This window comes from Paenibacillus methanolicus, assembly GCF_008124765.1.
In the GTDB taxonomy this organism is placed as follows: domain Bacteria; phylum Bacillota; class Bacilli; order Paenibacillales; family Paenibacillaceae; genus Paenibacillus_Z; species Paenibacillus_Z methanolicus.
In genome coordinates this window covers 287629-402971 of record NZ_VNHS01000007.1, presented here as the reverse complement: position 1 = coordinate 402971, position 115343 = coordinate 287629, and the positions used below count along the sequence as shown (strand labels likewise).

114 protein-coding genes and 4 pseudogenes (2 of these 118 only partly in view) are annotated in these 115343 nt (G+C 53.5%); 34 read left to right on the top strand and 84 right to left on the bottom strand.

The genetic code is table 11. The annotated features are described in order from the left end of the window. The 10 genes from BCM02_RS20095 to BCM02_RS20050 form a co-directional block, all read right to left on the bottom strand. A protein-coding gene (locus BCM02_RS20095) for a helix-turn-helix domain-containing protein (protein WP_246183470.1) crosses the window boundary here: on the bottom strand, positions 1-136 show its start. 299 nt of this gene lie to the left of the window's left edge; 136 of the gene's 435 nt are visible here — the first part of the coding sequence; it begins with the start codon at positions 134-136; its stop codon lies beyond the left edge, outside the window. Next, complete coding sequence (allB, locus tag BCM02_RS20090) at positions 111-1511, bottom strand: allantoinase AllB (protein ID WP_148930896.1); 1401 nt, start codon at positions 1509-1511, stop codon at positions 111-113. The genes BCM02_RS20095 and allB overlap by 26 nt, the downstream gene beginning before the upstream one ends. Before the next feature lie 60 nt (positions 1512-1571). Next, positions 1572-2615, bottom strand: a complete 1044-nt coding sequence (locus tag BCM02_RS20085) for a DUF6282 family protein (protein ID WP_148930895.1) — start codon at positions 2613-2615, stop codon at positions 1572-1574. 51 nt (positions 2616-2666) lie between these two features. Continuing rightward, positions 2667-3539, bottom strand: coding sequence for a carbohydrate ABC transporter permease (locus BCM02_RS20080; RefSeq protein WP_246183469.1), 873 nt, complete (start codon positions 3537-3539; stop codon positions 2667-2669). Further along, complete coding sequence (locus BCM02_RS20075) at positions 3539-4438, bottom strand: carbohydrate ABC transporter permease (RefSeq protein ID WP_148930894.1); 900 nt, start codon at positions 4436-4438, stop codon at positions 3539-3541. The genes BCM02_RS20080 and BCM02_RS20075 overlap by 1 nt, the downstream gene beginning before the upstream one ends. A gap of 27 nt (positions 4439-4465) precedes the next feature. After that, on the bottom strand, positions 4466-5824 hold the full coding sequence (locus tag BCM02_RS20070; protein WP_187434321.1) for an extracellular solute-binding protein: 1359 nt from the start codon (positions 5822-5824) through the stop codon (positions 4466-4468). A gap of 83 nt (positions 5825-5907) precedes the next feature. Further along, positions 5908-6570 (bottom strand): GntR family transcriptional regulator, encoded by a 663-nt coding sequence (locus BCM02_RS20065; protein ID WP_148930892.1) that lies wholly within the window; start codon positions 6568-6570, stop codon positions 5908-5910. A gap of 285 nt (positions 6571-6855) precedes the next feature. Then, positions 6856-8598, bottom strand: coding sequence for an ABC transporter ATP-binding protein (locus tag BCM02_RS20060; protein WP_148930891.1), 1743 nt, complete (start codon positions 8596-8598; stop codon positions 6856-6858). Then, a complete protein-coding gene (locus BCM02_RS20055; protein ID WP_148930890.1) occupies positions 8595-10358 on the bottom strand; it encodes an ABC transporter ATP-binding protein in 1764 nt (587 codons plus the stop codon). Before BCM02_RS20055 ends, BCM02_RS20060 begins: the two co-directional genes overlap by 4 nt. A gap of 163 nt (positions 10359-10521) precedes the next feature. Next, entirely contained in the window at positions 10522-11598 is a 1077-nt protein-coding gene (locus BCM02_RS20050) for a YncE family protein (protein ID WP_148930889.1), read from the bottom strand. A gap of 15 nt (positions 11599-11613) precedes the next feature. Here BCM02_RS20050 and BCM02_RS20045 point away from each other — a divergent pair, with 15 nt between their 5' ends. Then, entirely contained in the window at positions 11614-11871 is a 258-nt protein-coding gene (locus BCM02_RS20045; RefSeq protein ID WP_148930888.1) for a hypothetical protein, read from the top strand. A gap of 172 nt (positions 11872-12043) precedes the next feature. Here the strand turns inward: BCM02_RS20045 and BCM02_RS20040 are convergent, their stop codons facing one another. Further along, positions 12044-12586, bottom strand: a complete 543-nt coding sequence (locus BCM02_RS20040; protein ID WP_148930887.1) for a 5' nucleotidase, NT5C type — start codon at positions 12584-12586, stop codon at positions 12044-12046. Positions 12587-12822: 236 nt separating this feature from the next. Here BCM02_RS20040 and BCM02_RS20035 point away from each other — a divergent pair, with 236 nt between their 5' ends. Next, positions 12823-13563: an SDR family NAD(P)-dependent oxidoreductase gene (locus BCM02_RS20035; RefSeq protein WP_148930886.1), complete on the top strand. Its 741-nt coding sequence runs from the start codon at positions 12823-12825 to the stop codon at positions 13561-13563. Between the two features lie 144 nt (positions 13564-13707). Here the strand turns inward: BCM02_RS20035 and BCM02_RS20030 are convergent, their stop codons facing one another. From BCM02_RS20030 to BCM02_RS20000, 7 genes are all read right to left on the bottom strand, one after another. Further along, positions 13708-14346, bottom strand: a complete 639-nt coding sequence (locus tag BCM02_RS20030) for a hypothetical protein (RefSeq protein WP_148930885.1) — start codon at positions 14344-14346, stop codon at positions 13708-13710. Positions 14347-14370: 24 nt separating this feature from the next. Further along, positions 14371-14766: a VOC family protein gene (locus tag BCM02_RS20025; RefSeq protein ID WP_148930884.1), complete on the bottom strand. Its 396-nt coding sequence runs from the start codon at positions 14764-14766 to the stop codon at positions 14371-14373. A gap of 108 nt (positions 14767-14874) precedes the next feature. After that, positions 14875-15321, bottom strand: a complete 447-nt coding sequence (locus BCM02_RS20020) for an acetyltransferase (protein ID WP_148930883.1) — start codon at positions 15319-15321, stop codon at positions 14875-14877. 19 nt (positions 15322-15340) lie between these two features. After that, positions 15341-17629: an accessory Sec system translocase SecA2 gene (gene secA2, locus BCM02_RS20015; RefSeq protein WP_148930882.1), complete on the bottom strand. Its 2289-nt coding sequence runs from the start codon at positions 17627-17629 to the stop codon at positions 15341-15343. 105 nt (positions 17630-17734) lie between these two features. Next, positions 17735-18157, bottom strand: a complete 423-nt coding sequence (locus BCM02_RS20010) for a GNAT family N-acetyltransferase (RefSeq protein ID WP_246183468.1) — start codon at positions 18155-18157, stop codon at positions 17735-17737. A 6-nt stretch (positions 18158-18163) separates the two neighbouring features. Further along, positions 18164-18496, bottom strand: coding sequence for a hypothetical protein (locus BCM02_RS20005; RefSeq protein ID WP_148930881.1), 333 nt, complete (start codon positions 18494-18496; stop codon positions 18164-18166). A gap of 188 nt (positions 18497-18684) precedes the next feature. Then, entirely contained in the window at positions 18685-19506 is an 822-nt protein-coding gene (locus tag BCM02_RS20000) for an alpha/beta fold hydrolase (protein WP_246183467.1), read from the bottom strand. Between the two features lie 157 nt (positions 19507-19663). Here BCM02_RS20000 and BCM02_RS19995 point away from each other — a divergent pair, with 157 nt between their 5' ends. Then, a complete protein-coding gene (locus BCM02_RS19995) occupies positions 19664-20143 on the top strand; it encodes an Lrp/AsnC family transcriptional regulator (protein ID WP_148930879.1) in 480 nt (159 codons plus the stop codon). 34 nt (positions 20144-20177) lie between these two features. Here the strand turns inward: BCM02_RS19995 and BCM02_RS19990 are convergent, their stop codons facing one another. From BCM02_RS19990 to BCM02_RS19970, 6 genes are all read right to left on the bottom strand, one after another. Then, positions 20178-21023, bottom strand: coding sequence for a copper amine oxidase N-terminal domain-containing protein (locus BCM02_RS19990; protein WP_246183466.1), 846 nt, complete (start codon positions 21021-21023; stop codon positions 20178-20180). Further along, entirely contained in the window at positions 21020-21655 is a 636-nt protein-coding gene (locus BCM02_RS19985; protein ID WP_148930878.1) for a zinc dependent phospholipase C family protein, read from the bottom strand. The genes BCM02_RS19990 and BCM02_RS19985 overlap by 4 nt, the downstream gene beginning before the upstream one ends. 1041 nt (positions 21656-22696) lie before the next feature. Further along, positions 22697-22822, bottom strand: a complete 126-nt coding sequence (locus BCM02_RS36355) for a hypothetical protein (RefSeq protein ID WP_281288212.1) — start codon at positions 22820-22822, stop codon at positions 22697-22699. Between the two features lie 37 nt (positions 22823-22859). Further along, entirely contained in the window at positions 22860-23447 is a 588-nt protein-coding gene (gene pgsA / locus BCM02_RS19980; RefSeq protein WP_148930877.1) for a CDP-diacylglycerol--glycerol-3-phosphate 3-phosphatidyltransferase, read from the bottom strand. 21 nt (positions 23448-23468) lie between these two features. Continuing rightward, positions 23469-23762, bottom strand: coding sequence for a hypothetical protein (locus BCM02_RS19975; protein ID WP_148930876.1), 294 nt, complete (start codon positions 23760-23762; stop codon positions 23469-23471). 47 nt (positions 23763-23809) lie between these two features. Next, on the bottom strand, positions 23810-24391 hold the full coding sequence (locus BCM02_RS19970) for a hypothetical protein (RefSeq protein WP_148930875.1): 582 nt from the start codon (positions 24389-24391) through the stop codon (positions 23810-23812). A gap of 188 nt (positions 24392-24579) precedes the next feature. Here BCM02_RS19970 and BCM02_RS19965 point away from each other — a divergent pair, with 188 nt between their 5' ends. Both BCM02_RS19965 and BCM02_RS19960 read left to right on the top strand, forming a co-directional pair. Further along, entirely contained in the window at positions 24580-25308 is a 729-nt protein-coding gene (locus BCM02_RS19965) for a polysaccharide deacetylase family protein (protein ID WP_246183465.1), read from the top strand. A gap of 170 nt (positions 25309-25478) precedes the next feature. After that, positions 25479-26675: an FAD-dependent monooxygenase gene (locus BCM02_RS19960; protein WP_148930874.1), complete on the top strand. Its 1197-nt coding sequence runs from the start codon at positions 25479-25481 to the stop codon at positions 26673-26675. 78 nt (positions 26676-26753) lie between these two features. Here the strand turns inward: BCM02_RS19960 and BCM02_RS19955 are convergent, their stop codons facing one another. From BCM02_RS19955 to BCM02_RS19925, 7 genes are all read right to left on the bottom strand, one after another. Continuing rightward, the gene (locus BCM02_RS19955) at positions 26754-27500 is read right to left on the bottom strand and encodes an SDR family NAD(P)-dependent oxidoreductase (protein ID WP_148930873.1); all 747 of its coding nucleotides are present in this window, start codon (positions 27498-27500) and stop codon (positions 26754-26756) included. A 73-nt stretch (positions 27501-27573) separates the two neighbouring features. Continuing rightward, positions 27574-28236, bottom strand: a complete 663-nt coding sequence (locus BCM02_RS19950) for a TetR/AcrR family transcriptional regulator (protein ID WP_148930872.1) — start codon at positions 28234-28236, stop codon at positions 27574-27576. A 127-nt stretch (positions 28237-28363) separates the two neighbouring features. Beyond that, positions 28364-29143, bottom strand: coding sequence for a hypothetical protein (locus BCM02_RS19945; protein WP_148930871.1), 780 nt, complete (start codon positions 29141-29143; stop codon positions 28364-28366). A 534-nt stretch (positions 29144-29677) separates the two neighbouring features. Beyond that, positions 29678-30001 carry a hypothetical protein gene (locus BCM02_RS19940; RefSeq protein WP_148930870.1) on the bottom strand — a complete coding sequence of 108 codons (324 nt, stop codon included), beginning with the start codon at positions 29999-30001 and terminating at the stop codon, positions 29678-29680. Between the two features lie 267 nt (positions 30002-30268). Beyond that, on the bottom strand, positions 30269-30490 hold the full coding sequence (locus tag BCM02_RS19935) for a helix-turn-helix domain-containing protein (protein ID WP_148930869.1): 222 nt from the start codon (positions 30488-30490) through the stop codon (positions 30269-30271). Positions 30491-30499: 9 nt separating this feature from the next. Next, a complete protein-coding gene (locus BCM02_RS19930; protein WP_148930868.1) occupies positions 30500-30982 on the bottom strand; it encodes a DUF2975 domain-containing protein in 483 nt (160 codons plus the stop codon). A 375-nt stretch (positions 30983-31357) separates the two neighbouring features. Further along, on the bottom strand, positions 31358-31681 hold the full coding sequence (locus BCM02_RS19925) for a cupin domain-containing protein (RefSeq protein ID WP_148930867.1): 324 nt from the start codon (positions 31679-31681) through the stop codon (positions 31358-31360). 210 nt (positions 31682-31891) lie between these two features. Here BCM02_RS19925 and BCM02_RS19920 point away from each other — a divergent pair, with 210 nt between their 5' ends. The 5 genes from BCM02_RS19920 to BCM02_RS19900 all read left to right on the top strand — a co-directional run bounded on the left by BCM02_RS19920 (position 31892) and on the right by BCM02_RS19900 (position 38084). Continuing rightward, positions 31892-32401, top strand: coding sequence for a TRAP transporter small permease (locus BCM02_RS19920; RefSeq protein ID WP_246183464.1), 510 nt, complete (start codon positions 31892-31894; stop codon positions 32399-32401). After that, positions 32398-33693 (top strand): TRAP transporter large permease, encoded by a 1296-nt coding sequence (locus tag BCM02_RS19915; RefSeq protein ID WP_148930866.1) that lies wholly within the window; start codon positions 32398-32400, stop codon positions 33691-33693. The genes BCM02_RS19920 and BCM02_RS19915 overlap by 4 nt, the downstream gene beginning before the upstream one ends. A gap of 112 nt (positions 33694-33805) precedes the next feature. Continuing rightward, positions 33806-34846 carry a TRAP transporter substrate-binding protein gene (locus BCM02_RS19910; protein WP_148930865.1) on the top strand — a complete coding sequence of 347 codons (1041 nt, stop codon included), beginning with the start codon at positions 33806-33808 and terminating at the stop codon, positions 34844-34846. 640 nt (positions 34847-35486) lie between these two features. Next, the gene (locus tag BCM02_RS19905) at positions 35487-37319 is read left to right on the top strand and encodes a sensor histidine kinase (RefSeq protein ID WP_148930864.1); all 1833 of its coding nucleotides are present in this window, start codon (positions 35487-35489) and stop codon (positions 37317-37319) included. A gap of 21 nt (positions 37320-37340) precedes the next feature. Continuing rightward, entirely contained in the window at positions 37341-38084 is a 744-nt protein-coding gene (locus tag BCM02_RS19900) for a response regulator transcription factor (RefSeq protein WP_148930863.1), read from the top strand. Between the two features lie 32 nt (positions 38085-38116). Here the strand turns inward: BCM02_RS19900 and BCM02_RS19895 are convergent, their stop codons facing one another. After that, entirely contained in the window at positions 38117-38590 is a 474-nt protein-coding gene (locus tag BCM02_RS19895) for a hypothetical protein (protein ID WP_148930862.1), read from the bottom strand. Positions 38591-38892: 302 nt separating this feature from the next. Here BCM02_RS19895 and BCM02_RS19890 point away from each other — a divergent pair, with 302 nt between their 5' ends. Together BCM02_RS19890 and BCM02_RS19885 are read left to right on the top strand one after the other, a co-directional pair. Then, complete coding sequence (locus BCM02_RS19890) at positions 38893-39216, top strand: ArsR/SmtB family transcription factor (protein ID WP_148930861.1); 324 nt, start codon at positions 38893-38895, stop codon at positions 39214-39216. Positions 39217-39313: 97 nt separating this feature from the next. Beyond that, complete coding sequence (locus BCM02_RS19885) at positions 39314-40345, top strand: NADP-dependent oxidoreductase (RefSeq protein ID WP_148930860.1); 1032 nt, start codon at positions 39314-39316, stop codon at positions 40343-40345. 19 nt (positions 40346-40364) lie between these two features. Here BCM02_RS19885 and BCM02_RS19880 read toward each other — a convergent pair whose 3' ends face one another. The 3 genes from BCM02_RS19880 to BCM02_RS19870 all read right to left on the bottom strand — a co-directional run bounded on the left by BCM02_RS19880 (position 40365) and on the right by BCM02_RS19870 (position 45598). Continuing rightward, positions 40365-40946: an LbetaH domain-containing protein gene (locus BCM02_RS19880; protein ID WP_148930859.1), complete on the bottom strand. Its 582-nt coding sequence runs from the start codon at positions 40944-40946 to the stop codon at positions 40365-40367. 648 nt (positions 40947-41594) lie between these two features. Beyond that, entirely contained in the window at positions 41595-43220 is a 1626-nt protein-coding gene (locus tag BCM02_RS19875; RefSeq protein WP_148930858.1) for an extracellular solute-binding protein, read from the bottom strand. Then, on the bottom strand, positions 43217-45598 hold the full coding sequence (locus tag BCM02_RS19870; protein WP_148930857.1) for a helix-turn-helix domain-containing protein: 2382 nt from the start codon (positions 45596-45598) through the stop codon (positions 43217-43219). Before BCM02_RS19870 ends, BCM02_RS19875 begins: the two co-directional genes overlap by 4 nt. Positions 45599-45890: 292 nt before the next feature. Here BCM02_RS19870 and BCM02_RS19865 point away from each other — a divergent pair, with 292 nt between their 5' ends. Then, the gene (locus BCM02_RS19865) at positions 45891-47237 is read left to right on the top strand and encodes a jacalin-like lectin (RefSeq protein ID WP_187434320.1); all 1347 of its coding nucleotides are present in this window, start codon (positions 45891-45893) and stop codon (positions 47235-47237) included. 362 nt (positions 47238-47599) lie between these two features. After that, on the top strand, positions 47600-52327 hold the full coding sequence (locus BCM02_RS36035; RefSeq protein ID WP_246183463.1) for an S-layer homology domain-containing protein: 4728 nt from the start codon (positions 47600-47602) through the stop codon (positions 52325-52327). Positions 52328-52448: 121 nt separating this feature from the next. On the opposite strand, the gene BCM02_RS19855 is transcribed toward BCM02_RS36035, so the two are convergent. The 4 genes from BCM02_RS19855 to BCM02_RS35350 all read right to left on the bottom strand — a co-directional run bounded on the left by BCM02_RS19855 (position 52449) and on the right by BCM02_RS35350 (position 57027). Beyond that, entirely contained in the window at positions 52449-52823 is a 375-nt protein-coding gene (locus tag BCM02_RS19855) for a hypothetical protein (RefSeq protein WP_148930856.1), read from the bottom strand. Between the two features lie 65 nt (positions 52824-52888). Further along, complete coding sequence (locus tag BCM02_RS19850; RefSeq protein WP_148930855.1) at positions 52889-55354, bottom strand: DUF7948 domain-containing protein; 2466 nt, start codon at positions 55352-55354, stop codon at positions 52889-52891. Positions 55355-55654: 300 nt separating this feature from the next. Further along, positions 55655-56506 carry a CPBP family intramembrane glutamic endopeptidase gene (locus BCM02_RS19845; RefSeq protein WP_148930854.1) on the bottom strand — a complete coding sequence of 284 codons (852 nt, stop codon included), beginning with the start codon at positions 56504-56506 and terminating at the stop codon, positions 55655-55657. Positions 56507-56874: 368 nt separating this feature from the next. Continuing rightward, positions 56875-57027: a hypothetical protein gene (locus tag BCM02_RS35350; RefSeq protein WP_187434318.1), complete on the bottom strand. Its 153-nt coding sequence runs from the start codon at positions 57025-57027 to the stop codon at positions 56875-56877. Between the two features lie 378 nt (positions 57028-57405). Between BCM02_RS35350 and BCM02_RS19840 the strand changes: the two genes are divergently transcribed. The 3 genes from BCM02_RS19840 (at position 57406) to BCM02_RS36645 (ending at position 58315) form a co-directional block, all read left to right on the top strand. Continuing rightward, the gene (locus tag BCM02_RS19840; RefSeq protein ID WP_148930853.1) at positions 57406-57732 is read left to right on the top strand and encodes a DUF2087 domain-containing protein; all 327 of its coding nucleotides are present in this window, start codon (positions 57406-57408) and stop codon (positions 57730-57732) included. A gap of 303 nt (positions 57733-58035) precedes the next feature. Further along, a complete protein-coding gene (locus BCM02_RS36030) occupies positions 58036-58260 on the top strand; it encodes a hypothetical protein (RefSeq protein ID WP_246183462.1) in 225 nt (74 codons plus the stop codon). Then, a complete protein-coding gene (locus tag BCM02_RS36645; protein ID WP_425466195.1) occupies positions 58238-58315 on the top strand; it encodes a hypothetical protein in 78 nt (25 codons plus the stop codon). Before BCM02_RS36030 ends, BCM02_RS36645 begins: the two co-directional genes overlap by 23 nt. A gap of 273 nt (positions 58316-58588) precedes the next feature. Here BCM02_RS36645 and BCM02_RS35345 read toward each other — a convergent pair whose 3' ends face one another. The 10 genes and pseudogenes from BCM02_RS35345 to BCM02_RS19790 form a co-directional block, all read right to left on the bottom strand. Beyond that, positions 58589-58732, bottom strand: coding sequence for a hypothetical protein (locus BCM02_RS35345; protein WP_187434316.1), 144 nt, complete (start codon positions 58730-58732; stop codon positions 58589-58591). Between the two features lie 141 nt (positions 58733-58873). Beyond that, entirely contained in the window at positions 58874-59335 is a 462-nt protein-coding gene (locus BCM02_RS19830) for a GNAT family N-acetyltransferase (protein ID WP_148930852.1), read from the bottom strand. A 44-nt stretch (positions 59336-59379) separates the two neighbouring features. Beyond that, positions 59380-59865: a DinB family protein gene (locus BCM02_RS19825; RefSeq protein WP_148930851.1), complete on the bottom strand. Its 486-nt coding sequence runs from the start codon at positions 59863-59865 to the stop codon at positions 59380-59382. A 164-nt stretch (positions 59866-60029) separates the two neighbouring features. Then, positions 60030-61082, bottom strand: coding sequence for an ankyrin repeat domain-containing protein (locus tag BCM02_RS19820; RefSeq protein WP_148930850.1), 1053 nt, complete (start codon positions 61080-61082; stop codon positions 60030-60032). 79 nt (positions 61083-61161) lie between these two features. Further along, on the bottom strand, positions 61162-62298 hold the full coding sequence (locus tag BCM02_RS19815; RefSeq protein ID WP_148930849.1) for a serine hydrolase domain-containing protein: 1137 nt from the start codon (positions 62296-62298) through the stop codon (positions 61162-61164). An 84-nt stretch (positions 62299-62382) separates the two neighbouring features. Next, positions 62383-63609, bottom strand: coding sequence for an epoxide hydrolase family protein (locus BCM02_RS19810; RefSeq protein ID WP_148930848.1), 1227 nt, complete (start codon positions 63607-63609; stop codon positions 62383-62385). 178 nt (positions 63610-63787) lie between these two features. Then, on the bottom strand, positions 63788-64237 hold the full coding sequence (locus BCM02_RS19805) for a MarR family winged helix-turn-helix transcriptional regulator (protein WP_246183461.1): 450 nt from the start codon (positions 64235-64237) through the stop codon (positions 63788-63790). A gap of 216 nt (positions 64238-64453) precedes the next feature. Next, the gene (locus BCM02_RS19800; RefSeq protein WP_246183483.1) at positions 64454-64684 is read right to left on the bottom strand and encodes an MmcQ/YjbR family DNA-binding protein; all 231 of its coding nucleotides are present in this window, start codon (positions 64682-64684) and stop codon (positions 64454-64456) included. Between the two features lie 70 nt (positions 64685-64754). Continuing rightward, positions 64755-64880, bottom strand: a pseudogene (locus BCM02_RS19795) (SDR family oxidoreductase); the annotation flags it as partial. 14 nt (positions 64881-64894) lie between these two features. After that, positions 64895-65383: a MerR family transcriptional regulator gene (locus BCM02_RS19790; protein WP_148930846.1), complete on the bottom strand. Its 489-nt coding sequence runs from the start codon at positions 65381-65383 to the stop codon at positions 64895-64897. A gap of 173 nt (positions 65384-65556) precedes the next feature. On the opposite strand from BCM02_RS19790, the gene BCM02_RS19785 reads away from it, so the two are divergent. Beyond that, positions 65557-66414: an SDR family NAD(P)-dependent oxidoreductase gene (locus BCM02_RS19785; RefSeq protein ID WP_148930845.1), complete on the top strand. Its 858-nt coding sequence runs from the start codon at positions 65557-65559 to the stop codon at positions 66412-66414. Between the two features lie 236 nt (positions 66415-66650). Here BCM02_RS19785 and BCM02_RS19780 read toward each other — a convergent pair whose 3' ends face one another. The 5 genes and pseudogenes from BCM02_RS19780 to BCM02_RS36025 all read right to left on the bottom strand — a co-directional run bounded on the left by BCM02_RS19780 (position 66651) and on the right by BCM02_RS36025 (position 68926). After that, the gene (locus tag BCM02_RS19780) at positions 66651-67154 is read right to left on the bottom strand and encodes a DUF3600 domain-containing protein (protein ID WP_148930844.1); all 504 of its coding nucleotides are present in this window, start codon (positions 67152-67154) and stop codon (positions 66651-66653) included. Further along, positions 67144-67707 carry a sigma-70 family RNA polymerase sigma factor gene (locus BCM02_RS19775; protein WP_148930843.1) on the bottom strand — a complete coding sequence of 188 codons (564 nt, stop codon included), beginning with the start codon at positions 67705-67707 and terminating at the stop codon, positions 67144-67146. Before BCM02_RS19775 ends, BCM02_RS19780 begins: the two co-directional genes overlap by 11 nt. Before the next feature lie 133 nt (positions 67708-67840). Beyond that, positions 67841-68074, bottom strand: a pseudogene (locus BCM02_RS19770) (SMI1/KNR4 family protein); the annotation flags it as partial. Between the two features lie 39 nt (positions 68075-68113). After that, positions 68114-68275: pseudogene (locus BCM02_RS36640) on the bottom strand (CHY zinc finger protein); the annotation flags it as partial. A 183-nt stretch (positions 68276-68458) separates the two neighbouring features. Then, complete coding sequence (locus BCM02_RS36025; RefSeq protein WP_246183460.1) at positions 68459-68926, bottom strand: hypothetical protein; 468 nt, start codon at positions 68924-68926, stop codon at positions 68459-68461. A gap of 1150 nt (positions 68927-70076) precedes the next feature. Between BCM02_RS36025 and BCM02_RS19760 the strand changes: the two genes are divergently transcribed. After that, positions 70077-70832, top strand: a complete 756-nt coding sequence (locus tag BCM02_RS19760; RefSeq protein WP_148930841.1) for a hypothetical protein — start codon at positions 70077-70079, stop codon at positions 70830-70832. After that, complete coding sequence (locus BCM02_RS19755; RefSeq protein ID WP_148930840.1) at positions 70807-71484, top strand: hypothetical protein; 678 nt, start codon at positions 70807-70809, stop codon at positions 71482-71484. Before BCM02_RS19760 ends, BCM02_RS19755 begins: the two co-directional genes overlap by 26 nt. A gap of 494 nt (positions 71485-71978) precedes the next feature. Here BCM02_RS19755 and BCM02_RS19745 read toward each other — a convergent pair whose 3' ends face one another. The 6 genes from BCM02_RS19745 to BCM02_RS19720 all read right to left on the bottom strand — a co-directional run bounded on the left by BCM02_RS19745 (position 71979) and on the right by BCM02_RS19720 (position 77287). Beyond that, positions 71979-73175 (bottom strand): winged helix-turn-helix domain-containing protein, encoded by a 1197-nt coding sequence (locus BCM02_RS19745; protein ID WP_148930839.1) that lies wholly within the window; start codon positions 73173-73175, stop codon positions 71979-71981. Positions 73176-73468: 293 nt separating this feature from the next. After that, positions 73469-73660, bottom strand: coding sequence for a hypothetical protein (locus BCM02_RS19740; protein ID WP_148930838.1), 192 nt, complete (start codon positions 73658-73660; stop codon positions 73469-73471). A 66-nt stretch (positions 73661-73726) separates the two neighbouring features. Next, complete coding sequence (locus BCM02_RS19735) at positions 73727-74314, bottom strand: chloramphenicol phosphotransferase CPT family protein (RefSeq protein ID WP_148930837.1); 588 nt, start codon at positions 74312-74314, stop codon at positions 73727-73729. Between the two features lie 55 nt (positions 74315-74369). Then, on the bottom strand, positions 74370-74774 hold the full coding sequence (locus BCM02_RS19730; protein WP_148930836.1) for a nuclear transport factor 2 family protein: 405 nt from the start codon (positions 74772-74774) through the stop codon (positions 74370-74372). 246 nt (positions 74775-75020) lie between these two features. Continuing rightward, positions 75021-75629 carry a transglutaminase-like domain-containing protein gene (locus BCM02_RS19725; RefSeq protein ID WP_148930835.1) on the bottom strand — a complete coding sequence of 203 codons (609 nt, stop codon included), beginning with the start codon at positions 75627-75629 and terminating at the stop codon, positions 75021-75023. Positions 75630-75784: 155 nt separating this feature from the next. Next, a complete protein-coding gene (locus tag BCM02_RS19720; protein WP_148930834.1) occupies positions 75785-77287 on the bottom strand; it encodes an alpha/beta hydrolase family protein in 1503 nt (500 codons plus the stop codon). 310 nt (positions 77288-77597) lie between these two features. Between BCM02_RS19720 and BCM02_RS19715 the strand changes: the two genes are divergently transcribed. Further along, positions 77598-78893, top strand: a complete 1296-nt coding sequence (locus BCM02_RS19715) for an Imm51 family immunity protein (protein WP_148930833.1) — start codon at positions 77598-77600, stop codon at positions 78891-78893. A gap of 91 nt (positions 78894-78984) precedes the next feature. Here the strand turns inward: BCM02_RS19715 and BCM02_RS19710 are convergent, their stop codons facing one another. After that, positions 78985-79353 (bottom strand): DoxX family protein, encoded by a 369-nt coding sequence (locus BCM02_RS19710; protein ID WP_246183459.1) that lies wholly within the window; start codon positions 79351-79353, stop codon positions 78985-78987. 686 nt (positions 79354-80039) lie between these two features. On the opposite strand from BCM02_RS19710, the gene BCM02_RS19700 reads away from it, so the two are divergent. After that, positions 80040-80435 (top strand): MerR family transcriptional regulator, encoded by a 396-nt coding sequence (locus BCM02_RS19700; protein ID WP_148930830.1) that lies wholly within the window; start codon positions 80040-80042, stop codon positions 80433-80435. A gap of 10 nt (positions 80436-80445) precedes the next feature. Continuing rightward, positions 80446-80772 (top strand): YnfA family protein, encoded by a 327-nt coding sequence (locus BCM02_RS19695; RefSeq protein ID WP_148930829.1) that lies wholly within the window; start codon positions 80446-80448, stop codon positions 80770-80772. Positions 80773-80895: 123 nt separating this feature from the next. Here the strand turns inward: BCM02_RS19695 and BCM02_RS19690 are convergent, their stop codons facing one another. The 3 genes from BCM02_RS19690 to BCM02_RS19680 form a co-directional block, all read right to left on the bottom strand. Beyond that, positions 80896-81504, bottom strand: a complete 609-nt coding sequence (locus tag BCM02_RS19690; protein WP_148930828.1) for a helix-turn-helix domain-containing protein — start codon at positions 81502-81504, stop codon at positions 80896-80898. A gap of 702 nt (positions 81505-82206) precedes the next feature. Further along, positions 82207-82734: a MepB family protein gene (locus BCM02_RS19685; RefSeq protein WP_246183458.1), complete on the bottom strand. Its 528-nt coding sequence runs from the start codon at positions 82732-82734 to the stop codon at positions 82207-82209. A 101-nt stretch (positions 82735-82835) separates the two neighbouring features. Further along, positions 82836-83195 carry an Imm50 family immunity protein gene (locus tag BCM02_RS19680; RefSeq protein WP_148930827.1) on the bottom strand — a complete coding sequence of 120 codons (360 nt, stop codon included), beginning with the start codon at positions 83193-83195 and terminating at the stop codon, positions 82836-82838. Positions 83196-83394: 199 nt separating this feature from the next. Between BCM02_RS19680 and BCM02_RS19675 the strand changes: the two genes are divergently transcribed. Together BCM02_RS19675 and BCM02_RS19670 are read left to right on the top strand one after the other, a co-directional pair. After that, entirely contained in the window at positions 83395-83586 is a 192-nt protein-coding gene (locus BCM02_RS19675; RefSeq protein ID WP_148930826.1) for a helix-turn-helix transcriptional regulator, read from the top strand. Positions 83587-83612: 26 nt separating this feature from the next. After that, positions 83613-84014 carry a hypothetical protein gene (locus BCM02_RS19670; RefSeq protein ID WP_148930825.1) on the top strand — a complete coding sequence of 134 codons (402 nt, stop codon included), beginning with the start codon at positions 83613-83615 and terminating at the stop codon, positions 84012-84014. Positions 84015-84364: 350 nt separating this feature from the next. Here the strand turns inward: BCM02_RS19670 and BCM02_RS36720 are convergent, their stop codons facing one another. From BCM02_RS36720 to BCM02_RS19625, 9 genes and pseudogenes are all read right to left on the bottom strand, one after another. Beyond that, positions 84365-84592 carry a DUF6199 family natural product biosynthesis protein gene (locus BCM02_RS36720; RefSeq protein WP_484217500.1) on the bottom strand — a complete coding sequence of 76 codons (228 nt, stop codon included), beginning with the start codon at positions 84590-84592 and terminating at the stop codon, positions 84365-84367. 25 nt (positions 84593-84617) lie between these two features. After that, positions 84618-85505: an NAD(P)-dependent oxidoreductase gene (locus tag BCM02_RS19660; protein WP_148930823.1), complete on the bottom strand. Its 888-nt coding sequence runs from the start codon at positions 85503-85505 to the stop codon at positions 84618-84620. Between the two features lie 196 nt (positions 85506-85701). Beyond that, positions 85702-88620 carry a DUF4241 domain-containing protein gene (locus BCM02_RS19655; protein ID WP_148930822.1) on the bottom strand — a complete coding sequence of 973 codons (2919 nt, stop codon included), beginning with the start codon at positions 88618-88620 and terminating at the stop codon, positions 85702-85704. Further along, positions 88617-89042 (bottom strand): DMP19 family protein, encoded by a 426-nt coding sequence (locus BCM02_RS19650; RefSeq protein WP_425466194.1) that lies wholly within the window; start codon positions 89040-89042, stop codon positions 88617-88619. The genes BCM02_RS19655 and BCM02_RS19650 overlap by 4 nt, the downstream gene beginning before the upstream one ends. A gap of 194 nt (positions 89043-89236) precedes the next feature. Continuing rightward, positions 89237-89767, bottom strand: coding sequence for an SMI1/KNR4 family protein (locus BCM02_RS19645; protein ID WP_148930966.1), 531 nt, complete (start codon positions 89765-89767; stop codon positions 89237-89239). A gap of 120 nt (positions 89768-89887) precedes the next feature. Continuing rightward, positions 89888-90094 (bottom strand): annotated as a pseudogene (locus BCM02_RS19640) (CHY zinc finger protein); the annotation flags it as partial. A gap of 60 nt (positions 90095-90154) precedes the next feature. After that, positions 90155-90583 carry a hypothetical protein gene (locus tag BCM02_RS19635; RefSeq protein ID WP_187434315.1) on the bottom strand — a complete coding sequence of 143 codons (429 nt, stop codon included), beginning with the start codon at positions 90581-90583 and terminating at the stop codon, positions 90155-90157. 103 nt (positions 90584-90686) lie between these two features. Then, positions 90687-91061, bottom strand: coding sequence for a DUF2750 domain-containing protein (locus BCM02_RS19630; protein ID WP_148930819.1), 375 nt, complete (start codon positions 91059-91061; stop codon positions 90687-90689). A 42-nt stretch (positions 91062-91103) separates the two neighbouring features. After that, on the bottom strand, positions 91104-91622 hold the full coding sequence (locus BCM02_RS19625) for a hypothetical protein (protein ID WP_148930818.1): 519 nt from the start codon (positions 91620-91622) through the stop codon (positions 91104-91106). Between the two features lie 342 nt (positions 91623-91964). On the opposite strand from BCM02_RS19625, the gene BCM02_RS19620 reads away from it, so the two are divergent. Together BCM02_RS19620 and BCM02_RS19615 are read left to right on the top strand one after the other, a co-directional pair. Next, positions 91965-92246: an HU family DNA-binding protein gene (locus BCM02_RS19620; protein WP_148930817.1), complete on the top strand. Its 282-nt coding sequence runs from the start codon at positions 91965-91967 to the stop codon at positions 92244-92246. Positions 92247-92273: 27 nt separating this feature from the next. Further along, positions 92274-92771 (top strand): hypothetical protein, encoded by a 498-nt coding sequence (locus tag BCM02_RS19615; protein WP_148930816.1) that lies wholly within the window; start codon positions 92274-92276, stop codon positions 92769-92771. A gap of 87 nt (positions 92772-92858) precedes the next feature. Here the strand turns inward: BCM02_RS19615 and BCM02_RS19610 are convergent, their stop codons facing one another. Both BCM02_RS19610 and BCM02_RS19605 read right to left on the bottom strand, forming a co-directional pair. Continuing rightward, positions 92859-93488: a DedA family protein gene (locus tag BCM02_RS19610; protein WP_148930815.1), complete on the bottom strand. Its 630-nt coding sequence runs from the start codon at positions 93486-93488 to the stop codon at positions 92859-92861. Between the two features lie 377 nt (positions 93489-93865). After that, a complete protein-coding gene (locus BCM02_RS19605; protein ID WP_148930965.1) occupies positions 93866-94792 on the bottom strand; it encodes an AraC family transcriptional regulator in 927 nt (308 codons plus the stop codon). 184 nt (positions 94793-94976) lie between these two features. Between BCM02_RS19605 and BCM02_RS19600 the strand changes: the two genes are divergently transcribed. The 6 genes from BCM02_RS19600 (at position 94977) to BCM02_RS19575 (ending at position 98828) form a co-directional block, all read left to right on the top strand. Continuing rightward, positions 94977-95720: an SDR family oxidoreductase gene (locus BCM02_RS19600; RefSeq protein WP_148930814.1), complete on the top strand. Its 744-nt coding sequence runs from the start codon at positions 94977-94979 to the stop codon at positions 95718-95720. 170 nt (positions 95721-95890) lie between these two features. Beyond that, positions 95891-96358, top strand: coding sequence for a hypothetical protein (locus tag BCM02_RS19595; protein WP_148930813.1), 468 nt, complete (start codon positions 95891-95893; stop codon positions 96356-96358). Between the two features lie 146 nt (positions 96359-96504). Beyond that, complete coding sequence (locus BCM02_RS19590; protein ID WP_148930812.1) at positions 96505-97044, top strand: phosphotransferase-like protein; 540 nt, start codon at positions 96505-96507, stop codon at positions 97042-97044. 44 nt (positions 97045-97088) lie between these two features. After that, positions 97089-98021, top strand: coding sequence for an NAD(P)-dependent oxidoreductase (locus tag BCM02_RS19585; protein ID WP_148930811.1), 933 nt, complete (start codon positions 97089-97091; stop codon positions 98019-98021). Positions 98022-98182: 161 nt separating this feature from the next. Continuing rightward, positions 98183-98488 (top strand): hypothetical protein, encoded by a 306-nt coding sequence (locus BCM02_RS19580; RefSeq protein ID WP_246183481.1) that lies wholly within the window; start codon positions 98183-98185, stop codon positions 98486-98488. A gap of 49 nt (positions 98489-98537) precedes the next feature. After that, complete coding sequence (locus BCM02_RS19575; RefSeq protein ID WP_148930809.1) at positions 98538-98828, top strand: transporter; 291 nt, start codon at positions 98538-98540, stop codon at positions 98826-98828. Positions 98829-99103: 275 nt separating this feature from the next. Here BCM02_RS19575 and BCM02_RS19570 read toward each other — a convergent pair whose 3' ends face one another. The 8 genes from BCM02_RS19570 to BCM02_RS19535 all read right to left on the bottom strand — a co-directional run bounded on the left by BCM02_RS19570 (position 99104) and on the right by BCM02_RS19535 (position 108868). Continuing rightward, positions 99104-99760: an SGNH/GDSL hydrolase family protein gene (locus tag BCM02_RS19570; protein WP_148930808.1), complete on the bottom strand. Its 657-nt coding sequence runs from the start codon at positions 99758-99760 to the stop codon at positions 99104-99106. 24 nt (positions 99761-99784) lie between these two features. Beyond that, on the bottom strand, positions 99785-100084 hold the full coding sequence (locus tag BCM02_RS19565) for a hypothetical protein (RefSeq protein WP_148930807.1): 300 nt from the start codon (positions 100082-100084) through the stop codon (positions 99785-99787). A 35-nt stretch (positions 100085-100119) separates the two neighbouring features. Continuing rightward, positions 100120-101469, bottom strand: a complete 1350-nt coding sequence (locus tag BCM02_RS19560) for a hypothetical protein (RefSeq protein ID WP_148930806.1) — start codon at positions 101467-101469, stop codon at positions 100120-100122. A gap of 85 nt (positions 101470-101554) precedes the next feature. Continuing rightward, a complete protein-coding gene (locus tag BCM02_RS19555) occupies positions 101555-103159 on the bottom strand; it encodes an ABC transporter substrate-binding protein (RefSeq protein WP_187434313.1) in 1605 nt (534 codons plus the stop codon). An 87-nt stretch (positions 103160-103246) separates the two neighbouring features. Then, the gene (locus BCM02_RS19550; RefSeq protein ID WP_148930804.1) at positions 103247-104158 is read right to left on the bottom strand and encodes a carbohydrate ABC transporter permease; all 912 of its coding nucleotides are present in this window, start codon (positions 104156-104158) and stop codon (positions 103247-103249) included. Positions 104159-104180: 22 nt separating this feature from the next. Then, a complete protein-coding gene (locus BCM02_RS19545) occupies positions 104181-105113 on the bottom strand; it encodes an ABC transporter permease (protein WP_246183457.1) in 933 nt (310 codons plus the stop codon). Positions 105114-105479: 366 nt separating this feature from the next. Beyond that, positions 105480-107108, bottom strand: a complete 1629-nt coding sequence (locus tag BCM02_RS19540; protein ID WP_187434312.1) for a sensor histidine kinase — start codon at positions 107106-107108, stop codon at positions 105480-105482. 119 nt (positions 107109-107227) lie between these two features. Then, positions 107228-108868, bottom strand: coding sequence for a response regulator transcription factor (locus BCM02_RS19535; protein ID WP_148930802.1), 1641 nt, complete (start codon positions 108866-108868; stop codon positions 107228-107230). Positions 108869-109215: 347 nt separating this feature from the next. Between BCM02_RS19535 and BCM02_RS19530 the strand changes: the two genes are divergently transcribed. After that, positions 109216-112893 (top strand): glycoside hydrolase family 9 protein, encoded by a 3678-nt coding sequence (locus BCM02_RS19530; protein ID WP_148930801.1) that lies wholly within the window; start codon positions 109216-109218, stop codon positions 112891-112893. Positions 112894-112956: 63 nt separating this feature from the next. Here BCM02_RS19530 and BCM02_RS19525 read toward each other — a convergent pair whose 3' ends face one another. Then, positions 112957-115343 carry the 3' portion of an alpha-mannosidase gene (locus BCM02_RS19525; protein ID WP_148930800.1) on the bottom strand. Its footprint extends 757 nt past the window's final position, so 2387 of the gene's 3144 nt are visible here — the last part of the coding sequence; its start codon lies beyond the right edge, outside the window; it ends in the stop codon at positions 112957-112959.

Sequence of the window (115343 nt, the reverse complement as noted above, 5' to 3'; positions counted from 1 at the left end):
AAGGCATCAGCGGTCCCAACACTTGCTCCACGTAGCCGTTCATGCTCTCGCGCGGTATCTGCGCGAACAGCGCCTTCCATTCGCGGGGGAGCGGCTCCTCTTCGGTTTCCTTATTCGAGGCGGGTTCCAATCGCATGAAGCTCCCTCCCATTCCGTATCGGAGCGATACCGTCCTGCTCGGCGTACACGATCGTGCCCCGAAGCAGCGTCGACGCTACCTTGCAGCCAATCTCCCGGTCGAGGTAAGGGGTATGCTTGTGCCTATGTTGGAGTTGCTCGGCCGTTAAGCGGTACTTCCGGTTCAGGTCGATCAGCGCCAGATCGGCGTCGAGGCCTTCCTTGATCGCGCCTTTGCGGCCGTCCAGCCCGAACCTCGCGGCGGGTGCGCCCGCGAGCAAGCGGCTGATGGCGCTAAGCGGCATGCCGCGCTTCCGGTGCCCTTCGTCCACGAGCAGCGTAAGCGAGCTCTGCGCTCCGGCGATGCCGCCCCATGCGGCGAACAGATCGGACGATTGCTTCAGCTCGCCCGGACAAGGCGAATGATCGGACGCGATCAGATCGATCTCGCCGCGTTCGAGGCATTGCCACAGCTTCGCCCGTTCCTGCGGACCGCGCAGCGGCGGCGCGCATTTGGCAACGGCGCCGAGCCTCGCGAGATCCTCATCGGTCAGCGCCAGATAATGCGGGCACGTCTCAAGGGAGACGTCGACGCCCGCCAGCCTCGCCGCGCCGATCATCCGCACGGCCGCTTCGCTGCTAATATGGGCGAAGTGCAACCGGCATCCGGTCTGCTTCGCATAGTTCAGCGCCTTGCCGACCGCCTCCGTCTCCGCCTCGACCGGGCGCGTGGCGGCATAATCCGCCGCTGACTGCCGACCCTCCGCGCGGGCGATCGCGGTCAACCGGGCGACGATCGACTCGTCCTCCGCGTGGAGCACGAGTATCTTGCCCAGCTCGGCGATCCGCTTCATGCCCTCGAGCAGCGTGCCGTCGTCCGAGCGCCGGAACGCGTCCTCGTCCTCGTCGCCCGGCGACGACATGAACGCCTTGAAGCCGACGACCCCTGCCTCCGCGAGGGCGGGCAGTTCGCCCAGATAGCCCGGCATGAGCCCACCCCAGAAGGCGTAATCGATCAACGCGGCGCCCGCCGCCCGCTTGCGCTTGCGCTCCAATGCATCGACGGTCACCGTCGGCGGTATCCCGTTCAGCGGCATATCGATGAAGGCGGTACAGCCGCCGGCCGCCAGCGCGTTCGTTCCGGTGACGAAGCCTTCCCAGTGGCCGAGACCCGGTTCGTTGAGATGGACGTGCGCGTCGATCATCCCCGGCATGACGACGAGTCCCGCCGCATCGACGATCCTCGCGCCGCCGCGCTCGACGGACGGGGCGATCGCGGCGATGCGGCCGTCTCGGATGCCGATCTCCGCCCGCGCCACGCGATCCTCCAGCACGACCTCCCCGTTCGCGATGACAAGCTCATATGACTGCCCCGCAGCGCTCCTTGTTCTCATGCGGTCGCCTCACTCCTATCCGGCTTCGACTTGGCAGCTTCCGGCCATGGGCCGGCCAAGCTAATCGTCCAAGCCGATCAGCTTGGCCGGATTGGTCGCCACCATATGGTAAATATCGTCAGGCGCGAATTGGTAATCGAGCATCGACGCGATCATCGTCCGCATGCCTTGAACCGGCGTCGACGCGGCGCGGATGCCGTAGTCCGTGCCGAGCACGAACCGGTCGATCCCGACTTCCCTGATCGTCTTCATCCAAGCGACGGCGTTCGTATGGCGGCCGAGCTCGGCGCCCATGTCCATGTATTCGCGCTCGACATAGTAGTGGGTGCGCGGCACGTCCGGATACAGCCAATCGACTAGACACGCTTCCAAGAAAGCGCCACGGGCCGCGGCCTCCTTCTGCTGCTCCACCGTCATCCGCCCTCGCACCGGGTGGGCAATGAGCACCTTCTTGATCCCGTATTGCTCCGCTAGATCGAGCAAGCGCAGCGCCTCAGCGACGGATACATGCCCCGTGTTCAGATACACCTGCGGATGCTGGGCGATCATCGTCAGAATCTCGTCCAGCTCCTCCGGTATGGAGCCGTCAAGCGGCACGGACGTGGCGACCGGCAGCTCCTCCTTCGCGAACTTGGGGAACGCGTCCTTGAACGGAACAAGCTTGCCGTCGATGAGCGTCGATTCCCGCTCCGCCGAGTGACGCGTGCAGTGCGAGCCGAAGCTGATGAACCGGCAGCCTTCCTCCATATGCAGCGCCGTGCGGATCGAACGCGGATTGAGACCGCCGTGACAGGAGTTCATCAGATAGCCGCCGTACGTGTGGATGCCGGGGACGTGGCGGTTGACGACCCACGCCATGCCCGACGCCCAGCCGAATACGTCGTAGTAGACGATGCTTCGCATGCCGGCCGCGGCCGCCTCTTGCGCGACTTGGATCGGATCCAGATGGCCAGGGTTCGAATTCAGCACCGGCCCTGCGTGCACATGGCTGTCGATCGCGCCGATGAGCAGTTCGTCGGGCAGCTCCATCGAGCGGCGGTAGAACGACTCGTTCCATTTGGACCTATCTGGCGTGCGGACGATCGGTTGCTCTTGATTCAACATGTGTTCATTCCTCCTCTGAATTAGGGCTTGCGGGGCAGTCGCGGCTTCGGACTACCCTTTGACCGCGCCGGCCATGACGCCCGCGACGATGCGCGAGCTGAACGCGAAATAGACGACGGCCACCGGCAAAATCGACAGCACCATGCCGGCCATCAGCTGCGGGTAATTCGTGCTGTGCTGCGATTTGAAGTACGACATGCCGAGCGGCACCGTGCGCAGCGCTTCGTCCTTCAGCAGGACGAGCGCGAACGAGAACTCGTTCCAGCAGGAGAAAAACTGCAGAATCGCCACCGTCGTCAGTACGGGCGCCGCCATCGGCAGAATGATCGTGAACATCGTCCGGCTGAACCCGAGCCCGTCGATCGCCGCCGCTTCCTCGATCTCCTTCGGGATGCCCGTAATATAGCTGGCGACGAGCAGGATCGGCATCGACAGATTAAACGCCACGTACGGGATGATCAGCGTGTACCATTGGTCGGCCAGCCCCGATTCTTTGAAGAGCAAGTAGACGGGGACGAGCAGGGCGTGGATCGGAACGAGCAGACCGAACAAGTAGTAGACGACCATCAGACGCTTGCCTTTGAACCGGACTCTGGCGATCAGGTAGCCGGTCGCGAAGGCGATCAGCACGATCGCCAACACGGAGACGGCAGTGACGCGGGCGCTGTTCCACGACAGCTGAAGCATGTTGGTGAGCTTGATCGCTTCCGCGTAGTTGCTAAAATGTAGCTTTTGCGGCAGGCTGATAATGCTGTTCGAGAACTCCGACTGGGTCTTGAGCGACGAATAGCCGATCCAGATTAGCGGAAAAATGCAGCTGGCGCTGAACAGCATCATAATCACGTTGAGCAGCAGCTTCTTGATCAGCCTGGCGAGATTCGCGCTCCCGCGCTCGGCTGCGGCCATGTCCATCGCTTGCTCCATTAGTGCTCCACTCCTTCCGCGCCGCGCCTGCGCTGCAGCAGCGCCGTGCCGATCAGAATGATGAGCAGCGTCAGCGCCATGATCATGATGGCGAGCGCCGATCCGTACCCGTAGCGGAAGCGGAGGAACGACGTCTCGTAGGCGTACAAGGCCATAACCGACGACGCGTTCCCCGGGCCCCCGCCCGTCATCGCGTAGATGTGCTCGAACCCCCGCATGTTATTGGCGATGCAGAGCAGCGAGGAGACGATCAGGGTCGGCTTGGCGAGCGGGATCATGACGTACCACGCTTTGCGGAATCCGGTCGCGCCGTCCAGCTCCGCCACCTCGAGCACCTCTTTGTTGATGGCCGCGAGCCCGGCGAGCATGAGCAGCGTGTAGAACCCGATATTTTGCCACGAGAGCGGGATGGAGACGAGGAGGACGATCGGGCCGGACAAATCCAGCCACGATTGTACCCACCGCTCCAGTCCGACGATCCGCAGAAACTCGTTGAATAACCCATAGTTGTAGTTGTAGATCAACGTCCACAGGAAGGCGATGATGATCGGCGCCATCGTGGAGGGGAAGAAGCTGATCGTGCGGTGGAATCCTTTCCACCTGACCGCCTTCGACATGAGGAACAGCGCGAAGACGAAGGCCAGCCCCACCTGCCCGATCAAGCCGTAAGCGGTCATGATTACGTTGTTCCAGAACGCGTGCCAGAACACCTCATCGCGTAGAATCTCCGCGTAATTGTCCAGCCCGATATAGCTTTTCTTCGGTCTGCCCGTCCACGAGAAGAAGCTGTAGCGGAACGCGGATAGAATCGGAACGAGCACGACGAACGAATAGATCGCCAGCCCCGGCAGGAGATACAGCAGCACCAGCCAGCCGGAAGGACGCAATGCTTTGCCCATGCGGTCACCTCCCTCGATCGAATTCCGTCATGGCTTGGCTAGAAAGGTCTCGTAGGCTTGCTGCGCCGCTTCGGCTAATTGCGCCGGCGTCTTGGACCCGGACATGACGCCTTGAATCTCCGTATTGATCACTTCGACGATCGACGCGTCGAACCACAGATCGAATATCTTCGTCGCATCGGCAGCGGCGCTGGCTTCGTAAGCGGCACGGGCGACCGGGTGCAGCTTAGTCGTATCGAATTCCCCCGGATCGTATGCCGGGAAGCCGCCGACCTCCGCCATCAACTTGGCGCTCTGCGAACCCGTCATATATTCGAGCAGCGTCATGATGGCATCCAGCTTCGGCCCGGGCGCGATGCCCGCGTGGACGCTGTAGTAGACGCCGGCGCCGCCGGAGGAAGCGAGCGGATCGCCCTTGCCGTCTTCCACGCCCGGGAACACCGCGACTTTCGTCGCTTCCCGCACCGCCTCCGGCGCGTTATTGACGACGTTCATCGCCGACCAGATGCCGCTGACGAACGCGGCCGAGCGGCCTTCGAAGTAGTAGGACACCATCGTATCGCCGTCGACGGAGTTCATGTCTTTGTTCAGATAGCCGGCCTTGGATAGATCGGACATAATGGAGATCGCGTTCACGAAGCCGGGATCGGTGAACGCCGCGCCGCCGCCGCTCAGGATCGACGCCGTCCATTCCGGTCCGGTATGGCGATCGGTCAAGGCGCTGATCCAACTGGACATCGCGTAGCCTTTGGATTTGTCGCCGTAGGAGAAGAGATTGACGCCCTTGTCCGCGAGCTTGCGTCCGGCATCCATCACCTCGTCCCAGGTAGCGGGAAATTGGTCATAGCCGATATCGGCGAACAGATCGGCATTGTAGTAGATCAGATGGGTCGGACCGGCCGCGATCGGGATGCCGAACACCTTGCCCTCCCGCGTGCCCGCGTCCAGCGTGCCGGCCCGGTAGCCGTCCCGCCATTCGGGACGCTTATCGAGCTCCTCGTTCAGCTGCAGCACGATCTCGTTGTCCACGAAGTTCGTCATCCACGAGCCAGGCACGATGAACACGTCCGGCATATCGTCCGCGGCGGCGAGCGCCTGCGCCTTGATCGCGTAATCCTCGTTCTGCAGCTGTTCCTCCACGATCTCGACGTCCGGAAAATCCTTCTTGAACCGCTCCACCCCGTCCAGCACCGCCGTGTCCTCCGGGCTCTTGCCGATATTCGACGCTTGATACCGGTGCATGAGCGTGATCGAGATTTTGCCCCCGCCACCCGCTTCCCCTTCCCCGGACGCAGCCTCATTCGTTGGCGCCGTTTCGTTCGAACAAGCGCTCAGCAGTAATGCCGCCGCCGTGCTCAACCCCAATACAGCCGACCTTTTCCCCATAGTCTCCACTCCCCAATGGTTTCTCTCCCGCAATGGCCTACAATTTGGCATACGATATTGGATACAATCTAGGGTAAAAAAATTTAGCTTTGGAAAATTTCCGATAAATTCGCCACGCTGCCTGTCGCAATCGAGAAATCCAGCGATCGCTCAATCTGCAGCAGATGATCCGTCATGACGCGGGCGGCCAAATTACCGTCCTTGAGCATGATCGCCTCCACGAGCTCCTCATGATCCCGACAGAACGCTTGGTTCGTGCCGTAGAGCGCGATGATGACCGACGTCAGCGAGATGAGCTCCTCCAGGAACGTATAATAGTAGGAATTGTGGGCGAGCTCGGCGAGCTTCAAGTGGAAATCGACCGTCACGTCGAGCGCGCCGACGACGTCGCCGGCATGGCTCGCTTGATGCTCCTCCCGCAGCAGCTCGCGCAGCTGGGCGATTTGCTCCGTGGAAGCGGCCGCGCACACCTTTCGAACCATGGAAGGCTCAATGACACGCCGCATTTCGAACACCGCTCTCGCGTCCTCCACGCTCGGACACGAGACGAACGACCCCCGGTACGGAATGACCGTCACCAGCTTCTCCATCGCCAGGCGCCGCAGCACGTTCCGGATCGGCGTCCGGCTGACCCGAAAGGCCTCCGCCAGCGCGTCTTCGATGAGCTGCGTGTTCGGCAGCAGCTTGTGCTGCGTAATCGCCAGCTTGATTTCTCGATAGATTTCCTGTTCCCGCTTGTTGGACATAGCGTCCCTCCTCAACTGCAGTGATGATCGGTCTATGTAACTCATGTTAGCTATACTGACATTGTAAAATTTAGCGTGCCCAGGGTCAATGATCCAGGCGGTTTTTCGGCAGCGTGCATAAGAAAGCGTTTAGAATTAGGTCGGAGCGCTCGGGCTCATGTTCAACGCCAAAAAAGCTCAACCCCGCCATCGTACGGCAAGGTTGAGCTTAGAGTCGAATAGGCAATGATTTCGAGGCCGGCCGATTTGCGAATCATTTATAGCCGGTATGCGATCGCCGCACGTCTATACCATAATCTCCTTCCAATCCCCGAGCACCCCCTGATCCTCTTGCGTTCGTACGAGATCCGGATACACCTGGCCTCTGCGCATAAGCTCTTCGTGCGTGCCCTGCTCGACGATTTGCCCTTGATGCATAACGAAGATGACATCTGCGTTCTGGATCGTGGACAAGCGATGAGCGATGATGATTGTCGTCTTCCCCGCTCGCACGTCGTCCAGCACGCGCTGCATTTCGCGTTCGGTCTCCATGTCGAGCGAAGAGGTCGCTTCGTCGAGAATGAGAATTTCCGGGTCTCCGAGGATCGCTCTGGCTAGCGAGACGCGCTGCCGCTGCCCGCCGGAGAGCTGGATGCCGCGTTCGCCGATCGTCTCCTCGAGTCGGTTCGGGAAGCGCTGAATCGTGTCCCAGATTTGAGACGCGCGCAATGCTGTCTCAAGCGCCTCCTCGGAAGCTTGTTTGCCGAAGGCGACGTTCCGGCGAATCGTGTCAGCCAGCAAATAGGGATCCTGGAACACGATATGTATGCGGCTCATCCACTCCTTGACCCGAAGCTCGGACAGCCGCACCCCGTTGACGTAGATCCCGCCGCCATTCGGGGCATAGAAGCGCATGAGCAGCTGCGCGATGGTCGACTTGCCGCCGCCGCTCGTCCCGACGAACGCGATTTTTCGGCCGATCGGAATATCCAGCGAGACGTCGCGCAGCACCGGAATATTCGCCTCGTATTCGAAATCCACGTTCTCGAATCGCAGGCTCCGCACCTTCCCTTCGAGCCCTTTCGCCCCTTCCTCCATCGCCTCAGCGCCGAAGAACGTCTGCAGACGATCGATGAACGCCATCTTGGAAATGAACATCATCGCGAAGTTGAACTGGCCTTGGAAGCATTCCATCAACTGGTTGGCGAACTGCAGCAGCACGACGAACATCCCGAGCGAGAGCTCGCCGCTCATGAGCTGATAACCGCCGAAGGCGAGCACGACAAGGTTGACCACGTAGCGGAGCGGCGCGCTGAGCAGCACTTGACCGTTCGTCGTACGGCCTTCCGCCATGACCGCCTCGTAGTAGTCGCGGAACAGCGCATGGTAGATTCTCGCCTCCCATTCCGCGCGATGGAAGGCGATGACTTCCCGCGTGGAGGAAATGCCTTCCTCGATATGGATCATGAGATCGGTTCTCGTCTGCTGCACGCGGGCGTTCGCCGCCTTCACTCTACTGCCGAAATAACGGGCCGCCGCGGTATAGAGTGCGCCGATCGCCAGCATGCTGACGAGAATCCACGGTCCCGCGAGGCCGATTATGACGATGAGTACGATCATCTGCACGAGCTGCTGGATCCATCTCGGAATCATGAATCCGATCGCCGATCCGGTCTCATGCAGATCGCTTGTCAGATTTTGCACGTACAGTCCGCTTCGTTCATGTTGTACCTTGGCTAGCGGGAACCGGTAGAAATGCTTGAGCATCCGCACCAGCAGCACTTCGACCATCCGATATTCGCTTCGCACGAGCACGTACGGCGCGCACACGCCCAGAATCGCGTTCAAGCCGACGAAGATGCCGAAGAACATTAACAATCGGGGCAGTTCGCCGACCTGCCCCTGCACAAAGACGTCATCGATAATGAATTTCTGTATAAACGTGGCAAGCAGCCCGAAGGCCGTCTCGAGCAGCACCAGCAGAACGGCGAGGCCGAATTCTTTGCGGATTTGCCGCAGACAGCCGCCCACCCATCTCAAATAGCTCATACGGCTTCCTCCCGCTCCTTCGCTTGGCCCATCGCGATCTGATAGAAGATGCCCCGTCTCTCCAACAGCTCCTCGTACCGGCCAATCTCGGCTGCCCGTCCTTCATCCAACACGATAATTCGGTCAAAATCCTGAATCGTCGACAGTCGGTGCGCAACCGCGATGACCGCCCTTCCTCTCATGACCCGATCCAGGGCCGTCTTCACTTCCGCTTCGCTCACGTTGTCCAGCGCGGAGGTCGCTTCATCGAGCAAAATAATACGCGGCTGCTTGATGACCATGCGCGCGATTGCGATCCGCTGCCGTTGCCCGCCGGACAGCTTGATCCCCCGGTCGCCGACGAGCGTATCGTATCCGTCCTTTAGCCCGAGGATGAATTCGTGGGCATTGGCGATCCGGGCTGCCTCCTCGACCTCCGCGTCGGTGGCGTCCGGCTTGCCGAACCGAATATTCTCCCTCACCGAGATGCCGAATAAATACGACTCTTGAAACACGTAGCCGATCGAGCCCCGGATCTGCTCGAATGACAACTCGTTTAGCGACTTTCCGTCCAGCAGCACCTCCCCTTCAAGCGGATCGTAGAATCGACACACGAGCTTGAGCAGCGTCGATTTGCCATTGCCGCTCGTCCCGACGATCGCGGTCCGCTCCCCGGGGCGAATCACAAGACTGACGTCCTTCAGCACGTCCGGCCGGTTCGGGTACCCGAACCGGACAGCGCGGAACTCGAGATGCCCTTGCACGTCCGCGAGCGCGGCCGCCCGCTCCGGCTCCGCCACCTCGGGTTCAAGCTTCATCAGCTCGTGAAGCGGCTCCATCTGCTGGATAACCATCGTCTGCTCGATCAGGTTGCTCATCAGCGTCGAGAGTTTCAGCATCAAGGCCGCATACAATAGAATGAACGACACGAAGCCGCCAACGCTCAATACGCCCTCTCGGATGGACGTATAACCGATGACGAAGAGCGCGATCGTCCCGATATTGAAGAACACTTGGCGCAGACTGAACCGGGCATGGATGTAGATGACCCACATGAGCGTGCTGCGAGTGACGCCCGAATAATGCCTCAAATTCTCCGATAAGTCCCATTCCTCCGCGCTGTACGCGCGGAACTCGCGCAGGCCGGACACCGTCTCGTACACCTTCCGGTTGAAGTCGATCCGCGTCTTATACATCTCCCGGCCCCATTTGGACACGTTCCGATCAATGTACGGCCCGATGAAGTAGTAGACGAGCAAGCACGGAATGGTAATCGCCGTCAACATCCAACTATTGTGCGCCATAAGCCCGAACGCCAGAATTGCGAATAAGGCGCTTTCCAACATCTCCGGGAAAAAACGGTTATACAACCGCTGCGCCGCGAAGACCTGCTCGTTCATCAGCGACAGCGTCTCGCCCACCGGATGACGCTCATAATAAGCGAATCCAAGCCGGCGGATCTGCTTCATGACGGAGAACTGCAGATCCCGGGACGCTTTCGTCCCGACGATCCGCTGCAGCATGTTGCGCGCGACGGACGCGACGGCGATGACGACGATCAGCCCCGCGAACCCGAGCAGCAGGTTCCGGAAGGAAGCCGTGTCCCGATTCGGATAATAGTCGTCCACGACATATTCGATCATTTTGGGCAGCGCGAGCTCGCCCAGCGCGATGACCACGCCGCACAGGACGACGAACGCGACGCCCAGATAATACGCTTTCAAATAGGACAAAATCCATCCGTAACGCTTGGACCGCTGGATATATGTTTGTAGCGGCACCGTTCAACCCCCTCACAGAATTTGGAATATTCTAGAACAAGGGGATAGTATCTCACATCAGGAGGATAACGGGAACCGAGGAAATTATTCCTATTTTCATGTCTAAATTAGAGATAACGCGACAAATAGGGCCGCTCCCCTGCGAGCGGCCCCAGCTTATTTATTAGTCCTGAATAACGACCAGCGTATTCTCCCCGCCCTTGTAGATGCGATTCGTCCGCACGTTGACGACCGTACCGCCAAGCGATTCTCCGGGCTGAAGTACCGCGATGCGCTGCAGGCTGGTGCCGTTATAGACGGTCAACGGATCGGGCTTAAAGTCGATAAACTCGGACAAGTACAGCCGATTCGATCTCGGATTGAGGAACAGGCTCGCAGAAGTCGGGATCGTCATCCTCCGGACGACGCGGTTCGTATCGCCGTTAATGACGTATAGCCTTCCTTTCGACTCGACCTGCGCCGACGTGATGTACACTCGATTCGTCGCCGGATTGAGCGCGATGTCGCTTTGAAGCCGGCCAAGCTGCAGTTTGCGAACGGTACCGGCCCGCGTATCCAAGATGGAACAATACCGGCTCAAGTTGTTCGGAATGTACAGCAGCTTCGTCTGTTTGTTCAAGACCGGCGTGATGACCGGATTGCTGCCTACTTTCCACGTGCGGAGAATTTTCTGGTTGCGGCCATCCAGCACGGAGACGGTATCTTTGCTCGTATTCGTAAAATAGATCCGATTGGTCTCTTCGTCCACCACGAGCGTAGAGAACCGGCCTTGGATGGAGAGGCGCTTCACGATGGCGTTCGTCTTCCCGTCGATCACCGTCAGTCTGCCGACGCTCGACGAGAGCGTGATCGACGCGACATAGATGAGGTTGGTGACCGGATTGAGCGCGATCACGTCGCAGCGTTCGCCGATGGGGATCGTTTTGACGACGCGGTTCGTGCGGCCGTTAATAATCGTCAAGCTGCCATCCAGCCAGTTGGTGACGTAGACGCGGTTCGTTCTGGCATTCACCACTACGCCGCGCGGCATCGTGCCGGTCGGAACGGTAGTCATGATCTTGTTCGTCTTTCCGTCCAAGACGCCCAACCCGCGTTCCGTCAGCGTGTAATACACGCGGTTCGTCACCGGATTCACCGCGATATCGCCCACTTGTCCGCTCACCGGGACGGTCGCGACGATGCGAGGTTTCGTAGCCGTCACGTTGACCCGCGCCCGGGCTTTCACTAATGGTCTAGGCAAAGGAAAGGTTCCTCCTTGTCATCAGGCATGCGTTCTTGGCATTATATTCGGCGGGCGTTTATCGGTAACCGGGCTGATTGGTTTGCGTTCACGGTCGAAGACCGGGAATGCAGCATTCAGCCGGTGCTCCAGATTATGGGTGTGCAACCGCCCACATCGCAGTCGGCGAAGCTTATCCGTGAACGCGAAGAAGCCGCCGAGGGGCGGCAGCTTGATTGGGTTGTATTCGATTTAGATGACGCAGACGATGGCAACCTCTCTTCCGGCCCATAAGGTGAAGGTATACCCGACCCTGTCCCATTGAATATGTACTTTGACTAAGCGTTCCATGCTACCCCCTTGGTTCCGGATAAAGGAATGAAGTCACTTCCCGCGATAGGATCGTCCCATTGTAGCGGCAGCGCGTCCGACAAACGACCCGCATAATCAGCATCCATCGATCTCCTTAAGGGGAGTTTATACACGACCTCTGAAAATAGGCCCGGACTTCTAACCAGTTCTCCACTCTAACGTATCCGGTTTCGTTCAGATTGTGCGGTGCGGAAAACAAAATCCCTTGACCGTTAAAGCGTTGAAAATGTCTCGCGTTATCGTCAATCAGGTAATCCGCGCGGATAATGCTCTTATCTCCGCAAAAAACAAAATTCATCTCCGGAATAAAGGGGAAATGTTCCTTGAGCCATTCATACTTCGCGGCGAATGAAGAGGGGAACTCCATCGCGGCCGTGGTGATAAAAATTTCATACCGTTCGCTTAATTCTTTAATTACGGTTTGGCTATCTTTCATAACGTCTAAATCGCGGAAGAACAAAGGGTCGTTCAAATACGCCAAAATCTCCTGCTTCCATTGAGGTCGCAGCTCTCTTAGACGCGTCCCCATCAAGTCGCGCACAGTAAGATTTTCCTTGTAATCCCGATTAAACACGCTTAAGTGCTTCGTGTTGAAATCGGCGATCACTTCATCCATATCAATTGCAATTCTTTTCATCTCACCACTCCTTCTATCTTGTTACCAACCATCCGTCAGCTGCAACGATCGGCTCCTACGCTTAAACCTGTAAACGGAAAGAATAGTAATAACTGAATTGTATCTTAGGAGGAGCGAGCCGTTGAAGAGGAATTCAATTTTCTTGAACATTCTCTTCAATTCGTTCAATTATACAAATTTGATGAGAAGATTTACAATCATCATGATGAGATTAGGACAGAAGGAGCGTGTGCGTCATGGAGATGAATAACAAAGTGGTTCTGATTACGGGAGGCGGAACAGGGATCGGCAGAGCAACCAGCCTCATGCTGGCCAAACGAGGGGCGATCGTTATGGTGAACTATTCCCGTTCTCAAACCGATGCGGAAGAAACCGTTCGAACAATCAATACGGAAGGCGGACAAGCGGCGGCGGTGCAAGCAGACGTATCCAAGGACAAGGAAGTCCGGGAGATGGTTGAAACCATTGTTCGGCAATACGGAACGGTAGACTTGCTCGTCAACAACGCCAGTATCACCAAGCATATTCCGATGGAAGATCTGGAGGCCGTGACCGGGGAAATATGGGATGAATTGTTCGATGTGAACGTAAAAGGCATGTTTTATTGCGCGCGCGCCGTAGCCCCTCACATGAAAAAAAACAAGCAGGGGGCAATCGTCAATGTGGGTAGTATCGCAGGACAAACCGGACTGGGGTCCTCTCTTCCCTATGCGGTATCGAAGGCTGCCGTTCACGGCCTGACAAAATCGTTAGCGCGAGCGTTAGCGCCCGATATCCGGGTTAACTGCATTGTGCCAGGAGCCGTCGCCACAAGATGGTGGGCTGGAAGAGAAGAACAAATGCAGCGCTTAGCTCCGCATCTTCTGCTGCGACATATTTCGACGCCTGAAGATATCGCCTCATTCATCTGCGCGGCCTTGGAACAGGAAGCAATGACAGGGCAAGCGATTACCGTGGATAGCGGTCAGACTTTATAAACTTATCAGAGCCGCCTATTGCGATCGTTCAACCAGCTGCTTCGTTGACAGCCCGATAAGCCGGAACCCTGGATTGATGGGAACCGGATTATCGGGCTGTCGGGAACAGGTAATGAAGGTTTGAGAATAAGTACCGGACGGCGTTCACTTGAGCAAGTTCTGCGCTTCGGGCTTCAGAATATCATCGCCCTCGAGGATAAGATTTCTTAAGCCTTCCAAAGAGTCGATCTCTTGCCTGAGGATAGTGCTCAACGCCTTCAGGTCGTCGGAACCATCGCTGAAATCCGCATCGAGATATTGAGCCGGAACCTTCGTACTATCTATTTTGATGTTGTACATATGATCGTCCATGACGATCAAGCCTGCATGAAGTGTGCCCGCAATCTCTATGGAGCCGTGATTGTAATAGCCATAGACCGCTTCGCGAATATGGGCGTCTCCGTTGATGAAAATTTCAGAGCCGCCGGCGAGAATGTTGCGGGCAATGACATTCCCCTGCACCAGCAGCAGCGGACCACTGTCCATGTTGGTATTCAGCACGTTACCTTCAATGGTCAGATCGCCGAGAACGACCAGCCCATGTATGTCCCGGTCTCCCTCTGGAGCCAGGCGTTCAAGTTCTTCCCAATCGAGCGGCAGATGCCGATTCAGCACCAGCGGTCCGTTGCTGACCAGGAATCGATTCTCGGGATCAAAGTAATAGTCATCCAGGTACGAAGGCAGCGAGAAGATTTGGCGCAACTGTACTCTGGCGTTCAGACTTTCAAATGTTTCCACGATCACGTCTTCATCGAACCTCCCCTAATCTTATGCCAATTGTTGCGCAATCTCCCATGCATGTCCTGCCGGATCGAGGAAGGAAGCCGTGCGTACTCCCCACGGCCGGTCGATCGGACCATTAAGAAGAGTAACCCCGCGTTGTTCCAATTCCGTACAGACCGAAGACAGGTCATCCACCCGAATCGTGAGCAGGAAACGAGATCCGGATTCGCGTGTCGCGATCGTTCCCGGCTTCATCAATTCGTAGGATGCGGAAATATTCAGGAGGTTCACGCTCATATTCCCGAAATCAAAAACCGCCGAAACCTCGTCTTCATACACGGCTTGAATTCCGAATACTTCCCGATAGAACGTCTTAACCTGCTGAAAGTCCTCAACAAACAGTGTAATCACATCCACGTTCATCGATCCTAAAGTCTTCATCTGTACACCCTCTCCTTTTCGAATCGACCTTTCCTATTCCTTTCTAGCCATCAAATCATACCATGTATGAAACATAGTGATTTGTTATGAATTGCTATGTTCCATCGATTAGCTTCCTAATACGAGATGCAGTATAGGAAAAGGGCGTCCCGAACTGTCTCGTTCGGACCGTCCGATCTGCACAAAACCCAATCGTTGATAGAATGTGCATGCTCCGTCATTTTGCTCGTTCACATCAACCTGGAGATGGCTTCCTTTGATTTTTTCGGCATGTCGTATCATTCGGCTGCCTATGCCCCTGCCATGATATTGCGGGTCTACGAACAGCATCTCGATCTTTGTTCCGTCAAGCCCGATAAACCCGACCGGTTCATTATTTTCGTTCACTTCCAACCAAATCTCGACTTCCTTCAATGCCCCGTTTTGAAGCATCTGCCGATAAAATTCAATATCCTCGTCCGTTAAAAATGCGTGCGTATGGCATACAGCCTGGTACCAAATATCGATGACCTTATCATGATCGCGCTCTTGATAAGGGACAATTTTGTTTAGCATTCCTGAACCTCCGTCATTCTCAGTACTTGGACAGCCTATATACCGGCCGCAATACCAGTCTCAAAATTTTGCGAATCCAAAAAGCCATAATCGTCTCCGCTGTCCAGGAGCTGCGAGTATGTTGGATGTATTGATCGTTGATGATGTAAGTCCGCGTGGAAGTAGGGCTCTTCAGACCGAACTCTTCCCACTTCGCCGGATCATTCGAACCGTTGAGCCTTCCAAGCATATTCGTCGACGCCTGATCGATATTCGCCGGAAGCTGCTCGAATGCTTGCGTGATTTGCACATGAAACTCGTCGATCGGACTGCGGCTGGCCAGGCTCTCCAAGTGGATGCCTTCGCGAAGGTATGAAACATACGCCAGATGGTCCGCCCAGAACTCGTCGATATAAAATAGCCGCACCCGCTGCTCCGAAGGGCTCATCGGCCGCTCGCCTTTCAAAATGCCGAGCCGCTCTTCGTACAGAATTCGCCTCTGATCTTCCACCATATCCGAATAGCGGTTCAGTTCCTGGCGGATATGGAAATTCTGCCCCATCGTCACGCGCTGAACATGGGCGATTTTGCCGCGGAGCGCCGACTCCTCGAGCGCCTCATCCTGTCTAGCAACGCGAATCGCTTGATTCATGCCGAATCGAAGCAGCAGCTCGTCCTCCAAACTTACGAAAAATACGGAAGTTCCCGGGTCGCCTTGGCGGCCGGAACGTCCGCGCAGTTGGTCGTCGATCCGGACGCTTTCGTTCACATGCGTACCGATCACGTACAACCCGCCCAGCTTGGCGACAATGTCTGCTTGCGCGGGGTCGCCGCCGCCGAGCCGTATGTCGACGCCGCGTCCAGCCATATTCGTCGACACCGTTACGGCGCCGATTTCTCCCGCCTTGGCAATGATCTCGGCTTCCTCGGCGTCGTTCTTCGCATTCAGCACATGACAAGGTACATCGGCGACCGCTAGCGCTTCCGCCAGCCTGTCCGACTCCTCGACGCTTGACGTACCAATGAGAATTGGGCGTCCCGTCGCATGGATCGACGCGATCTCTTGTACAAGGGCCTTAAGCTTGGCTTCTTTATGGGTATAAATCCGGTGCGGATGATCGATCCGTATGTTTGGCCGGTTAGGCGGGATGGGCAGAACTCGCAGGTCGTAAATAGCTTCGAATTCCATAGCGGAAGCGTGCGCGGTAGCCGTCATTCCGCAAATTTTCGGATACAGGCTAATAAAGTGCTGAAGGGTAATCGTCCCGAGAATTTTCCCGCCGCCTTTCGACTGCAGCCCTTCTTTGGCTTCTAGCGCGGCTTGCAGCCCGTCCGGCAAATACTTATTCTCCGCCACGCGGCCGGTATATTCCTCGATAAGTTGAATCTTCCCGTCACGGACGATGTAATCGACGTCTCTTCGCAATAACGATTCCACATGCAGCGCGCAATGGATGGACGTTAATACCTGACTGTTATGGCTCTCGTACAAATTGCCGCATCCCAGCAGCGACTCCGCTGTCGCGGCGCCTGTTTCATTCAAGTAAACGTTCCGCTGAAACTCGTCGAACTCGTAATGCGCGCCTTGCGCCAGCTGCCGAGCCACTTCCGCGTAACGAATGCCGTCGTTGCCGGAAGACCCCGACTCGCCGGTGATGACGAGCGGCACCCGCGCTTCGTCGAGGAGCAGGGAATCGGCTTCGTCGACGAGTACGTAGTGGAACGGACGATGCACGGTATCGGCTTCGCCCAACGCGATCGTGTCTCGCAAGTAATCGAATCCCGCCTCTTTAGCCGTAACATAGGTAATATCCTTGGCGTACGCTTCCCGTTTCTCGATTAGGCTCATGCCCGCTTGTACCGAGTCGACCGTTAACCCGAGGGAACGATAGATCGGGCCCATCCACTCCGCGTCTCGCTTGGCCAAATAATCGTTAAACGTCAGCACATGAACGCCTTGGCCGGTCAGCGTATTTAGATAAACCGGCATAACGGCAGCGAGCGTTTTCCCTTCACCGGTATGCTGTTCGATTAGAAACCTCTCGTGCAGCGCGATGGCAGCCATGATCTGGACGTCGTAAGGCTGTAAGCCGAGCGTTCGCTTCGCGGCTTCGCAGACTAACGCATAAGCATCGACAAGCAGCTCATCCAAAGGCGTACCCGATCTGGCTTCTTTTTGCAGCCGGAGGGACTCCGCTTGAAGCTGTCGATCATCCCATGCTTCCAAATTCCGTTCCCTGATGAGCTCCGCTTTGTCTCGATAAACGTCCAGCTTATGCTGGATTTCGCGGTTTTGAAGCTTGCGCAGCAACTTGACGGCTACATTCATCGGAATTTGATCCCTCCTTACGAAGATCTCCTATACTTATTTTCAGTATAACACTCGCACCCAATATTTTGTATGATTTGGTAGTTTTTATAATGTCGCTATGCATCAAACCAACTCGGAAATAAACATGGGCGTGGCTCCATCTTCTTGGGAGAACCCGCATTTATGATAAAACTCCACGGCGCTCGGATAGGAGATCAACACCTTTGTTTTACATCCTTTGTATCGACCCAGCATCATATCCATCATGCTCGACCCGATCCCCTTCCCCTGATAGCTTGGATTGATGAGCATGTAATGAAAATATACGGTCAATACGCCATCGGATAGCGCATTTATGATCCCGATCAACTTATCTCCATCCCAACTCGCTACAATCGAATGAGATCCTTTCATCGCTTGCAAAAGCTCGCTTGGATACTTCGCCGATTCCCACTCTACCGAAAGAAATAAGTCTTGCAGCGCCTCTTTCGTCATACCTTCAAGATTCGAAGTGTAACGTATGCTCATCACCATACCAGCCTTCATCGGAATTTAATGCCCTCGTAAATTAAGATCGCTTAATGGATAATTACTACTCCCCCAAGTATAGACGATATAATAGTCGCTTCGTGCTTCATCTGTAGGTAATTCTTTAAAGATCAAGTCGCCATGATCAATAAAATCAATTTCATTACCCGCTTGCCGTTCTACTATGTAGCTCCGATCCTTTTTCCGAGACGCCGTATAATAATCATGTAATTGTTCCAGGGTAAGTTCCGATCTAATTAACATCGTGCCAAAAAATTGCATTCCATTCCCGTTTCCCACCAGCTTCCTAGCTGCCGATACCGCATCTACCCGTTCGTTTTTGTCTGGCAAAGGCAAGCTCATAATCTCTTTTTTAATGGAATAAGCGATATAATCGTTTATGAATCCTTAACAACACAAGGAGCGGCTCCCCGCCTTGGCGGTAAACTGCTCCTATAGTGCTGAACGTTCGTTCTCCACGGTTATACCCGCGCACCTTCCAACCGATAAGATTAGTCGCCGCCTTCGCGTCGAACCATTACGCCTTACTCCTCTTGCAAAAACGCAAGCACCGCGCTAAGAAATTCGGCGGGCAACTCCACGTTCGGCAGATGAACGGCGGGCAGGACGAGCAGCTTCGCGCCGGGGACGGTCTTGGCGAGGAGCTCGCCGTGCTCCGGAAGCGTCACCGTGTCGTATTGCCCCGCGATCACGAGCGTCGGGCGGTTGATGAGCGCGGCCGTCCGGCGCATATCCATGTCGCGGATCGCCGCCCAGCTGCCCGCGATACCCTGCGGACGCGTCGCCAGCACCATCTCGCGAAACGAAGCGACGATCGGGTTATCCGACGCCAGCAGATGCGCAGGTAACCAGTTCTTGATGAACATATCGGCAAATTCCGGAAGCTTCCCCGGCTCCTGCACGGCGGCGATCAAACCCTCCCATTGGTCGGCGGGCCCTAAGTATGAGGAGGTATTGCTCAGAATGAGCCGATCGATCCGCTCCGGCGCGTAGATCCCGAGCCATTGCGCGACGGCGCCGCCGAGCGACAGCCCGAGCACGTGCACGCGTTCGAATTGCAGCGCGTCGAGCAGCTCGACGACATCCCGCCCCAATCGGTCGAACGAATACGGACCGTCCGGCGTATCCGAGCCGCCATGTCCCCGATAATCGTAACGAAGCACGCGGAAATGTCGGGTAAGCTCGGCGATCTGTCCCTCCCACATGTCCATCGAAGTCGCGATGGAATTCGCGAGCAGGAGCACCGGCTTCTCGGCCGATCCATCCAACCGATACGCAATCCGCACGCCATCGCCGATCGTCACATATTCCAACCCTTCAACCTTCTTCATTTCATTCGCGATCATGGCCATCCGTCTCCCTTATTCGTTTATTTCGTTTATAGTGACATTTTATGGGATCCGCCCTACAATCTGAATAAGAAGATGAAGGTGTTTGGGGCTCCAAACCTTATTTCCATCGTTGTTTCCCCCGCATACCTGAACATAATGAGGTGACCTGTTCATGGACCATATCGATAGGAGAATCCTGTCTATTCTGCATGATAACGCCCGGATTACGGTCTCGGAGATGAGCCGCATGATCGCGATGTCGCAGCCGGCCGTAACCGAACGGCTTCGGAAATTAGAGGAACGCGAGGTCATCGAGGGTTATCGCGCGCGAATCGCCCCGTCCAAGCTGGGCAAGCATACCACGGCGTTCGTCTTGTTCAAGTCCAAGTCCTGCAAGGAATTCGAAGCGTTCTGCGAGGCGTCCCCCGCAATCGTCGACTTCTACCGTACGAGCGGCGAATTCAATTATTTACTGAAGGTGGTTACCGAAACCGGCGAGACGCTGGAAGCCTTCTTGGAAGCGTGCAACGCCTACGGATTCTCGACGACTCTTGTCGTGTTGTCCACGCGATTCGAGGATAAAAGCCTGGTGGCCGGCCGGGAAGCCTCGAACATCGTTCCCTTGGTTCAGCCCGGAGAGAACGAGCGTTAGCGATGATTGCGGTTATGGCTGGTATCTATCGCGCTTACGGCACGGAATTCTCGATGACCGTCATGAACCCATTGTTGGCGGCCGTATCCATCAACGCCAGTATGGCTTCTTTAGCCGCATCGTTGAACAGAAACCACGCCTTCGCCGAGTCGTCGTAAAGCAAAACCTTCGGCCACGCCGAGTAAGCTTCTTTCGATGCGCCGGTTAACGTGTACAGATCGAAGCGCGCTAAGCTGTTTCCCTTGGCGTCCAGAAAATCGAATTGACGTATTTTGTAATAATCGCCGTCATCCACAAGATTCAGCTTCCACGCGTACCGGGTGGGGGCTTCGACGTTGTCGCCTTTATTGTCGGTCAGCAGGTTGTACACGGAAGCCAAGTACGCATTCCCGCGAGCTTGCTGAATGATGCCGCCGAAAGACATGTGGAGCTCTTCTTGCAGCGCTTTGACGGGCACGCCGTCGATGACGAGCGGCTTCGTCTGGATCGTAACGACGCCGTTGCCGTATTGAACCTTGCAATCGAACGTCTCCGCGACAAAACGGAGCGGAACCATGACGCGATTTTGCTGCAAATACGGTTTGGCGTCAAGCGCGATTGCTTCGCCATTGATCTGCGCCGTCGCGCGATCCAGATGCAAGACGACGTTCAGGTTATTCTTGGTGAGAGTCACTTGGGAAGGCGACCAAGCCACTTGCGCCCCCAAATTCTCGCCAACGACGCGCAATGGCACCATCGTGCGATCGTCCAGCGTCCTCGGCTGCACATCCGGCGCAAGGGCAACGCCGTCTATATGGATTTGAACCTGTGCCGCAATAGCAGACTGCGAATCCGCTGCCATTAGCAGTGTCAGTAACGCGAGTAGGATGACCTTTCTCATCGCATAAGCCCCCATTGTTGATAGAGTTCGCGCAATTCCGCCGCTGTCCGCGAAACGAACGGTCGAATAACATCCTCGCGCAAGTAGCCCGGGGCGATCCGGGGTTCATTGTCCTTGTTGCGCAGCCAAGCCAGCTTGATATCTCGGTATTGGCTGACTTCGCGATCGGTTAACAACGGTTCAATCGCGTAAGCTTGAGCAGTCTGCAGCTGGTTCAGGATGACGTCCGCCCATTCCGCCTTCCGCATGAGCTCGAATTCCGCCTGATCCGACTCCACGTTATAGGTCCGTCTAATTTGCTCGCGCTCGCCTTGGTATGCCTTCTCGAAATCCGCGTACACCGTCTCCGTCCACCTGATGTCCGCATAGATATGCGCAATATAACCGAGTATGTAGTCTTTCCAATCCAGTTCAGGGTGCAAGCCTATATAATGCAAACACTTCTCCTTCAGCGCTTCAAGGGGCGGGAATTGATCTTCCGCTACGAAATGCGTCATTCCCTTCTCTCTTCTTGTCACCTGTCCTCTGACGTGCACGGCATCCGGAGCAATGCTCCCGATGACGAACCCCGGGCGCGGTTGCTGCGACCAGAGCGCCGACGCAATCGCAAAATGAACCATGGGATAAGGCATGATAGACCTCCGCAGTTTCTTTTCCTAAATCATCCAGCTATTTATCAGACGAGGGAACCGTTAAATAGTTGCGTCGATGAACGAGGCTTTCGCCATGAACGATGCGTCGCAAGCCAAAAAGGAATAGATCGCATCCATTGGCCTGGATGATCTATTCCTCTGCTGGGGAGCTGCTTGCGGCTCCCTTTTTTATAATATCGGATGGCGGGGCCGGAACAGCCGAATTCGTGAGCCGGACATCCTTCCACTCAATCTCATAAGCTGAATTCGAACACCAGCATTGACCCGTCAACTTCTCGCCATTCTGATACAAATTGATATTCAATATATCATCGTCGAAATAGGAGCATGTCAACACAGGACGGGTTAAATACTCCGACAAGGCTTCGCCAAAGTCCTCGGCCTCCCCGCTGCCAAACCAATCATTTAGTATGCTGACCCATCCAGGTTGCAGCTGAAGTGACCTCTTCGATGTTGTCGATTTTGACGAGGACGTTGCCGAACTTCGTTCCCACTGTGACTCCCCCATGAATATCGTCTTCTTTACTCGTTAACGCAAGGATAGGTCCAAGCTTCCTTGTACGGCTGTTAATAGTGCCCCTGGCTCAAGCTCCATTCCAAGATTAACACCCTTGTCCGTAAAATATTGATATCCGCCGCCGTGGCCTCTCTTGGTTGGATACACGATATAACCCTCGTCCTTCGTCCATCTGATCGCGATTAGTTTCTTGCCTCTAGTTGCAGACGCCCAATTTTTACCGCCTAACATCTTCGTTAACGTATCGTCTTTCGCAGGAAATTCCGGCGCTCCATGGAGTAACAACGATTCAGCATGCTCATTACCGCTTGATATAACTCCTCTTCGCCGAAGGGCAGACGAATACGCTCCACGATACTAAGCGATACAATCCCCAGTTTCTCACGCCATCCATTAGGTACAAGCGCTACTTCATTTCTCTTCTCATCACAATATAGATGAACCAACCTAAATAGAAGACTCCGATCCATCGCTACTCCAGCTCCCCTCTATCTCGCGAGCGTCTACTTCTTATCCCGTATCTCCTTCAGCACCTCTTCGATACGCTCCATCTTCCGCAGCATCGAATATTGGTTCCCGATCATCCCCAGCAACCCGACAACCAGTATAACGATTACAAGAAGTTCCATACCCGCTCCTCCGTTCCCCGATTACACCGAGACTGCTCTACCATTCCAGCTGCAATTCCCGGTAATTATTCCTCATGTACATGTAGCCCGAATAAGCGGTTACCGCGACGGCCGCGATCATGATCGTCAGGTCAACGGGGAGCGTCGTGACATACGAGAACGGGTAGTTGCCTAACAGCACCGCGGTAATGCCGACGACCTGGAGCACGAGCTTGATCTTCCCATGGTTGTCCGCCGCAAGCGCGACGCCCTTCGCCGCGGCGAGAATGCGAATGCCGGATACCATGACCTCCCGACCGATGATGACGACCGCGATCCAAGACGGAATCATGTGCTGCTGCACCATCAGGATTAAAGCCGCCGAGACTAACAGCTTATCCGCGAGCGGGTCTAGCAGCTTGCCCAGATTGGTGATCTGGTTGTATTTTCGAGCCACGTATCCATCGAGCTTGTCGGTCGCCGAGGCCAGAACAAATATAGCTACCGCCCAATACAAGCCATACTCATTGAGATACTGCAGCCATTCCCATTTCTCCGTCATCCACAGGGGGTACGGTTGAAGCGCCGCCACAAAAAGCGGGATCAGCCCGATTCTCGCCATCGTAATTTTATTCGCCAAGTTCATTTCGTCATCACCGCCGTCATTTTATGGTTCAGCTCTATTGTTAGCTTCAGTCCTGATATTTTGTTTCGTAGTTTTCTCCTTATCCAAGTCTGCCTTAAGCACAACGGCAAACAATGCCGCGCCGACAAGCATGAATACGATGCTGAGGATAAAAGGTATTGTCAATAACGTTTGGTTCAAAGCCGCCAACAATTGCACACCGATCCACCCCGACATATTCGGCGCATAGCGCGCAATGATCCAATAGACCAGGCCAAACAAGAACGTCCCGCATACGAACAAAACGGACCCAGCTAAAGCGAAGGTTTGCTTCATGGCTCTCATCTCCCGTCTTCTTTTCGAACAATTGCAGGCGTCACCGGTCATTCCAGCTCTCCATACGTCTTCAGATACTCGCGCATCAGCACATTCGAGATGGCCAGCCCTTCTTCGCGCGTAGCGGCAGGCGCCGAAAGCACCCAACCATGCTCGGCATCCCAGAGGGTGTGAGCGCTCAGCCCGTCTTTCGACTCCGGGACTTGTTCCGCTAGCAGTAGACTGACCTGTGAGAAATCCTTGTTCGCGAAGAGAAGATGCGAGTTGTAAATATTGCTCCCCGAGACAGCTCCTCGCTCATCATAGATAAAATAAGGATAGGCGATCGCTCCCCAGCCTTCTTCCGCGAAACGGATCTCCACCTGCCGCTGATCGGCGGGAACCGGAATTTGTTCGCCGACAATCGTCACTTCCCCACGAAACGTACGTTGACCCTTGAGTTTCGCGTGCAACTTCCCTTTTATGACTACAGTTGCCGGCTCCTCCTCTACCTTCGCGCCTTTCGCTCCGAGCTGATACCTCACGCCCGTCAACGTCACGTCGATCGTACGCGGATACGATTGGTAGACGATGAAAATCACGCAGCTCGCTATGGCGATCAGTACGATCCAGATCATGCGCCTTTTCATCGCACGACACCATCATAGGAGGGGAACGGCTGCAGAAGCGAAGTGCGTTTTCCGTACAAGCTTGATCAACCCCTCAAGGAAATATTAGGAAACTATTGTCACAACTGTATGTTAACGCGTTTCGGAACATCCTTTCAACCCCTGTTATCGTCAACCTATCAGAGAGACTACAGAAGAAGGTGAATCCCATGAATAAAAGAATGAAGCGGCTGCGAAGAACGCTGCTTATTACCCTCGGTACGGTTATTGGACTCGCGCTCGTCGGCTATGGGCTGCTAAAGTTGTCGGGATCTCGCGAGTTTCAACTTTACGGCGGCATCGTCAACCATGTGGAGACGTCGGAGAAGGCGGTGGCGCTTACGTTCGACGACGGCCCTACCGGGAGGACGGAAGAGATCGTCTCCATTTTGCGAGAGGAGGGCGTGAAGGCGACCTTTTTCTTGACCGGCGCGGAGATGGAGGCGAACCCCGAGGAGACCAAGCAGCTGATCGAAGCGGGTCACGAGATCGGCAACCACTCGTATTCGCACGACCGCATGATGTTCAAATCTCCTTCGTTCGTGAAAGAGGAAATCGAGCAGACGGACGCGATCATCCGCTCGTACGGCTACGAAGGACCGATACCGTTCCGGCCGCCTTATGGGAAGAAGCTGCTCGTGCTGCCATATTACTTGCACGAACATGACCGGCAAACGATACTTTGGGATGTCGAGCCAGATTCAATCGGGGAGATCGCCGGCGATGCGCAGCGGATGGTCGATCATACGGTTGAGCACGCGAAGCCGGGTTCGATCATTCTTCTCCATGTCATGTACGAGAGCCGGACGCCATCCATGCAGGCGGTCAAGGGTATTATTGACGGACTTCGTTCGAAGGGGTATGGGTTTAAGACCGTGTCGGAGTTGATGGGCGAGTAACTTCAACGAAAAGACACCGATCGGGCAGCTCGCCCGGTATCCACGTTATAAGCTGCAAATTCGCGCATAGATTGTATAGGTCCTATACGATTGATGCAACGGACAACCGTAACGCGCATCGAAATGACGCCTGATTTGATTTCTCGAGAAGATGGGAGCGGTATCGCGACATGTCTGGAAAACAGCGAATTCTGATATCCGGCGCAAGCATTGCGGGGCCGGCGCTCGCCTATTGGCTGCACCGGTACGGGTTTGAGGTGACGATCGTCGAACGCGCCCCTGCGCTTCGGCGGGGCGGTTACGGCGTGGATGTTCGAGGCGCGGCGATCGCGGTTCTGGAGCGGATGGGCGTTCTGCCTCAAGTTCAAGCGGCGGACACGAATATGACCGGGGTTTATTTCGTCGATCGCAACGGCACGATCAAAGGGCGCATAAGCGAAGCTAGCATGGGTAACCGGCATGGCGTAGACATCGAAGTGATGCGCGACGATCTGACGGACATTTTGTACAAGGCGACCAAGGATACGAGCCATTACATATGGGGGGATTCGATATCCGCGATCCAGGAGACGCAGGAAGGCGTCCTCGTCCGATTCGTTCATGCCAAGCCGCGAATGTTCGATATCGTGATTGGGGCGGATGGTCTTCATTCCCATGTGCGCAAGCTGACGTTCGGCGAAGAATCGCAGTTTAAACGGACGCTCGGCTGCTACATCTCGATATTCGCCGCACCCAATCACTTGAACCTCGACCATCAGCAACGGTTCTATGCCATTCCCGGCAAGACGGCGGGGATGTACAGCACGCGCGCGAACACCGAAGCGAAGGGGTTGTTCGTCTTCAAATCGGCGCCGCTACCATACGACCGGCACGACATCGAAGCGCAAAAGAAACTCGTAGCCGATGCGTTCGGCATCGAAACGGGCTGGGAAACTCCGCGGCTTCTTCAGGCGATGAAGCAAACGGAAGATTTTTATTTTGACGAGATCTGCCAAATCCATATGCCCGCTTGGTCGAACGGCCGAGTAGCGCTTGTCGGCGATGCGGCTTATGGCCCGTCGCCGCTCTCCGGCCAGGGCACGAGCCTTGCGCTCGTTGGCGCATACGTGCTGGCCGGCGAGTTGAAGGCTGCCCAGGGCGATTATACCAAGGCCTTCCTATCCTACGAGAACGAGATGCGCGCGTTCGTGGAGAAGAATCAGAAGATCGGACTGTCCGCCGCCCAAGGCATGGTCGCGACCTCCCGCTACAAAATTTTGCTGCAAGATTGGATGTTTCGCGTGCCGTTCCTGATGACCGCGACGTTCAACATGATCGGCAAGATGATTGAGAAAGCGGCTAACGGGATTGAGTTAAAGGGTTATTGATGGCGGAATGGAGCAGAGAGCATGACCATGATGGTTATGCTCTCTGTTATGGAAAAACGATATTTCGACGTTATTCAACTACACGGCTGTATATCCTCCATCGACCATTAAACTCGTCCCCGTTATATACGATGCGTCATCGCTAGCTAGAAATAAGACTGCTTTGGCCACCTCGATTGGCATTCCCAGTCTTCCAATCGGATGAAGGCTAATTAAATACTGTTTTGCCGACTCCGGTATATGATTGATCAGCGGGGTTTCAACGTAGCCGGGACACACCGCATTGATGCGTATCCCCTTTGAAGCGTAGGCAACTGCCGAAGATTGCGTAAATAACTTTACCCCGCCCTTGGCCGCCGCGTAGGCAGCAACTCTGGCTTTCCCGACGAAACTATGAACCGAGCCGCAATTCACGATGGCGCCGCCGTTGTTCTGCGCTAACATTTGTTGGATGGCATGTTTGTTACTTAGGAACACGCCCGTTAAGTTAATATCTATCACACGCTGCCATTCCTCAAAGTCGATCTGATCGGCCGCTCCGTCGCTTGCGATGCCGGCGTTAGCGAACAAGATATCCAGACGGCCGTACTTCGCAACCGTATCCTTTACCATCTGCATCACTTCGTCTTCCTTCGTGACATCGACTTGAAGATAGGATGTCTCTAGTCCTGCTGCCCGATATTCATCGGCGAGCCTCTGCCCATCCTCGGCTATATCCGCCAGCACGACGCTTGCGCCTTCTTCCGCGAACAACCGGGCCGTCATGGCCCCTATACCGCTTGCGCCTCCCGTGACGATCACGACTTTCCGATTAAATCTTTGCATCGTTGATTCCTCCTCATTAAAATTAAACAACTAGTTAGTTTTAAATGAAATGAGTGATGAGATTTCTCTGCCTTTATAGCAATGAGGGCTCCATCACGCCATAAATAACCAGCTTCACAAGCTGTTCCACGAAAGCTTCTTGGTTCATCCCCACGTCGAGACTATCATTCGTTGGGCCGTCGAGCCGCTTAAAGGATTGGACAAAAGGAATAATACTATTCATTAAGAGAATGGGAATCATGATGGGTTCGATATCTTGACGAATGATCTTATTCTTCTTGGCTTCGCACGCCAGTTCATAGAATGGTGTGAACTCATCCATGGCATACGAAATCTGTTTCCACGTCTTCCATCCCTCTGCCGCTTCCCACGCGAATATTTTGACGTAGTTGGGATTGTCGTTCATGATCCGGTAAGACGTTCTGAGCACGGCTTCCAGGAATCGCCGGAATTTATCCGGACTATGAGTCAACTCCGCATCCGCTAACATCTCTGCCACCGCCGCGTTAAAAGCTTCGTTACCAAATTGATCAGCTCTCTGGATGACTGCGACATAAAGCCCCAATTTGTCTTGGTAATATTGATAAATGAGGCTTTTGTTATAACCCGATGCGCTGGCAATCGCATCAATTCGCGCGGCAGAATAACCATGTTCCGCGAACAACTGCTCGGCGGCCGCCAATATCGCCGACTTCGCGCGGGCAGCATCATAGGGTCTTTTTATTCGTTCCGTCATTGTCGTTTAACCTCTATATCCAAATTAACTAACTAGTTAGATTTTATGTGATATGGATTTTTATGTCAATCCTTTCGTGTTCTGCCTTAACAAAAACAAAGGCAGCCGGTTAGGCTGCCTACTAGCATTAGAATCCCATTGTAGCAGAAGGATTCTCTCCCAGCTGTTTGACGAAGGTAAAGAGGAACTGCCAATCGGCGTATCGATAGTCTTTAATGAGCGCAAAGCGTTCAATACCCGTTTTCCCAACGACTTGCACCTGTTTCTTGTAGCTTCGGAAACCCTGGGAAGCACACCAGGTACTCAAGGGTTCTTTTCGTCCGTTTTGATAAGTGATCTGCAGAATCCGCGCGCTCGCGAAGATATCCGGGGATGGCGGTTCCGAACCGTAATATTCAAGCGCAACCACTGCATTTTTACCGTATTCCGGATCCTTCTCATCTGTCTTAATCACGACGGCCGCCCCATATTTCGTATCGCTTAGCTGCAAGGACAAACAATTCCCGTCTTGAAACAAAGGTTTGCGGATGACGAGTTTTGGGATTTTTCGCACCTTCGGGTTCGGCTGACGACACTGATGCAAGAACGTCTGGAGCGCCTGTTTACGCTTCAGCAGCGCTTTCTCCGATTCGACCTTCCAGCTGTCCAAGCCGTTCTCCTGTTCCAAATCCTGCTCGATCTGCGCGATAATCGATTCATCGACTTTGCCGTAACTCCACTGCGCTTTCGCGATGCCCAGCCATACGAGAGGTCCTTCGTCCTCGTCCTCCAATACGTCCCCGAAATTCTCCAAGCAAATGCGCGTCGCTTCGGCGATATCCTGCGTATATTTCAAAATATGCTGATAGGTTCCTATTACATCTAAAACAACATCGTCTTGCGTTATGCCTTCTCCCCAAGTGCCCATGCCAATACGTCCTCTCTAACCGTCGACTCCATTTACTGAATACCGCTATGATTATAGCAGACTGCATAATTATCTCGCACTTGGTGATTTCAGGAATTAGAATATTGAAAAATTATCTTCCCCTGGTTCGTCACGCCAAGTTATACTCCAACGGCGGCAAAGAATATTCCACGTTTACGCTCCAAATCAACTGGATGAAGAACGAAACGAGAAGCACAATCAAGATACCCTGCAGAAACGGGCGAATCCTCCATTGATTTTCGATATACCGCGTCCATAGAAAGAACACGATGCCTTACCAAAAAAAATTCATAACCAGCATCCGAAATGCAATTTCGGTGTGCTCCTCGTGCAGTGCGGGTAACATGTCCAAACCGGGTTCAGGCCGATGATCGAAAAACAATTTCAAAACATCGAGAACACGTCCCGGAATTAACGTAAATAATATACTCGTTATGAATATGATGAAAATCAGAAATGCGACCCTTCGAACCATTGTCGTAACTCCCCCGCACATTCACATAAAAATAATAATCACAAACTGGCAGGAACCGCTTGCCACGACCACAACGCAACTGCGATGATCACAATACGCAAATTCCGCTCTTTGATCATAAACAAATAGTAAATAACCCCCAGAAAGAGATTGCCGACGGTGAGATTCGCGATCATGGCGATCGCTGCAACGATAAGTAGACCAAATCCACCGAATCCCCTATTCGAAACATCCATCTCTGCTTCATGGTAACTTTGGAGCAGCGCTATCGCGTGCCTAACGCCTACTGGAAGATAAACAGCCACAACCGAAAACACCAGCAAAAAGCACGCCAACATGAAAAAAGGTTTAATCTTGCTCATACTTCCCCCCACACAATACGCCTCCTCATCCACAATTAATTGCGTTATCTTTCGCACCTTCAGGAAATGCTAAATAATAACATCGCTCCACGTCCAGCGTCGAGGAGCTGAAGCGGCTGTTCCGTACGGAGATCGAAACTCATTTAAACCAAATCGGGGCCATCAAACGCAGCGCTCACTTCCCCTGAAACGCAAAACGGCAGCCGACCATCTGGCCAGCTGCCGTACTCTTATCGCGAAGCAGGATTCCATTCCTCCCGCTAGCCGTTAATCCCCGCCATCCTCGTCGCTGCGATACTCCAACAGATCGCCCGGTTGGCAGTCGAGCGCCTTGCAAATCGCCTCCAACGTGGACAGCCGAACCGCTTTCGCCTTGCCGTTCTTCAAGATCGACAGGTTCGCCATCGTGATGCCGACCCGATCCGCCAGCTCGGTTACGCTCATTTTCCGTTTCGCCAACATTACGTCAATATTTATGATGATCGCCATGTTCTCACCTCAGACCGTCAAATCGTTCTCGGATTTAATCGCAATCGCTTCTTGCAGAAGCCGTTGTAGCACGGCGGCAAACACGGCAATGACCAGGGAGGCAAAGATCAGGATCATGCCGATGAGGATAACCCCCGGCGCATCGTCCCGCTCCGCGATCAAATAGAAGAGCGGCAGACCGACCACGAAAATGCCGCTAATGGTCAGCGCGCAGTTGCGAATGTTCTTGAGCGCCAGCACGGACAGGTCCGAGAACGCTTGGTTCGTGTCGATGTAAATCAACAGCTTGAACGACTGGTACAGCGCGATGTAGAACGGGACCGCCGATCCATAGAACATGAGAAAGATCAGATATTGCAAATACTTATGATCCGGATACAACTCGACGATAAATTCCGCGATCTCCGGCACCAAGAAGATGCACAGCGCCAGCACCGGAATACCCATGAGAATAACGGCCGCCTTTAAAAAGAGCGTTGTTCCTCGTTTCATGAAAAGCCCCTCGCTTTGATTGAAGTTAATTTGACTTTACCACATGTTTTATCGTTTTACAATAAAAAGTTGCTGATGTTGAATATATAATTGCTGTTATAGGTTTATCCCATATTCATCCGGAATATGCTTCGCGCACAAGGCGAAACGGCTATCGCCGCCTTTTGAGGCGAGGCGAGTTTCGTTCCGGAGACATATAGGCCGAAGTATAGGCGTGAAACTTATACTTTCCTATATGTTAAAAAAGGCGCCCCCGCGATACGAGAGCGCCCTACCTTTGATATGCCGCATCCTTCCAATCCCCGCCGATGAAGCACCTGACGCGTCACCGATCCGCGCGCACCTCACAAGCGAGCACCGGAACGCCCTATCCGCTCACGCCCGTCCCAGCAAATCCAGCCGCAGCGGCGTGAACGTATCGAGCAGCTTGCTCGCCGCGAGCGCGCGGCATCCGTGCTTCGCCCCGCCCGGAATAAAGATCGTCTCCCCTTGCGCGATGACGGTCTTCTCCCCGTCCACCGTGAACTCGATCCGCCCCTCCAGGCAATAAGAGAATTGCTCATGCGGATGGCTGTGCAGGTACCCTTCCGCCCCTTCCTCGAAGTGGACCTCCATCATCATGATCGACTCGCCCGGATTGAAAATTTTGCGCTTCACGCCCGGCTCGGCAGGCTCCCATACGTTCAATTCCTTCCCCATCTCCATCTTCCTCCCCTGCGCGTAATCTGCGAGATTATCATACCGTCCGCGCCCGCCTTGCACCAGATACTTGGAACAGATCCTAAAAAAGTTACAAAAAGACCTAAAACCGCCCGCATTATCAAAACCGGCGTCCTCCCGTACACTTAGTTCATGTAAGCACTTACATTGGACATTAGCAAATCGCACTTTCGCAAAGGGGGCATCCGGTTGAAAAAGACCATAAAACGAATAGCGCTGGCGATCGATTCGTTCTTCGAACATTTCGCGTTAATCGCCATCGTTGCTATGGTGGTCATCGTGACGATTCAAGTTATTACCCGCAAGCTGTTCAGCTTCGTCTTCTTCTGGTCGGAGGAGGTGACGCTGCTGCTCATGGTCTGGTTCTCCTTTATGGGCATTGCGATCGGGTTCCGGGAGAAGCTTCATCTGGCGATGGACAGCTTCACCAACCTGCTGCCGAAGAAGGTGAATTGGGTCATCGACAAGGTCATCCTGATCGCGGTGTTCGGCTTCGGCTTGTATCTCGTGAAGAACGGCTGGGACTTCACCGTGCTCATGAACGAGTCCACCCTCGCCGCGACGAAGCTGCCGAACAGCGTGATGTATCTCGTTATGCCGATCACCGGCGTCATGATCTGCGTTTACACCCTGCTTCAGCTGATCGGCATTGAGACGATCCGCCACGAAAACATCGACGAGGAGGTGCCGAAGACGTGAATACGATCGCGCTCATCATACTAGCCGGCACGTTCATCGCCCTGCTGCTGCTGCGGTTCCCGATCTCGATTACGCTTGCCGGGTCGGCTCTCGTCACGATGATTTACCTCGATCTGCCGTGGGTCGTCGTCGGACAACGCATGATTCAAGGCATCAATTCGTTCTCGCTGCTCGCGATTCCGTTCTTCATCCTCGCCGGTCAAATCATGAGCGCCGGCGGCATGGCGGTCCGGCTGGTCAATTTCGCCCAGCTGTTCGTCGGGGCGGTGCGCGGCGGACTCGCGCTCGTCAACTGCGTCGCCTGCATGTTCTTCGGCAACATCTCCGGATCCGCGGCGGCGGACGTGTCTTCCATCGGCTCCGTGCTCATCCCGGCGATGAAGAAGAAAGGCTACGACGCGGATTACGCCGTCGCGGTCACGACGTCGGCTTCGATTCAAGGCGTTATTTTCCCGCCGAGCCACAACTTAGTCTTGTTCTCGGTCGCCGCGGGCGGCGTGTCCGTCTCCAACCTATTCTTAGGGGGCATCGTACCGGGATTGCTGCTTATGTTCACGCTCATGATCATCTCGTATTCGGTCGCGGTGAAGCGGAACTATCCGAAGGGCGAGCCGATCAAATGGTCGCAAGTGCCCAAAATCATCGGCGACGGTTTCCTCTCGCTCATGACGGGCGTTATCATTCTAGGCGGTATCCTCAGCGGCTGGTTCACGGCAACGGAAGCCGGCGCGATCGCCTGCGTGTACGCGTTCATCCTGACGTTCTTCGTCTACCGCGATGTCCCGCTCCGCCATATCGGCATCGTGCTGAAGCGGACGTTCCGCACCGTCTCGATGGTATTGTTCCTGATCGCCGCCTCCGACGCGTTCGGCTGGATACTCGCCTACTTGAAGGTGCCGGTGCTGCTGACCGACATGTTCCTGAGCGTCTCGGACAACCCGTCCGTCATCCTGCTCATGATCAACGTGCTGCTGCTCCTCATCGGATTCCCGATGGACATGGCGCCGATGATTCTGATCATGACGCCGATTCTGCTGCCGGTCGCCACGGCGCTGGGCATCGATCCAGTCCACTTCGGCATCATCATGATCCTCAACTGCGGCATCGGGTTAATCACCCCGCCGGTTGGAACCGTCTTATTTATAGGGTGCGCGATAGGCAAGGTTCCGGTCAGTCAAGCGACCAAAGCCTCCTGGCCGTTCTTCTTCGCCATGTGCGTCGCCCTGCTGCTCGTTACGTATATCCCGGAAATATCGCTATGGCTGCCGCATCTGGTCAATGGCGCGCCGTAAACGTAAATTGAACCTTTTCTCCCTACAACATGTATCCGCTTTCAACGATATTATTCGCAAAACAGGAAGATGGACGATGAACGACGAACGATAACTGAGGAGATGATGAACGATGAAGATGAAACGGTTCACTGGGGTCCTGACGGCAGTTCTGGTATCCGGCGCGATGCTCGCAGGGTGCAGCGGCGCGAATGACGCCAACGCTCCCGCTAATGAAGGCGCATCCTCCGGCGACGAAGGGAAGAAGCAGCCGACGTATACGTTCCGCCTGGCCGAATCTCACCCGGCGGATTACCCGACGACGCTGGCCGATAAGAAGTTCGCCGAGCTCGTGGGCGAGAAATCGGGCGGCCGGATCAAGATCGAGGTATTCCCTTCCGCCCAGCTCGGCGAGGAGAAGGCGGTCATCGAGCAGGTGCAGCTCGGCGCGATCGAATTCACCCGCGTCAGCACCGGCCCGCTGGCGGAATTCAACAAGGCGTTCGGCGTGTTCAGTTTGCCTTATATTTTCGAGAACGAGGAGCATGAATGGAAGTTCCTGAACGGCCCCGAAGCGCAGAAAATGCTGGAGGACCTCAGCTCGTCCAAATTCATGGGGCTCGCCTACTACGACTCCGGCGCCCGCAGCTTCTACACTCGCGAGCCGGTGACGAGCATCGAGGATCTCAAAGGCAAGAAAATCCGCGTCATCCAGAACAAGGTCAACATCGACCTGATGGACGCGCTCGGCGCCAGCGCCACGCCGATGCCGTACGGCGACGTGTTCAACGCGCTGCAGACCGGCGTCATCGACGGGGCCGAGAACAACTGGCCGAGCTACTTCACCTCCAAGCACTACGAGCAGGCGAAGCACATTATCGTCGACGGCCACCAACGCGTGCCGGAAGTGCTTATGGCGAGCCAAGTGACTTGGGATAAGCTGTCCGATGAAGACAAGAAAATCATCAAGGAAGCGGCAACCGAGTCCATCGCCTACCAGCGCGAACAATGGAAGCAATTCGAGAAGGAATCGGAGGACAAAGTCCGTGCGGCGGGCGTCACCGTCACCGAAGTCAGCGACCTTAAGCCTTGGCAGGACGCGGTCAAGCCGATGATCGAGGAATATCGCGCCGATTACAAGGACGTGCTCGCGGCGATCGAAGGCTCGAAGTAGGCTTTAAGCGGACGTAATGGGCGACAACGGAGCGTACGACCATCACGGTTGCGAAGCAAGGCGTTGCCCTCGCTCGAGTCGAACTCATATCGCGATTTTCTTTTGGGAGGCTCAATGCCTCCCTCTTTCCTTTCGCGCCATTGCGCCGCAAGCGGCAATCGCGTGCGGCGTCCGTTTTTCGCGCTGCGGTCCGTTGCGGAAATTCCTGCCGGCCATGCATAATGAAGGAGTCATCACTTGCAGGAATGCTTGGTGCATAAAGTGAACGTTCAAAAATCGACAATTCAGCACCGAGAAGGTTGCGAGAAGGCGAAGAAGGAGGAGCGGAGTTTAGGCCAACCTAAATGAGCGCCGGACTTCAAGCCTGATCGCAAGATTCGATGTCGCGTTACGTCTTGAATCTGCTTCGTGATTAATTGTCGACTTTTTGAACCACCTTTATCGATCGAGTTCAAAAATCGACAATTCAGCACCGAGAAGGTTGCGAGAAGGCGAAGAAGGAGGAGCGGAGTTTAGGCCAACCTAAATGAGCGCCGGACTTCAAGCCTGATCGCAAGATTCGATGTCGCGTTACGTCTTGAATCTGCTTCGTGATTAATTGTCGACTTTTTGAACCACCTTTCAAAGGAGAGCTGTCCGCATGGTCTGGAACAAAGCGCGCCACTGGTTCATGCACACGGTGTTTCTGCGCGATCATTCGCTCGGCGCGAGGCTGCTCGTCTTCTCCGCCGTGCTCGTCATTATCCCGATGCTCATCGTCGGTCTCATCTCGTACCAGCGCTCCTCCGGCGTGCTGCAGCATGAAGCGCGGCAGTACAGCTGGCAAATCATCGAGCAGGTCAAATCCCATGTGGAGCACTACGTCCGGGATATCGAGATCATCGCGCTCAAGACAATTAACCACCCCGATATGGGGAAGCTGCTCAAAATGAACAGTCTGGAGGAAATCGAACAGTCTCAGATCCGCCAACCGATCATGCAGCTGCTGCGGGATTCCGGCTATTCGCGATCGGATATATCCAACATCAGCTTATTCTTAAGCAACATCCTCATCCTCGATCTGCGGGGAGACGACAGCATCGAGCCGCTGGCGCCGCTCATGGACGAATATTGGTATCAGCTCGCGCCCGCCAACGGGGAGCCGATGCTCGTCAGCCGCGTCATCAAGTGGAAAGACCGCGAGGAGCCGGTTATCTCCATCGTGAAGCGATTAGTCAGCCCCCATACGCTGGAACCGATCGGGATGTTCATCATCGACGTGAATTACAAGCGCTTTCAGGAGATCGCGGACCTCGTCACGATCGGCAAGACCGGCTATATGTTCATCTTGGATTCACAAGGCCACTACGTCTATCATCCCGAACTATCCCAGTTAGGGAGCCGGGCGCAGCTAGACGGCTTGAAGGAAATTCAAACGATGGAGAGCGGTTCGATCCTGTCCTCGGACGGGAAGCAAAACTTTCTCACCTTCAGCCATTCTTCCTTCTTGGGTTGGACGCTTGTCACCGCAGTGCCATATAAGGAGCTGACGTCGGGCATCGGGTATATCGGCCGGACCATCCTGTGGACCGTTATCATCACGCTTGGCGTCGCCTACTGCCTCGGGATCGGACTCGCGTCCAGCATCATCAATCCCGTCCGTCAGCTGCAGCGGCTCATGAAGCGCGTGGAGCTGGGGGATTTCGAGAGCAAAGCGGTCGTCACCTCCCGGGATGAGCTCGGTCTGCTGACGCATGGCTTCAACAAAATGGTCGGGAATTTGAAGGAGCTGCTGGAACAGATTTATTTCTCCAAGCTGAAGGAGACGGAGATGACGTTGCAGCAGAAGGAGATGGAGCTGAAGATGCTCATCGCCCAGATCAATCCGCACTTCCTGTACAACTCGCTGGAGACGATCCGCGGCATGGCGCTCGAGCAGGACATGGACGACATCGCCGACGTCGCATCGGCCTTGGCCCGCCTGCTGCGATACAATCTCCGTCATCCGTCGCCTTACGTGACGCTGCAGCAGGAGTTGGATATCTGCGACATGTATCTGCGCATTATGAAATACCGGTTCGAGGATCGGCTCGCCTACGAGTTCCATGTGCCGGAGCTGCTCCGCGAACAGCCTTTCGCCAAGTTCTCGCTCCAGCCGCTCGTCGAGAATTGCATCGTGCACGGCTTCGAAGCCGGCGGCGGCGCGAGCCGCATCCGCATCGCCGCCCGCGCGGAGCTGGACGGGACGTGGTCGATTACGATCGAGGATTCGGGCGTGGGCATACCGGAGGACCGGCTGGCGGCCGTTCAACAGAGTTTGCTGGAGTCGGGGACATCGCACGATAGCAGCCACATTGGCCTTGCGAACGTGCACCGGCGGATCGTGCATTTGTTCGGCGAAGGGTATGGCCTTGCGATCGACAGCGCCTGGGGCAAGGGGACGCGCGTGACGATGCGTCTGCCCTGCGGCCATGCCGAGCATCGGGCGGGTTAATACGACGGAGGAGGTGTCGCGATGCCAAGCATCGTGCTGGTGGATGATGAGCGATGGGTAAGGACCGCTTTGCGGAAGGTCATTGAGCGCAGCGAATCGCCTTATCAAGTGGTGAAGGAATGCGCGAACGGGCAGGAGGCGCTGGACTGGCTGGACTACCATGAGGCGGACATCGTCATGACGGATGTGAAAATGCCGGTGATGGATGGCTTGACGCTCGTGCAGCAGCTGCGCGAACGCCCGAAAGCGCCCGAGGTCGTCATGATCAGCGGGTACGACGATTTTCAGTTCGTCCAATTCGCGCTGCGGGCGCAGGTCGTGGACTACCTGCTGAAGCCGGTGGAAGTCGACGATATGCGCAAATGTCTGGAGACGATCCGCATGCGCCGGTCGGCAGGCGGCGCGATCGAGGAGCCTCTCCCATCCAAAGCGGAGAAGGAGCGCGAAGAATCGCCGATCAAGCTAGCGGTCCGTTACATCCAGGAGGCGTTGCCCGGCGACGTGACGCTGCAGGAGATCGCGGCCAGGGTGCACCTGAACCCCTCCTACTTGAGCCAGCTGTTCAAACAGCAGATGAAAATGAACTTCATCGACTACGTCCTCGAGCAGCGGATGGAGCGCGCCAAGCAGCTGCTGTCCCGGACGACGCTGCGCATCTCCGAGATCGCCGAACGCGTCGGCTACTCGGATCTGGCGTACTTCAGCAACACGTACAAGCGGATTACGGGAATGACGCCGTCGGAGTATCGGAAGGGGCAGGCGTGAGGCTGGAAAACACGCGATGCGGGGCGGTTCATTCAGCGACTAATCCTCTTTACCCCCAGCGCAGTCAGCGCAGCCAGGGATAGCCCGATGAGAAAGGTATAGGCGTTAAAATAGATAGTGTTCGTATATTGGTTCAGCCAGCCGAAATGGTAGATGGCCGAGTCGGGATTGGCCGGCCCTCCCCCCAAATGCCGAATTAGTCTGTCGACGAACGCATATTCGCCGAGGCCGCACAGGACAACGAATATGAGCAGCGCAAGTCTCGCCCTCTTCCTATACGGCGCATGGTCCGCGACCCGCCTGCTAATCCGGTAGGTAAAAACGACGGCTGCCAGATAGACGGGGATCGCCGGGAAGACGAACAGGATCGCCGGGTTGCCGTTGCCGGACACGCCGTGACCCGCCCCCCGATAAGTAAACGTGAGCAGATAAACAACCATGAATAACAGAGCGCTCAATAGGGACGATACAGCAAAGGCGATCAGATCAACCTTCGTTCGAGACATGCCGTGTTTCCTCCTTTACCACTGCTTGGGAGATCAAGCTAAGGGTCAGCCCGAGGCGTTCGGCGCCAACCTGCCTTCAATACATATATATCCTATATTGCATCACTTTGGATAGTTGTAAAACTGTGGCGCAATAGCAACCGACCACCCTGCCGAAGCCGGCAGGATGGTCGGTTTTTGTATGCGGGAACCGGCGAGCAGCGATTGTCGCCCGCCGCGTTGCCGACTAACTTGATTTTAGGGAGTACATCATTATATTTAGGTTTAATCGATTAAACCAATGAACAAAGAAGGTGGATGCTATGGACCAACATACCGCACCTGTTCTGCAGCAATTCAAAGCTTGTATCCCGCTATTGGAAGTGCTGACGGATGAGAACCGTCAAGCTATTATTATGCTGTTGGCACAGAACAAGTCCGGTCTTAATGTGAATACAATAGCAGGCCATATGAATTTGTCCAGACCGGCAGTCTCCCATCATTTGAAGGTATTGAAGCAGTCCGGCTACATTCAATCCGAGAAAAAAGGCGTAGAGAATTATTATGTATTGACGGTCCGCCAACCGCTCGAACAACTCAAATCATTAATTGCCGCGGTCGAATCCGCATGCGATTCGCCTCAATGATCCCCTAAGACTTGAGGCGTGTCCTGCGCGTCGAGCAGCTTAATTCGCACCATTGGTTCGTTTGTTTAAACCAATAATCATAGTGGAGTGATACGAAATGAAGGCCATAACCATTGCGAAATACGGGAAACATGTTCCGCTGATGATGTCAGAACAACCCCTGCCTACGATCGGAGAACATGATGTGCTGGTGGAAATCCATGCAGCCAGCTTAAATCCGATTGACTTCAAGATTAAGGAAGGCAAGATGAAATTCCTTTTGAATTACAGGTTCCCGCTCATCTTAGGAAATGATTTTGCCGGAGTGGTGGTCAAAGTCGGGGATAAGGTGAATACATTCAAGCCCGGAGATAAAGTGTACGGGAGACCCCGCAAAAACCGAATCGGAACATTAGCCGAATTCATCGCCGTGCACAAGGAAGATATTTGGCTGAAACCGCAGAATCTGACCTTCGAAGAGGCGGCTTCGATCCCGCTGATCGGCCTTACCGCGTACCAGGCTTTCGTTGATCTTCTAGACCTCCGGAAGGGTCAAAAAATCTTGATTCACGCCGGTTCGGGAGGCGTAGGAACGTTCGCCATCCAATTGGCCAAGCGGATGGGCGCCTTTGTCGCCACGACGGCAAGCGATAAGGGGTACGCGTTGGTCCAATCGTTGGGGGCCGATCAGATTATTAATTATAAAGAAGAGCATTTCGAAGACATGCTTACCGGATACGACGCCGTGTTGGATACTTTAGGCGGAGCAGCCTTGGAGAAATCCTTCCGCATTCTGAAGCCAGGCGGACAAATCGTCTCCATCTCGGGCATTCCCAACGCCAGATTCGGCAAAGAGGCCAAATTAGGGTGGTTGAAAACATTCATTTTGTCCATGGCAAGCCGTAGGATTACCGCTCTGGAGAAGAAGAGCCGAACACGCTACCACTTCCTTTTTATGAAACCGAGCGGAGAACAATTGAGGGTCTTAAAGGGATTTATTGAAGAGGGTCTCATTAAGCCCGTTGTTGATAAGGTATATCCATTGAGCGAGGCCGAGCAAGCCTTTCAATACCTGGAAAGCGGACGGGCCAAAGGAAAGGTCGTCATTCAAATCAAGACGGATGACCCGGCGACGAATTCAGCCATCTAACCGGATCGCCGCCCCCGCCCTACCCAATCGGCACATTGAAAAACTGCTGCGCCGTGCACTCGCCCTTGGTCCGGTGCTGAATCCGCAGCTCGCCCGTCCGGTCGCGGAAGACGAGGTGGTCGTCCGGAATCTCCGCGTTGTAGACGGCTGCGCCGGCCCCGACCGATACGCGGTCGCCGACGGTTTTGTTCCCGAGTATCATCGCTCCTGCCCCGAGGAATAAGCCCTTCCCCAGCACGGGGGCCGGGCTGCCGGCATCGTCGACGGCCGTATTGATCGTCACGTTCTGGAAGACGACGAGGAAGTCCGCGTATTTCGCTTTGCCCAGCACGGAGCCGACCGGGTGTCCGAATAGGAAGATGTTCGGCAGCTCCACCTTGTACGAGTAGAACATCCCGTTCATCATTTTGTTCAGGAAGATAAGTTTGTCGCAGATCGGCTTGTTCTCGGAACGGTTCCACAAGCTATGGGACAGGAAGTAGAGAAACTGGCTGTACTGGTCCGAATGGAGATGCGAGAAATAGGCCTCGCCGTCCTTCGTGTAGCCGGGACTCGTGATTTTCTCGAAACAAAACTCGGTCCGCCCGAGCGCGAGGCGCATCGCCGCGTCGATATCGTCGCCCGCGAATGCGTGCGCATCCGGGAAATAATGCTAGAGCTGACTGCCGAGATAGGCTTTCAACTCGGAGGTCGTTAGCGACATTTTCATCTGGTACCGTCCACCCTTGCGTTCAGATCGTCGTTCATCGTTCCGTCGTTGTCAATAAATGGCTCAATCCCAATTATTCACTCCTCGTCTGCGATGTATACGACAACCAACAAAAGGGCTTCTCCCTTCAGGATCCTCTGTTCTCGGTCCACTCCCTCCCCCTCCGCTGAGGGGAACCAAAGGACTTCGCCCTCTGGACACCCTTCTTCGTGCTGACACGTTTGTTCGCGGTTCGCGGTTGGCGGTCGCGTCCGTGTTGGCACGCTTTTGTCCTGACGGACAAAGCTTCATGCATGGACGCCCTCCTCTTCCCCTCCGCCGAGGGGGAACCAGCGTTCGACACGGTATGCCTTGGGGTTTAAACCTGTCTCTTCGTGCACTTGGCGGGATGTCGTACTGACCTTCGCTTTCGTCCGCTCCCGCGGACACGCTTTACGTTTTTATCCACAACATGAACAGTTGCATAATTTCCTAAGCATGCACGAAGCGGCCTTAGCTCTGAACGCATTCAGATCCAAGACCGCCGGGTAAGGGCACGTTTTAAGGTATCAATTGCCCCGCGTACCACGTATTCGCATCCGCCAGCACCTGCGCGCCGCCCGCTTCCAGGAAGGACTGCACGAACGCGTCGAAATCCTCGACCGGCCGGTCGCCCGTAATGATCGCGATATACGCCTTGTTGCGCAGCTTGATGAGCTCGGGACTGTTCTTGATCAGCGACGGGAACGGCACCTTGAGCGCGTTGTAAATGCCGTGCCGGTCGAGCCCCAGCGTAGACGCCCACTGCTCCCTCCGTCCTTTCGGCGCGGCGGGCACCATCATGCCGATGTTGGCCCCGATCTGATTCGTATAGTTCGGCCGCTCGTCATACGGAGGCAGGACGACCACATCGTCCTTCGACGCGCCGGGCCATGTCCAATGCTTGTCCTTCACGCCGTATTTCATCGTCATGCTCTCTTCCGGATTCGGATTGGCGCTGACATAGTCGAGAATCTCGAGGATGCGGGCCAGCTTGCCCGGTTCCTTCGCCGCATTCGCCCCGATCGCGGTGTAGCTCATGAGCAGATCGTAGGCTTTCGAGCCGCTCTGTCCGGTTGGTCCGATGATCGGCGGTCCGAACGCGATCCGAGCGTCGCGGTTCTTACTCGTCAGCTCGAGCGCGTTGAACGCCGCTTCCGCCGGCACTTCTTCGCCCTGCGCATTGAAGGTCTTGTAGTCCCCTGCTTGAATCCAGTGATAATAGTTGCCCATCGACGTCATGCCGATCCGGTCATTGATGAAGGCATGCGACAAGTGCTTGTATCCGCCTTTGTTCTCGCCGGTGACGAACTCGGGGTCGATGACGCCGTCCTTGTACCACTTTTGCACATACCGAAGCGCTTCTTTCATCTCCGGCTCGAGCGCTCCGATGACGAGCCCGCCGTTTTTCTCCGCAAAATATAGCTGCTCGGTAAACACCATTTGGCCGAACGCGCCGAACACGACGTTCATCCCCTCGCTCGACAGCCCGTACGTATCGTGCTTGCCGTTGCCGTCCGGATCGTTCTTGGCGAAGGCATAAATCACCTGCTCGAATTCAGCCAGCGTAGTCGGGACGGATAGCCCGAGCGCCTGCAGCCAATCCTCCCGATAGACGACCGGCACCCGGAACTTGTTCGTCGAATTGACGACCGGAATGCCGTACTGCTTGCCGTCCAGCTGCCCGAAGGCAAGATAGCCGGGGGCGTTCGTCTGAAGCTGGCGGGTCAAGTTCGGCGCATAATGCTCCAGCACCCCGGCCGGGATGTCGGCGAGCACCTGCTGCTCCTGGTACTTCAGCAAATCCTGCGGCTGCCGGATGCGGAACAGATCGGGGATCTCGCCCTGCGCCAGCCTCAGATCGAGCAGCGCCTCGTAATTCGCGTTCTCGAGATTCCACACGTCCAGATCGACGTTGAATTTGTCCTCCACATACCGGATCATCTCCGCGTCCGCCGGCACGTCCTCGTTCAGATGCATCGTCCATGAGATCGTGTACCGCTTCTCCTGCGCGCCGTCCGGCTCTGCCGCCTCGCTTGTGGCTGCCGCGCCGCTCCCTGTCGGGGATCCGCAGCCGCTTACGACAATGAGCATCGTCAGCATAAACAACCCGATGGGGCGATTACCATACCGTCGTTTCCGTTTCATAAGCGCATGACCTCTCCCGGCACGTCGATGGGTTCTTCCTGTTTCAGCAGGGTTCGGACGTAATTTTTCGGCGTGGCGCCGTACGTTTCCTTGAACTTCTTGATGAAATAAGCCGGCGTGCCGTAGCCGACGTCGCCCGCGATCTGCTCCACGGTCAGCTGGCTCGTCCGCACCAGTTCGAGCGCGCGCTCCATCCGCTTGCGCGTCACGTAATCCGTATAGCCGACGCCGGTCTCTTCCTTGAACATTTTGCTCAAATATTTCGGGCTCAAATACACGTGCGCGGCCACCGCGTCGAGCGACAAATCGTCCGCCAAATGCGCGCCGACGTACGCCTTGACCGCTTCCACGCTATCCGTCGCCCGCTCGTCGCTGCGCTTCTCCATCAGCTCGAAGCATTCCGCGATCGACTGCACGAGCCATGTCCGGAAGCCGTCGATGTCGGCGATATCTTGATACTGCTTATACAGGTCGATCTTGAACTGGCCGGACTGCTTGAACCGCACGTTCTTCAGGAAATCCGAGTATATCGAGATCAACTTCATCAGCACGAACCGTCCGTATTCCGCCGCATACGGCCCTTCCTTCAAATCGCGCAGCAGCTGGTCGGTCGCCGCGGTCACGCCCTCCAGACTTCGGGCGTGCAGCTTCTCCGTCCACTTCGGCAGAACGGATGGCGCCAGCTCCAGCTGGCTTTGCTCCCGGTTCAACAGGCGGAATTCCCGCACGATCGGCGATTCGGGATAGAAGAAGCCGTATTGGATCAGCGTCTGCGCGGCATCGAAGCTCCGGTGCACGTCGGCGCGCCCCTGCACCCACAGGCCGTAGGCGATGCGCACGTCCAGGCTGAACTCCATCCTGACCTCGGTCAGCACCAAGTCGGAGATGGCGTCCAACATGGCGTCGTCTGCCCGGTTCGTGCCGACGATGACGGCGATGCGGCGATCCGGAAGCTCCTCCGCGATGAGGCAGGCATCCTCGAGCACGGCCGCCTCTAGCTGATTGATCAGCTTGTAGATGACATACTGGCTCGTCTTGGGGCCGAGCGCTTTGAAGCTTGGGTTGACCGGGTCGATGACCAGACAGCAGTAGCCGGCGAACGCCAGCGGAAGGTCCAGCAGCGCCAGCTGCTCGTCCAGCTCATCGGCGCCGTAGCGGTCATGCAGCATGTTCAGCACGACGTTGTGCTTGATGACCGGCTTGTTCGCCTGCAGCGTCTCCTCCAGGCTGTTCACCTTGCTGCTCAGCTGATGGATGGCGGTATCGATCAGCTTGAATTCGTTATGCTTCGCCTCGGCGGGATGATCGAACAAGCCTTTGATCCGGCCGACCAACCGCTTGATCGGCTGGTAGCTGACCGCCGTGAAGATGCCCGACAGCACCAGTCCGACCACGACCGCCAGTCCGCAGATGGCGAGCATGATTTGCTGGAGCAGGATCGACTTCTGATAGAAATGACGCTCCGGAATAACGTTGTACAGGCTCCATCCGTTCGCGTCGAGCTTGTTGCCCGATACGACGTAGCCGGTCCTGCCGATGTCCGTGCCGAAGCTTTGCGCTTCCGCGTCGGAGGCGAGGAGGTCGTCGATATAAGGCGCTTGCGGGGGCCGATTGCCCAGCAGCGTTTTGTCGGCCGCGGCAATCACGACGCCGCTTGCGTCGATTAAGTAGGTATTCGGATAGTCGGATGGCATCATTTGGCCGATAATCGCGCTCAAGGCGGCTTCCTTCATGTCGATGCCGATGAGGATATCGCTGTCCTTGCCGGGCGCATTGAACGGATAGCTGCGGGCATACGTCATGAGCGGCAGCATCGCGTTGCTGCCGGATACGCTGGCATAGATGTCCTTCGGCACGAGACGCGGCGCGGTCCACAGGAACGTCTGCTTGCTTGTGCGCATCGCGTCGATCCAGTCCATCTTGTGCAGGGACGTATCTTCCTTCGCCCCCGCCTCGTATTGCAGCCCATATAAGGAAGAGATCATCACGCCCGACTTCGGATAGAACAAATGAATGGCGTGCACGAGATCCTTATGTTGGATAACCTCGCGTTTGAGCAGGTTTTGAATATCTATGATCGAACTGCGTTCTCCCTCGAACGCATCGCGCGTATGCAGCTCGACCTCGCTTTTTCGCTCCAAGGTCAGATCCAGATAGATTTGATTGATCCGCTCGACGACGTCGGATTCGATTCGCTGCGCCGCTTTGTCCATGACCATCGTATTGTTGGCCCGAATCTGTTCCTCGTAGTTAGGCGGCACGACCAGATAGAGAATGGAACAGAGTAATAACACGATGACGACGACGATCGTCACATATGATATGGCCAAGTTGGCCAGCACCGGCTTCGATCTTCGCATTGCCCGTAACGCGTTCATCGCATGTCCCCCTCCTTCCAATTCCCGATTATACAGCAAAGTTCGCGCCTGTTTAGCCGATTAACGATAACTTAACATGCCGGTCCCAGGTGCTGGAAAAAGCGAAATTGTTGATGTAAGCGTATGCAAAATTGGTGGTGGGTAGTAGGTCGATGTTCGACGAATGCTGCCCAATTGGCGTATAGAATACCATTTTCGTATAATCCGGAGATTGTTCTATAGAGCCGCCGCGGCCCGGATGATAGGCTGAGGTCGTAGTCCAAATCGGCATGAAGAAGGGTGATGAAAGAGAATGCGAAAAGGTAGAAAAGCGCTGAATCTGATGCTGGCGTGTACGTTAATGGTGCCGCTGAGCGTGACCGGCCTCGTCGGATCGGCGAGCGCGGCGACGGGCAGCTTCGATGTGCTGTCGTACAACATCGGCGGGCTGCCGGATATCCTCTCGAGCAGCTCGGACCCGGAAGCTTACACGCCGCAGATCGGCGCGAAGCTCGGCCCTTACGAACTGGTGAACGTGCAGGAGGATTTCAATTATCATGCGTCGCTGTACGCCAGCGACAATCATCCGCACCGCACGCCGACCTCCGGAGGCGCCGGCATCGGCAGCGGCCTGAACACATTGTCCAACTACCCGATTACCGATCTGAAGCGGATCACCTGGAACAAACGGTACGGCCTCTTCGACAACGGCTCGGACGAGCTGACGCCGAAAGGCTTCACCTATTCGCAGGTCGAGGTGGCCGACGGCGCGTATATCGACATCTACAATCTTCATGCCGATGCGAACACGGATACGAAGTCGAACGAAGCCAGACGCGACAATCTGACCCAGCTGGCCGCTTACATCGAGGCGAACTCGCAGGGACATGCCGTCATCGTGTTCGGCGACACGAACTGCCGGTACACGCGAGCGGAGGACAACTTGAAGTCGCTGTTTCTCGACCGGCTCGGGATGAAGGACGCCTGGATCGAGAAGATTCGCGGCGGCAGCTATCCGGCGATGGGCGCGGCGGCCCTGCTCGGCACGCCGGGCGCGACCAGCGCGGACAACGAAGTGGTGGACAAAATTTTCTATCGCAGCGGCGCGGGCGTGACGCTTCAGGCGAATACGTACAAGGTGGAGAATACGTATTTCACCGATTCGGCCGGCAACCAGTTGTCTGACCATTTCGCCATCACGACCAACTTCTCCTTCTCGACGAGCGCGAGCGTTGCGTACAGCGACCTCGTTGGCGGCGATGGCGGCACGGCGTTTAATTTCCTGGGAAATGCCGCCCCGGTCTCGAGCAATCCGACGGCCGTTACGCTGCGAGGCGCCAGCCGCGTGGACGCGGTATCCATGACGTACGCGAACGGCACGACGCTGACCAATGGCGGCACGGGCGGCACCGCGGCGACGCTGACGCTGAATAGCGGGGAATATTTCACGAAGGTGCTCGTCTATCACAACACGTACAACAACAGCGTTCGCGTGTTCTACGTCGAACTGACGACGAATCAAGGGCGCAAAGTATCGGCCGGCACGAAGAGCGGCACCGCCACCACGTTCACGGCGCCATCCGGCAAGTCGATCGCGGGCTTCTTCGGCCGCGCGGGCGAGAACGTCGACAAGCTCGGGGTTATCTATCGCTCCCTGTAAGGGTCGAGTCGACATTGGATCACGAAGCAGAGCAAGACGTAACTCGGCATGGAATGTGGCGTTAAGGCTTGAAGTCCGGTGCTCATTTAGGTTGGCCTAAACTCCGCTCCTCCTTCTGCGCCTTCTCGCCACCTTCTCGGTGCTGAAAGGTCGACATTTGATCACGAAGCAGAGCAAGACGTAACTCGGTATCGAATCTGGCGTTCAGGCTTGAAGTCCGGTGCTCATTTAGGTTGGCCTAAACTCCGCTCCTCCTTCTTCGCCTTCTCGCCACCTTCTCGGTGCTGAAATGTCGACTTGATTAAATTCGCACTTTGAACATGCGCTTTATAAAAGACACACAGAGAGGAAGCCACATCCACATGACAGTCAAACGCAACTTCGCAACCGCAACAGGACTTTTCCTACTAATGAACACCTTGCTCGGCAGCTATGCCAGCGCGACATCCCTCCCCTCCATCGAGGCGGCGCTTGCCGGTCCGGTGCCTGTCGAATTGCCGACGGCGCCGGCTTGGGGACATTTTGTCGACAGCTACAAGAACAGCATTGCCGACAACAAGACGGTCGCCTCCAATCCTTCTATCGGCGTGCTCTCCGGATTCCTCGAGCTGTGGACGCCCGGTGACAGTTGGGATAACGGCACGAAGCTGAACAGCGCCGTGCTCGACGCCAACATCCAGAAGGTCGTCGATATCGCGAAGACGCGGACGCAAGCGGAAGCCGATGCCGCCTACCTCGATGATCGCCGCAAGCAAAGCTACGGCGCGATCGAGGGACTAGGCTCCCTCACCGACGTATACCGCACGAAGGCTGGCGCAACCACGACGATCAACGACATTCCGGCCGACGCCACGACGAAGAAATACGACGACGGCGGCACCGATGCGGGCGATCCGAATTCCGAGCTCGGCCGCATCGTAACGCTCGTCAAGACGCTGCGCGGCAACTATTCGTCCACGAATCCGGCGAAAGCGTTCTACAGCTACATGCGTCCGTTCCGCTGGGCCAACGACACGTCGGTCATCGTGCCGACGCTCGTACCGGCGAAGAGCGCGACGCCTGCGACGGACGGCGGTTTCCCGAGCGGACATACGAACGCTTCGTATTTGAGCGCATATGCTATGGCTTACGCCGTGCCGGAGCGCTTCCAAGAGCTGATGACGCGCGCATCGGAGATGGGCAACAGCCGCGTCGTCGCCGGCATGCACTCCCCGCTCGACGTCATCGGCGGACGCGTCATGGCTACGGCGCTGTCGGCCGCGATCCTCGCGGACCCAGACAACGCGGCCGTGAAGCAAGCGGCATACGACGAAGCGCGCGCGAAGCTGCTGACGCAGACCGGCACGGCGGAAGACCGGTTCAGCGACTACGCGAAGAACAAAGCGCAATATACGGAGCGGTTGACGTACGGGTTCAGCGCGATCGGCGAAACGACGAAGCCGATGATCGTGCCGAAGGGCGCCGAGGTGCTGCTCGAGACGCGCCTCCCTTATCTGGACGCCAACCAGCGCCGCGAAGTGCTTGCGACGACGGGTCTGCCGTCCGGCTATCCGGTGCTCGACGATCCGGAAGGCTGGGGACGCCTCAATTTGTTCGCGGCCGCGGACGGCTACGGCGCCCTCGACAACGATGTAACCGTGACGATGGATGCGGCCAAGGGCGGATTCCATGCACAGGACCGCTGGCGCAACGATATCGCAGGCAGCGGCAAGTTGACCAAAGCCGGCTCGGGCACGCTCGAACTGCAGGGCAATAACACCTATGCCGGAGGTACGCTCGTAAACGGCGGTACGCTCGAAGGCGAGACGGCGACGGCTCTCGGCACAGGCAATGTTGCCGTTACCGAAGGCACGCTGATCGAGCAAGTCGCGGGCAAAATGACGATCGGCGGCAATTTCGAGCAAGCGGCGACCGGCACGCTCGAGTTGAACGTCGGCAGCGCAAGCGACGTGTTGGAAGTGAATGGTTCCGTGAAGGCAGACGGCAAGCTGCGTCTGAAATTCGCGGACGGCTACGTGCCGGGCAATGAAACCATCACCATCCTGACGCATGGCGCAGACCAACGTACAGGCGAATTCGCGGCGGTGGAGACGGTAGGTTTACCGGACGCTTACAAGGCGACCGTGAAGTACCTGTCCGACCGGATCGAGGTTGCGATCGATAACGGAACCGCGCCGGCATGGGGACATTTTGTCGATACGTACAAAACGAACCAAGCGAGTAACACCACGGTCGAGGGCAATTCCTCCATCGGCGTGCTATCCGAGTTCTTGAAACTGTGGAAGCCGGGCAGCTCGTGGGATAACGGCACGAAGCTGAACAGCGCCGTGCTCGACGCCAACATCCAGAAGGTCGTCGATATCGCGAAGACGCGGACGCAGGCAGAAGCCGATGCCGCCTACTTCGATGACCGCCGCAAGCAGAGCTATGGCGCGATCGAAGGTCTCGGCTCCCTGACGGACGTGTACCGGACGAAAGCCGGCGCCACGACGACGATCAACGACATCCCGGCCGACGCGACGACGAAGAAATACGACGACGGCGGCACCGACGCGGGCGACCCGGCTTCCGAGCTCGGCCGCATCGTAACGCTCGTCAAGACGCTGCGCGGCAACTATTCGTCGACGAATCCGGCGAAAGCGTTCTACAGCTACATGCGTCCGTTCCGCTGGGCCAACGATACATCGGTCATCGTACCGACGCTCGTACCGGCGAAGAGCGCGACGCCTGCGACGGACGGCGGTTTCCCGAGCGGACATACGAACGCTTCGTATTTGAGCGCATATGCTATGGCTTACGCCGTGCCGGAGCGTTTCCAAGAGCTGCTGACGCGCGCATCGGAGATGGGCAACAGCCGCGTCGTTGCCGGCATGCACTCCCCGCTTGACGTTATCGGCGGACGCGTGATGGCTACGGCGCTGTCGGCCGCGATCCTCGCGGACCCGGATAACGCAGCCGTGAAGCAAGCGGCATACGACGATGCACGCACGAAGCTGCTCACGCAGACCGGTACGGCAGAAGATCGTTTCGCGGACTATGCGAAGAACAAAGCGCAATTTACGGAGCGTTTGACGTACGGCTTCACCCAGATCGGCGACACGACCAAAGCGATGAACGTGCCGAAAGGCGCCGAAGTGCTGCTCGAGACGCGTCTCCCTTACCTGGACAACGCGCAGCGCCGCGAAGTGCTGGCGACGACCGGCCTTCCTTCCGGCTATCCGGTGCTTGACGATCCGGAGGGCTGGGGACGCCTCAACCTGTTCGCCGCGGCGGACGGCTACGGCGCGTTCAACAAGGATGTCACCGTGACGATGGATGCGGCGAAGGGCGGCTTCCATGCGCAAGATCAATGGCGCAACAATATCTCCGGCACCGGCAAGCTGACCAAAGCTGGTTCGGGTACGCTCAAACTGCAAGGCAACAACGCCTACACGGGCGGCACGATCGTAAACGGCGGTACGCTCGCGGGCGGGTCGGCGACGGCGTTCGGTACCGGCGATGTGGCCGTGAACGCAGGCACGCTGGTCGAGCAAGTCGCCGGCAAAATGACGATCGGCGGCAGCTATGCCCAAGCGGCGGACGGCGCGCTCGAACTGAACGTCGGCAGCGCTGGCGATGTGCTTGAAGTGAAAGGCACTGTGAAAGCGGACGGCAAGCTGCGTCTGAAGTTCGCGTCGAACTACGTGCCGGCCGAAGGCACGCTTACGCTCATCACCCATGGCAGCGGTCAACGCATGGGCCAATTCGCGGCCGTCGAGACGACCGGTTTGCCTAACGGCTACACCGCGACGGTAAGTTACCAAGCGGACGGCATCAAAGTCGCGATCGACGACGGCGTCTCCGCGCCAGGCCCAAGCATGCCGACAGCGCCGGTTGTCACAACGCCAGCGGCGGATAGCGCAATTACGGGCGATGCGAACGGCCAGACATTGGCGGTTAAAGCGACTGCTGATTCAGCTGGCAAAGCAAATGTCGACGTGCAAGACACGCAAGTGAACGCTTTGTTGGACAAAGTGAATGCCTTGACGGGTTCCGATCTGACGGCGGAGCTGAAAGTCGAGGCTGCTGCAGAGGCGAAATCGGTAAGTATTGACCTGTCCAAAGCGGCGATCGGCAAGCTGGCCGACAGCAAAGCGAAGACGGTTGAAGTGACGACGCCGTTCGGCATCATCGCGCTGGACAAAGCCGTATTGGAAGCGTTGGAGAAGACGGCTGGAGATAAGATCCGATTCGAGCTGGCTGTAACCGGTACTACGGCGCTCTCCTCCGAAGCGACGAGTCTGGTCGGCAAGCGCCCTGTCGTGAACGTAACGATTCAATCCGGATCGACGAACGTCCCGAGTTTCGATAGCAACGAAGTCGAAATCCGGATTCCGTACCAACCGGCGCAAGGCGAAGACATGAACGCGATTGTCGTCAGCTACATCGACGCGAGCGGCAAGCCGCAAATTCTTACGAATTCGAGCTACAACGAGTCGGCCGGACAAGTCATCTTCACGACCGATCATCTGAGCACGTATGCGGTCAGCTACAACAACATGAGCTTCAGCGATACGACGAACCACTGGGCGAGCAGCTACATCACCTACCTGAGCGCACGCGGCATCGCATCCGGCTCCGGTAATGGCTCGTTCGCGCCGAATGCAGAAATCACGCGCGCGGAATTTGCCAAGATGCTGGCGGGCATTGCGAATGCCGATGTGAGCGGCTACACGTCCTCCACGTTCTCGGACGTTAAATCTGGCGACTGGCATCTGCCATACGTTGCATGGGCGGCGGAGCAGAACATCGTCAAAGGCAACGAGAAGCAGCAGTTCCAGCCGAACGCGCGGATCAGCCGCGAGGAAATGGCCGTCATGCTGAAGCGGTTCGCGGATGCGACGGGCGTGGCCTTGCCGACAACGAGCGGCGCGGCGAGTTTTGCGGATCAAGCGCGGATTAGCGCTTGGGCGGTTGAGGCTGTAAGCGCGTTGAGCCAGGCGGGGCTTGTTGCCGGTAAAGGCAATGGGGCGTTTGATCCGCAAGGCGGAGCGACTAGAGCGGAGGCTGCGAAGGTTGCGGCGATTTTGATGAAGGATATGATGGAGTAGTTAAATCGAAGTCGTAATTAATAAAAACCTTCTCTGTTCCATAATTATCGGGACAGGGAAGGTTTTTCGCATTCTCTATCGCCGCCAGCCAATTGGCAGCGGCATCGTCTCATACAGATCGTTACGGTACTGGCGTTATGGCCGAAATCGGCGACTCTTCCGACTGAAGAACACGTTGTGATGCGTTAAGGTTACCCGCGTCGTCATGGCCAAACACGTCGATGACGACATTCGTGCCTGTCACGTTAAATTGCACTTCATAGGCAGGAAAACCAGCAATGCTTACTTCCCTTGTCGCGACCGTAAGGGGAGCAAGCGAGAACAGCTGATGCGCGGTTGGAATTTTCGGACTCCCGATTGAGCTGATGGGGATCAGGAATACCTCCAGCTCGATTATCGCCGTCGCGGTCAAATCCTCGTTGCTGATCAAGATGTTCAACATCGTGGAAAGATACGTTCCGCTATTGAGAATAGGTCCGCTGCTAATCGCGGGCATACATGTCAGCTCCTTTTAAGATACCGGCGTTGTGTCGTATAAACCGGCGTTCCTTCTCTCTACAGCTAAGGCACGGGCGTGATACGAACAAGAGGCGCTGCTTCAGCTCGAATGATGCTTACGGCGGCCACGGCATTTTCTTGATTGTCTAAGGGGAAGACCGACACCAATACGTCTGCTGCCGTATCGCCAGTAATGAAGTACTGAATCTCATAGGCTGGGAAGTCCGCTGCAAAGTAACTTCTGCTCATCACGGTACCTGGAGCTATGCTAAACAGTTCGTGCACGTAGGGAACTCGGTTTGAGCCGCTAAGATAGAAAGCTTCAATCTCGATCGTGGACACATTGAACAAGTTGTCATTGCTGATCAAAACCTGAATGGTAGATGCAATAGGGCCGGTTTCTGTTAGATTGGGAATGACTCCTGTAGAAAAGGATTGTACAAAGTCGAATTTGACAACGAACGCATCTTGAACGCCGCCAAAGGTACTATCGAAAGCGCCGGATGTGGTAGGGAAATCATCGGAAGCGGTGACTCCGGCCACATAGGCGTTCCCGAATGCATCCAATGCGATGCCAAGACCTTGCTCCGATCCGCTTCCTCCAAGATAAGTGGAATAGACGAGCGCTGTCCCGGTCGAATTCAGTTTCGTCACAAACACATTCTGCGGACCGATCAAGCTATTCTCGAAGGCGTCAGGAGTGGTGGGAAAGTCGGCGGATTGCGTGAATCCAGTCACATAGGCCGTACCGGATGCATCTAACGCAATGTCGGTACCTCGATCAAATCCGCTTCCCCCGAGATAGGTGGAGTACACGAGTGCCGTCCCGGCCGGATTCAGCTTCGTCACGAACGCATCGAAACTACTATTAAAGGTGGTATCGAACGCGCCGGGAGTCGTTGGGAAATCGGCGGAAGCGGTGTCTCCGGTCACATAGGCATGATCGGAGGTATCCACCGCAATGCCGTAACCAGTTTCAATGACGCTTCCCCCAAGATAGGTGGAATAGACAAGCGCCGTCCCGGCCGGATTCAGCTTCGTAACGAATGCATCTTGAAGGCCACTCGAGCTCGTATCGAACGCACCGGGGGTGGTGGGGAAATCGGAGGATTGGGTGAATCCTGTCACATAGGCGTTACCGAGTGCGTCTAACGCGATGCCGTTACCTTGATCGCTCCCACTCCCTCCGAGATAGGTGGAATAGACGAGTGCCGTTCCGGTCGGATTTAGTTTGGTCACAAAGGCATTCTGAAAACCGCTCAACGTGGTATCGAACGCGCCGGGGGTGACGGGAAAGTCGGCGGATTGGGTCGATCCTGTCACATAGGCGTTTCCGGATGCATCCAGCACGATACCTGAACCTTGATCAGTTACACTTCCCCCGAGGTAGGTGGAATAGACGAGAGCTGACCCGGCCGGATCCAGTTTGGTTACAAAGGCATTCTGCAACCCGCCCAACGTGGTGTCGAAAGCGCCGGGGGTGGTAGGAAAGTCTGCGGAGGAGGTAAATCCTGCGACATAGGCGTTACCGGATAGATCCACCGCGATGCCCAAGCCCTGCTCACTCCCGCTTCCCCCGAGATAGGTGGAGTAGACGAGCGCCGTCCCGGCCGGATTCAATTTGGTCACAAACGCCTCGAAACTGGCATTAAAGGTGGTATCAAACGCGCCGGGGGTGGTAGGGAAGTCCGTGGAAGCGGTAAATCCTGCGACATAGGCGCTGCCGGATGCATCCACCGCGATGCCGAAGCCAACATCATTCTCGCTTCCTCCCAGATAGGTGGAGTAGCTGAGAATCGGATCGATAACCAGCGGATAACCGGGATCCGATTGTTCCATCAGCTCAAATCCGATGTTCTTGCTTCCATCCGCTTCCGACCGGAGCACAAAACGGCAGTCTATCGGCTGTCGCTGGCAGCCCGTATCTTGATAAGCGAAAGGTTTGAGATCTGTGAAGGTCCCGAGAGAAGTTTCGATCAACAAATTCCCGGCATCATCCAGATGGATATGATCCGCACCTTCGCAAACGAACCGGATATCGTCTACATGTCCTCCTGGATGCAGAACGACATCGTATTTCAGATTTCGTTGGTCACCCTGGAACACCACATCAATACCAGGCCAAACCTGCCGGTACGTGACCTCTCGATACACGGGAAGCTGTACGTGGTGTTGCGTGGGATTACTGCCGCGGAAATAATTGAATGTCCCCATCTCCGGTACTGTTCCTTCCGGGGACAAGCCCGTACGGGCATTCTTAAACCGCCAAACTAAGTTAATGCCCTGTATTCTACGTCGCTCTTCGTCCTTACTTAATGGCGTCATTCGTGGTCGATGATACGATGGGGTCGGATCGCTCTTAAAGAAGGTCATTGTAATGTGTTCCGGACTAAAAGCATACCGGAAGCAATTGCCTTGAACATTGTATCGTATCGAATCATTCCGTTGTCCGGCATTCGGCACGAAGGCAAGAGGAAGTTTCCCATAACACTCCAATGCAGCCGCCCGTCGCTGCTCTGAAACAGGCATACTACGGCACCTCACTTTGCTATGAAATCAAACAGGATAATAGCCAAACGAACCGAGCGCTTCTCAGCCCTCCAATCTTACATTCTTTTTCATCTCCGCTAGGCTTAAGGTTCCTCACCTCACTTACGCCATTTATCTACTATATGCCGTTCCTATCAAAATGAATGGACAAATCGAATAGGGTAATATGCAATTGTATCGTTGAGGAATGGTTTGCGTTAATTCCGTCCGGATAGCATAAAAACAGCAGCCGCCCTAAGGGCCAGCTGCTGCGGTCTCTCTATTCAGCTAAAGTTCGATTTACCCCGCAATATCGCGGTTTTTCTGAATTTGTTTGGTGCCTTTATTCCTTTTATTCTGAAGATTCCCCCTACGGCTAGCGGCGATCATCATCGGGATCGCAATCATCAAACTAACGATAATAGGCACGACCGAAGCTTCCAGCCCGAAACTCCCTCCGGTGAGAAGCGTCGAACCCGACAAGGTAACTTCAAAAAGACCTTTGGAGGCAACCCCCGACACCGGGATGCCTAGCAACCCTTCCAAGGCATTCCATGCAAAATGCAGTCCAACGACAAACCATATGTTACGCCGCCACAGGAAGCCCGCGCCTAGCAAGATGCCCGCTTCGATGAAGATCGCGATGGCGCTCCAAATCGTCGCACCCTCGTTCACAAGGTGAGCGCCGCCAAAGAAAATCGAGGTCACGGCCAGCGCAATCCAACTGCCACCCATTTTCTCGATCGCTTGCAGCATAATGCCCCGGAATACCAATTCTTCCAGAATGGCCGCGCCGATCGCCGAAGCGATGACCGACATCGCGAAGCGGTCAGCTGACCATTGGAAGGAGTAGCCGCCGAACAAGACGATGATCCCGACGGATACGGCGATTAAGACCAGACCTATTGTCGCGCCGAAGATCGTCTCGGTCCCTGCACGCTTGACATGGAGTTCGGGCACCTTGCGCCCCGCCATGAACTTCATCAACAGCCAGTAGATCCCGATCGACACCCCGCCTCCGACGAGTGCCAGCACAATGGACATGAAGCCCTCTGGACCATCGGTCAGCCTTCTGAACACGGAACTGGACAGCAGCATGATGAAAGCCCCAACTAACATCCATACTAGCGGAAATCGAATCACTTTTTTCATTATGAACTAACGCCCCTCGCTTAAACTGGTAAAGTTTATCTATTTGTATTCCGTATTCCAGTAGATCATATTTACTAGGAAATAGCCATACATCGGCGGAATGATATTATCTGGAGCTGAGGCGATCCTTCATTTGAGTCGTACGAACAGCGAGACGCTCATCCCCTCCCCTCCGCTGAGGGGAACCATAGGGCTTCGCCCTCTGGACTCCCTTTTTCGTGCGGGCGCACTTGTTCGCGGTCGGCGATTGGGCTTGAGCGGGGCTCGCTTCTGTCCTCACGGACAAAGCTTCAGTAGGTTTTGAAGTCCGTCCTAAGACTTAAGCCTGTTAACTAGAGGCCCTAGTTGGCTTCATCCGACATTTCCCCTTAACCTAACAGCATTGCCATCTTCCATCCAGTAACTGCGGCGTACGCCAGCGCCGGACGGCACGTCCACGAGGCGTCGGTTGCGAGAACAACCGGCTCCGCGGTCCCCGCATCGATCGCCGCTTCCGCGATCAAGCCCGGAATCCGATGCACCGACTGTCCGGTTCCTTATCCATAATACAGCGCCAGCAGGGCGATGCCGTTGGCCCGATCCGACTTCGCCGGCAAATCGAACACGCGACGAAAATGACAAACCGTTCTTCAGCTGCTCGAAATGCGTCTCGACCTCATCCGGATCCCAAATCAACAGCGTCCCTCTGCGCCATTGCATCGCATTGTTGTCACGCTGACGGCCTCGAATGAACCGTTCCGCTGAGCTTTGCGCCATCGTCCCCACCCTCTCCTGATCGTTCATTGTAAATTCTGCACGCCCCTTGGCGAAATCGGGGGTCATTCATACGCTTGACACCACCATCTAATTTAACTAATATCTAATTAGATTATTGTCTAATTTCAAAGGAGCGAATTAGCATGTCCGAACCAATCACGCCCGCGCCGTCCAAGAACGATAAACTTCAGCAGGCGGTGCTTCGAAATTTCCTCACCAAGGAAGGCGCCATCAAGCATCTTCCGTCGCAATTGAAGAAAAGGATCATCGTTCTCGAGTATCTCGCAAGCAAGATGGATACCGCCAGAACGTACACGGAACTTGAAATCAACGCCTTCCTAAAGCCGTTTAACGAGGACTACGCTACGATTCGCCGGGAGCTGTATATCCACCGATTCGTGAATCGGGAACACGATATTTACGAGGTGAATGAACCGGGTGAATGGCGGAATTGGCGAACGCTGGGGTAAGAAATGGGCGATTTGAAATTAACGCTGAATCCAATCCGGATCAACCGAGGACTCGGTGAATGATACTTCTTAAGTGGGTAATAAGAGGAGTCAATCGATACAGTCGGAATTCGACTGTAAAATTCGGGGCCGGGAAGGTTGGATTGGACGATGACAAAGGATTGGTTTAAGTGGATGACCACCCTGCTTCTCGTTGTTATCGCGGGATGTCTGCTGTATATCTGCACCTATCTGGACGATTTCTTGGAATATTTGAGAGCCATCTCCTTGTTTACATCTTCTCGATAAGATGCCATGTGAAGGATGCCTGCCGCGCAGGTTACGCAATATACAATACATGGCAGCCATAAGCCCGATATGGAGCAGCGGAGACTGCTGATGCCGCAGGTGAAGGAGCAAGCCGAGCAGCTGCTGCGTCTCATGGAGCCGTATGCGCGCGTGAGCGGCAAAGGCGCTGTTGGCGGAGGGCAAATCCGTCAGCCAGACAGCCGAGCTGGTCGGGTTCGTGAACGACAGCTATTTTATTAAGATATTCAAACGGTTCGAGAACAAGACTCCGGCGAAGTTTAAGCGGATGCAGTAGGGTTGTGATGTCATTCCATAGCCCAATTGCGGGCGAGGAGCCGGGCGCAATCTTCCGATTTGGCTTGCTCGAAAGCAGCCAGCCACTCGCCCCAAGACGTCTTCCGTCCGCCTTCCGCGAACGCCTGCCTCTACGCGAACCCGAATAGGTCCTTGCTCGCGCCATGTCCGCCATCCTCTCGCCGCTCCCGTCACGACCGATATGCTTCGCTCGAGACGAACGGCGACCCTTCGGCGGCGATTTACGAGGCGCGGTGTTACGGGCCGGAGACCGTTACCGCTCCTTCAAGTGCTCGCGATTGACTTGCTCGTTGCGAATCGTCTGCTCCAGCTTCTCGATAATCGCGGCATGCTCCGACGGCCTGCGGCGAAAGCGCAGGAACGCCCAGCGGTGTTCCTTCTTCAGCAGCTTGAGCAAGTATATTTTTTATTTCCATGTGAACATAATTGGGGGCACCTCCGACTTAATATGCGGTAAACCTATAACAGGATTATCATAACGGATTGCGTTCGGCGTGTGAATGACAAAGGGTCAACCGCTTGGTTGACCCTTTGTCCACTATATTTTCTTATACACATATGCTCTGAAGCCTGTAAAACCTTGCTTGTCATAAAAACGCTTTGCGCTTTCATTATTCGCCCAGTAGTCCAGCTCAATCGTGTCGATTTCTTCAGCCTTTGCCAAATCATAAATGTAGTTCATCAGGTGCGATCCGCATCCGCTGCGCTTTCGCTTCTCTGCGATGCTCAGCTGGTGGACAAATACCGATTTGCGCTGCTTAATGAAAGCCCCTTGAGAATAAGTCTTTATTTCTATCCAAGCATAGCCTATAGGTTCGTCCTTATCCTCTAGTAGAAGGAAAATGAATTGCTCGTTCTGCACGTAACGTTCAAAGGCATCCCTCATTGCCGCAAAGCTATATGCCTCAAAATAATCCGGATACAAGGAAACATGTAAATCGTGAATAGGCTTATTTAGGTTTGCGAGCAGGTCGAAATCCGTGGTTCGACTAATTTTCATCAAATGCCTCCAGCCGCTTTAATCCAACATGCTCCCAAATAAACCTAACCGAACTCCCTGTTCGAAGGCCAAGACCCTTGAAGTTTGCGGAGGAGAACGATCTGCCCGGTATGGTAGGAATCGTGCATGGCGAGCGTTAGCACTTGGCCGCCAATCGGAAAATGCGGCATGGGACGATCCAATTCTTCATCTTGAAGTTCCTTCAGACAACCTTGAATATCTTGATGAACCTGAATCAATCTCGCGACCGCCTGTTCCCAGATCGGTTCGCCGCCTTCGGCAAAGGTAGCATCGTTCGAAGTTGGTTCGGGCGATTCCAACCCTCGTAAACTTTGCAGCAATTTCTCTTTATAAAAGAGTAGATGGGTTGCGATCTCGCGAATGGTGTTCGATGCTCCGATCTCGGGGCGCCAATCCGCCTGACCTTCTTCAAGTCCTTCCAAAGCTTTCATTAGCGGTGGATTCCAGCCTTCCTGCTGAAACGCGAACTCCAAACTGTGCATTAAAATGTCCTGCCGGCTTAGTTTCATACGCCTCTTTCCCACCTCTCGTTATCATGCCAATTCCGTTCGCAGTGACTTCAACTATGGCTCGCTATGACCGTTCAATCATACCACATATTGGAACTTATCTACCTGTTGCTTCTATGACCAAAAGCAGCCGATCGTTTGGCCGGCTGCTGTCATTGTAAACACTATTTATACAACTCATCGATCGGCTGGCCATCCAACACATGACTTACAACGACCGGCAACTTTTTCATCAGTTTGCTCCACTTTATGCCTTCAAAGACGAAAAGCTCTTGATGTTCGACATCGAAGCTGCCCAGACATTTTTGATCCGGTATCCAAATGATGAACCCGGTGCCGCCATAGCCTTCAACTTCCTTCGTGACGTCTAGAAATATCCTGCCCTGCCACTCGATCGGCTTCACGTCAAAGATCGTTTCAAACTCGACGTATGCTGCAACGCTTGTCTCGGGTAGATCAATTCTTCGATTTTCAGTACCTAGCCATTTTATGATGTCCGTCGGCATGCCCATCTTTTTGAGCGCTTGTGCACGTTGATCTGCTTCATGCCAGATAGGCGGTTCAAACTGCTTAATATATTCCATCATCTCTTTATTCTTGTTCTGCTTTGCCTCAAGAAATGCGCGGTTGCCGTACTTATCTCTTATCGTGACATCAGCACCGTGCGCGATTAAGTATTTTACGATTTCAAAATGATTTATGGATGCGGCCATTTGCACGGGTGTCGTGCAATATGGAAACACTTGATCCGCACCGTTAAAATTAACATCCGCGCCATGTTCTACTAAAAGTTTGACGATGCCAAAGTGCCCGCCCCATGCTGCATCTCTTAGCGCTTTTCCTCCAACCTCGCTGACGTCAATGCCCATTTCCACAAGAGCGGTTGCGCCGGATAGGTTCTTGAATGCGATCGCGCGGCTTAGCGCGGAGTGGCCGACATGGTTAATCGCGTTGATATTAGCGCCTTTTTGAAGCAGGTACTCGAATAGCGCGCGCTTACCGCGAGCTGCGCTTACCATTGCAGGATTAGCCTTATCATTAATGTCCGCGCCATGTTCTATGAGAAGTTTTGCAATCTCATATTGTCCATAATCAAAAGCATAATCCAGGGCGTAATCATTGATGCCGATCTTTACGTTAGGATCAAATCCATCCTCTAATAAACGACGTACAGATTCAATCTTACCTTCTTTAATGATCTGCTTTAATTGTTCCATATTGACCCTTTCAACAATGGATTAGATCCCAAACCCGAACGATGGCATGGTCCGGATCCGCGGGTTTCTGTCGGCTGTATTATTTCAGACAGGCGTAAACGATATTTTTTAGCCGAGGATGTACGTAAGGCTCCTGATTGTTCACCAGATGCTGCGCGTACATGACGGTCAACTGCGACTCGAGATCCATGATCGCGAAGCTGCCGGCCGCACCGCTCCAGCCGAATTCGCCGAGCGGGGACAGGGAGCCGCTGCCTGCTTGGGAGATATGGGTTCTGACGCCAAGCCCAAAGCCGTACCCGGCGTGATGCGCCCAGTTGTAGTCGCTACGCGTAAGCTCGGTCAGATGGTCGCATCGCATGAGATCGACGCTGGCAGCCGACAAGATGCGCACGCCTTCCGGACTAGTGCCGCGATTGGTCAGCGTGTTCGGGAACCGCGAATAATCGCTTACGGTTGACAGCAGGCCAGCCCCGCCGCTCTCGAATTCCGTGCCGATGCGATACCAATCCCCGTCCATAGGAACGGTTTTGCCGAGCGCATCATCGTATTGGTATTGCGGAACGAGACGGCTGCGCTGTGCTTCTGATAAATCGAAGCCGGTATCGCGCATGCCAAGCGGCCCGGTAATCTCTGCGCGCACGTACGCGCTGAATCTCCTTCCGTCGACCTCCTCCGCAAGTGCCGCGAGGACGTCATGACAAAGACTGTAGTTCCACCGGGTACCAGGCTCGAACAGCAGCGGCTCCTTGGCGAGCGCCATCGCAAATTCGCGGGTCGGCAGCCGGCCATTCGTGCGTTCCACGGCCTCCCGTATGGAAGGCGCCGCAAGGTCGTAGGAGAAACCAGCCGTCATCGTGAACAGGTCGCGAACCGTGATCGGGCGTTCCGCCAATTCCGTTGCGAAACTATCGTCCATCTGCTTCTTACGCACCTCCATTTCGGCGAACTCCGGCAGATAGGCGGAGAGCGGATCGCCGAGCAGAATCGTTCCCTTTTCAACCAGTTGAAGCGCGGCCGTGCACGTCAATATTTTCGTAAGCGAATAGAGATAGATCATCGGGTCCTCTTCGATTGGGGTCTTCGCTTCCAGATCGGCGAAGCCGGCCCGGTAGCGAAACACCGTCTCATTGCGATGCATGACGAGCAATTCCGCCCACGGAATGCGCCAGGCAGTAATGCGGTCGATAAAACGGGACAGCGGCGTGAAGTCCATAGTTTTCCATCCTCTACTAAAAATCTCCCTTTCATTATTGTACAGGGAGGCCGTTCCTGCAAACCGGTTAAGGGAAGCCTTCGATTATCGGGTTCCACGAAAAGTGCGGCGCATGTCTTCCACCCATTCCTGCGGAATCTCCCAAGGAATGAAATGTCCGCCCTGTTCATGAACCGTGATGTTGACATGGTTGTACCAAGGTGCCCGATCGCTGTCCAGAAAATGCCGTACGCGTGCGTCGGTCGTAATGCCCGGCGGATTCTCATAACCGACGAACGTGATCCCGGTTGGCGCTTCGATAACCGGCCAGCGGTCATGGACGGGTGTCCACGGATAACGGTTATTGTTGGCATATACGCGCATGGAGGTTTCAATGGTGTTGGTCACCCAGTAGATCGTCGCGTGCGTCAGCAGATCGTCCTTTGAAAAAACATCCTCGAGCTTTCCGTTGTTATTGCTCCATCTGGCCCAACGTTCCAATATCCACGCTAGCATGCCGACAGGCGAGTCGCTCAAACCGTAGGCCAGCGTGCCGGGATCGAGGGTATGGACGGCAAGATGGGAGGCAAACCGGCGGTCCAGTTCAAAAATTTGGGTTCGGATACTTTCGGGCAGATTGTCCGGAAGGGGGCGGCCGCCGGTGAGATCCCAGGCACGTTCCCCGTTGAACAAACTTAGTTTTTGCGCGGAACCGATATGGATGGCATAGAGTTCATCCGGATACTTATGTCCGAGCTGACCGGTTACGAGCGCCCCGACATCACAGCCTGCCGCGGCATATTTGGAATAGCCGAGAATATCCGTCATGAGCGTGTGCCACAGATCGGCGATTTTCCAAAAGTTCATATCAGGGTGGTTAGGAAGTGGCGAGGAGAAGCCGAATCCCGGGAGTGACGGTACGATAACGTCAAAGGCCTCGGTTGGTTCGCCTCCGAAGGCAGCGGGGTCGGCCAGCGGCTCGATGACTTTAGACCAATGCCAGAACGTCCACGGCCAGCCATGGGAAAGGATTAAGGGGATTGGGTTTGGACCCTTGCCAGGTTTACGCATGAAGTGCACAGGTACACCGTTGACGTCCACGTGATAATGTTCGTAGGCGTTTATTGCTCTTTCGGCTTTTCGCCAATCGAAACGGTGTATCCACACCTCGACCAAGCCTTCCAGATAATTTCGATTCACGCCGTAAAACCAATCCTCATTGCCGGCATCAAGGGGCCATCTGGTCGATTGGAGCCGATTGCGCAGATCAGCCAGCACTTCATCCGGCACGAAAATTGGCCGGGGCTTAAGCGGGAAAGGGGCGTTAGCCATAAAGAAAATTCCTCCTTAAGAAAACAAGTTGAGGAGATTATATAATTAATTTATATAAATGTCTAATATAAATTAACATGCTTAGTCGTATGGTTCATCGCCCCGAATGTAGAACAAGGCAAGCGAATGCTTGCCTTGTTCGAAAAAAGTGTCTTTGGGGGCATGCCCATTCCCTTGATTACATGGAATAATTCCCAATTTCGGCAAGATGCCTCAGGGCAGGGATTGCCTCAGCAATAGCCGTCTTCTCCTCCGGCGTAAGTCGTTCGAACAACTTCGAAAGGTGAGCTATGCGTTCCGAGCGTCGCGAATCAATTATTTTTGCGCCCTCCTCGGTGATATGCACAAGCACTACCCGACCGTCGCTCGGATCTGGTCGGCGCTCAACCAGCCCGTCCCGTTCCAGCCGGGTAACCAGCTGCGTGATTGCCGATTGCGTGATTTGTTCTGTAGCCGTCAGCTCCGTTAACCGCATAGGGCTCTTGCGCGATAAGGTGTGAAGAACAGAAAGCGTAGTGAAACTTAGCTTCTCAATGGATGGCAGCCGAATAATAATCCTCGTCAGTTCCTCGAATGCCATAGCGAAATCGGTCAAGTTGATATCGTTAACATGGTCATTAGGTTTCATACCACAAATCATATCACAAACTTATATAAATGACCGTATGGATGCATATCACAAGGGCCGCCCACCGCATAAAATGACTATAAGCTCATGATAACTTCCCTCCAGGTGCCTCTTGTTAGAATCAATAGATACGTTCCGATCATTGGAGGAGCAGCTGCGGTGGAAAAACTGCTCCCTGCATCGTTTAACTATCGTCAACCGCTAGTCCAATAGTGATCATAGTATCTGCCCTGTTTTTAACTTGGGTTTTGTTAGCCGGAAGCTATGTTGCACCATTTCATAAACATCTTGCTCTTGCATATCTCCATCTAAATAAATAGTATTCCAATGCATCTTGTTCATATGGTAACCTGGTTTAACATCTGTAAAGATGCCGCGTAGGAAGTCGGCTTTGCTTGGATCACACTTGAGGTTTAAACAGAGATGACCACTATGGTCGAATACCATCGCAACCATGTATTGGAAGTGTTCCGTCATTCAGAGGAGTGCTTATGATCATATATACATCCTACGATTGTTATTGCGCTGTCCAACCGCCATCTACTAGCAGCAATGTGCCCGTTACCAGATCAGAAGCAGGAGAGACCAAGTAAATCACCGCTCCAGCCACATCAGTTGGGCCCATTTGCCAATATACAGATTGATTTGCGTATGTGGCTACTTGCCCGCTTTGGACGTTCCGGTAAAATAGCTCATCTCGACCGGTGAGGCAAGCTTTGGCTTCGGTTCGCCCCTCCCATTCTCCGACAAGCCGTCTAGACCTTCATCCGAGCAGTCCTGTCGATATCTCCCATCCTCTAACTTCATGTCGATAAAATCGACAACCTGCTGCAGCGAGGCGATTTGGCTGACGATCGTACTCCGATGGCTCCTTAAGCGTTCCACCAGCTCGGGATATTCAGCGGGATCGGCATCGGCGGAGACCGCCAAAAAAGGCCGCATTTCCTCTAGCGGCATCCCTGTTTTTTTGAGGCATGCAATCAGCTTGATCGTATCGACGTCCTCCCGCCGGTAGACGCGGTGCCCGTTGTCCTTCCGCTCTGCACGAGGCAGCAGCGCGATCTTCTCGTAATAACGGATGGTATCCTCCGTAATGCCGGTTTGATCGGCGGTTTGTTTGATCGTAAAGGATTGCGCTTCCTTCATCTTGTTCCCTCCGCAGATTGTTTTTAGCATTATATATCTTGGAGCTGACTTCAAGTCAAGTCTCTTCTCTTTTTGAGGGAAACGCTGATCTTGCGCCTTGACTTGGAGTCGACTTCAAGTTGTAGCATGTGCTCTACCAAGGCCATTATTGGGTTATCAGGAGGAGAGGCACAATGAACAAGTATCCGCGTGAACATATCGCATTCATTACAGGCGCAAGCGCCGGGATCGGATTGGAATTAACCCGGAAATTGCTGGCGGAGGACTGGCAGGTCATTGCTTTGAACCGCTCGGACTTTCCGGCGGACGATAGGAGCATCCATGATGCGGTCAAGCGTGGATCGCTGCGAATTTATAAAACCGATGATCTCTCCGATTATGCCAGCTTGAGACGGACTTTGGAAGCGATCAAAAGCAAGGAGCAGCGGATTGATATATTGTTCAATAACGCCGGAGGTTCCTTCCCCAAGCTGAGCTACTCGAAACAAGGACGCGAGATGCATTATGAGCTGTTAACGGTCGTTCCGTATATTATTCTGACCGAGTTGACGGCACTTCTAAAAATGGGGCACTTAAAAACGGTGGTCAATACCTCGTCATCCGCGTTTAAATTTACGAAAGAGTTTACGATCGACATTTTGGAACGTCCCAAGTCCTTCCGCAAGTTGATTGGTCCTTACGCCACCTCGAAGCTGGCTCTCTCGCTTTGGACGCAGGCCATCGCGTCGCAGCTTGCCAAGGAAGGCATCATGATCCGAAGCGTCGACCCCGGTGGCAACAATACTCTGCGCAGAGGGAAACAATCCGGACTCCCCCTCCTGGTGGCAGTCCTAATGAAGCTCTTTTTCTCGCCGCCGACTCACGGCGCCAACAAGCTGTATGAAGGTGCTCTCGGGGAACACCGCGCGAAGACCGGCGTGTTCTTGCTGAAGGGTCAGGTTACGGACTTAAAATTCAAAGACCAAGCGCTGAACGTTCTGGATCGCATTCAAGCGATATATGAACACGAATTTGTGCCGCCTAAATCTTAACCTTACGCTGGGTACTACCTCAGCTCAAGGCGAAACCGCTGGCGCCGTCTTTTAGCGGCGACGCGCGTTTCGTTCCGGAAAAGCGGATTAGTTTGCGTTCACAATCCGAGGATTGTGAATGCAGCATTCAGCGATAGTGAAATACGAGATGACTGATATGCGGTGAAACATATCAATTCTTGTATTTCGAGAAAAAGGGACCCGCTCCAGATCGGATGGGTCCCTGCTTCATTGGCTTACGGTTTGACGGTTCCGTTAATCTTCTCGAAGTACGGGGCTAATCTCGAGGCGAGCTGCTCGAACTGCTGCCGCTCTTCTTCGGTCAACTTATCCTCATGCACGACCCCGTTCACATCGGTGATCTTCAGCTTTAATTTCATCAACTGTTTGCTCAGCTCCGTATATTCCTTAAATTCGTCTTCCGTTAGCTTGCCTTTTGCCGCTTGAAGAAACTCTTCTATTTCTCGGTAATCTTCGTCTGTACCACCGTGCTGTTTAATGGTCGCAGAAGATCCGAATATGTCATCGGCCAGATAGGATGCGCCAAAAGCGGCGGACGGAATTAGGATTGCTGCAGCGGCAATGCCGGCCAGGATGCGTTTTTTCATGGGAGATCGACCTCTCTTTTCTTTTACATAGCGCTGATAGGACTGTCGGACGCGTCCATGCAATTCGGGTGGGCAGTGCATCGAATCTGCTGCCTGACGCAGCTCTTCGCGCAATTCCTTCTCAATGGACATACACGTCTCCTCCCGTCATTTCGGAACGTTTCCGGAGTTCTTTCAGTGCCGCATGATGCCTGGATTTCACGGTGCCAACGGGGATCTGCAGCATGTCTGCGATTTCTTCCAGCGCATAGTCGTGAAAATAGCGCAGGATGACGACCACGCGAAGTTTGTACGATAACTGGCGGACAAGGCTCAACAAGTCATGCTGCATTTCGGACTTCAGGACAGCTTTGTCCGTCCGCTCGAACGGTTCCCAAGCCATCTGGCGGTTCCGTTCAAAAAGGCGAATTCGCCGCCAAGCCTTTCTTTTCCAATCCTGGACCTGCCGTACAATGATCACGTGCAGCCAATACCGGAACGGCCGGTTTGGGTCGTACGCGTGGAACGACCGCCACATGCGCATATAAATTTCATTCACGATATCCTCGATGTCCTGTTTGTTGTAGACGAGAAAAGCAACCGTCCGATAGACGTCTTGGCGCGTCGCCTCATAGACAAGCTGAAAGGCCGACTCGTCGCCCAGCGTTGCTTTTTCAAGCCACGGAACTAACTCTTTATCATTCATGGGGGGCCCCTCCCTGACGTGTTACAACCCTTAATTCGCTCTCTCGGGGAAAAAGGTTCAGTACGAGAATAAACTTTTTTCGAACAAAGTTGCCGTTCGCTCAACATAAAAAGCCGATCATCCTGATCGGCTAATAAAACACTTGTCCAACGACGCCGGCATCAGACGGGTCGGTATCGATACAGAGATAGTCTCCGCCGCCATTGCTTGCGATTGGAATCCACTTCGAATTCCAAAGGCAGGGCTTTATTTCGTGATCGATCTCCTCCGCCTCTAGTTCATCGGGGTCGAATTCCTCCTGCAGGAAAGTCCAGGTCCGGATGATGTCCGAAATCGGGGAAAGCGTCAAACTTCGAACAAAACCGCTACTCCCTATACGCCAATCCTCTTTCGTGCGCGACCTCGGCCATGGCTTCGGCGGATGATCCGCTGCTTCCAAATGGCATTCGTAGCATGGATAGTAGCGGTCGCAGCAGCCGAATTGGAGCGCGATAATGTCGCGTTCGGAATGATAATGCTTGCACCTCGTCGACGACCGAGCCGTATACGTTGGGCTGTATTGCGTAATCCCTGGCGGCGTTGAAAAAAGGGAGCAGCGCCGTGGCGATCTTCTCCCTGGTTGGATTAAACTACCGCAAATGAGGTTCCCGTTCAGTTAGGTCTGTTGCCATTAAACCACTCTCTTTGTGATCGAAGGTGACTTCTATTGAATTTTGCCATTTCAATCGATAGATATTGTAAATATCCTCCTCTATGCGATCTGCATAATAACAAGGTGTGCGGAATCTGACCGTGTTCCTCCAGCTAATGGAGTGATGGTGAGCGCCGTGGAATTACCAGCAGGATTTCGAACCGTGAGTATTGAATTGATGGCCGTTGTTTGCACAAGCGCCATTCCTACTATTTGAGAAGTTCCTGTTGCACGCCCGACCACCGTATAGGCTAGGTCAGCGCCATTTAGCGTTAATATCAATTGCCCCGCTTCGTTTACATTTACCTGAAACAAAACCTGATAGACGCCAATTACAGCCAAATTAAATGAGCTCGCAGTTATACGGGTAATTGCCGTCCCGCTAATTAGACCATCTTGCGGAAAACTTACGTCCGTGTTGGGCGCAACAGTTGCTGCATTATCAGGAGGCATCAAAGCAAAAAAATCTGCAAAGCCTAAAATTCCGCCTGCTGGCCCTGCAGGTCCTGCCGGTCCAGCTGGTCCCACTGCTCCAGCTGGTCCAGCAGGTCCCGTCAGTCCGGTCGCGCCAATTGCTCCTGCAAGTCCTGCGATTCCTTGAGGTCCAAGCGCTCCTGCAATTCCTTGGGGTCCAAGTGCCCCAATCGCTCCTAGAAGTCCCGCTGCCCCTTGAGGTCCAAGCGCTCCTGCGATTCCTTGAGGTCCAAGTGCGCCAATCGCTCCTACAAGTCCCGCTAGTCCTTGAGGCCCAAGTGCCCCTGCGATCCCTTGAGGCCCAAGTGCGCCAATCGCTCCTACAAGCCCCGCTGCTCCTTGAGGTCCAAGCGCTCCTGCAAGTCCTTCGGGTCCAAGTGCGCCAATCGCTCCTACAAGCCCTGCAGCTCCTTGGGGCCCAAGCGCTCCCGCAAGTCCTTCCGGCCCAAGTGCGCCAATTGCTCCCACAAGCCCAGTTAGCCCTTGGGGTCCAAGTGCTCCAGCAAGTCCCTGAGGTCCGGCTTCTGCAATTGCTCCCGCAAGTCCTCGAAGTAATTGCCGTCCTTTAGGGGGAGGACACTTTTTATAAATGATCTTCTTAATAACCCGAACACGACGCTTCTTTTTTTTTCCTTTTGGATGACACACAATTATGGTTTTCTGTTTACACCGTTTTTTTATATCGGGACAACTCAACAACGACACCTCCCTATAAGATGGTTCAGTGTACGTGAGTCGTTTTTATTAAGCATGGACTAATAGCTTGGCATCGGCTAGACTAAAAACTATTTTTAGAAAAATGGGTTTATGATAGGGATAGCGTTTTATCACGAAACCCCACACTCTTTCAATTGTGATGACATATTTTAATATTTATGCAAGTCTACCTTCATGCAGAGGGCAAGATAGTTTAATCATTCTCCATAAATATCTTGTCATTGTTCAAGTTCCGTTCAAGGCTGCCATCAATACTAATTAAGCCAGCGACTACAATGACAAAAGGAACAGTTACACAGGCAAATTGCCCTAAAGCTGTTCGAGAGCGCGTAACGAGCCCCTTCTACTTACCCGCTTTACGGCTTTAATAGTATATTCGCACACTAAGCGATTGATCCCGTTGGGGCCACGTCGTACTATGCGACAAATTCTTCCAGAAGCGCGTTAGTAGGACAGAGCACACGTGTTCAAAAAGGGGAGGTAGCGAATGACCCGATTCAAATCGGACAAGCTGGCTGCAATAGGGTTAAGTGCCTTGTTGGCCATTAGCCTGTTTCTTCCGCAAAGCGGTTCTCTTGTAGCGGCGACTGACGGGGAGCCCGCTCAAGTCGTGGTTCCGGCAGCGAAGAGGAGCGCCACCGCTTCGCCATCATTTCCTGCGGATATGGAATTAGCCTTAAAACAAGCGGAGCGGCTCTTGTATAATCAGAAGCCATTCCCGGATTGGGCAGCCGTTGGTTTTGCGAAGAATGGACACGCTTTGCCGGATGGGTTTAAGGAAGCGAAAGCAGACCTGATCCTTCACAACCGCGGCGAATTCGACAAGCTGACCGATCTGACGCGTACAACGATTGCCTACGCCGCGGCAGGCGGAAGCAGCATTAACGATATCGCCGGCATCGATCTGTATACGAAGGCGATGAATCACCCGGCCATGACCGAAGAAGGGATGACAGGGCTTGTATCCGCCTATGTCGTGTCCACGCTCTACCAATGGTTTTCGCCTTTCGCCAGAACGGCGTGGTACTCGGACAGGTTGCTCTCTCGCATCCAATCGGAGCAGCTATCTACTGGCAGTTGGCCTGATAAAGGCAGCAAGAAAGGCAGTGTTACATCGAACGCATTGGCGTTAATCGCTCTATCTCCCCAGCAGTCAGAGTTCGTACGCATCGGCGGGGAATCGGTTATGGATCATCATCGACGGCGCGATTCACTATTTGAAACATGCAGGTATCGCCTATGAGACGAAGACAGATTCTTCAGGTCAGCAGGTCATGACCTCGATTGCCGGAATTAAAGCCGGGCAATATGGAGGCCAAGGTAGCTGGCGGTCCGCCGTCTATGGCCGATTCGGCAGTTGGATGTGCGAAGAAAACGCGGCCGGCCGGCTCTATATCGAGGAGGGCGGCACGCTGCTGCTCTACTACGGCAACGATAAAACCGAGCTGATAGATCAAATTGAAAAGGAATGGATATATAACGGGCAGACTGTTAGTGGACGACCATCCGCCCATACGCCATTCAAGCTGACGGTTAGGAAGTCGAATCCGGCGATAGGCGGATTACTCGCTTCCGGCATAACGGTGACCATCGACGGCAAGAAGAAAGTAACCGATGCCAAAGGGGTAACCGCCTGGAACGGTCTGGCCCCCGGCGTTCATGTCGTAACCATGACCGGATACCGAAACGGCACCGTGCCTGCGGCAGCCAAACGGCTGTATTATTTAACCGTATCCGCACCTGAGCGAGCTTCCTTTCAGGATCGGGCGCAGGTAGCCGATTGGGCGACGGACGGAATGTCGAATGCGCTTTGGCACGGATTGATTCAAGGGGTGAGCGCGCAAAGCAGCATTCTGGCGCCAAAAAAGCGCTGGCGCGCGCAGAATTCGCGATGATGCTGCTTCGTCTCGTGCATGGTGCTACATAAGACGAATGGCAAATCGCCTTTCCAAGACGTTCCGACCGGCAAATGGTACAGCGGCGCAATCGTCCAAGGCTACATCGGCACCTCTATCCTGAGGCATATTTGGACTAGCGGAATTTTAAATCCAACTTTTATGCTAGAAGCAAAAAGACAGCTGCGCGTCATTCTTATGATCAACTTAACCGAATCCTTCGCTTTGGCAGCAAATCTGTATTTTGCTACTATCGTCTCCAGATCGTTCAATGACCAAGCTTCTCTGTGATACGGCTCACCGCGTTGTCAGTTAGCTTACACGAAATACGGCCTAACAATTTATTCATGAAGCAGAACCGTGTACCCCCCCGTCCATAAAGGCATTATTCCGACAAACCCAATAAATCGAGCGGGTCCGAATGAGAAAATCAATAGCGAGAGTATGCCCAGCCCCACAATGATCCGAAACCCGCGCTCAAAACCGAGCTGGAACTATCCGTTCATCGACGCTATCGAAATCGTCTCGCATCCGTTGAATAATGCAAAATTCTCGAAGCAATTGTGCAACGCTGTTCGCAATTGCTTTGTCGGCTTTATGTCGTTCTCGTACCAGACGTTCTTAACAACGAGCGTCCCGGCTTTACGCTCCGCGATTACCTCGGCTCGTCCGATGAAGCTTTCTCCGTATAGGAGAGGCAACACATAATAGCCGAATTTCCGTTTGATTGCAGGCGTGTAAATCTCCCAGGTGTAATCGAATCCAAACAATTCATTGATCAGTTTTCGGTCCCATAGGAAATTATCGAGCGGAGCAATCAGCTCGCAACGCCATTTCGGCGCGGGGTTTTGCAGAACGGCTTCGATCAGCGGCAAGTCCTCCGCGCGGCAATAAAGAATATCCTTCATTTGTTCCACGGCAACAGCAACTATGCGAGCCTCGTGCAACAGTTGGCGGAAAACCTCGTTGCGCTGCTCCGCTTTCAATCCCCATATGTTCAGCCAGGCATCGGATGCGCGATTCCATAAAAGGCCAACCGCGCCGATTCGACGCAGTACCCGCCACTTGTGATGCTCCAGCTCGCTCTCCAGGGGCTCCGGCGCATTCAGCAGATTGGGCTGTATGTACTTCTCGGCGATATCATAATATTTACGCGTTCCTTTTTTGTGATGGATAATCAACTCGCCTGTCGAGTACATCTGCTCCAGCACCGACCGGGATGCATTGTTGCCGCCGCTCCAGTGGATGGCCGATTGCCACGCGAAATTTCCATCCAATTTAAGATCATCCGAACTTAGCACACCGTGATTTTGGATGTGAGCTCGTACTTGTTCGATCAACGCTTCCATTTCGGGATAGCGCTTGGCATGCTGCCTCGCGGCCTCCCTATACCGTTCAAAATACGGCCAGTCCTCGACAGGGATAATGGCCAAATTCTTGTCGGGATAATCGACAAGGATTCTATCTTGATACAGCAACTCGGCGAGCATGTCCTTGGTAAATCCTTTGATTCGCGACTGCAGCACCAGTTCGGCGTTTTTTCCGCAAACATCGATGGGATCGTATTGAATGCAGCCGACCTGCCGCGCAAAATCCAATATGCCCTGCTTTCCGGTAAAACGATATTCGCCCAACAACCCGTGCTTCATTAGCAGAAATTGCCGTGCCTGGCGGTTCGTCAATTGGATCATATCCACATCGGCTCCTTAACGAAACAAATGGGAGCCGCGTGCCCATAATGATGGATAGCGAGCGTAACCGAAAATGGCTCTTCTTCAATGAGTTCAACCACGCCTATTCCCCCTATTCGTTGGAGAACACAAAAAACAAACACACGTTCCCGTAAAATATTACCATTAACTCGAGCATAATAACAAGAGCTAGTCCATGCTGCCCGTTAACGCAATGAAGCTGCCGATCGCCGCGGCAGCTTCATCTAAGTCGTATCGAGCTATTGTTCGCCGATAGCTTCGTTACCTCTCGGTCATTTCTTGCTCGGTAACCTTTTGTAAATATCGAATATATCCATCACCGTTTCCTTCATGACGGGGTCTCCGCCAGTTCCAATGCCATGTATTGCCGTATCGAGCCTGGCGTAGATGATTAGCAGCAGACTTCTTGCTTCTGATTCATCTAATTGGCTAAGTCTCTCTTTCACCCTTTCAATTTCTAACAATGACAAACCTCCTCTGAAGGCTGGCTGCCGATGTGGCTTTATTCAACCCACGTCCCTTTAGCGCTTCTAAGAAACACTAACATTTCTTTTACTTAATTTCTTAAATCCTTCGTATTCCTTGTTGGACTTTATAAAACTCAATATCTTTTCGGCACATTCTATCGGATTCATCTCTTCCGTATTTACTTCGAGGTCATATTCACCATTGCCATATACTTTGCTAAACTGTGAAGCTGCAAGTCCAATGTGTCTATCTCCTCTTGCTTGCTCTCTTCTATTGAGTTCTTCTTTCGAGCATAGTACCCCTATAAATAAAGTAGGCTGATCGAAAAATAGATCATGACACTCGTTGAACCACTTGTCATTCTCGATTACAGTATCTACGATTACATTCAAACCCATTTCCGAAAACAATTTAATTGTCGAATAGTACAATGATAATAAAGGATCGAACATTATTCGTGCGATCACTTGCTCATCTAATTCCCTTGCCGGTTCAATATCTGAAAATTTATTGTTAAAAAAATCCTTGATAAAATCATCTACTGATAAATGGTGAAAAAGAATCTCTTTCTGATTCATCAGTTCCCTAGATATACTAGTCTTCCCTGAACTTGAAGTTCCGTTCATCAACACAATGATTCCTTGCTTCAAACGAATCACCCTCACATCTACGATTGCGTATCTATCTTTCAGATAAGCAACGTTTTTATGAATTAAACGCTTTTTCGAGCGCGGCCGTATCTTCGAAGATTTGAAAAAACTTTATCTTCCCTTGATCTACTTCGCAAACCATTGCCCAATCACTATCGAATACTTTTCCGGTTACGTTGACCTTGATTCGGAATTCCCCCCATGCACACGCCGCTTCCTGATTACCGATGAGTTTATGTAGAGTAAACCGCTCTATTTGTTCTGTTTCCTCTAAGAGGTTTAAATATTTTCTAACACCTTCTTTACCATAAAATGTACCGTATAAAGGGACTTTATCGGAGGGCTCTTTTTTTAGAATAATAAATTTCGCTTCATCATGAATCAATTCGATCACGCTATCAATCTGCTTGCTTCCTAATGCTTGAAAATAACTTGTTAGCACCTGTTGAGCACTTAGCATGTTCAATGAATCTCCTTTCAGAATAGGCATAAGCATCACAATCCAATATTAACATATTTCCCCAGTGTCCTGCCCTTCTAGATGACCTACTGCATGGCCGCAAACATCCAAAACATGCCGTAACCTAAACCCCATAGGCTTATCTCGTCACCACGGTATCCTGCACTTAGCCCAATGAAGAAGGCAGCCGATCGACTGGCCGGCTGCCGCTGTGTCTTGATTCAAGTTTCTCGGGGAATGGAGTAATCACAACTGATCAGGCAGACCATGCAAATACATTTTTATACAGTCGATGTTCTGTTTTAAAGCTTGGGTCGTCCTAGCATTCGGAATGCTATAAATGGTCAGATAATCCGCCTCGTCATAATCTTTGCGGATCGGAAAGGCAAGTTTTTCTTCATGCAATGAAAACTCTGCGTGGATTCCAGGTTTATTGCCTCGTGCGTCCAAGCGGATCCATGCATCTAACTTCTGTATATAAACAGCGTTTAAAGCATGAATACAATAACCCGTATCTGGAGTGTCCCCTACCGTCAATCGCTGATAACAGAAGCCAGACGGTATGCCTGCACCTCGTAATATTGCACACAAAAGATTAGCTTTTGCATAGCAAATACCTTCCTTATAAACCAATGTTTCCGAAGCGGAACAAGTAATTCTAGAACTTTGGATATCCCAGGAATGATGAATTTCATCACGGACAAATTCATAGGATCGTTTAATTAAATCTTCTTGGTTCTGCGATGATGCTACCAGCTTGGAAATCAATTCCGCAATCAACGGGTGATTATAATCGATCTCGTCTGTCTGGGTTAAATATTCTTTTATGTCTAGTGATTCACAGCTTAAATTCATCTATTTCGGTTCCTCCTCACCTCATTGTATTTGTATAATTATGCACCTTGATGTTATATAATTCAATCCATTTCTCCTTGTCTTTCCACCTCAACGAGCAAAGAGCAGCTGCCTCGTCGGCAAACTGCTCCTAGACGATTCTGAAATAGCGGATGTTATTGTAACGAGTTTACGAACTTCGCCTCCGGAAAGCGGCTATCCGGTCCTGTCATTAAGCTTCCGCCTTGATTTTTCAGATACAGATCGAAGAAATCCAGCATATAGGCATTAACAACGGAGCTCGCTCTTTCGGGCGCTATCGTTCCTGTAACGCCAAGCAGGTTGAAGATCGGAGAAATGTACTGAACGTCGGTAAAATTCAAATGCTCCGTATGCTCGATATAAAGGACTTGTCCCCCTTCGTCGACCGCTTCGCGCATCCGTTCAAGTTCCAACTTTTTATCTTCCGCTACTTGATCCTCCCACTCTCTTGTTGAACCCTTACGGTTAAGCTCTTCATCCGTGTAGACCCGGTTATCCATCACCCTTTTTAATTGTTCGGAATAGCTTTCCGAGTTGATGAACAAGAATGGTTTTCGCAGCCCCTCTCTGTCACGCAGTCGATAAAGCCCTCCATCCAGGTCGATTCCAACCGCGATTCGCGGATCGTAAGCAGCGTCATAGGCCGTCGCTCCCCCGATGGAATGACCGAACACCCCGACATGACCGAGATCCATCCTCCCTTTTAGATCGCTTGGAATCTGCCCCGATTGGAGAAGCTCGAATTGGTCCAGCGCAAACGCCACGTCGTCGGTTAGAATTTTTCCCAACTTGTCGCGATTTCCTCTACTCGTCGGGTAATCATCGCTGGGCGAGAATACGTCGTCGGTGGTGCTGATCGTGATTCGCCCGTCCGGAAACTTGGTTGCAAACGTATTGTAGGTGTGGTCGATCACGGCCACGATATAGCCATGACTCGCGAGATTTTCGGCTTGCGACGTGTGGAGGAACCTGGAAGAGCCGTTGCCGGGATTCGCAAGGATCAGCGGGTATGAAGTCTGTGCCGAATTGACTTCGGCCCCCGAATAAGAATGACTGGATACGTACTTCAGGTGTTGAAAAGTAAAACCGGGGAGGCCATAGTCCGCGGCCATATAACGTAAAATCGGGGTATCGGGAATCATGGGAGCGTACTTGCCGGTGCCGGCTTGAGCCGGGTACCATACCTGAACCATCAATTCTCGCTTCCCGTCTTTGGTTTCGCCGAAGATCTCTTCCTTATTCGGATCCACGAAATGAAAAGTCTGCGTTCCTACCTTAAATTCGCCTGTCGGTTCAGGTAGTTTAAACACAGGAAATGCATACATGACACCCGCGGTTACGACCAGCATGACGGCTATTGCGGTATAAGCTAAACCCAACAGGAATCGCGGGATTTTGGGGAGGCCGGTTTTCTTAAAATAGCTATAACCTGATAGGGCTAAAAACAGGATCGTTATGCCATAAGGGAAAGCCAGCTGAACTCTGTATCCTTCCACCGTCCAATGCATGACCAGTACAAGCATGGCGATCCCGCTTGCAACGAATACCGGAATTCTACGCCGTCCTTTTTTGAATACGACTGTACATGCTAACAAGCCGATGTTGGACAACACAAGCAACAGTTCAAACAGTCTCATCTCGATTCTCCTTTTTAAACATCTCTATTTTCGTTTGTTCCCATCTTATCCTGCCAGGCTGGCCCAAGCGATCGATTTGCCTTACATCCACCTTGCAAGTTTGTAAGATTATGACTTAGCGCGCAACCATGAAAAAACAGCCGTTCCACATGGACGGCTGCCATTAAAAGCTTATTACATCGACGAAGTCAAACACGATCGCGCTTTCATTTTTCATTCCTCATGGGCGAAGGTAAACATTCCCATTCAAAGTCTTCTCTCTGGTAAAATAGAGAAAATCATAGTTTCGCTTGGGAGGCTGATGGCAACGATGGAACAAGAGCTTCGCGCACAGATCATGCAGTGGCATGAGGATAACGAACACCAGCAGATCGTAGACGCTTTGCTGAAGATTCCTCCAGCAGACAGGGATTACGACATGATCGGCAGCATAGGTCGAGCTTATAACAATCTAAGTTTGTATGAACAAGCACTGGAACAGTTTGCTGGCATTGCGGAGCAGGGAAACAATGATCCGTTGTGGTATTTTCGAGTAGGCTATGCCTATTATCATTTGAAGCGGTATGAGGAAGCGGCAGGCGTGCTAAGCACCGCGCTGGAACTGGATCCCGGCGATCGGCATGCAGCCTGGTTGCTCGACCGGAGCCGCAGAAAATGGCAAAAACAACAGAAGGCTGACTCCCGGCGCACACGCGACAAACCGCATAAAGACCCTGGAGCAATCCCTTTCGAAGGGATGGATCTCGACCGTTTCTGGGAAGACAGTCCCTATGCCAGCGAACATTATGTCTCTGATCCGCCTACGGAGGAGCTGATAGCTTCCGTAGAAGAAGAACTCGGCTATAAACTGCCAGCAGCCTACATCGCTCTGATGAAGCATCAGAACGGGGGCGTTCCCCGCTATACCTCTTTTCCGACAGATGAACCTACTTCTTGGGCTGACGATCACATCGCGATAACGGGCATTATGGGAATCGGACGCGACAAAAGCTATTCTGTCTGCGGCGATCTCGGCAGTCCGTTTATGATTGAAGAGTGGGGCTATCCGGATATCGGCGTGGTCATCTGCGACTGCCCTTCGGCAGGGCACGATGTCGTAATGCTGGATTACCGTCACTGCGGGAAGGACGGCGAACCCGAAGTCATCCATGTCGATCAGGAGGACGATTACGAGATTACCTTCCTGGCGCCGGACTTCGAGACGTTCATCCGCGGTCTGGTGATGGATGAGGATGACAGCATGCCCGAGGCGTTGGCCGATGAAGGAGAACCGAACGATTTGGCCCCTTTCATCCTCGTGGAACAGCATGATGGCGGCAAATCTGTCATTCTGACGGTCGGCAGCTATTTGGCCAAGCTATTCGACAGCCGGGCGGACGAGGGGTTCGAAGGCAGCGGTTATGATTGGGCAGCACTGGCGGCGGTGTTCTTGCATGAGCGGATGCCGGAGCTCGCAGACACGATCCGTTTGGACCCGGAAGCAGATATGTTCTGTGCCTACTCGACGAACGGAGCCGCTGTAGAACAATTCGCACGGGCGTTCAAATCTGCCTGCGAGGATGAGGCGCTTATTCACGATCTATTCACTCGCGCCGAGCTGGACTGAGCTGCGTGATCAGAAGAATCGCCGCGGCGGCGCCCATGACTTGAACAATAAAATCTTAAGGCGCCGCTAGCGGCATTCGAATCTTGATACCCTACTGAGCTTTTAGTTTACGACTTGGTGGACGTAGTGCCCAAGATACGATAATCAGTACAAGAAATATCAATGGTGATACAATCTGAACGATGCTGTCCCCTGCATAGGCATGAGATGCCGAAGCGGCGAATAGGTCAATGACAAAGCCCGCATAAGCCCATTCTTTCAGGCGTGGAAAGCGCGGTATGACGATTGCGACAGAACCTAGGATTCTTCCAATCCCGAGAAACGTTAACATGTAGACCGGATAACCAAGATGCTTCATTTCCTCTACTTGGTGCTCTCCCTGCATGATGAAAAGAATACCGCCGATCAATAAAAGTCCTGCAGCTAATATGGTGCTTATCCAGTATGTGGTTGTTTTCATGGTTTCTCCTGTCATTAACCGATTATGATGTTTATAGTCGATTCCATATCGGTTCTCAAGAATGCTTTTGCCTCTTCATTTCCTGTTAGCTGAAGCAAAACCGGCTCTTCCGTGTTGCTTGCAATGACCGTGAACGTTAGAAATGGGCAGCATTTGCGCTCCATGCTTACCCATTCATGGATAAGCCTCAGCGTTTCCGCGTCTCCTGGGAAGCCATATTGGTACCCGGTTTCAAGCTCTGTGATGCCGAGCCTTCTTGTTTCCAGCGCTCCCCAAATGTTTTTATACTCCACGCGCTGTTCAGTCGTAAAAACGCTGTGACAGCAAGCCACCGGTATTTTTTTTCATATCTCATTACGCTCCTTTCGTCTTACAGGAATTGCAGCCGCATCCTGTGGTCATTGTCATGCAAGAGGATCCGGTTGTTTTACGTCTTTGATAGATTACGATGCCTACTACGATGAATAGAAGCGCGATACCCGCTATAACGAACGGATTCATAAAGAAGGAGGATACCCCTAAAACAGTTAGGCCTCCAATAAGCGGCAGCGCGCAGCACAAAGCGCATGCCCCTAATAGTCCAAGACTAGCTAGCCAACTCTCTTTTTTCATTTACATCCCCTTCCAAGAAAGCTATAATCCAATCATAAAACTTAAAGCTTACTTTAAGTCAAGGAGTTGTTGTTATGGCTGGACTTAGTATTGGTAAGCTCGCGGAAAAGGCAGAAGTCAACGCATCGACGCTGCGTTATTATGAATCCGTCGGTCTTCTTCCTGCCCCAGAGCGCAAAAATGGTCAACGTCGATATGACGAGGGACTTTTAGATCGCATCCATTTTATTAAAGTCGCACAGCAAACAGGCTTTAGCATTCAGGAAATCACAATTTTGCTAGAAGGATTTGAACCAGGGGATTCACTTTCGGATCGGTGGGAGCAGATGGCCAAGCAAAAACGCGCCGAACTCGAAGCGCGAAAGAAACAGCTAAATTCGATGATCCAGATTCTTGATAGCGGCATAAACTGCAAATGCCTGACTTGGTCGGAATGCAAAGATAAAATAGAAAACGAAGGCTCGTGTTAGGGGAATTTTTATGGTGATGGCCATTTTTATATTTGTGCTTGCCGGTCTCGCTGAAATTGGAGGAGGATATCTGGTTTGGTTATGGATCCGAGAATCAAAACCTCTTTGGTGTGGGATTGTCGGCAGTATCATTCTTATTTTGTACGGTATCATCCCTACGCTGCAAAGTTTCCCGTCATTCGGGCGAGTCTATGCTGCTTACGGTGGTGTTTTCATAGTACTGGCGGTGTTATGGGGGTGGCTTGTCGATAGAAAAACGCCCGATATGTTCGACTGGTTGGGAGCCGCTATTTGTATAGTCGGTGTATCGATCATGTTATGGGCTCCAAGAGGGTAAGGAGGCTCCCGCTGAGATGGGGCCTATTTGGTTTTCCGCGTTATCCTGCTCGTTATTACAATGGAACAGGGAGCGGCGCCGCGGCGAACTGCTTCCTGTTCGGCCTACTCCCATCAGGTGCTGTTAGTATAACCATCTCGCCCTAACCTGTTTGTCCATTGACCCGGACTCGACCTTGTATTCGTATTTACGTATCGTTGCTTTCTGTTTATTAGGAGGCACACGATTATCCATTGTCCGGAACTCGACCTTCACGTAGGATTCACCTGTCGTTTCTTCGAGAATTTGTAATACGAGTTTCGAGTATCTCGAGTGTAACCACTCCGTAGCAAAGTCGATCGGACTGTAGATTATAAAGGTGCCCTCCACATACTCCGCCTTTGTATTCTCAAACCATGTATCGAAACTCCGAATATCCATTTGGCTTTTTATTTTTATCAGTGCTTTTGTCCAAATATCGAGCTGTTCGGAAGTCCCATTAGGAGGGTTCACATCTTCCATAATCACAGAATCACTCGTGACCCTTTCACTTAGAAGAATCTCTTCTACAGACTTATTGAAGACCTGTCCTAGTTTAAGTAAAACCTCGATATCAGGCAAGCATTCGCCTTGCTCCCACTTCGAAACGGCTTGATGGCTTACGCCTAGTAAGTTGGAAAGCGCTGATTGAGTTAATGATGCTCCCTTCCGCAATGCCAATATGTTTTTGCCTGCTTTTTTGTTGTCCAGCACCGAAAGTCCACCTCCATTACTCAACCCTAACAGATCGTATCACAAAGCAATCGGAATCAAAATCGAGTGTATGTTGAATTGGGTCCTCCATAAAATACAACCATAGGTTGCAAGAGCTATTTTGCGTTTCCTTGCATGCAGTAGCGTAACCCTTCATGTAGACATCATAAATAATGGATGGTTTTTTGCAGGATGCACGCCGGAATATAAAACGTAACGGTTAACTTTTGAACTGCTGTATAAATACCGATTCAGCAATCTTTAGTAGTTCAATTGAAATTAGGGATCAAATATGATCAGGATGAGAAGGTTCAAGAAATGACGGATAAAACGGAGATTAGTAATTTCGTATCCAACTTGTCTGCAGCAAGCCTTAAAGGGGATGGCGATATTTGTATAGAATCCAGAAGACCATCCCCAATATTATCGTGTTAATAATAAAAGCAGAAAACATACTTAACCATTTGTGTTTTTTATTCCTCATTATCATGATAGATAAAGCAGTTGACACGATAAAAGAAAAGACCATAATAATAAAGTTCAACAATCCTATTTGTACACCTCCTACTACAATGCTAGAGCGACAATATAACTTTTACGTGTTCCGCCAGTCTCACCATCCAATATTACCAGCTGCCGTCGTGGGTTCATTGAGCTATTGTTCTCCGATAGAGCTTAATGTCCGCCCTAAGTGAATATAACTCATTGACTGTAAAGCGTTACTGCCCGTTCAACTTTTATTGGTTCGTTGATCGGTATTTCAAAAAAGTACTTTAACTGCCAGTTCTGGGTTTTTTGAGCCTGACGGCTTGTTGGCATATCCCAAGATGGATAAACTCGTATTCCACGCTTCCCGCCGCTCCCATTATTAGAAACAATATTGTTTTGTACTAGCGCTTCTTTAGGAAATACAAATTGCCCCAACTTATTACCATCCCGAGTACTAATTACAAAGTAATCCACTTCTTCTGAACCATCGAATGGTCGAGTTGTACCATCTTCCATTCTCCGCCATAGTGTTACGAATTGCCCAACTTTTCTGGGAGTCACTTTGGCTACACGAAATCGAATCAGGCGTGTATTCGCATAAAACAAATAGGCCCCGTATTCCGCATTTTGGACTTCTACGCATGGCTCGGAACAAACAAATTCACACACGTTATAGACCAATTCTATGGTAGCAAGTAGATCACGATGAATGTCACCTAATTTCTTATCTATTTGAATCACCTTCTCCTCATTAATTAAAATAGAATATCTAGCTAATCGCATAATTTCCGGTATTCTCAACATGGTATTTGACTAGCGTTCCCAGATAGCGTAATAACGTGTCAATACCCTCGAACAGATTGTATTATGCCAACAGCTGCTCTTATTTTTGCTTGTACTGTCCCAGATATACTTACAATTAAGTCTCCTGCTTCATCTTTTTCGATATCTATATTAGCTCTATATGTGTTATTGTTTGACCTTAAAATAACTTCTTGGATATCAAAGAAATCAAGCTCGACAAATGCAATTGAATCGCTTTTTTCAACCCATTTCTTCGGAGGATTGTCAGGAAAAACGGGCATATCGGAGCTTACAGTAATTCTGTCGCCTTCACGAGAAATTCGCAGATTTTTTAAAGCGGGTACTTCATTGTATAAAAGTTTAATAAAATTGTTTTCGCTTAAATACTCATACCACATAAAGTTCACCCACTAATAAAACGATTGTATTTCCTTCATTTTATCATGTTTCTCTATTGCGCTAAACTGCCCCTTAGCGTAACGAAAAGGCAGCCGATCGAGCGGCTGCCACTGAAAAAATGTAAAGAACATTTGACAGTTACCCGTGCTTTGAATAAGATGGAAATGTAAAAAACTTTTGACATACGAGGTTGGAGAATTGGAGAATCGAATCAAGGGAATTCGTAAAGAAAAAGGGATTTCGCAAGAACAACTCGCAGTGGCTTGTTCCGTTTCCAGACAAACGATCAATGCCATCGAGAATAATAAATACGACCCGACGCTCCAGCTTGCCTTTAAGCTAGCGGAAGTGTTAAACATGACGGTTGATGGGTTATTCACTCGCAATTAATAAGTCTCATGAGGAGGAACAAGACTATGAGTACTGCCAAAATGAACTGGCGTCAGCTTCTAGTTTATATCGTCGGGGGACTTTTTTTCCTATTATTCTGTCAAATGTCCTACCGGTGGCTTCAACGCGATACGCTTGGGGTCGTTGACGATTTTATACGCTTAGCGATTCCGCTCGGAGTCGTCATGTCCGCTTTGACATGGGGACCTCAGCATCAGGGTTTCAGCCCGGATGACGAATTGGGCAAGATGATTCAATTGAAGAGTGCAAGAATCAGCTACTACGCCCTTCTAATCGCCCTGGTTATCGTTCTCGTTGTCAAGAAGTATGTGAATGGTCAAGACAACGTTCCGATAAGTCTCATTCTGTGCTTCGGCTTAGCCGTATACCCTGTTGCCGAGTTTCTGATCTCTAGGCGATATCGATAAAGAGGTACGCCCCATTTCACTAGCCTTTTCAAAGCCCTTGATATGTTGCGATAATCTGCTCCAGTTGAGAAAACAGCAACCGCTCAATGGTTGGCTGCCGCGGCGTTCGTTCAGCTATCGTCTCCAAATCGTTCAATCGATATCTTTAATGTGGTCCCCACTTTCATCAATCTGGTAACTTCCACCGCCGAAATGCCATCCTTTACTCTCGATAAATGCGATAAAAACTTGTAGGAATTCGTTATGCCCTAGATCACCTTCATTTGCATAAATTGTCCCCTCAATCTGAATCCCAATTGGTCGTTTTATACGATTCACTCCGATCTATCCATTGGGCTAACGTTCCCCAGTTAACTTAATGCTTCAATGAAATAATAGACGAGAAACAAACTACTCACAAGAAGAAATACAATCCCAATAGTACGGGTCAGTATCAACTGAATTGTTCCTATCTTATCTCCTCTAGCGGTGAATCCTTCCTTACTAATATGTAGCTTAAAGGAAGAGATATAATGAGTAACCCTCGGAAAAAAGGTAAAAAGTACACCTAATAACAGAAATGCTATACCTAAGCCCATATAAACCTCCAATTCAAAGTAAGTACTACGCTTTAGGAATTTTCTTTAAATGCTTACGCTTCCTAACTAGGGAAAGTTTCTCGGACCCAGTGATCAATCCTTGAATCGGCGTCATTAACTCCGTACTGATGCCTTGCTCTTGGCACACTTCGATGAAATTAACAAATCCCGTCTGGTTGATGGAAAGACTGGACACGTTCGTTCGATGTTCGCCTGCATCTACAGCTTGCGCCATCAAGGGCAACGAGGCCGACATGGCCTGGAGCCAAGGAACCACAAGTTCCGTAAAAGCTTCCGCTTGGATCTGTTCCGAACGGATCATGGCCGTAGCTTGGAAGAAACCACCGAACATCCCATACATGGCACTTAGGAGCACCAAGTCATAAAGCGACGCCAATCCCGGGTCTTCGCCAAGATCATTCACGGCCCCTAACCCCTTTAGCATCGGTTGGTAGGCTTGGAAGACCTTTTCTGATCCGCTGTACAGCACAAGCGCGCCAGAGGTGCCAATCATCTGGGGTACAGCCATGATCCCGCCATCCAGATAATCGGCCCCCCGTTCGGTCACCCAGGCGGCAGTTCTCCGGCCTTGTGCCGGAGTTCCATTTGTAAGATTTACGATCGCCCGACCGGCCAATATCTCGCCTGCCCCCTCAAGGATATCATCCACGGCCCCGTAATCCAGCACGCAGATCACCACAATCGGACTTGCTGCAATCGCTTCGTTCACTGTGTTCGCGAGCTTCGCCCCCTGCATCACAAGTGCCTCGGCTTTGCCTGGCGTACGATTCCAGACGGTCGTCGGATGTCCTTCCTTCAGGAACGTTTGGGCAATAGCTGTGCCCATCATGCCTAATCCGATGACGCTCACGGGCTGGAGGTTAGCTATCGCTGTGTGTTTAATCTCTTTCATTCTGATACCTCATCTCCTTTCCCCCTTATCTTAAAAGATTGACACTGTGTCAAAGTCAACTCATTTTTAATGATAAATTCCCCTCCCGCTATAGAGAAATGGCAGCCGACCGTTAGATTCATCAAAAAAGGAAGCAGCTGCCACAGCTGCTTCCTCATTGGAAAATTCAAATGCGCGTTATGGGTCGGCAAGGAACTCAAATCACCCCAAAGTCGGTAACAAGCCGAACGACTTCCCCTTCCTTATTAAGTCCAAAATAGGAAACATAAAAGCCGTCTCCCCATCCGGAAGAAAATAGGGCAACATTATGTGGCTTTTGGGGATCAGGAACAATTTCACCATAATCAAGGTTGCCGTCTTTGGTTTCAAGCAAATCACTTAGAAAATTATCATAGTAACTAATGAAATCATGACCGAGCTGTTTCTCCAACAACTGCTCATGCTGAATCATTGACTTCGCACTGTCCGCATCCATGAAGCAACCATAACCGGAGTCCACCAGGTATCCATATGCTTCGCCGTCCTGGAGTTCCTTCATTTCTTGTTCAGGAAGTAAAGCCATTTCCCACGTGTGAACTTCTTCTTCCGAGAAACGCAACTCCGCGCAGGCCACCCGGTCATACTGATGATCAAAATACAGATAAACAGGAAAGGTTCCAATAGGAGTTTGGCGTTTAAAACCTGACCTTTCCATACTTACCACCGGATCTGTCGCGACAATGGTTCCAGTAGGTATGTACAAATCCAGCGCCTTCACTATACGGTCAATAGCGGGATGGTTCTCCTTCTCAACGAGAACGGATAGGAGGTCATCCTGAGGCTGATTCATTTGTTCCAACCTCCTCCTCTCCGCCTTGAACACTTGAACAGCTTCTGGAATCCAGTATTTCACGGCTAAGGAGGGGGCATATTCATCCTCGAGCTCACTTGGAAACATGCAGACAAGATCCCCGTCTTCGGCATACATATCTTGTATGAGCTGCCATCTATTCTGCCGCGCATACCAGACAATTCGCAAACCATAATGATGTATAAAATTCGTATACCCTATTTGCTTCCACTCGTCGCCATTAGAATGGTAAAAGAAGACGTTTGCTGTCTCTTTTTGCGCTATCGTATAACTCGTTTCCTTCTGGAAAATGGGATCACCAAAGACTTCTTGAAATTTGTCAGACAGCTCTTCGGGAAACGAAGCATATTTTTGCTTCCGCTTCGCTTCATCCGTAACTGTTTTTCCATCGATAAAGGCTTTCAAAAGCATTTGCTCGTTCGGCCAACATCCATCGTGATCCGGATCGACGAGTTCTTCTTGAAGAACATCCTTGGATCGGAAAGTGGACGGGTATACCGTCCACATCCTTTCATAGGTGTTGTCTTCATTCTCGAATACAGTCATACCATGGATGCAATTATCGGCAATGAGAACATTACTCCGTATTTGATTGATCCACATTTGAAAATCTCTAGCAATCACCACTCCGGCCTCCAGTTGCCCGGATACGATCAACTCTCCATGATTATAGAAGCCGTACAGGCACTCGCATTGGAGATTGCCGCCAACATAAAAGCTGTGACCGCTCAAGAAAATATGTTTGGCCTGGAGATTCCCGAAAACCACAAGGGGCGGTGAATAGTCGGTATCATAAGCCATCATGTACTGATCGACGGTTAGATGGCTCATGAATATATATCCTTCGATTCGGAAGCCAATCCGCTCTTCGCAATCGGCGAACTGTTCCATGTCCAAATGGGTGAGATGGGCATCCTCTTCCATAAGCAGAAAGTAAGCAGGTCTATCCGTGTCGTAGCTGCCATAGTTGGCCAATATCGAGTAATACAACTTCCTGTTTTCTCCCGGATGGATAAGCTCATGCAATAGCTGTTCTGCCTGTTTCAAGGTGATGATGCGGAAGGTATGGCCAAAAAGCTCGCATGTCTGATCCAGGAGATCCTCTTGGTTCATGAGCGTTTGGATAACAAGTTCTTTCTCTGCGGCAATGGCTTCCAACTCATTTTTGTCTTCGATGTATTTCTTGTTATGAATCGGCACTATTTGGGCAAGCTTTTCAAAATAAAAGATGGCCTTTTTTAACTTATCGGTATCATCGGGCATAATTTGTTCCGATTGTTGCTCATAGCCATTGCCTGCCTGAAAGCTGAGCCCAATATACTTTTGACCTTGTTCGTCAAGGAGAACTTCATAATGAAAAAAACAAAAATCTTCTTCCCCTTGATGTTGAACGATTTCTTTGCCAACATCTACTCGAGGGCACTTCCCTTGTCCCGGCAAACGAAATCCGAAGAATAACTTGCCAAACCAGTAACCATTTCGATCCAGATCGTAGTAGTCGTTATATTTTTCTTGGACGATCGGCAAGGAGAGGATCTCTTCAATCTTCTCGACCGTGACCCGCTCCCGAAACCGGCCCCACTCCTCTTGCGGAGGTTCAACAGATGCGGTCATCAGGGGGTTCAAAAGCGATTGCCCGGAATCCAGTTTGTCCAACACCTCACGGCCACGAGTCAAGCGAAAACCTTCTTCATCTTCATCTTCATCTTCCACGTAGAGTTCGGCACATAGCCATTGCTCGATGTCACCGCTGTCTAATTGTTTCCAATCTCCATCTTCGTCCCATTCACTTAGATGATGTTTAGAGTATTGAGTACCTGTAATGCTTACGTGATATTCGTCCGTAGCAGCAAAAATGGCGGCATTTACATCTCCACCCACCCTTAGATCACCGTGGTTGTAATCTCCCCAAAAAAGCTCGTTAACGGCCAAATTGCCTGTTATGTAAATTTCTTGTCCACCCACAAGCATATTGCCAGCGGTTAGATTTCCCTTCACGATCAACCCTGTTGCGCCATCCGTATTTTTATTATAGATGTAGTTGTGGACAGATAGATTGCCGTCGACAAGAATGAGAAAGATGTTGTCCATTTCGAAAGGCATATCCAGATTCAGCTTGTCCAGCCATGCGTCTGTCGAGAAATAAGCAACAAGCTCTTCTTCAAATTCGCCTTTATTGCTTTCATTTCGAGAATAAGCCCAACAATCTTTAGGCAAATTTTCCTTCACCTGCGAAAAAGGTAGTATTTGATACGATCGATTCATGAAATACCTCCCACAACGTAATAACGATAGGCCAACTCCGCAATGCGATCCGGGTCTTGCCAAAATCTCGCATCAAGCTTATCCAGTATGGCGGTCTCTTCTTCGGTAAGAAAAGTCGGAATATCCCAAAGTTGAGTGAGGCGGTTATCTTCCGACAAATGCTCGATACAGGCATATCCGGACTTGACGACGTCCAGCGCGTGGACGGCCCCGATGGCTTGTAATGCCCGAACCGCATAGTTATAAGCCTCTTCCCCGCCATTGCAAAAGAACTGCAAAAACCCTCCGTTATATACATCGGCCTCCAACATCCAAAGAGCGGCAATTTCTTGTTCTTGCACGGACAGCGCATCCCAGCCCGATGCATTCTTTCTCTGTACGAAGGCTGCGGCAAAATCGAACCATAAGTCGCGAATATCAATTTCTCTCAAGTTATGCGCCTCCTCAATCGATGCTTATCCATACTCCCATTATCTACTACTTCTCCTGCAAGCGTAAACTCTTGCGGTGGGTAGCATCGGAGATAGCGCCCCTGGTCGAGAAAAAGGGACCCGCTCCTGATCGGATGGGGTCCCGGCTTCATTGTCTTGCCTGTTGAAAGCCTTACCGAAAGCAACTACTCCTCTTCCGCCAAACAAATGTCGATGAATGCAAACAGACTCTTCCCCTCAACGGAGCGATTTCCCCAATCATGCCAATAATAAAGCACTTGTCCGACGACTCCGGCTTCCGACGGGTCTGTATCGATACACAGATAATCCCCGCCACCATTGCTTGCAATTGGAATCCACTTCGGATTCCAAAGGCAGGGCTTGATTTCGTGATCGATCTCCTCCGCCTCTAGATCATCAGGATCGAATTCCTCCTGCAGAAAAGTCCAGTTCTCGATAATTCCGGAAATCGGGGATAGCGTCAAATTTCGAACAAAGCAACTACTCCCCATATTCCAAACCTGGCCATTATGGATGCGATAGAAACTTTTCAATTCTTCCGGGAGCGTGACGCCAAGGGTTCGTTCGAGAAGCTGGAAATCTTCCTCTGTAGCGCCGGGCTGCAAATTTAAGGCTTCCTCAAAGTTCGCTTCCACGCTCGAACCTTTCTCGATAATACGCCTCCATAGCCGTTCAGCTCGTTTAATCCCGTCCATGCCGCTGTTCTCCTCGAAATAAAGATCGTAATGAAGCTGACAACCCGGATTGAACGCCGCTTGGCACGACGGGCATTGGAAGCCGCTTTCCTTGTAAGCCTGGACGGTCATTTCATGACCGCAGGCGCCGCATAAGACGGCAGGCTCCTCCGCGCGCGACCTCGGCCATGGCTTCGGCGGATGATCCGCTGCCTCGAGATGGCATTCATAGCATGGATAATAGCGATCGCAGCAGCCAAATTTGAGCGCGATAATGTCAAGTTCGGAATGATAGTGCTTGCACCTCGTCGCCTCGTCGACGACGGCGCCGTATACGTCGGGCCGCATGTTAAGCCTCCCCCTTAACGAATAATGTCCCCCTGGTTTACTGAGGGATAATCGAGCTTTCTAATTAACCGATCGGTCTTCCTCGCTAATTTGTTCAATTAACTCCTTTATAAGATTCTCATACTCAGGCAGCTTTTCCACTATCCATTTCCTTCCGGCCTTTGTTGTTTCGCATCCTGTGGCCCCCTTAAACACTTGCACAACAGTAACGTTACGTTGCACCCATTCGATTACTTTTCCTGAGTCTGTTATACCAAAATATACAGTTGGTACAAGTGCTATTTTCAACAAATCCTCTTGCAAACCATCTCGGTAATAACAAATATGCGCGATTATTGCAAAGTAAGTTAGTGCCGCAGCACCGCAAGAATGGCTGGGCAAATATTCGCTTACGGCAGATTTTATTTCTTCTTCAGAACATTCGTAGGGGGAGTCAACAACAGTATTCATAATCCTCTTAAGTCTTACGTCGGAGATAGCATTGATCATTTCTCTCTCGCTCTCCCTCATACACATCTCCTCGCCGCCGCTAGGCAACTGCTCTATTAATAATGTTGGATGAATAGAAGTCCCCCGTTAGCGCCGCGATCGGTTAGTAATTTTCAAGTTCCTGCTCTAGATCATTCAGCAGCACATGAATCTCCATAACTGCGGAGTCATCTCTATTCCAAAAAATCGACGGCTTATGCCGATCTTTCTGCATACCGGGCAGCCAGTCATTAATAAATGCCTCTAACGAGATACGATGAGCGTTGTAATTAGACCACTCTTCAGAAGCGCAATACTCCGCAAATTCTTTCTTTGGCCAGAATGGAAGCAGCAAATTCCCGTTATCATCCGAAGTCATCGCCCAGCCATCATCATACAATCCCCAAATCTCCTCGAAATCAACGACCTTCTTTACAAAGTACTCGTACCGGATATTCGCGGGCAGCCTGATGACGGCCTCGAATTCTTTTTGATTCAAAATATTCTCTCCTTATAACCAAGTGCTCCGGTTCTCGCTTACTCAGCTTTTCGAAAACGCTTTTGTAACCCCCGGATGCTCTATCATAAATTTAGCGTTTTCCTTGTATAGCTCAAGATGGGTGTAGATCTCCTTGGATCGGTTTGTCTGAATGGTAACAAGCACTTTTTGATAGGTGTTTAACATGACAAAAAGTTCAAAGGCATTCTCGATTGGCTCGAATTCTCTACATGAAACACCATCAATTTTCATTGTATTGACCTTAAACACGCCTCTTTTTTCATCATCCACATACAGGTCACCAATAGCCTCAGGATAAATCGACTCTAAGATGTCATTGCCCAGCGTTAAGGGGTTATACTTCGTTTTGGGCGGCAAAATTAAAGCACATCCATATATAAAAGACAGGCCCACGCAGTAAATCAAAAACGCCAGCAAAAGATCGTCTATCGCGAAATCGCCATAAATGAAGCTACCCATCGCTTCAATGAAAGTCGCAATGATCGCCATTTTAAAAATCAGGAACGAAATAGAAGTTAGATCCATTTTTGAATACTTCATTGAATTCCACCTGCCAATACAACCTTAATCAACCAATTCACATTCACATTTACATTTACTTTCCAATCCTTCATCTTTTCTCGGCTCTCCTTGATGTCAAATATCCTCATATTATATCGTTTACTTTGAAGGAAATCGCCATTTTGTGTAAAAAAGCTATATTAAGCACTTGTTGATTGAATGATTCCATCAGGAATTTATGCCCTGACCAACTCAAATAGCCGCCAATCGGCGGCTATATATCAAGTTGCCGCTTCGAGTGGAAATGCGATGCTACTCTACTTGTCTTAACCGGAGCTGAATTCGCGACACAAATTATTAAACAACCAGGGAGCTGCAATCATGCAAAAAGAAGATATTATTCATATGCTAACCGTGAGATTGTGTATCGAAGAACTTCAGGTCGCGGGCATCGTCGACGAGTTACTGGACGAGATTTGCAGAGGGTTGCAACAGGAAGCTGAGGTTGATTTGCCGGAATTCGGCGTGTTTCGCAAGATTATAAAGCCGGAGAGAATCGGGAGAAATCCGGTAACTGGCGTTGAGATCGTCATCTCCCCTACAGCGGAAATTACATTCGATGCAAGTGCTGAATTATTGCGAATCATAAACCAACAAAGCTAAGCGACGCGCTTGGAAAGGTGAAGCTGAATGTCATCTACGACGCTAGTTTGCGTGTGTGTTGGTCTCTATAGGGACGCCTTGACGCGCGGCCAACGATACGAGATTTTAGAAGAAGATTCGGAGAAAGCGCAAATCAAAGTGCTAGGCGATAATAATCGAACGAGATGGTTCCCTAGAAGTTACTTCAATGACTCAAGCGTCAATGTACCTGTAATCGATAGCTGGAAATTCGACGATTACATTCGCGATGACGGCGAGAACTCGTTGGAGCATATTGAATTTACGGTCACGTTCAGTACCGGTGAGCAACGATGGGGTTGGATTTGTACGAAAGCAGGCCTTGCCGATTATATAGACAGAAATTGGAATGGTCCTGTCTTGTTGATCGAAAACCAGATCGTTGTACAGAACTTCAGCCATTCCACTGTACAAGAGGCCTTGTACGAGCTGGATCGACAAGATCAATTGATCCGGGCTACGCAACCGTTGAAACAAAAGGTAACGACGTCTTTTACTTCTGATTGAGCCAAGAGGCGGCGAAAAGCAGCGCGTCTCATACGAGCATCACCTTTTACGCCGCCGTCCCCGACTCCGAACTCAATCTCCCCCATGTTACGAACCCGGCTGATCCTGCGCTTGCCGCGCTTGCTCCCTAGAAGCCTGCCAAGCCCGCTTGATCAACACGAAAGCCAGCAGCAAGACGGCGATGCCGAACACGGCCCAGGGGCCGAATTTCTCCAGCATATGCATGACATCCTCCATCCGCTTGCCAAGCCAACGTCCCAACAAGACATAACAAGCGACCCAGACTACCGCCCCGGCATGGTTAAAGAGAAGAAACGTGCGGAACCGGAAACCGGTAATGCCGGACACGTACCCGGTAAAATGCCGGAAGCCCGGAATAAAATGGCTGACCAGCACGACGCCGCTCCCGTAGCGCTCCATCCACCGGCGAATTTTGTTGATCCGCTTAGGGTGCATCAGCATGTATCTCCCATACTTCTCGAAGAAAGGCGCGCCGAGTTTCGCCCCGAGGACATAGGTAAGCGTCGTCCCGATAATGGCGCCCAGATAAGACAAGATCATCACTTGGAAGATCGGCATTTTACCAAGAGAAGACATATACCCGCCAAAGGCCATCGCCAGCTCGCCGGGGAACGGAACGGCCAACGATTCCAAGAATAAACCCGCAAACAAAACAAAATCGCCGTACTGCTCGAACAACTGCCGCATCCATTCCATCGTGTTAGCTCCTTACAAAATTATTCATTACATCCATGACGTAAGTGTATAGGAGCATCAACAACCAGATAATGGTCCGCAGCATGGTTTTGTTTCCGGACTTTGGTCGAGGCTATGAACGGACCGCAGACCGTCTTCCGCGCAAGCGACGGAGCTTAGCGAAGGTCTCGACAGCTACCTTCCCGCCTCTTTCTTAATCCGCGCCCGTTCGCTGACGATGATCTTCTTCAACGCTTCCGTTCAGCCGGTCAAAACCAACATCGCCGCCAATGCAAACACGATTACGCTGAACCGTTTCGTCCCCCGCATTGTCCACCACCTCATCATCCAGACGTTCCCAGACGAGTCAAAGTTACAGCGGCACGCCGTAATGGCTGTCAGCCAACCCCATCGGAGCTCGTAAAGGAAGCGCGAAGCGTCTGAACGTCCAACATCGGCGGCCGTCCATACATCCGGGCATATTCCCGGCTGAACTGGGACGGGCTTTCGTACCCGACCTGGAAAGCCGCGTCGGAGGCTGGCAAGCTCTCCGTCAGCATGAGGCGCCTTGCTTCCTGCAGCCGCACCGTCTTCTGATACTGCAGCGGACTCATCGCCGTGACGCGCTTGAAATGTTTGTGGAACGCCGAGGCGCTCAAGCGGACGGACTTGGCCAGCTCTTCGACCGCGAGCGGGCGATCGAATTGCCGGTTGATCGACTGAATCGCCTGCGCAATGGCATTGGCCTGACTGCCGTGAATGGCGAACTGATGAATAAGCGCGCCTTGTTCGCTTTGCAGCACCCGGTACAAAATTTCGCGAATCGTAAGCGGCGCGAGCACCGCCACGTCCTCCGGCTCGCCCAGCAACTGCAAGAGCCGGACGATCGCATCGAGCAACGCGGCGGATGTCCGATTGACGGCGATGCCACGCGAGATTTTCGACGGATTACGCGGAGACCGGTTCATCTCCCGAACAATGTCCAGGATGACATCGGCGTCGAAACTCAACTTCAAGCTTAAATACGGCACTTCGGGCGAAGCCTCGACGATGCGCCCGATGATTGGCAATTCGACGGAGGTGACGAGGTACGCCGAGGGATCGTAGCGGAAGGTTTCGTCGGCCAACGAGGCTGTCTTGGCGCCTTGCGCCACGACGCAAATCGACGGTTTATACACCGATTCCAGCGGCTCCGACGCCTGTACGGCATGCATGAGCGACAATCCCGGTACGCTCGTCCGATGCGTGCCGCTCGAAGGCGCATGGCGCCGGATCAGGCTTGCCATTTGCCGCAGCGCTTGCGATTCTCGCAGGAGATCATCCATGTTCGATTGTTCGCCCCCCATAATCAAATTCATTGTACGCCTATCATAGCGGGCCCGAAGAGAATTAGGCAAGGATCGGAGAGGTCTATTCTAACGGGTGACGCCGCGGCTTCGGTAAGATAAAGGCACGAGGACCGGTACAGGGAACACCCAACCGGTCAAAACGTCTAAAGGAGAGATACGCATGAACACGAATCTACAAGGCAAAGTAGCGATCGTCACGGGATCATCGCGAGGCATCGGACGACAGATCGCGATGCAACTGGCACGAGGGGGCGCCAAGGTCGTCGTCAATTACGCATCGAATCCGGCGAAAGCGACCGAGGTCGTCGATGCGATCCGGAATTCCGGCGGCGAAGCTGCCGCCATCCGGGCGGACATCGGCCAAGTGAAGGAAGTCGAGGCGCTGTTCGCGGAGACGCTTGAGCGGTTCGGTACCGTGGACATTCTCGTTAACAACGCGGGCGTCATGGCATGCACGGCCATCGCGGACGTGACAGAGGAGATATTTGACTACCAGTTCGCGATCAACGTGAAAGGGACGTATTTCGCCTGCCAACAAGCGATGCTGCATATGGCGCCGGGCGGGACGATCATCAACTTCTCGACCTCCGTGTCGGGCGCGATGCTCCCGACCTACAGCGTCTATGCGGCGACGAAAGGCGCCGTCGAACAGCTCACCCGTCAATTGGCCAAAGAATTCGGTCCCAAGCACATCATCATCAACTGTATCGCGCCGGGGCAAGTGGCAACCGAATTATTTCTGAACGGCAAATCGGAGGAGCTTATTGATTCGTATCGCCGCATGAACGCCTTCGGCCGGCTGGGCGAAGCGGAGGATATCGCGGACGCGGTCGAACTGCTCGTCAGCGACCAAGCTCGCTGGATCACCGGTCAGACGATTCGCGTGAACGGCGGGTTTAATTAAAGGACGTTCCACGTACGAAAGTTTGTCCGCCCCCCTCGGCAGCCGGTCATCGCGATCGGCTGCTCTCTTGTTTATATGTAGATTTTGCTAACCTAAAGGAGCCTAGATAGAAGAGCAGAATTTAGATTAGACGTTTATTCGTTCTCATATGTCGTAGCAAGGGGTTGCCAATGGGGAAGCAAATTCGTTTTTTTATGAACGCGGACGATGAAATGGCGTTTTGCAATAAGGTGTATTCGCTCGGCGGCGTGCTTGTGACCAGAGATTTAGTCGAGATTCGCAATGGTTTCTTGATCGAGAACGAACCGAGAAAGGTATACCTCCGGTTCCCTTACTCGCGAATCATGCTGGAGGACTCCGGGCAACTGGATGTCATCCAATCCGACGTGATCGAGCTTGTCCGGTGCATAAGCCGCGCCAATGCGTTAACCTACGGGAGATTGTGGCTGCCGGTCAAGAATGACAGTCCGTCGGAACCTTCGTTAATCGACGCCTACTATCAGCTCGTCAGATGGATGAAGACTTCCTGCAAACTCAATACGGACAAGGATTGTTACATTGCGCGCGGAGCCTATCGACAGTACAAATACGGCGTTGAAATGATGGCGTCGCCTAATACGGCGTGCCGCTTTGAATAAGTGAGCGCTTGGAGATAACGGCGGATTTCTAGAGTTTGACCATATTGCGTTTATAAAAATGGCAGGAATCCCCTATCAAGCTGCGAATAATTCTACCAACAGCATCCGTACTGACTTCATGCGACCAACTAAAGGAGGCGGGTCCCATGTCAACCGACACCCCGATCATTCTCATAACCGGCATCATGGCCAGCGGCAAATCGACCGTGGCGCAGCTGCTCGCCGGGCGATTCGCGCAATCGGCGCATGTACGCGGGGACGTTTTTCGCAGAATGATCGTGAACGATCGCAAAGAAGTTCGCCCGGATGCGGGGAGCGACGAACTGGATCAGCTGCGGCTGCGCTATCGATTGGCCGCGCACGCCGCGGAAGCGTATCGGCAAGCGGGATTTACCGTCGTCGTGCAGGACGTCGTCGTAGGCCCCATGCTGCATGATTTTATCTCGTACATACAGAGCCGCCCGTTATACGTCGTGGTGCTTTGTCCGCAACCGGAGGTGGTCGCCCGAAGGGAGGCTGCCCGATTGAAGAAAGGCTACGGCGCTTGGAGCGTCGAACAGCTCGATCATGTCCTGCGGCACGAGACGCCTCGCATCGGATTGTGGCTGGACTCCTCCGAACTCACGCCCGAGGAGACCGTGGATGAGATTATCGCAAGAATGCATGCGGAGGCTTTGTTATCATAGACACGATGCGTTATTGAAACTTCGAGCTATATTCGAATCCTTGCATGGATAGGGGGTTGTTTATGAATTCGAAATGGTCCTGCGCCGTCGATCAAGCCATCGGTTTGTCCGATGAGGAAGCGGCGAGCTTGACACGCGCCTGCCAGGTGGAATATGTCGATTTGGGGAGTTCCGACAAGGAGCAATTCAGCCGATTCGATATGCTATTACTCCATACGAAGCTGCCGGACGAAGTCTTGGACGCGTTCAGTCGATGCCAATACATCGGCATACGGGCGCACAATACGGATTACGTGAACGGCAGCCGCGCTCAAACGAGAGGGATTGTCATTCGCGGTCTGCCGCAGTTCGGCGAACATGCCGTAGCGGAGCACGCTTTCGCGCTCATCTTCGCCTTAACGAAGCAACTCATTCCCGCTCACAATAATACGAGAACGGGAAGCTGGAGGGATGGCCTCTCTCCGGGCATGGCAATACGGGGGAAAACGTTAGGCATTATCGGCTATGGAACAATCGGCAAAGAGGTGGCGACCCTCGCGCGAGCGCTCGGCATGCAGGTTAGGATTGTTTCACGTCATCCCTCTTCAGCGATAGAATCACTTGATGAAGTACTGCGTCAATCCGATATTATCACCCTTCACGCCTCAACGAAGCATAATAATGGACCCCTCATCACGAAAGACGAGATCAATTGCATGAAAGACGGCGTAATCCTCATCAATACGGCTCGCGGCAGTCTTATCGAGTACGATGATTTAATTCAAGCCCTACTCGCAGGTAAAATTGCGGGCGCAGGCTTGGACGTGTTCCCCGAGGAGCCCTATCGCAATCCGGAATTATTGGATTTGCCCAATGTCGTCTGTACGCCGCACATTGCATTTTTCACAACCGAAACCATTCATAACATGAACCGATGTCTCGTGGAGCAAGCGGTCCGTTATGTTGAAGCTCATTCCGATCAAGAAGATCAAGCTTGACAGGTATAGACGATCGCTAGAAGACAGGAGCAGCTCGGACCCATCGGTCCTGCGGCCGCTCCTGTCTTTTGCCTATTAGGCGTCTATCCGGCGCAGCGCTTAGGCTGCCGCATACAATGGGGTGTACCTTTAAACAAGAGATGGAGGGCGTTACATTGCGTATGCAATCTGCAGGTCTTCAAGAGCAAACCATCTATCAGGCGAATCCGGGCATGCACCCTGCCATGAAATCCATGCGGGATCAACTCCACCACGTATGCAGGCAGCATGTGAACCGGTATGCTCGCGTCGAGACGATGGACGGCGACGTATTCGAAGGGGTCATCGTTCATTGCGACAAAGGCATTCTGTACCTCAAGATTCCCGGGAAAGGCATGCGTCGCAGCTTCTCGCAAAATACCTACGAGGACGTTATTTTGCCGCTTGTCTTATACGAGCTTCTCGTCATCACGCTGATGTTGCTCTAACCTGCAATTCTTCACGTATCCTTCACCTTCGAAAAGGAGTGATTCACATATGGCATTCATGCCGCCGCAGGGACCGCAAGGCATGCAGCAACCGCCTTCGGCTCCTCCCCCTCAGTTCGCGCCGCAGCAGCCGGCCGCTTCGACGTTCGCGGTCGATCCCGGCGCCATCTCGGGCTGTCTATTCCGGAATACGTACATTTGGCCGCGATTCGGGAACGGCTTTTGGTTCTACCCCACCTTCGTTGGCCGTACGTCCGTGTCGGGCTTCCGATGGAACGGACGCTTCTGGGTGTACTCGGGCATCAGCCTGAGAAGCATCGAATCGTTTACGTGTTTCTAGACGTCCGGTGACAACCGCGCGACCTATGGTCGGGCATATCCCCAAGCCGTTCATGGAACGCCGATGCGCGTTCCTTTTTTTGCATACAACCTTAAATGACGGCGTGATGCCGCCGGCCGATATTTCGATTCTGAAGCTCCATGCTTATATGGAACGGCAAGGCGTTGTATTCGCAAGCTAATCTGATGTAATTAAAGACGCCTTCGTTTCCCGAATGCTGGAAACGGAGGCGTCTTAGGCGTCTGGCTTTCAATTGCAGCTCTAGCGTTCGACCGTCAATTCGTGATGGCCAGCCGACTGCTCTGAACGGCCTGGATCCATTCCCGCGCGATCAGCTCGTGACCGGCCGGCGTCGGATGCACGCCATCGTGCAGCCAATATTCCGCATCGGCCCTCGTAACCGCCTGATTGAACGGCTCCTGCAAGCCGACGAACACGGCATCGTACTGCTTCGCCAACGTGCGGGTAATTTGCCCGTAGGCATCGATGAGACCGCGGAATTCATCCCATACGTCCATTCGAATCTCCGCCGGCAGAAGGAAGGGCTCGCATAGCACCAGCCCGGCATGCGGCATGACTTCCTTCGTCTCCTCCAACAAATGCCGGTACGCCCGTTCGAAGCGATCCGTCGTGCCTTCGGGCAGACGCATGACGATTCGCCATGCGTCGTTCACCCCGGCAAGAATGCTGATCGTGTCCGGCTGCAAATGGATCGCGTCCTCGTTCCATCTCGCGTACAAGCTGGAGACGCGATCTCCGCCGACCCCCCGATTGATGAAACGATGTCCCGGCTCCGCGGCGTCTAATCCGAGCCGGCCGGCGATCAGGTTGACGTAGCCGTGGCCTAACGACTGATACCCCTCGCCCCTTCCACGACCCGCATCGGTAATCGAATCGCCTTGAAATAGAATAGTTCTCCCTTGCTTCGCCATGTGTATCTTCCCCTCTCGATTATGCTATGACCTGCTCTCGCAGGACGCCTCTGCCATGCGGTACGACGACGTGACGCCCGTCTTCTGCAGAATACGGTCCGCGATCTCGGCCAGCGTAACGGGGGGCGTGAACAACGACTCCCCGTCCTCGAATTGCAACGCATAAGACTGCTCGGCATGCGCCACGAGCGTCATGATGCGCAGCAGGTCCATGCCTGCCATCTGCAACTCGCAATCGGGCGCGAGTTGAAGCAGACGCGAATCCGCCGACAACTCCGCGGCCATCTGCCGCAGCACCCCGACAATGTCCGCTTTGAACTCCACCGCCATCCCCCCGTCCTGCGGCCGCTTAGCCTGCGCTATTCCCTGCCCGCTAGTTCCAATTCAATTCTCGCAGGTGCACCCGTCAGCTCGAACCGCAGGAAGATCAAGCGGTCCTGGATCTGCTTCGCCTCCACGCCAGTCGTGCAGGATGTCACGCGATATCCGCGCAGATCGTCCCAATAGGCGAGTCCGAACGGCATCGGCGCCCAATGTCCGATCTCGAACGTCATCCGGATTCGGCCGTCCGCTCTCTCATACCCGCTCACGAACACTTGCGGCACGGCTTCCTCGAATTCGCCGCTCATATCGCCTTTGCCAACATAGCTTCGCAGTCTGTCCGGCGCGCACGCTCCCTCGATGAACGCCATCTGGCAATCGCGATCGTAATAGAGGAACGTATCCGGCCAAGGACCGGACGCCGTCCCGCCGAGCGTCATCGTATATTCGTTCACGGCCGGGCGGATGCGCGTATCTCGGGTCAGCATATAAGAAGGCGCGGTGACCGCGTGACGATCATGGTAGGCTTCGACAGCCCGGGGGAGCGTGGTCAGCGTAATCGGGTACTGCGTAATATACGCGAAGAATTGATCGAGCATGCCCGAGCATTCATCGACATGAGAAGCTGGATACACCTTGAATCGCGCGGTGTATTCCATCTCGTGGCTCTCTTGCTGCTGCAGGAAATGGACCTGCTCGTTATGATCCGTGTTGGCCAGGTAGTCATGGAAAAGGCTCTTCCAGTATTCGATATCGTCGCCCGTGCATAGCCCTGCCCGCAGCACGTCATTCGGATCGGTCGAATAGACGCAGGGGCTGCCGGAGTGATAGGTCGCATGCAGGTCGCGCGCCGTCCATTCGCATGCCACAAGCTTGCCCTTCCCGGGATGAGGCACCTTGAATCGATGGCTGTCCACATACCAGGAGCCCCAAGGGATGCCCTTATGCGTAATGCCGTCCCACCAGGTTTGCTCCCAACAATACCCCCATACCCCTTGGAACCCCAATTTCTCCGCCGCTTCGAGGAACCCGTTGTAGATTCGCCCGCGTGCGACGACCTTGGTCGCAGCCCAAGGGAAATGCCGCTGTACCGCAGCCCATCCCTGCTCGAGCGCCTCCTTCAGCCGAGACGAGGAAGTCTCGGATTCATCGGCATCGAAGTTCACCTGCAGAATGACGTCGTCGCCGAATCGCGCATGCCAATCGCCGATCCTCTCGGCAAGCACCGGGGCCGAACCGGCGTTCACGATCCACGTGACGGGAATGCCATGCTTATGGGCGATGGCAGCCGTCCGGTCGATGCCTTCGATCGCGATGCCTTGCCCCCAGCTCTTGTCGACCAGCGTCGCGTAGCTGACGAACGTATAGATCAATTTGTCCGGTTTCACGTCAAGCTCTCCCTCTGCTCCTTATTTAGGAGCCGAAGAGCACCCCGCGGGCGACTCCCCGACTCCAGACGGATTCTCCGGCATCTTACTTGTTCTCGGCCCACCACGCGTCGATCTGGGCTTGCAGCTCCGCTTGCACCTTCTCGAGGCCGCCATCCTTCAGCTTCGCGTTCCGTTCATCGAGCAGCTTCGACGGATTCGGCACCGCGCCCGTGGTCAGCGTCTTGTATTCGGTCACGATCCCTGTCAGCTGCGCGATCTCGTTCTTCACCTTCGTATCGTCGAAGACGAAGCCCATCAACGGGAAGCGCACCGCTTCGTCGTTGAACTTCTGCCAGTTGACGTACAGATCGTCCGGCTGGCCTGGCTTCAAGTAGTTCAGCATCTGGCTCCCGATGACCCAGAACAGCGCCGACGCCCCGTAACCCGAGTCCGCGATCGGTTCGATGCGGTTCTCGCCTACCTTCTTGTAATGCTTGCCCTCGATGCCGTGCACGATCAGATTGACCACGTACGGGTCGGTATGCAAATAATTGAGCACCATCATGGCCCGCTCCGGATCCTCGGAAGTTCTCGAGATGGAGAACATGGAGCCCGCGGCCAAATCCGTCGTGACGATCGGCTCCGTCACGACATGCGACACATAGTCGAATTGGTTGTTATCCGCGATCTTGGTTTCAATATCCGACCCCGGCTTCCATACCCCGGACGACATCCAGAGCTTGCCCTGCCGCCGCAAGTCTGCCGCGTTCGTCTTGCTGGTCGCCGCATCCGGGTTAATATAGCCTTTCTCGTAGTACTTGCGGAACAGCTCGAACTCCTTCTTGTTGATGTCGACCAGCTCGGGATCCAGAATGGTCTTCACTTTCATCTCGGAGGCGGTGTAATCGACGAAGAACATCTGCGTCTTGCCTGGCGTCGGGCCGACCGGCCGGTAATTGGAATTCGTCTCGAACATCATATGGATGCCGCCGCCGCTATTGCCCGATCCTCCGCTCATATAGAGGTTGGTCAATCCCGGCTCTTCCTTGCTGATTTTCTCGTACCATGGCTCCAGATCCGCCCATTTATTAATGGTTTCAATCGGAATGTTGTACTTGTCCACAATATCTTTCCGGTAAGTGAACGATTGTCCTTGCGTAATCTCCTTGTTCGTCGGAACGGCGTACAGCTTGCCCTTGAGGCGCGGTGCTTCCAGATAGAGCGGATGCAGCGATTCCTTGATGCCTTGACCGTGCTTCTCGAGCAGCTCATCGAGCTCCAGGAAAGCCCCCTTCGTCACATTGCCGAAATAATTAAGCCACGATGCGGTGAACACCAGGTCCATTTTCTCGCCGGTATTCATCATCAGCTCCGTCCGGTTCTGATAATCGCTTGCCGCGATCGGCTGAAGCTTCACCGTCGCATTGATTTTCTCCTTGAAAAATTCGTTCAGCTTCTCCTCCACCAGCGCGCCGTCCGCCTCCGGCGTGCCGAAATAGACAATCGATACCTCATACGGCTCCAGCTTGGTCTTCCCGTCCGCCGGCTCCTTCGCGGCATTGGCGGCGTTCGAGGTCTCCTTCGCGGCATTGGTCGATTCGCTTGCGCGGTTGTTGCCGCCGTTGTTGTTCGATGAGCAAGCCTGCAGCGCCATCATGGACGATAGCATGAGCGCCGTCACGGCGAGCCATGTCTTTTTTGGTCTCATTCGCTTGTAACCCTCCCATATTCGTTGATCGTATAGTACGGCTTGCGCCCTTGACATGGACGCTTGCCGGGACTACCAGCATGTAGGTCAGCCTTTGACGGCGCCGACGGTCAATCCTTTGACGAAATACTTCTGGAAGAACGGATAGACGAGCAGGATCGGGCCCATGCAGACGACGGCCAGCGCCATCTGCAGCGATTCATCCGGCAGGTTGGACATCAGCTCCGGATTTTGCGAGGCCAACTGCACGTTATTCCGCAAATACTGAACATCGTTCAGAACGCGCAGCATCAAATATTGAAGCGGATACTTCTCCTCCGTGCGGATGAACAAGAGGGCGTTGAACCAGTCGTTCCAGAAGACGATCGTGCCCAGCAGCGCCATGGTCGCCATGACCGGCAGCGACAGCGGCAGGACGATGCGGAAGAAGATGCGGAACTCGCCGGCGCCGTCGATCCTCGCGGATTCGATCAATGCAGGGTGTATGGTCGCCTGGAAGAACGTCCGCATGATGATCACGTTGAACGGGATGATGAGCAGCGGGAGCAGAAGCGCCGCGTAGGTGTCCAGTAAATCCAGCACCTGCGTGAAGACGATATACTTGCTCACCACGCCTCCGCTGAACAGCATCGTGAAGAAGAGAATGAAGGTGAAGAACGCTCGGAACGGATAATCCTGGCGAGAGATCGGGTAGGCGTACAACGCCATCAGGATGACGCTCAGCGCGGTACCGCCCACGGTTAATCCGATACTGATGGCGTACGCTCGCACAAGGGTGCCGTAATCCTTGAATAGGCTTTCATACGCAATCGTGGACCATCGGGAAGGAATGAAGCGATAGCCCTCGCTCACCAGCGAATCGATATGCGTGAAGGATACGATGACGACAAGAATAACGGGCAGGATGCATGCTAGCGAGAGTAGAATAAAGCACGCGTTCAGCAGAAGGCTTGCGGGTGGCGAGATGGCGTTCTCACGCCGCCTCAGTTGGCTGCTCATCAGGTTCACCTCAAGTCATAGTCTAGAATAACGCCTGATCCGAATTGATGCGTCGCACCGCCGAGTTGGTGAGCAGCACCAGAATGAAGCCCAATACGGATTGCGCCAATGCGGCCGCGGACGACATGCCGATGTCGTTCAATTCCATCAGCACGCGGTAGACGTACGTGTCGACCGTATCCGTCACGGGATACAGCGCGCCCGAGTCCATCGGCACTTGGTAGAACAAGCCGAAGTCGGTATTGAAGACGCTTCCCATCGATAGAATGGTCAGGATGACGATAATGGGCTGGATCAGCGGCAGCGTGATATGAACGATCTGCTTCCACTTCGTGGCGCCGTCGATGACGGCCGCTTCGTAGTATTCGTTGTCGATGCCCGCGATGGCGGCAATATAGATGACCGCGCCGATCCCGACGTTCTTCCACGCGTTGACCAGGATTAGAATATAGGGCCAATACGGCTTCTCGGAATACCAGGATACCGGGTCGGCGCCGAACCACTCCAGAACGGTTCCGTTCACGAATCCTTTCTCCGGATTCAAGAAGGCGTAGACCAGGTAGCCGACCACGATCATGGACAAGAAATACGGCATAATCAGGAATGTCTGATACGTCTTGGCCAACCGTCCGCGCAGCTCGTTGATCGCCACGGCGATGACGACGGACAGCACGGTGTTCACGATCATGAAGGCCACGCTGTACAGCACCGTATTACGCGTAATTCGCCAGATCGACCCGGAATTGAATAGAAATTCAAAGTTCTTGAACCCGACCCAAGGACTGCCGAATATGCCGTCGATGTAATTGATATTCTTGAACGCGATGAACACCCCGAACATCGGCATATAGTTGTTCACGACCAGCACCGCCAGCGCCGGCGCGAGCATGATCGTCAAGAACCGGTACTTCCACAGGGAATGGACGAATAGCGCGAACCCCGTTCTCTCTCTCACTTCTTTCAACTCCTCTCGGTTGATTTCAGTATAGGATAACCCCGCCTCGCAAGACGATGATCTATTCCTGTCACTGTGTGATATAAATCGGGACCTCCCTCGCCCCTTCCCCCTCCCTTTTCCTCCCCCAAGCCCCCTCGCGCAATGCTGTCAGGTTAAGAGAACTCTGCCCTTTTGACCCCACTTTTGTTGCTCCCTCCTCCCACCTCCTCCGCCGAGGAGGCTCCAAAGGGCTCCGCCCTCTGGACTCCCTTTTTCGTGCAGACACCATTGTTCGCGGTCGGCGGCTTGCTTCGAGCTGGCACGCTTTTGTCCTCGTGGACAAAGCTTCAGAGGGTTTTGAACCTCAACACAAAAAAACTCCGGCTAGGCGCCGGAGCTTGTGCTTGATGCGGTATGCGCTTGAAGCGGCAGACGGATCACGGCCCGGATTCCCCCGCCGTCGCGCCGGCAATATCGAAGACCGTATTCTTCGCCATAGTGCAGCTGAATGCGCTGATTGACGTTCCGGATGCCATAGCCCTTGTCGTCCAGCTCCCCTCGGACGATCCGCTCCAGCCGCTCCAAGTCGACGGGCAGGAACCCGTTATCCTCGACGGACATCTCGATCGTTCGTTCGACGCGCCGGATTCGGATCCAGATCGCGCCTTCCCCGTCCATGCCGCTCACGGCGTGGAATATCGCGTTCTCCACGAGCGGCTGCAAGATCACCTTCGGCGTCGTGAAGGCCAGCACCTCCTCCTCGATCGCCCAGAACACCTCGAATTGGTCCGGGTACCGCTTCATCTGCAGCCGGCTGTAGGCTTGAATATGCTCCGCTTCCTCCCCGATCGAGATCATCGTCTTCCCTTTGCTTAGGCCGATCCGCAGCAGCTTGGACAAATCCTTGACCATATCCCCTACGTTCGAGTTGCCCTGATCCAGCGCGTACCAATAGATAGAATCCAGCGTGTTGTACAGCAAATGCGGCGTAATCTGGGCATGCAGCGTGGCCAGCTCGTTCTCCTTCTGTTGAATCTTCATCAGATAGTTCTCCTCGAACGAATGATCCAGCCTCCGCGTCATCCGCAAGAATGCGCCGTACAAAATGCCGAACTCGTCCGGACGCAGCAAGTCGTCCTCGATGTTCAGTTTGACGCCGGGCTCGTAGATTTTCGTTATCGCTACCAGCCGGTGCAGCGGCCTAACGATAATCCGCAGCAAGTACAAGAGAAACAGCAGCACGAACGCCAAGTAGAGGACGGACACGACCATGATGAACCATTGGAACGACGTCTGGCTGCCCGTGATCGCATCGAACGGAACCCGGTAGACCAGACGCGTGCCGAAACCGCGCTCGTAGGAGGACGCGTACAACCACCGCTCGCCATCCTGCTTGGCGATGAAAGTTCCCGAGGCTCCCTTCATGGCGGATTCGGCTATGCTTGACAGGGGGATATCGATCGCCCCCCGCTGCAATAGGAGCTCTCCGAGGTCGTTGAACAAGTAAATGCCGGAGTTGGCCGGGAGCTCGACGGATACGAGATCCCGCATCAACCGGACCTCCAGATTGGAGACGATCAGGAATCCGATCACGTCATTATAATTTTGCGCGTTCAAGATGCTTCTCACGTAACTGACGTTCGCGCCGCCATTCTGCGCGCGGCGGAACTCGCCCGCGCCCCGCTTCTCGATGGCTTGCTTCGCCCAGTCGGGGAACTCGGCGGCATCGCCGTCCAAGTATTTGAATCCGCGATCCTTATGAGACAGGTCGATCAGCGTCCGTTTGCCCACTTTGTTCATCATATAGAGCGTGTACGCCGTGCCGTCCGAGGACCAGCGCTCCAGAATGCTATCCGCTTGTTTGATCTGGCTGAGCGTCTCGATGTTCGTCCAGAACGCATTCGGCCCCGACAGATCGAACAGATGATTGTCGAGGAAGGTGATCGTCTTATCGTTCACCGCGAACATCGTCTTCACGATCGTGGCATGATTCTGCTTCGCCAGCTGAAGCATCGTCCGTCCAACCTCATCCTGCATCGATTCGGCGGCTTTGTAAGCCGAGATCCATCCGACGACAAGGAAGGGCCCGACGACCAGCAGCGCGAACGCCAGCGCGACTTTATATTTCAGCTTCAGCGGGACCCCCCCTGACCTTCTTTGCGGTAGTCCGCCGGACTGACGCCGGCGTATCGCTTGAACATTCGGCTGAAGTGCTCCGGCGATTCGTAGCCGACTTCGTAAGCAATCTCATAGCGCTTCTTGTCCGTCGTGACCAGCAGATGCTTCGCTTCCTGAATGCGCAGCTCCGTCACGTAGTCCCAGACGTTCTTCTTCGTCTCCCGCTTGAACAAGTATCCGAGATAGGCGGAGCTGAAATGCACCTCGCCGGCAATATCCTGAATCTTGAGCGCCGGGTTGCGGTAATGCTGCCGGATGTACGCGAGGATCCGCGACAGAATCGTAGTCTCGCGCTCTCGGGCCATCATCTGGATCGTACGGGCCGCGTCTTCCATATAGGCAGCCAGTCGCCCGATCCGGGCCTCGATCCGCAAGTCCTTATAATAGACGTCCGGATCGAATCGTCGTAACGAGGCGGTGCCGGCATGCCCATATTCCAGCAGCAAGCCGTATATCCGATAGACGAGCATGCCGAAGTAGCTGTGCGCCAATTCGTCCGTATGGCCTAACCGCCGCAGCATGGCGATCAAATCCCGCGCGCTCGCCTCCGGCAGCTCGTCCCCGCCTTTCTTCAGCTGCTGGACGCACGCTTCCACTTTCGCCATCCATTCGACCATATTCAAGCTATCCTGCGCCGCGATATCCGCATAATAGAACACGTTCTGTCCGGGGTGCAACCGCTTCCAATTCACGGCAAGGTTGGCTTCTTCCATAAGCTTGGCTAATAGGGTCGCGTCGTCGCGCAGACTGCTCGTCCCGATCGTCGCCTCGAGATTCAAGTATTGCCGGAGGTTGTTCGAGACGTATTGACCAACCAGATGGAGCTGAGTCTGCAATTGGCCGCGCGGTTCAGTTCCGGCCGGCGCCTTCACTTGGATGATACCGATCAGCTCGTTGCCGAATCCGCTGAACGCGAGTCCCCCCCATTCGGCCAAGCTCTCCGAGAATAGGTTCAACGCCGCGAATTTCAGTAATTTCCGATCCTGTTGCAGTACTTCCCGATGGCTGAAGCCTCCGCGGCTAAGATCGAGCCGAACGGTGACGACGCCGAAGTACGGCCCCTTGATCTTGTCGCCCAGCTCGGCCAGCAAGTCTTCATGCTCCTTCTTCGACAACCCCCGCTCCGTCACCAATTCCATTAGAATCTCCTGACGCCGGGCCGAATCGGGTATCCGCTTGTTTCGTTCCAGTCTGGAGCGCTCGAGCGCTCGCTTGCCGATCTCCTCCTTCTCGGTCAACACGCCGCGAACGACCCGAAGCAGATCCTCCTGATCGACCGGCTTCACCAAGTAGTCCCGCGCGCCTAACCGCAGCGACTTCATCGCGAAGTCGAACTTCTCATGAGCCGATATGACGATGACCGGCAAATTCGGCTGCTCCATATAGATCGTCTCCATCAGCTCGATTCCGCTCATCCGGCTCATCTGGATATCGGTCAGCACCAGATCGAACTGGTCCATGCGCAAATAATCGACGGCCTCGAATCCGTTCAGCGCCGTCTCCACGCTGGAGATGCTCAAATCGGACGCCAGCAGGAAATTGCGAATGCCGATGCTGACCCTCGGCTCGTCGTCAACAACCAGTATTTTGTACATGGGGGGACCTCCTCGGAGCCACTCGCGCCCTCGCAAATTTTTTCCTATTATAAGCCACTTCCATCCTCTAGTCGATGATGTTTCGCGCAGCAAACATGATCTATTGCGCAAACTTCGGCACCGGCTCCCACAATGTCTCTCATTTGCTCGAATAGATCACAAGGATACTGATATTGTGCATGGTTATGATTCTACCGATCGCCTATTCTAATCTTGCAAGCGTATACAAAACGAGGGAGGGAGGCGCTAGCGAAATCAGATCACGAATCTAGTATTTTGCCGGCAGTTCTGGGAGTCATATCGCATTCGACACAAATTGAACCACACTATGAAACGGAGGTTTTATCATGACAAGCGTCCCCCGCTTAGGAAAACGGACGAGAAAGTTGATGATGATCGGACTGGGCTTGATGGTCGCGCTGCAAGCGCTCGTGCTGGCGCCCGCTCCATCGCATGCAGCCGTCAATCCGCTCCCCGATCCCAACAACCCGGCGATCTTCGACGACTTCGACGGGAAAGGCATATTCAAGCTAGATTGGCAGAACTGGTACAATCAATCCGGAGGAACAGGCGCATTCTCGAAGGTTACGGTTGACTCGCTCAAGGTCGGCAAATTCGCGCAGACGCCTGCCTCAAGCGCCTCCCAGGCCAAGTTCGAGCCTTGGCACACGACCTTCGATGTCAGCGGCTACCGTTACTTGAACTTCAAGATGAAAAATCCCGGATATCCGAATGCCCGCATTCGCATCCTCATCCACGACGGCTACAAGGGTCACGACCTGACGGGCGGTTTCGCGGCGGTTCCGACGACTTGGACCGATACGCAGATCGACTTGGACGCGCTCAGCCCCAAGATCAATAAGAAGAGGATCCGCTTCGAGATCTGGCTGAAGCAGACGACTACGGGCTACGGCGAAATCCTGATGGATCACATTACGGGCACGACGGACAACACCGGCAATTCGCCTACGTTGTCGGCAGCCCCCTTAACGTCGAACTCGGGCACGATCAACAATCAGAACACGACGTATACCTTCAAAGCGACGTATACCGACCAGGATAACAACAAGCCGTACGCGATGCAGGTTGTCTTCGGCGACAAAGCCTACAATATGCGAGAGGCCGATTACACCGACACGAACTACGCCGATGGCAAGGACTACATCTATCTGAGTAAGCTGCCTGTCGGCACGACGTCTTATTACTTCCGTTCGGCCGACGGCTCTTCTCCCGCAGCGTCCACGGCGCCTCAGAACTCGCCGACCGTGGTGCAATCGACGAACATCGTCGATGTCCTCGTGAGCCAAGCCGGTTACGGCGCGAACGATTACAAGAACGCTATCGTGACGTCCACGAGCTTCCTGGCAGATACCAGCTATCAGGTGTTGAACGGCACGACCGTTGCCAAATCGGGGCAAATGACTTACAAGGGAAGCGTCTGGGGCAAATTCCTCTACACGATCGAATTCCCGACCGTTACGGCGCTAGGCGACAATTATACCGTGAAGACGAACGGCGTCTCCTCGTTCCCGTTCCCGATCAAAGCCAACGTATGGGACGGCTACAAGGACGAGATGACTGCCTTCTACCGGATCCAACGTGCCAGCGTTGCGACATCCGATGCCTATCCGCAAGGGTACAGCACCATCCCGCCGTCGGATAAAGTGTTCCACCCTGCCGGACATCTCGACGATGCCAAAAGATTAGACAACGGGCAGAGCGTCGATCTGACAGGCGGCCACTACGACGCGGGCGATTACGGCAAGTACGGGGCCAATCAATGGGTAGGCGCCGAGATCGTCTTGGCTTATCTCCGTAACATCGACTCGCCGAGCGTCAAGTTCGATAACGACAACAACGATATACCCGACCTCATCGATGAAGGGATATTTGCCAGCGACTACATCGTGAAATTTGCCGACCAGTTCAACGGAGCGTTCTATGACATTTCCCATCATGGCGCCTTCGTGCACCCGAACAAAGAAACCGACGGTATTCCGAGCAACGCGGATGACCGGAAGCTGCGCACCGACGTGCTCAGCGTCGAAGGATCGGCCAAAGGAGCTGCAACGGTTGCCGCGACGGCACGCGCGATCCGTACGGCCATTGCCGAAGGCGACGTGCCGGCGTCTCTGGTTCCGGATCTAACCGCCACCGCCAATGAATACGAAGCTGCGGCCGTTACGCTCTATGACTTCATGGTCGCCAATCTTACCAGTCCTCAGCGCGGGGATGTCAATAAATCGAGAATTTTCGCGGATGTGGAGATGTACCTCCTTACGAACGATGTCGATTACAAGAATGCGGCCACGACTGCCGCCAATGCTCTCACGTTCGACGACTTGAGCTCGACCGCGTACTGGAGCATGCGTCCGATCGCGCTCGCCGAATTCTATCCGGTGGCCGATACGACGACGCAAGCGCATATTCAGGACCTGCTCGAGCAGCAGTTCCATTACGTCATGACGCTCATGGACGATACGCCGTACGGCGTCATGAACCAATTCAGCAACTTCGGCGTGAACGAACCGCTCATGTCGTACATCGGGGATATGATGCGGTACTACGAGCTCTTCGGCGATCCCGATACGCTCCGCGTCATTCAGAGAGCGATGTATTGGGTCTACGGGCAGAATCCATGGAATATTAGCTGGGTGTCCGGCATCGGTTCGGACTATGTCGACTTCATTCATACCCGGTTGGACGAAGAATCGAGCTCGTCTGCCAATCAAGGGATCGTCATTCCAGGCGCGATGGTCAGCGGCGCGAATATCAAGGATACGAAGGACATGTACAGCGTCAGTCCGTGGTATGAAGACCGCTACCAAGGCGCTGACAATATGAATCAGTGGCGTTACAACGAGTACAGCGTCAACATCCAAGCCGGCATGCTGTATACGGTTATGGGTCTCAGCACCATTAACAATGCCGTAACGTCTCCATCGAATCTGCCGGAGCTTCAGGTGTCCAGCCCGATTCTCGGCGATTACGTGCGCGGCGATGTCACGGTGTTCGCCAGCACCAACGCCGGCACGCCGGCGGTAAGAACGGGCGGCACCTATGTACCGATGACGCTTACCGGGGCTGCCTATGAGTATACGTTCAACACCAGCACGGTTACGCCTCTCTCTAATCTCGTTATGCGGGTTCGAGGGAACGATACTTCAGGCAACCACACCTTCAGCAATATGCACTATACGGTTGCCCAGCCGCTTCCGGACCCGTCGCATCCGCTGCTCTTCGATGACTTCGACAGGCACGGATTATGGGGATTGACGAATGGACAATGGGTGAACTGGTGGAACCAGAACGGCGGCAACAACGAAGGCACGTTCAGCAGAGTCGAAGATACGCCGGGGAATTTCGTCGGCAAGTTCACGCAGAATCCTTCCCACGTCACGGCGCAAGCGAAGTTCCAACACTGGAACGAGTCGTTCAACGTGGACGGCTACCGTTACGTCAACATGAAGGTGAAGAATCCGAGCCACCCGAATCTGCGCATGATGGTCACCTTGTCCAGTAGTACCGGCGGCGTCAACTTAACCAATGGCTGGATTAGCATCCCGACCACTTGGACAGACTTGCAGTTCGACACGAGCACCGCTCCGGCTGCCATGAACAGGAAGAACGCCGTCATGACGATCTGGCTGAATCAGACGGTCAAGGGCTACGGCGAAATGTTCATGGACGATCTCCGATTCACGAACACCGCTAGCGGAACCGCGCCGACGTTAACCGCGGGCAGCGTGAACGCGGCAACTGGCAATACGCAGTCCAACTTCGCCTTCACCGTCACGTATACGGATGCCGATAACCAAGCGCCGTATGCAGTAGAGCTCGTCACCGACGGCGTCGTCCGCAAGATGGTCGAGTTGAACCCGAGCGACACGAACTATGCGGATGGCAAGCAATACAGGGTCGTCACGAGGCTGTCGAAGGGGAACCATAAGTACTACTTCACGACGACGGATATGACGTCCGACGCGGTCAGCACGACCGTGGCGACCGGTCCGTCGGTCAACTAACGAATCCAGCGGCAAGGAAGGAGAAGAAGGGGAACCCTGAATGTCGGGGTTCCCCTTCTCTTGTCACGGTTCGAGTACGAGCCGGAACGTCTTCACTTCGTAAGGCAGGAATGCGGTCTGGAACGATTGGGGCCCTGACGCTGTCGGCGTCTTATCCTGCTCGAGCAGATCGCATTCGTGTACTTCCCGAATCGGGTTGCCCGCCCACCGGATGTCCGCTGCACGGCGGGCTCCTTGGTTCTCATACAACCGGATGATGATGGAAGCGGGCTCTCCGGCTTGGGTCTGCACGAACTTCAACGCGGACAAGAAGATTCCGGTTGCGGACAGCTGCAGGAAGCTCTTCTCGTCCGAGACCATGCCGTCGCGGCCTTGAACCGGAATGATCCGAAGCGGGACGTTAAAGCATTGACCTGCTTCATCGACCTTAGCCGTGCGCCAATCCCCTTCATGACAGAAGAGCGCATAGCGGAAGGCGTGCTTGCCAAGATCGGCTGTGTCATCCGGGTATTTCGCCGATTTAAGCAGCGTGATGCGAAGCTTCCCATGCTTGCAATCATAGCCGTATTTGCAATCATTCAACAAGGCTGCGCCGTAGTTCGCCTCCGATACGTCTGCCCATTGGTGCGCGGGCACTTCGTACTGCGCGCGTTCCCAGGACGTATTCGTTCGCGTGGACCGCTCGACATTGCCGAAGGCTGCGTCATACGTTGCTTTGTCGGCATGGATATCAAGCTCGAAGCCGGCTTTAAGCATCGCCCGCTCTTCCTGCCAATCGACCTCGGTCTCGAACTCCAGCTCCCTGGAACCACGCCGAAGTCGTATCGTTTGTTGAATACGCGAGCTTCGGAACGATCGAACGATTCGAACGGCTTGCGCGGCTGACGACTGCTCCAGGATGTCGATGGCGTCGAGCTCAAGCAACGGGATGCCATGCTTCAGCGATTCGCCCGCGATATTCCAAGCGTCATAGAAATCGTAGAGTTCATCGAACAACTCCAATGTGTTGCCCGCCATGCCGCCGACTCTTAATACATCGCGGTCCATGGATTTATCATAGATGCGCTCGATCGTGCCGTCTTGACGACGAATGCGGACACGAAGGTATTCGTTCTCGAGCACCAGACAACCGTCTTCAACCCGAACCAAGACATCATCGGACGGGATGTTGCGCTCCCCCTGCCTGATCTCATAGCGCTTGAACCCGACGGAGGGGATGTCCTTCGCCTCGATCATGACGCTGCCGTCCGCTCCCATGTCGTACATCGCTTCTTCGCCGGTCGACGCGTCGACAATCAAGAAGGGATCCTCGGGAACGCTCGGCAAGAAGGCCCACCCGGTTCGAGGAAAGGAGAGCGTGTTCAAAACGATAAAGGAGCCCCTGCCGTCTTGCTTGTCCGCATCGCTTGACGGCTCTCGCCGCGAATGCCGCCGGACCAGCGATAACGCCGCTTCGGCGTCAAGACGGTCGACGATCTCGCGTACCCGCCCGTAGTCCCGCTCGGCCTCCAAGAATGTCTCCGCCTGCGAGGTGCCTGGCAGAATATCGTGGAATTGATTGAATAAGACGAGCCGCCAAGCTTCATCGAGCAATTCGAATCGTTCTCGGTCGATCCGCCCTGCCAGCACGCCGAGCAGCTCGGCATCCCGCAACCGTTCCTCGCTGCGCCGATTGTCCTTCTTCACGCGCGCCTGGGACGTAAACGTGCCCTGATGCCATTCGAAATACAATTCGCCGCACCAATGGGGAAACGAGGGGTTCGCCGATTCGATCTGGTTGAAAAAGTCTTCCGCCTTGCCGAGCTTCACGGCCGGCATGCCGGGAAGCTTATCGTAGCGCTTAGCCCGTTCAATCATCCCGGCATCGACGCCGCCGCCCCCATCGCCATGTCCGAATACGTGGAGAAGCGCTCCGTCGTGGCCTTTGCGCTTGAACCGATCGATGCCGCCCGTCAACTCCGTCAAGTTCATCTGGCCGTTATAGGATCCGAACGCGTCCAGCGTCCCGATAATCGTGCTGCCGTCCAAGCCTTCCCAGCGAAAGCTATGAAACGGAAGCTCGTTCACGGAATTGTAATTCAGCTTGCACGTATAGAAGTAGCGATAGCCGGATTTCGCCAACAGCTGCGGCAGCGCCGCCGAATAGCCGAATGTATCCGGCAGCCAGCAGATGTCGGCATGCTTGCCGAATTCGTCCATATAGAACCGCTGCCCGTATTGAATCTGCCTGACGAGCGACTCGCCGGAAGTCAAATTGCAATCCGGTTCCACGTACATGCCGCCGACAAGCTGCCACCGCCCCTCGCCTACGTATCGTTTGATCTGGTCGTACAGGTCCGGGTAATGCTTCTTGGCATATTCGTACTGAGCGGGCTGGCTTTGGGCGAAATGGAAATCCGGATACCGCTCCAGCAGCCGGAGCATATTGGAGAAGGTGCGCCCGGTCTTCC

What these genes read in the sequence shown, in the direction of transcription:
- allB (WP_148930896.1), bottom strand. Translation starts at nt 1,511, where the DNA reads ATGAGAACAAGGAGCGCTGCGGGGCAGTCATATGAGCTTGTCATCGCG.
- BCM02_RS20085 (WP_148930895.1), bottom strand. Translation starts at nt 2,615, where the DNA reads ATGTTGAATCAAGAGCAACCGATCGTCCGCACGCCAGATAGGTCCAAA.
- BCM02_RS20080 (WP_246183469.1), bottom strand. Translation starts at nt 3,539, where the DNA reads ATGGAGCAAGCGATGGACATGGCCGCAGCCGAGCGCGGGAGCGCGAAT.
- BCM02_RS20075 (WP_148930894.1), bottom strand. Translation starts at nt 4,438, where the DNA reads ATGGGCAAAGCATTGCGTCCTTCCGGCTGGCTGGTGCTGCTGTATCTC.
- BCM02_RS20070 (WP_187434321.1), bottom strand. Translation starts at nt 5,824, where the DNA reads ATGGGGAAAAGGTCGGCTGTATTGGGGTTGAGCACGGCGGCGGCATTA.
- BCM02_RS20065 (WP_148930892.1), bottom strand. Translation starts at nt 6,570, where the DNA reads ATGTCCAACAAGCGGGAACAGGAAATCTATCGAGAAATCAAGCTGGCG.
- BCM02_RS20060 (WP_148930891.1), bottom strand. Translation starts at nt 8,598, where the DNA reads ATGAGCTATTTGAGATGGGTGGGCGGCTGTCTGCGGCAAATCCGCAAA.
- BCM02_RS20040 (WP_148930887.1), bottom strand. Translation starts at nt 12,586, where the DNA reads ATGAAAAGAATTGCAATTGATATGGATGAAGTGATCGCCGATTTCAAC.
- BCM02_RS20035 (WP_148930886.1), top strand. Translation starts at nt 12,823, where the DNA reads ATGGAGATGAATAACAAAGTGGTTCTGATTACGGGAGGCGGAACAGGG.
- BCM02_RS20025 (WP_148930884.1), bottom strand. Translation starts at nt 14,766, where the DNA reads ATGAAGACTTTAGGATCGATGAACGTGGATGTGATTACACTGTTTGTT.
- BCM02_RS20020 (WP_148930883.1), bottom strand. Translation starts at nt 15,321, where the DNA reads ATGCTAAACAAAATTGTCCCTTATCAAGAGCGCGATCATGATAAGGTC.
- secA2 (WP_148930882.1), bottom strand. Translation starts at nt 17,629, where the DNA reads ATGAATGTAGCCGTCAAGTTGCTGCGCAAGCTTCAAAACCGCGAAATC.
- BCM02_RS20010 (WP_246183468.1), bottom strand. Translation starts at nt 18,157, where the DNA reads ATGAAGGCTGGTATGGTGATGAGCATACGTTACACTTCGAATCTTGAA.
- BCM02_RS20000 (WP_246183467.1), bottom strand. Translation starts at nt 19,506, where the DNA reads ATGATCGCGAATGAAATGAAGAAGGTTGAAGGGTTGGAATATGTGACG.
- BCM02_RS19995 (WP_148930879.1), top strand. Translation starts at nt 19,664, where the DNA reads ATGGACCATATCGATAGGAGAATCCTGTCTATTCTGCATGATAACGCC.
- BCM02_RS19990 (WP_246183466.1), bottom strand. Translation starts at nt 21,023, where the DNA reads ATGAGAAAGGTCATCCTACTCGCGTTACTGACACTGCTAATGGCAGCG.
- BCM02_RS19985 (WP_148930878.1), bottom strand. Translation starts at nt 21,655, where the DNA reads ATGCCTTATCCCATGGTTCATTTTGCGATTGCGTCGGCGCTCTGGTCG.
- BCM02_RS36355 (WP_281288212.1), bottom strand. Translation starts at nt 22,822, where the DNA reads ATGGAACTTCTTGTAATCGTTATACTGGTTGTCGGGTTGCTGGGGATG.
- pgsA (WP_148930877.1), bottom strand. Translation starts at nt 23,447, where the DNA reads ATGAACTTGGCGAATAAAATTACGATGGCGAGAATCGGGCTGATCCCG.
- BCM02_RS19975 (WP_148930876.1), bottom strand. Translation starts at nt 23,762, where the DNA reads ATGAAGCAAACCTTCGCTTTAGCTGGGTCCGTTTTGTTCGTATGCGGG.
- BCM02_RS19970 (WP_148930875.1), bottom strand. Translation starts at nt 24,391, where the DNA reads ATGAAAAGGCGCATGATCTGGATCGTACTGATCGCCATAGCGAGCTGC.
- BCM02_RS19965 (WP_246183465.1), top strand. Translation starts at nt 24,580, where the DNA reads ATGAATAAAAGAATGAAGCGGCTGCGAAGAACGCTGCTTATTACCCTC.
- BCM02_RS19960 (WP_148930874.1), top strand. Translation starts at nt 25,479, where the DNA reads ATGTCTGGAAAACAGCGAATTCTGATATCCGGCGCAAGCATTGCGGGG.
- BCM02_RS19955 (WP_148930873.1), bottom strand. Translation starts at nt 27,500, where the DNA reads ATGCAAAGATTTAATCGGAAAGTCGTGATCGTCACGGGAGGCGCAAGC.
- BCM02_RS19950 (WP_148930872.1), bottom strand. Translation starts at nt 28,236, where the DNA reads ATGACGGAACGAATAAAAAGACCCTATGATGCTGCCCGCGCGAAGTCG.
- BCM02_RS19945 (WP_148930871.1), bottom strand. Translation starts at nt 29,143, where the DNA reads ATGGGCACTTGGGGAGAAGGCATAACGCAAGACGATGTTGTTTTAGAT.
- BCM02_RS19940 (WP_148930870.1), bottom strand. Translation starts at nt 30,001, where the DNA reads ATGAGCAAGATTAAACCTTTTTTCATGTTGGCGTGCTTTTTGCTGGTG.
- BCM02_RS19935 (WP_148930869.1), bottom strand. Translation starts at nt 30,490, where the DNA reads ATGGCGATCATCATAAATATTGACGTAATGTTGGCGAAACGGAAAATG.
- BCM02_RS19930 (WP_148930868.1), bottom strand. Translation starts at nt 30,982, where the DNA reads ATGAAACGAGGAACAACGCTCTTTTTAAAGGCGGCCGTTATTCTCATG.
- BCM02_RS19925 (WP_148930867.1), bottom strand. Translation starts at nt 31,681, where the DNA reads ATGGGGAAGGAATTGAACGTATGGGAGCCTGCCGAGCCGGGCGTGAAG.
- BCM02_RS19910 (WP_148930865.1), top strand. Translation starts at nt 33,806, where the DNA reads ATGAAGATGAAACGGTTCACTGGGGTCCTGACGGCAGTTCTGGTATCC.
- BCM02_RS19905 (WP_148930864.1), top strand. Translation starts at nt 35,487, where the DNA reads ATGGTCTGGAACAAAGCGCGCCACTGGTTCATGCACACGGTGTTTCTG.
- BCM02_RS19900 (WP_148930863.1), top strand. Translation starts at nt 37,341, where the DNA reads ATGCCAAGCATCGTGCTGGTGGATGATGAGCGATGGGTAAGGACCGCT.
- BCM02_RS19895 (WP_148930862.1), bottom strand. Translation starts at nt 38,590, where the DNA reads ATGTCTCGAACGAAGGTTGATCTGATCGCCTTTGCTGTATCGTCCCTA.
- BCM02_RS19890 (WP_148930861.1), top strand. Translation starts at nt 38,893, where the DNA reads ATGGACCAACATACCGCACCTGTTCTGCAGCAATTCAAAGCTTGTATC.
- BCM02_RS19885 (WP_148930860.1), top strand. Translation starts at nt 39,314, where the DNA reads ATGAAGGCCATAACCATTGCGAAATACGGGAAACATGTTCCGCTGATG.
- BCM02_RS19880 (WP_148930859.1), bottom strand. Translation starts at nt 40,946, where the DNA reads ATGCGCCTCGCGCTCGGGCGGACCGAGTTTTGTTTCGAGAAAATCACG.
- BCM02_RS19875 (WP_148930858.1), bottom strand. Translation starts at nt 43,220, where the DNA reads ATGAAACGGAAACGACGGTATGGTAATCGCCCCATCGGGTTGTTTATG.
- BCM02_RS19870 (WP_148930857.1), bottom strand. Translation starts at nt 45,598, where the DNA reads ATGAACGCGTTACGGGCAATGCGAAGATCGAAGCCGGTGCTGGCCAAC.
- BCM02_RS19865 (WP_187434320.1), top strand. Translation starts at nt 45,891, where the DNA reads ATGCGAAAAGGTAGAAAAGCGCTGAATCTGATGCTGGCGTGTACGTTA.
- BCM02_RS36035 (WP_246183463.1), top strand. Translation starts at nt 47,600, where the DNA reads ATGACAGTCAAACGCAACTTCGCAACCGCAACAGGACTTTTCCTACTA.
- BCM02_RS19855 (WP_148930856.1), bottom strand. Translation starts at nt 52,823, where the DNA reads ATGCCCGCGATTAGCAGCGGACCTATTCTCAATAGCGGAACGTATCTT.
- BCM02_RS19850 (WP_148930855.1), bottom strand. Translation starts at nt 55,354, where the DNA reads ATGCCTGTTTCAGAGCAGCGACGGGCGGCTGCATTGGAGTGTTATGGG.
- BCM02_RS19845 (WP_148930854.1), bottom strand. Translation starts at nt 56,506, where the DNA reads ATGAAAAAAGTGATTCGATTTCCGCTAGTATGGATGTTAGTTGGGGCT.
- BCM02_RS19840 (WP_148930853.1), top strand. Translation starts at nt 57,406, where the DNA reads ATGTCCGAACCAATCACGCCCGCGCCGTCCAAGAACGATAAACTTCAG.
- BCM02_RS36030 (WP_246183462.1), top strand. Translation starts at nt 58,036, where the DNA reads ATGCCTGCCGCGCAGGTTACGCAATATACAATACATGGCAGCCATAAG.
- BCM02_RS19830 (WP_148930852.1), bottom strand. Translation starts at nt 59,335, where the DNA reads ATGAAAATTAGTCGAACCACGGATTTCGACCTGCTCGCAAACCTAAAT.
- BCM02_RS19825 (WP_148930851.1), bottom strand. Translation starts at nt 59,865, where the DNA reads ATGAAACTAAGCCGGCAGGACATTTTAATGCACAGTTTGGAGTTCGCG.
- BCM02_RS19820 (WP_148930850.1), bottom strand. Translation starts at nt 61,082, where the DNA reads ATGGAACAATTAAAGCAGATCATTAAAGAAGGTAAGATTGAATCTGTA.
- BCM02_RS19815 (WP_148930849.1), bottom strand. Translation starts at nt 62,298, where the DNA reads ATGGACTTCACGCCGCTGTCCCGTTTTATCGACCGCATTACTGCCTGG.
- BCM02_RS19810 (WP_148930848.1), bottom strand. Translation starts at nt 63,609, where the DNA reads ATGGCTAACGCCCCTTTCCCGCTTAAGCCCCGGCCAATTTTCGTGCCG.
- BCM02_RS19805 (WP_246183461.1), bottom strand. Translation starts at nt 64,237, where the DNA reads ATGAAACCTAATGACCATGTTAACGATATCAACTTGACCGATTTCGCT.
- BCM02_RS19800 (WP_246183483.1), bottom strand. Translation starts at nt 64,684, where the DNA reads ATGGTATTCGACCATAGTGGTCATCTCTGTTTAAACCTCAAGTGTGAT.
- BCM02_RS19790 (WP_148930846.1), bottom strand. Translation starts at nt 65,383, where the DNA reads ATGAAGGAAGCGCAATCCTTTACGATCAAACAAACCGCCGATCAAACC.
- BCM02_RS19785 (WP_148930845.1), top strand. Translation starts at nt 65,557, where the DNA reads ATGAACAAGTATCCGCGTGAACATATCGCATTCATTACAGGCGCAAGC.
- BCM02_RS19780 (WP_148930844.1), bottom strand. Translation starts at nt 67,154, where the DNA reads ATGTCCATTGAGAAGGAATTGCGCGAAGAGCTGCGTCAGGCAGCAGAT.
- BCM02_RS19775 (WP_148930843.1), bottom strand. Translation starts at nt 67,707, where the DNA reads ATGAATGATAAAGAGTTAGTTCCGTGGCTTGAAAAAGCAACGCTGGGC.
- BCM02_RS19760 (WP_148930841.1), top strand. Translation starts at nt 70,077, where the DNA reads ATGACCCGATTCAAATCGGACAAGCTGGCTGCAATAGGGTTAAGTGCC.
- BCM02_RS19745 (WP_148930839.1), bottom strand. Translation starts at nt 73,175, where the DNA reads ATGATCCAATTGACGAACCGCCAGGCACGGCAATTTCTGCTAATGAAG.
- BCM02_RS19730 (WP_148930836.1), bottom strand. Translation starts at nt 74,774, where the DNA reads ATGCTAAGTGCTCAACAGGTGCTAACAAGTTATTTTCAAGCATTAGGA.
- BCM02_RS19725 (WP_148930835.1), bottom strand. Translation starts at nt 75,629, where the DNA reads ATGAATTTAAGCTGTGAATCACTAGACATAAAAGAATATTTAACCCAG.
- BCM02_RS19720 (WP_148930834.1), bottom strand. Translation starts at nt 77,287, where the DNA reads ATGAGACTGTTTGAACTGTTGCTTGTGTTGTCCAACATCGGCTTGTTA.
- BCM02_RS19715 (WP_148930833.1), top strand. Translation starts at nt 77,598, where the DNA reads ATGGAACAAGAGCTTCGCGCACAGATCATGCAGTGGCATGAGGATAAC.
- BCM02_RS19710 (WP_246183459.1), bottom strand. Translation starts at nt 79,353, where the DNA reads ATGAAAACAACCACATACTGGATAAGCACCATATTAGCTGCAGGACTT.
- BCM02_RS19700 (WP_148930830.1), top strand. Translation starts at nt 80,040, where the DNA reads ATGGCTGGACTTAGTATTGGTAAGCTCGCGGAAAAGGCAGAAGTCAAC.
- BCM02_RS19695 (WP_148930829.1), top strand. Translation starts at nt 80,446, where the DNA reads ATGGTGATGGCCATTTTTATATTTGTGCTTGCCGGTCTCGCTGAAATT.
- BCM02_RS19680 (WP_148930827.1), bottom strand. Translation starts at nt 83,195, where the DNA reads ATGTGGTATGAGTATTTAAGCGAAAACAATTTTATTAAACTTTTATAC.
- BCM02_RS19670 (WP_148930825.1), top strand. Translation starts at nt 83,613, where the DNA reads ATGAGTACTGCCAAAATGAACTGGCGTCAGCTTCTAGTTTATATCGTC.
- BCM02_RS36720 (WP_484217500.1), bottom strand. Translation starts at nt 84,592, where the DNA reads ATGGGCTTAGGTATAGCATTTCTGTTATTAGGTGTACTTTTTACCTTT.
- BCM02_RS19660 (WP_148930823.1), bottom strand. Translation starts at nt 85,505, where the DNA reads ATGAAAGAGATTAAACACACAGCGATAGCTAACCTCCAGCCCGTGAGC.
- BCM02_RS19655 (WP_148930822.1), bottom strand. Translation starts at nt 88,620, where the DNA reads ATGAATCGATCGTATCAAATACTACCTTTTTCGCAGGTGAAGGAAAAT.
- BCM02_RS19645 (WP_148930966.1), bottom strand. Translation starts at nt 89,767, where the DNA reads ATGGACGGGATTAAACGAGCTGAACGGCTATGGAGGCGTATTATCGAG.
- BCM02_RS19635 (WP_187434315.1), bottom strand. Translation starts at nt 90,583, where the DNA reads ATGATCAATGCTATCTCCGACGTAAGACTTAAGAGGATTATGAATACT.
- BCM02_RS19625 (WP_148930818.1), bottom strand. Translation starts at nt 91,622, where the DNA reads ATGAAGTATTCAAAAATGGATCTAACTTCTATTTCGTTCCTGATTTTT.
- BCM02_RS19620 (WP_148930817.1), top strand. Translation starts at nt 91,965, where the DNA reads ATGCAAAAAGAAGATATTATTCATATGCTAACCGTGAGATTGTGTATC.
- BCM02_RS19615 (WP_148930816.1), top strand. Translation starts at nt 92,274, where the DNA reads ATGTCATCTACGACGCTAGTTTGCGTGTGTGTTGGTCTCTATAGGGAC.
- BCM02_RS19610 (WP_148930815.1), bottom strand. Translation starts at nt 93,488, where the DNA reads ATGGAATGGATGCGGCAGTTGTTCGAGCAGTACGGCGATTTTGTTTTG.
- BCM02_RS19605 (WP_148930965.1), bottom strand. Translation starts at nt 94,792, where the DNA reads ATGGATGATCTCCTGCGAGAATCGCAAGCGCTGCGGCAAATGGCAAGC.
- BCM02_RS19600 (WP_148930814.1), top strand. Translation starts at nt 94,977, where the DNA reads ATGAACACGAATCTACAAGGCAAAGTAGCGATCGTCACGGGATCATCG.
- BCM02_RS19595 (WP_148930813.1), top strand. Translation starts at nt 95,891, where the DNA reads ATGGGGAAGCAAATTCGTTTTTTTATGAACGCGGACGATGAAATGGCG.
- BCM02_RS19590 (WP_148930812.1), top strand. Translation starts at nt 96,505, where the DNA reads ATGTCAACCGACACCCCGATCATTCTCATAACCGGCATCATGGCCAGC.
- BCM02_RS19585 (WP_148930811.1), top strand. Translation starts at nt 97,089, where the DNA reads ATGGATAGGGGGTTGTTTATGAATTCGAAATGGTCCTGCGCCGTCGAT.
- BCM02_RS19580 (WP_246183481.1), top strand. Translation starts at nt 98,183, where the DNA reads ATGCAATCTGCAGGTCTTCAAGAGCAAACCATCTATCAGGCGAATCCG.
- BCM02_RS19575 (WP_148930809.1), top strand. Translation starts at nt 98,538, where the DNA reads ATGGCATTCATGCCGCCGCAGGGACCGCAAGGCATGCAGCAACCGCCT.
- BCM02_RS19570 (WP_148930808.1), bottom strand. Translation starts at nt 99,760, where the DNA reads ATGGCGAAGCAAGGGAGAACTATTCTATTTCAAGGCGATTCGATTACC.
- BCM02_RS19555 (WP_187434313.1), bottom strand. Translation starts at nt 103,159, where the DNA reads ATGAGACCAAAAAAGACATGGCTCGCCGTGACGGCGCTCATGCTATCG.
- BCM02_RS19550 (WP_148930804.1), bottom strand. Translation starts at nt 104,158, where the DNA reads ATGAGCAGCCAACTGAGGCGGCGTGAGAACGCCATCTCGCCACCCGCA.
- BCM02_RS19540 (WP_187434312.1), bottom strand. Translation starts at nt 107,108, where the DNA reads ATGCTTCAGCTGGCGAAGCAGAATCATGCCACGATCGTGAAGACGATG.
- BCM02_RS19535 (WP_148930802.1), bottom strand. Translation starts at nt 108,868, where the DNA reads ATGTACAAAATACTGGTTGTTGACGACGAGCCGAGGGTCAGCATCGGC.
- BCM02_RS19530 (WP_148930801.1), top strand. Translation starts at nt 109,216, where the DNA reads ATGACAAGCGTCCCCCGCTTAGGAAAACGGACGAGAAAGTTGATGATG.